Origin of the sequence: Kosakonia sp. H7A (genome assembly GCF_003028445.1) — a bacterium.
Classification (GTDB): Bacteria; Pseudomonadota; Gammaproteobacteria; order Enterobacterales; family Enterobacteriaceae; genus Kosakonia; species Kosakonia radicincitans.
This window is the reverse complement of the sequence record NZ_PYTZ01000004.1, coordinates 1-115343: the sequence shown is the minus strand read 5'-3', so window position 1 is coordinate 115343 and position 115343 is coordinate 1. Positions and strand designations below refer to the sequence as shown.

Here is a 115343-nt window from a genome sequence, read left to right as displayed (position 1 = left end):
GTACGTATTTTTAACGCCTGGCGACAGGCTCGCGCCATCATGCAGCGCTTTAAGCCGGATGTGGTGCTGGGGATGGGCGGTTATGTCTCTGGTCCTGGCGGGCTGGCTGCCTGGTCGCTCGGTATTCCGGTAGTGCTCCATGAGCAGAACGGGATTGCCGGGTTGACAAATAAATGGCTGGCGAAAATCGCCACCAAAGTGATGCAGGCGTTTCCCGGTGCGTTTCCAAAAGCGGAAGTCGTTGGAAACCCGGTGCGCATCGATGTGCTGGCACTGCCGCTACCGCAGGAGCGTTTACCTGGCCGTGAAGGGCCGGTTCGCGTGCTGGTCGTTGGCGGCTCGCAGGGTGCGCGCGTGCTGAACCAGACGATGCCGCAGGTCGCGGCGAAGCTGGGCAATGCTGTGACCATCTGGCATCAGAGCGGTAAAGGCGCGCAACAGGATGTTGAGCAAGCATATGCCGCCGCGGGCGAACCGCAGCATAAAGTGACGGAATTTATTGACGATATGGCGCAAGCCTACGCGTGGGCGGATGTGGTGGTGTGCCGTTCAGGCGCGCTGACGGTCAGCGAAATCGCAGCCGCAGGTTTACCGGCGCTGTTTGTACCTTTCCAGCACAAAGATCGTCAGCAGTACTGGAATGCATTACCGCTGGAAAAAGCGGGTGCTGCGAAGATCCTCGAACAGCCGCAGTTCACCGTTGATGCGGTAGCAGCGACGTTGGCGGGGTGGGATCGCGAAGCATTACTGGCGATGGCGGAACGCGCACGCGCGGCGGCCATCCCGGATGCCACCGAGCGCGTGGCGAATGAAGTCAGCCTGGCAGCTCAGGCGTAAATACTGGCGGCGCGTTGGCGTCGCGCAAATTTAAGTAGTCGATGGCGTTTAGAGAATGAATACACAAGAACTGGCGAAACTGCGTTCAATTGTGCCCGAGATGCGACGTGTCCGGCACATTCACTTTGTCGGCATTGGCGGTGCTGGCATGGGCGGTATTGCCGAAGTGCTGGCCAATGAAGGCTACCAGATTAGCGGTTCCGACCTGGCGCCAAACCCAGTGACGCAGCAGTTGGCGTCGCTCGGTGCCACTATTTATTTCCATCATCGCCCGGAAAATGTGAGCGATGCCAGTGTTGTTGTGGTCTCCAGCGCCATATCTGCCGATAACCCTGAAATTGTTGCGGCGCATGAAGCGCGTATTCCAGTTATCCGCCGTGCGGAGATGCTGGCTGAACTGATGCGTTTCCGTCATGGCATCGCGATTGCCGGTACTCATGGCAAAACTACCACGACTGCGATGGTGGCCAGTATTTACGCAGAAGCCGGGCTGGACCCGACTTTTGTTAACGGTGGGCTGGTGAAAGCCGCCGGGGTGCATGCGCGCCTGGGGCACAGCCGTTACCTGATTGCAGAAGCTGATGAGAGCGACGCCTCATTCCTGCATCTGCAACCGATGGTGGCCATTGTCACCAATATCGAAGCCGATCACATGGATACCTACCATGGCGACTTCGAGAATTTAAAAACGACGTTTATCAACTTCCTGCACAACCTGCCGTTCTACGGCCGTGCGGTAATGTGTGTGGACGATCCGGTTATCCGGGAATTGCTGCCGCGCGTGGGGCGTCAGACGACGACGTACGGATTTAGCGATGATGCTGATGTTCGTGTAGAAAATTATCGCCAGGTCGGGCCGCAGGGGCACTTCACTTTGGTGCGCCAGGATAAACCGGAACTGCGTGTCACGCTGAATGCGCCAGGCCGCCACAATGCGTTGAACGCGGCGGCGGCGGTAGCAGTAGCGACAGAAGAGGGGATCGAAGATGAAGCGATCCTTCGCGCGCTGGAAAGTTTCCAGGGCACCGGGCGCCGTTTTGATTTCCTTGGTGAATTCCCGCTGGAAGCGGTGAATGGCAAAAGCGGTACCGCCATGCTGGTGGATGACTATGGTCATCACCCGACAGAAGTGGATGCCACGATTAAAGCAGCACGTGCGGGCTGGCCGGATAAAAACCTGGTCATGCTGTTTCAGCCGCACCGTTTTACCCGTACTCGCGACTTGTACGACGATTTCGCCAATGTACTGACGCAGGTCGATTCTCTGCTGATGCTGGAGGTTTATCCGGCTGGCGAAGCAGCTATCCCGGGCGCTGACAGCCGTTCGCTGTGCCGTACTATTCGCGGACGCGGCAAAATTGATCCGATCCTCGTGTCCGATCCGGCACAGGTTGCGGCGATGCTGGCGCCGGTACTGACCGGTAATGACCTGATCCTGATTCAGGGAGCTGGGAATATCGGCAAGATTGCCCGCAGCCTGGCTGAGAGCAAACTGAAATCGCAGAGCACTGAGGAGGAGCGCCGTGGCTGAGAAAGTAGCGGTTCTGCTGGGCGGAACCTCCGCCGAGCGTGAAGTTTCGCTTAATTCCGGTGCAGCGGTGCTGGTGGGTTTGCGGGAAGGCGGAGTGGATGCGCACGGCGTGGATCCGCGTGATGTGGATGTCACCCGCCTGAAAGAGATGGGTTTTAGCAAAGCATTTATTGCTTTGCATGGTCGCGGCGGCGAAGACGGCACCTTGCAGGGGCTGCTTGAATTGATCGATATGCCTTATACCGGCAGCGGCGTTATGGCATCCGCGATCTCCATGGATAAACTGCGCAGCAAATTGTTGTGGCAGGGCGCCGGATTACCGGTTGCACCATGGGTCGCGCTCGAACGCAGTGAGTTTGAATCAGGCCTAAGTTTTGACGATATTCAACGCATTGATGAACTGGGGTTACCTGTTATTGTCAAGCCCAGTCGTGAAGGCTCCAGCGTTGGGATGTCGAAGGTAGAGAAAAGTGAAGATCTGCATGCGGCGTTAGCGCTTGCGTTTCAACATGATGATGAAGTTCTGATCGAAAAATGGCTAAGTGGCCCGGAATTTACCGTAGCGCTGCTTGGGAACGAAATTTTACCGTCTATACGTATCCAGCCAGCGGGAATCTTCTATGATTATGAGGCGAAGTATCTCTCTGATGAGACAAAATATTTCTGCCCTTCAGGTCTGGAAGTGGAGCGAGAGGCGGCATTACAGTCCCTGGTATTGAAAGCATGGCGTCTTTTAGGTTGCCGTGGCTGGGGACGAATTGATGCCATGCTGGATAGCGACGGTCAGTTTTATTTGTTGGAAGCGAATACATCGCCTGGGATGACGAGCCACAGCCTGGTGCCGATGGCTGCGCGCCAGGCGGGTTTGAGCTTCTCACAACTTGTTGTTCGCATTCTGGATCTGGCGGAGTGATATGTCACAGGCTGCGCTGAACACGCGAAACCGCGAAGCGGAGGCCGTAACTGCCTCCCGCCGCAACAATGGAACGCGTCTTGCAGGGATTTTGTTCCTGCTGGCGGTGCTGTGCACCGTGTTTGTTAGCGGCTGGGTGGTTTTGGGTTGGATGGATGATGCACAACGCTTGCCGTTGTCGAAGCTGGTGGTGACGGGCGATCGTCATTACACCCGTAATGATGATATTCGTCAGTCTATTTTGGCGCTGGGGGCACCCGGCACCTTTATGACCCAGGACGTCAATATTATTCAGAGTCAGATAGAGCGTCTGCCCTGGATAAAACAGGCAAGCGTCAGAAAGCAGTGGCCAGACGAATTGAAGATTCATCTGGTTGAATACGTGCCGATTGCGCGGTGGAATGATCAGCATATGGTCGATGCCGACGGTAATGCGTTCAGCGTGCCGTCCGAACGAACCAGTAAGCAGGTTTTGCCCATGTTGTATGGCCCTGAAGGCAGTGAAAGCGAAGTATTGCAAGGCTACCGCGATATGGGGCAATTGTTGGCGAAGGATAAATTCACGTTAAAAGAAGCGGCGATGACGGCGCGACGTTCATGGCAGGTCACGCTGACTAACGACATCAGGCTCAACCTGGGTCGTGGCGATACAATGAAACGCCTGGCGCGCTTCGTGGAACTCTACCCGGTTCTGCTGCAACAGGCGCAAACGGACGGTAAAACGATCAGTTACGTGGATTTACGCTATGACTCAGGCGCGGCTGTAGGCTGGAAAGCAGCCCCTGTTCAGGAACCGAATCAGCAGCAAAATCAGGCACAACAGAATCAGGCACAGGCAGAGCAACAATGATCAAGGCGACGGACAGAAAACTGGTGGTTGGACTGGAGATTGGCACCGCGAAGGTAGCCGCTTTAGTAGGGGAAGTTCTGCCCGACGGTATTGTGAATATCATTGGCGTGGGCAGTTGCCCGTCTCGTGGTATGGATAAAGGCGGAGTGAACGATCTGGAATCGGTAGTGAAATGCGTACAGCGCGCTATCGATCAGGCTGAATTGATGGCGGATTGCCAGATCTCTTCTGTCTACCTGGCACTTTCGGGGAAGCACATTAGCTGCCAGAACGAAATTGGGATGGTGCCGATTTCGGAAGAGGAAGTGACGCAGGAGGATGTGGAGAACGTTGTGCATACCGCCAAATCGGTGCGTGTACGCGATGAACACCGTGTTCTGCATGTGATTCCGCAGGAGTACGCAATTGACTACCAGGAAGGGATCAAAAACCCGGTTGGGTTGTCTGGTGTGCGTATGCAGGCAAAAGTACATTTGATTACTTGCCATAACGATATGGCAAAAAACATCGTTAAAGCCGTTGAACGATGTGGGTTAAAAGTTGACCAACTTATTTTCGCCGGACTGGCTTCCAGCTATTCGGTGTTGACGGAAGACGAACGAGAACTGGGCGTCTGCGTTGTTGACATCGGTGGTGGTACAATGGACATGGCGGTCTACACTGGCGGCGCGCTGCGCCACACCAAAGTGATCCCTTATGCAGGGAATGTGGTCACCAGCGATATTGCTTACGCTTTCGGTACGCCGCCCAGTGATGCAGAGGCGATCAAAGTTCGCCACGGTTGTGCGTTGGGATCGTTAGTCGGCAAAGATGAGAGCGTTGAAGTACCCAGCGTGGGCGGTCGTCCGCCGCGCAGTCTGCAGCGTCAGACGCTGGCAGACGTGATTGAGCCTCGCTATACCGAGTTGCTCAATCTGGTTAACGATGAGATTTTGCAGTTGCAGGAACAGCTTCGCCAGCAGGGTGTAAAGCATCACCTGGCGGCGGGGATTGTGTTGACCGGCGGCGCTGCGCAGATGGAAGGCCTGGCGGCCTGCGCGCAGCGCGTTTTCCATACGCAAGTGCGTATTGGTGCGCCGCTCAACATTACTGGCTTGACCGATTATGCCCAGGAGCCGTATTACTCAACGGCTGTAGGGTTGCTGCACTACGGAAAAGAGACGCATCTCAGTGGTGAAGCAGAAGTGGAAAAACGCGCGTCAGTAGGGTCATGGTTCAAACGAATCAACAGCTGGCTGCGAAAAGAGTTTTAATTTTTTTCAGAGAGCGCAGAAAATTAGCGGTCTCAGGCGACAGGCACAAAACGGAGAGAAATTATGTTTGAACCGATGGAATTAACCAACGACGCGGTGATTAAAGTCATCGGCGTCGGTGGCGGCGGTGGCAACGCCGTAGAGCATATGGTGCGCGAGCGCATTGAGGGTGTTGAATTCTTCGCCGTAAATACCGACGCGCAAGCGTTGCGTAAAACGGCGGTGGGGCAAACCATTCAGATTGGCGGTGGCATCACCAAAGGTCTGGGCGCTGGAGCAAACCCTGAAGTTGGTCGCAATGCGGCTGAAGAAGATCGTGAAGCCTTGCGCGCTGCGCTCGAAGGCGCTGACATGGTCTTTATCGCGGCAGGCATGGGTGGCGGTACCGGTACGGGTGCAGCTCCTGTCGTGGCCGAAGTCGCTAAAGATTTAGGTATCCTGACGGTTGCTGTGGTGACCAAGCCTTTCAATTTCGAAGGCAAGAAGCGCATGGCGTTTGCTGAGCAGGGTATCACTGAGCTGTCCAAACATGTGGACTCGCTGATTACTATCCCGAACGACAAGTTACTGAAAGTGCTTGGGCGTGGTATTTCTCTGCTCGATGCATTCGGTGCAGCGAACGATGTACTGAAAGGCGCTGTGCAGGGTATTGCTGAGCTGATTACTCGTCCGGGTCTGATGAACGTTGACTTCGCTGACGTGCGCACTGTAATGTCCGAAATGGGCTACGCGATGATGGGCTCCGGTGTGGCCAGCGGTGAAGATCGTGCGGAAGAAGCGGCAGAAATGGCGATTTCCAGCCCGCTGCTGGAAGATATTGATCTCTCTGGCGCTCGCGGTGTGCTGGTTAACATTACTGCTGGCTTCGACCTGCGTCTGGATGAGTTCGAAACGGTGGGTAACACTATCCGAGCTTTCGCATCTGATAACGCGACTGTGGTTATCGGTACGTCCCTTGATCCGGATATGAACGATGAGCTGCGTGTGACCGTCGTTGCGACAGGTATCGGCATGGACAAACGTCCGGAAATTACGCTGGTGACCAACAAGCAGGCACAGCAGCCAGTGATGGATCGCTATCAGCAGCACGGCATGCAACCGATGCAACAGGAGCAGAAACCGGCGAAAGTGGTTAACGACAATACGCCGCAAACCACTAAAGAACCTGATTATCTGGATATTCCGGCGTTCCTGCGTAAGCAAGCGGACTAAGAATTTACTGGAAGTTGGGCTTCTTCGCTCTTTGTGCTAAACTGCCCCACCGATTGTGTTATACACTTCGGATGGATTGGTAATAAGGCGAGATTATACGATGATCAAACAAAGGACTCTTAAACGTATCGTTCAGGCGACTGGCGTCGGTTTACATACCGGCAAGAAAGTCACACTGACGTTGCGCCCTGCGCCGGCAAATACCGGGGTCATCTATCGTCGCACTGACTTGAATCCACCGGTAGATTTTCCGGCTGATGCTAAATCTGTGCGTGATACTATGCTCTGTACTTGTCTGGTCAACGAGCATGACGTGCGGATTTCCACCGTTGAGCACTTAAATGCTGCTCTGGCGGGGCTGGGTATCGACAACATTATTGTTGAAGTCGATGCGCCGGAAATTCCCATTATGGATGGCAGTGCTGCACCTTTCGTTTATCTGCTGCTGGATGCAGGGATCGAAGAGCTTAACAGCGCCAAAAAATTCGTTCGTATCAAAGATACGGTGCGCGTTGAAGACGGTGATAAATGGGCTGAGTTCAAACCACACAACGGTTTCACGCTCGACTTTACCATCGATTTTAACCACCCTGCGATTGATGCAAGCACTCAACGCTATGCGATGAACTTCTCTGCCGACGCATTTATGCGCCAGATTAGTCGTGCGCGTACCTTCGGTTTCATGCGTGATATCGAATACCTCCAGTCTCGCGGACTCTGCCTGGGCGGTAGCTTCGATTGTGCCATCGTAGTTGACGATTATCGCGTACTGAACGAAGACGGACTGCGTTTCGAAGATGAATTTGTTCGCCATAAAATGCTGGATGCAATCGGCGACTTGTTCATGTGTGGTCACAATATCATTGGTGCGTTTACCGCATATAAATCCGGTCACGCATTAAATAACAAACTGTTGCAGGCTGTTCTGGCAAAACAGGAAGCCTGGGAATATGTGACCTTCGAAGACGACGCCGAATTGCCGCTGGCATTTAAAGCACCGTCAACGGTTCTGGCATAACGCCATAACCACAAAATCGACTGGTTAACCTGGCACTCTCTCCGGTCAGGGAAACCAGTCGATTTTTATTTCTTTTTTCCCACCAGGCCTTTCTCCCGCTTTGATGTAGAACTTTCTCTTTTTTCGCTTTGAGCGGTGTGTTTGCTGCTTTCCTGGTCAATTTCGCCCTTCTGAAGCCTGAATACTACTGCGGTGCTGGCGGCTTTAGTGGTAAGATTTGGGCGCAAAATGGCACCGACAGAAGCAAAATCGGACAAGCGTGATTTTTGGGTGGAGCAGGTGAACGGAATACTGACGTGCTGGCGACAATTTGGTAGACGCTACTTCTGGCCGCATCTCTTATTAGGGATGGTCGCGGCGAGTTTTGGCTTGCCTGCATTTGCCAGTAGCGCTGAGTCACATCAGCCTGCGCGTGAAACGACTCGCAATCACGATGGCGTCAATAGCGTCAATTTCACCAGTTTCTCCTTGCTGGAAGCGAAACGACGCCCGAACTTCACTGTCGATTACTGGCATCAACACGCCATTCGTACCGTGATTCGTCATCTTTCGTTCGCTATGGCGCCTCAGGCGCTACCTGTAGCAACGGAAGAGCCATCGCCCATTCAGGCGCATCATCTGGCATTGTTGGATTCGCTCAGCGCACTGCTGATGCTGGAAAGCAAGCCGCCGACGATTGTCCGCCTGGCTGTTTATATCCCTTCTATGCCGCAAGCCGCGTTTAGTGTGCCCGCCTGGGTGAGCCAGGTGCAGGGTATTCGCGCAGGCCCTCAACGCTTCAGCTAAAAAAAGAGCCTTTTATCCATTTTTTAGTTCCGCTGAGCGGAGCGTTTGAGATTTTTATTATGCTAATCAAATTATTAACGAAAGTATTCGGTAGCCGCAACGATCGTACATTGCGTCGCATGCGTAAAGTTGTCGCCCAGATCAATGCCATGGAACCGGCCATGGAGCAGCTCAGTGATGAAGAGCTGAAAGGTAAAACCGCGGAGTTTCGCGCCCGTCTGGAAAAAGGTGAGGCGGTAGATAATCTGCTGCCTGAAGCTTTTGCAGTGGTTCGCGAAGCGAGCAAGCGCGTGTTTGGCATGCGCCACTTTGACGTACAGTTGTTGGGCGGTATGGTACTGAACGATCGCTGCATCGCGGAGATGCGTACTGGTGAAGGTAAAACCCTGACTGCGACGCTGCCGGCTTACCTGAATGCCCTGAGCGGTAAAGGTGTTCACGTTGTGACGGTGAACGACTATCTGGCGCAGCGCGATGCCGAAAACAACCGTCCATTGTTTGAGTTCCTCGGCCTGACAGTCGGTATTAACCTGCCTGGTATGCCTGCTGTTGCCAAGCGTGAAGCTTACGCTGCCGATATTACCTACGGCACCAACAACGAATACGGCTTTGACTACCTGCGCGATAACATGGCGTTCAGCCCTGAAGAGCGCGTACAGCGTAAACTGCACTATGCGCTGGTGGATGAGGTTGACTCCATCCTCATCGATGAAGCGCGTACCCCGCTGATCATCTCTGGGCCTGCGGAAGACAGTTCTGAGCTCTACAAAAAAGTGAACAAAATCATTCCTTACCTGGTTCGCCAGGAGAAAGAGGATTCTGACACTTTCCAGGGCGAAGGCCACTTCTCGGTGGATGAGAAAGCGCGTCAGGTAACGTTGACCGAACGCGGCCTGGTGCTGATTGAAGAGCTGCTGGTAAAAGAAGGCATCATGGATGAGGGCGAGTCACTCTACTCCCCGGCCAATATTATGCTGATGCACCACGTCACCGCAGCGTTGCGTGCTCATGCACTGTTCACCCGCGATGTGGATTACATTGTTAAAGATGGCGAAGTGATCATCGTTGATGAACACACCGGTCGTACCATGCAGGGGCGTCGCTGGTCTGACGGTCTGCATCAGGCTGTTGAAGCCAAAGAAGGCGTGGAAATCCAGAATGAAAACCAGACGCTGGCTTCCATTACCTTCCAGAACTATTTCCGTTTGTATGAAAAACTGGCCGGTATGACCGGTACGGCAGATACCGAAGCATTTGAATTCAGCTCCATTTACAAACTGGATACGGTTGTTGTGCCGACAAACCGCCCAATGATCCGTAAAGATATGGCGGATCTGGTCTACATGACCGAAGCGGAAAAAATCCAGGCCATTATCGAAGATATTAAAGAGCGTACTGCCAAGGGGCAGCCGGTACTGGTGGGGACTATCTCCATTGAAAAATCAGAGGTTGTCTCTCAGGAACTGACCAAAGCAGGTATCAAGCACAACGTGCTGAACGCCAAATTCCACGCCAAAGAGGCGGATATCGTTGCTCAGGCGGGTTATCCTGGCACGGTAACCATTGCTACCAACATGGCGGGCCGTGGTACGGATATCATGCTGGGCGGTAGCTGGCAGGCAGAACTGGCTGAGATTGAAAATCCGACCGAAGAGCAAATCGCAAAAGTGAAAGCGGACTGGCAGGTACGCCATGATGCCGTACTGGCCTCAGGCGGCCTGCACATTATCGGTACTGAGCGTCACGAATCTCGTCGTATCGATAACCAGTTGCGTGGTCGTTCCGGTCGTCAGGGCGATGCCGGTTCTTCCCGTTTCTACCTCTCCATGGAAGATGCGCTGATGCGTATTTTCGCCTCCGATCGCGTTTCCGGCATGATGCGTAAGCTGGGAATGAAACCGGGCGAAGCGATTGAGCACCCGTGGGTTACGAAGGCGATTGCCAACGCGCAGCGCAAAGTGGAAAGCCGCAACTTCGATATTCGTAAGCAGCTGCTGGAATATGATGATGTTGCCAACGATCAGCGCCGTGCTATTTATACCCAGCGTAACGAACTGCTGGATGTGTCTGATGTGAGCGAAACCATCAACAGCATTCGCGAGGACGTTTTCAAGGCTACTATCGACGCGCATATTCCGCCGCAGTCTCTGGAAGAGATGTGGGACATCCCGGGTCTGCAGGAACGCCTGAAAAACGATTTCGATCTCGATCTGCCGATTGCGGAATGGCTGGATAAAGAGCCGGATCTGCATGAAGAGACGCTGCGCGAGCGCATCCTGCAGAACGCCATTGAAACTTACCAGCGCAAAGAAGACGTGGTAGGGGCGGAAATGATGCGTCACTTTGAAAAAGGCGTGATGTTGCAGACGCTGGATTCCCTGTGGAAAGAGCATCTGGCGGCCATGGATTACCTGCGCCAGGGTATCCATCTGCGTGGCTACGCGCAAAAAGATCCGAAGCAGGAGTACAAACGCGAATCCTTCGCCATGTTTGCAGCGATGCTGGAGTCGCTGAAATATGAAGTGATCAGCACGCTGAGCAAGGTGCAGGTACGTATGCCGGAAGAGGTGGAAGCGATGGAGCAGCAGCGTCGCCAGGAGGCTGAGCGTCTGGCGCAAATGCAACAGCTGAGCCATCAGGATGATGAATCCGCAGCGGCCGCAGAACTTGCTGCGCAGACGGGCGAGCGTAAAGTGGGTCGTAACGATCCATGCCCTTGCGGTTCGGGTAAAAAATACAAACAGTGCCACGGCCGTTTAGCATAACCTTTTGATAAAAATGTAAAAGGCGCAGATATCTGCGCCTTTTTTATGGAGCCTGCCTAATGAAAATACTCAACATCGCAGTTGGGATCATTCGCAACCCGCAAGGAGAAATCTTTATTACGCGCCGTGCTGCGGATGCACACATGGCGAATAAACTGGAGTTTCCGGGCGGTAAAATAGAAGAGGGCGAAACGCCGGAACAGGCGATGAGCCGTGAATTACAGGAAGAAGTCGGTATTACACCGCTGAGTGCAACACTCTTTGACAAGCTGGAGTATCAGTTTCCCGATCGCCATATCACGCTGTGGTTCTGGCTGGTTGAGAGCTGGGAAGGGGAGCCATGGGGGAAAGAGGGGCAGCCGGGAGAATGGATAGCACAACAGATGCTGAAAGCGGAAGATTTCCCGCCGGCCAATGAACCCATTATTACCCGGCTGGCGCAGCGTTAAGCGGTGCGCCAGCGGCAAAAACATTACTATTGCTCTTCGCTCCATTCATCGCTGTCTGACAGGTCGCCAGCGCTGGGAATGCGTTTTTCTTCCGCTGCCCATTCTCCCAGATCGATGAGCTGGCAGCGTTTGCAACAGAAGGGGCGAAACGGGCTGATTTCGCCCCAGACAACAGATTTCCCGCAGGTGGGGCAGTTAACAATGGTTGTTTCAGTCATATTGGCTCCTTAACAACAGGCCAGTTCAAAATCCAGCCGTTCCGGCACGATACCGTTTTCGCTGTCGAGGGGTAAAAAGCGGATAGCAAAACGGCTCTTATGCCCGGAAATTTGTGGGTACAGCCGGTCTCGCAGCGTCAGTTTCAGACGCAGTAAATCGGCATCCTCGGCATTATCCTGGTAGAAACCATTCAGGCTGGTCTGATGGCGGAACGGCGCGGCATTGCGGATCAGATCGAGGATCAATTTAAGCGTTGCTTTGAGCGGATCGAGGCTTTCCAGCCAGACCGCGACCTGCGCATCACGTTGCTCCTGCGGCAAATGCAGCCACATGTGCAGCGTGGGCAGATCAAAGCTGCAACACCCACCGGGGATACTCAGACGCTGGCGCACCAGCGCAATTAATCGGTCTTCACGTAAAAGCTGGCCAATGCGTGGCGCAGCCATCAGGATATTGCCGCTCTCTTTCAGTTGCTGGCGCAGGGATTCGATACGGTTGAGATCCACTCCCTCCACTTCGCTCCAGGCACGCAATTTTCGCTGCTGACGTTCCAGCTCTTTCAGTAATTCCGTACGCGTATCGCCGCGTTCGAACACATCCAGTAAATCACCAACGTTACGGAAAAAATGCAGCGCATCAGCATGGTCGCTCAGCGGTAAACGGACGATGAGTTGCTGAAGCAGAAATTCGACACGCAGCCAGGTGCGCATCTTCTCGTTAAGCGGGTGTTCAAAAAGGATGTGGGTGTGCATTACGGTTTTTCCTGTGATACGGCCTGCGAAGCATATTCCAGATACGCTGAGTGCAGGCGGGCAACATCCGATGCTATCGCACCTGGTGCGCCATTATTGTCAATAACATCATCAGCGACGGCAAGTCGCGCTTCGCGTGTGGCCTGAGCAGCAAGAATATGTTCTGCATGTTCGCGGCTAACACCATCACGCTGCGTGGTGCGTGCAATTTGAGTCTCAACCGGGACATCCACCACCAAAACCCGATCGGCTTTATGATATAGCTGGTTTTCCACCAGCAGGGGAACAACCCACAGTACATAAGGCGACGTTGCCTGCGCAATCTCACGCTGGGTCTGCTGATGAATTAACGGATGGAGCAGCCTATTGAGCCACTCTTTATCAGCCGGAGAAGCAAAAATACGTTCACGTAATGCCCGACGGTTTAGCGAGCCGTCGGAGAGGATCATTTCTGCCCCAAAACGTGCTGTAATAGCGCTTAATGCTTGCGAACCCGGTTCCACGACCTGACGCGCAATAATATCCGCATCGACAACGTTAACCCCAAGCTGTGCGAAAGCATCAGCTACAGTGCTTTTCCCACTGCCGATGCCGCCGGTTAACGCGACCGTATACCCCATAATACCTCATCCCAAAATGGGTCTGCCTGAAATCACAATCCACGTTCTTTTTCGCTCTATTCATGGCGCTTTTTTATCACATGCAAAAGGGAAGAAAAACGTAAAAGATTGAATATATTTCATAATATAATCAACGTGTTGTGAGTTAATCAAGCGACAATGAAATCGATTAACCTAAACTTGCCGATTCACCAGGTAAATTTATAGGATTGTAGCGTAAAAAAAGAGAAATTCGCAGTCTTGCACTGCCCTTATTAGCGCGTATGATAGCGTCACTGGAGTTGTGAGTTTGTATTTTCGCCATTAACCCCAGGAATCCGCACATGCGTATCGAAGAAGATCTGAAGTTAGGTTTCAAAGACGTTCTTATCCGCCCTAAACGTTCTACCCTTAAAAGCCGTTCCGATGTTGAGCTGGAGCGCGAGTTTACCTTCAAGCATTCAGGAATTAACTGGTCCGGCGTACCCATTATTGCCGCGAATATGGACACGGTTGGCACTTTTATGATGGCAAAAGCGCTGGCCTCATTCGACATTCTCACTGCCGTGCATAAACACTATTCCGTTGAAGACTGGAAAGGTTTCATTGAGCGCGAATCTGCGGATGTGTTGCGCCATGTAATGGTTTCTACTGGAACATCTGACGCCGATTTTGATAAAACAAAACAGATCCTTGCGCTGCATCCCGCGCTGAATTTTGTCTGCATTGATGTGGCGAATGGCTATTCCGAGCATTTTGTACAGTTTGTTGCGAAAGCGCGTGAAGCCTGGCCGAATAAAACCATTTGTGCCGGTAACGTTGTGACGGGTGAAATGTGTGAAGAGCTGATCCTCTCCGGCGCCGATATCGTTAAAGTGGGTATTGGACCGGGTTCTGTCTGTACCACGCGCGTGAAAACCGGCGTTGGCTATCCGCAGCTTTCTGCGGTTATCGAATGTGCTGATGCTGCGCATGGTCTGGGTGGCCAGATTGTCAGCGATGGCGGTTGCACCGTTCCGGGCGACGTAGCGAAAGCATTTGGCGGCGGCGCAGATTTCGTGATGCTGGGCGGTATGCTGGCAGGCCATGAAGAGAGCGGCGGCACCGTGGTTGAAGAGAACGGTGAAAAATTCATGCTGTTCTATGGTATGAGCTCTGAATCTGCAATGAATCGCCACGTTGGCGGCGTTGCCGGTTACCGTGCTGCAGAAGGTAAAACCGTCAAGCTGACTCTGCGTGGCCCGGTAGAAAATACTGCGCGCGACATTTTGGGCGGTCTGCGCTCGGCCTGCACCTACGTTGGCGCATCTCGTCTGAAAGAGCTGACCAAACGCACGACCTTCATTCGCGTTCAGGAACAGGAAAACCGCGTTTTCAACAGCTTGTGATCGCTAAACAGGCGCAGCGTTATGCCGCGCCTGTGCTCACCCTGCGCCGCTCATCGCATCCCCCAGATGGAAGATGGGCAGGTACATTGCCACAACCAGCACTCCGATAATCAATCCTGTTGCCACCAGCAACAACGGCTCAAGCACGGCTGCCAGACCATCCGCCTGACGCTGAGTTTGTTCGCTGTGATGCTGCGCCAGGTTGTACAGCATCGTATCCAGCGCGCCCGAAACCTCGCCCGTGCGAATCAACTGAATACAAAGTGTCGGGAATTCACCGCTTTCTTTCAGGGCGGCGGATATCGACATACCCTGAGTTATCTCCTGATGCGCACGTTGCAGGATATCGCGCCAGTAAGGGCAGGTAAGCGTCTCTTTGACACTTTCGAGGCCCTGCAAGAAGGCGATACCCGCACGCTGCGTCAGTGACAGGACGGTAAATATCTGGCTGAGCCGCTGCCCGCGTATCAATTGGCCCATCACCGGAGTGGCCAGCAGCAGCCGCTGTCGGTAACGAAGCCAACCGGGGTGATGACGTAGCGATCTCATGACGCCCAGTATCAACGCTATAAATACTATCAACGGCAGGGCGCAGCGTTGCATAACGTCAGCGGTGGCAATGACCCCCCGCGTGAGCGCCGGAAGCGGTGTGTTAAATGTCTGGTAGATGGCAGAGAACTCGGGTAATACCAGATATATCATTGCCAGCACCACTGCTGCCGTCAGGGAGAGGATGATCAGCGGATAGCGAAGCGCTTTTTTCACTTTCAACGCCAGCTCCCTTTGCGCTTGCTGCTGGCTGACGAGCTTGAAGCAGCACTCATCCAGTTTGCCGGTTAACTCGCCGGTGCGAATCATCGCCAGCCAGAGCGGAGGAAACACATCAGGCCACTGGCGTAGCGCAGCCGAAAATGTTTCTCCCTGCTCCAGCGTTTGGGCAAGCTGGCGCAACAGCGCCTGCCACTGTCTGGCGGGGTGTTGCTCCGCCAGCAGTTGTAACCCTTCCGGCAATGTCAGCCCGGCCTGCAGAAGAGTAGCAAGTTGCTGCAAAACAGAGCATCCATGCTCCGCTTGCCAGAGCGCGCGACGTACCGGACAGCGCTTCAACGTCAGCAGATGTATTTGTCGCTGATGCAACAGTAACACCACGCCGTCGCGATTTTCGTTCCAGTGCGTACCGCTTTGCAGGGCACCGCTGTCATCAAGACCGGACCACAGCCAAAGATGTTTACTCGCCATCTGGAAAACCCAGAATGCGTACCAGTTCGTCAAAGGTGGTCAACCCTTGTTCCACGGCCTGGCAGCCATGCTCAAATAGCGTGGTCATGCCACTCTGCCGCGCCAGTAGCCCAATCTCTTCCGCGCCCATATTGCCAGCGATGGCCTGACGTATTTCCGGTGTGATGGCGAGGACTTCAAACAGTGCCAGTCGTCCGTAAAAACCGTGATAACACTGTTCACAGCCTTCGGCCCGCCAGCGCGGTAACGGACGTGGCCACAACGTACCGGGAAGATGGATATTCTCCACGGCAAGTTTTCGACAGTGCGGGCAGAGTTTACGCACCAGGCGTTGCGCTACCACCAGCGACAGTGCTGAGGAGATCATCCAGCGGGCAACGCCCATTTGTTGAATGCGTACCAGCGTTTCGCTGGTGGAGTTGGTGTGCAGCGTCGACAGTACCAGATGCCCGGTCTGGGAGGCTTTTATCGCGATTTCGGCGGTTTCGCCATCGCGAATTTCGCCAATCATGATGATGTCCGGATCCTGGCGTAACAGGGCGCGCAATACGCTTTGAAAAGTCAGCCCGCTGCGCGGATTGATTTGTGTCTGCGTTAGCCCGGCGAGTGGGATCTCGACAGGATCTTCCACACTGGCAATGTTAACTTCCGGTTTATTTCGCGCCTGCAATGCGCTGTAAAGCGTGACGGTTTTACCGCTGCCTGTTGGGCCGGTAACCAGCAGCAACCCTTGCGGCTGCGCAAGGGCGGCGGCAAACAGCTCCCGTTGTTGAGAGGTCATTCCCAGCGCTTCCAGTTCCAGCGGTTGGTTGACCTGATGCAGCAGGCGCAGGACCACTTTCTCTCCGTGACGACAGGGCAGAGTGGCGATGCGAAATGAGATCGATTGACCACAAAGTTCCTGATTGAACTGACCATCTTGTGGTAAACGGTGCTCGGCGATGTCGAGATTACCGAGTACTTTTAGCCTTGCGGTCAATGTGCTGGCGAGCGTGCCAGGCAGAGGCGAAAGCGGATGCAATACGCCATCGACGCGCAGGCGAATGGCATAGTGCGTTTCACCAGGCTCAAAATGGATATCTGAAGCGCGTAGCATCAGCGCTTGTTGAAGCGTATGTTCCACGATCTCCATCGCGGCGGTACTGCTCTCTTCCTGTACCACCGGCACCACGGTTTGCGCTGTCATCTGTAAATGTTTATCCATTTGCTCTGGTGTCCAGCAGCGAATATCGACACGCTTCTGGGCGGCAAAAGTGAGTGATTCCATTAATTCGGTACTGGGTGTTTCAACCACCGCAATCGTTAAGAGATCGTTTTCGCTTTTGAGCACCACCGCATTATGGCGCTGGCATAGCGCAATGAGTTTATCGGGTTGCATTGCCGCTCCTTACTTGCCGGTCCGGAAAACATCTTCACAAGCCTGCTGGAGCGAGCTGTCTGCCTGAATGTTGCAACTGCGCGCCCAACCCTGCATTCCTTCAGCGTTGCTCCATTGCGGCGTCATCACCACGCTCAGCCCATTCAGGCTCTCTTGCCCGGTTAGCGAGACCACGCCTTTTGTTACGCTCATCGCCGAAACATAGCGGGTAGTGGTGGGGGCGGGTATGCCGTTGCTGCTGGCATCGCAGTTATCCACGCCGCCACGATCCAGCGCGCAAAGTTCAACGGCCGTACGGTACGGAATAAACGTTTGCAGCATGTCGGTTAGGGCGGCTTTGCGCAGGTAGTTTTGGTAGGCGGGAATGCCGATGGCGCTCAGGATCGCAATGATGCCAATCACCACCATCAGTTCGATTAAAGTAAATCCTTGTTGTCGTTTCATTAAACAGCTCCTTATGCAGAGCCGTTACTGTGTCAGCGGATGAATCGGTGGACGAGGGGCAAAAATGATTTTGGGATAATGGCTTCCGGCACTTTTATCGCTTTTGCAAAGTGTCGCATTTTTCGTGGAAGGGAGTTCGCAAAAACGGGCCAGTGGCCCGTTTCTTTGAAGCGTCGATTCAGCGAAAACGCATCGACAAATCGAGGGCGCGCACATGCTTGGTCAGTGCGCCAACGGAGATATAATCGACGCCGGTTTCGGCGAATTCACGCAGCGTTTCGTTCGTCACATTGCCGGAAACTTCCAGCCGCGCCTGGCCATTTGTGCGTTTAACCGCTTCGCGCATCTGGTCGGTTTCGAAGTTATCCAGCATGATGATGTCAGCGCCTGCTTTCAGCGCGTCGTCCAGTTCTTCCAGCGTTTCAACTTCCACTTCCACCGGAACATCCGGGTGCAGCCAGAACGCTTTTTCTACCGCCTGGCGAACGGAGCCAGCAGCGATGATATGGTTCTCTTTGATCAGAAAAGCATCAGAAAGGCCCAGGCGATGGTTGGCGCCGCCGCCGCACAGTACCGCATATTTCAGTGCGGTGCGCAGGCCCGGCAGCGTTTTACGCGTATCAAGAAGCTGGGTTTTGGTGCCGCTGAGCAAATCCACATAGCGCCGTACTTCGCTGGCTACGCCGGACAACGTTTGCACAAAGTTCAACGCCGTGCGCTCGCCGGTCAGCAGCACGCGGGAAGGGCCTTCCAGTTCAAACAGCGGTTGATTGGCGCGGATCGTGTCGCCATCTGCAACGTGCCAGGTCAGCGTCACGTCGTCGCCAGCCAACTGGATAAAAACCTCTTCAACCCAGCGTTTACCGCAAAATACGCCGTCTTCGCGGGTAATAACCACCGCATGAGAGCGGTTCTCTGGCGGTAATAATTGCGCGGTAATGTCGTTGTTAGCGTCAACTTCTCCGCCCAAATCTTCACGCAGCGCCTGGGCGACAGCGGCGGGGATATCCAGTTCGATGCGTTTTTGCAGCGCGTCACGTCGAAGATCGGGGTTATAGCGGCGAGGCGGCATGATAAACTCCAAAAAGGGTAACGAATCACAAAGTTAGGCGATGTCCTGTCCGGGAGACCATTACGGGGCACCGCCCGGACATGCTACTCTGAAGCGTGTTTTAGCACCATCCTCTTAAAGGAGTTCCTTATGCCGTTACGCAAGGGCTGGCTGGTAGAAGCGCGGCACGTGCCGTCTCCCCATTTTGATTGCCGCCCGGACGATGAGCAGCCTTCACTGCTGGTGGTACATAATATTAGCCTGCCGCCCGGCAAATTTGGCGGCCCGTGGATAGATGCGTTGTTCACCGGTACGCTCGATCCCGATGCCGATCCCTTTTTCGCCGAAATTGTTCATCTGCGTGTTTCCGCGCACTGCCTGATCCGCCGTGATGGCGAGGTTGTGCAATATGTGCCTTTCGATAAACGCGCCTGGCATGCAGGCGTATCCTCTTATCACGGCCGGGAACGCTGCAATGATTTCTCGATTGGGATTGAGCTTGAAGGCACCGATAATCTACCGTATACCGACGCGCAGTATCAGCAACTGGCGGCGGTGACGCGAACGCTCATTGAGCTTTATCCGTCGATTGCCAACAATATGACCGGCCACAGCGATATTGCGCCGCAACGGAAGACCGATCCCGGGCCGGCTTTCGACTGGGCCAGATTCCGTGCGCTGGTCGCCGGCTCGTCAGAAAAGGAGATGCCATGACGTTATTCACCATGCTGCTGGTGCTGGCAGCAGAACGGCTGTTTAAACTGGGAGAGCACTGGCAACTGGATCACCGGCTGGAAGTGCTGTTCCGGCGGGTTAAGCGTTACTCCATGTTCCGTACGCTGTTGATGACAGTGCTGGCGATGCTGGTGACTTTTCTGATCCTGCGCGCGTTGCAGGGGCTGTTTTTCAACGTACCGTTGCTGGTGGTCTGGATCCTGATTGGTGTGTTATGCATTGGTGCGGGTAAGGTGCGTCTGCATTACCACGCTTACCTGAAGGCGGCGGCACGTAATGACAGTCATGCCCATAACGCGATGGCGAATGAGTTAACGCTGATACACGGTGTACCGCCGGGATGCAGTGAGCGTGAGTTTTTACGCGAACTGCAAAACGCGCTGGTCTGGATCAACTTCCGCTTTTATCTGGCGCCGCTGTTCTGGTTTATTGTCGGCGCATACTGGGGGCCGGTGCTGCTGGCAGGTTATGCGTTCTTGCGTGCCTGGCAGTCGTGGCTGGCGCGTTACCAGACGCCTAACGAACGTCAGCAGTCAGGCATCGATGCCATTTTACATGTGCTGGACTGGGTGCCCGTCAGGCTGGCTGGCGTGGTGTACGCACTGGTTGGGCACGGCGAAAAGGCGCTGCCCGCCTGGTTTGCTTCTCTTGGCGACGGCCATACATCGCAATACCAGGTGCTGACGCGCCTCGCGCAGTTCTCACTGGCGCGCGAGCCGCATCTGGACAAAGTCGAAACGCCGAAAGCCGCAGTGTCGATGGCGAAGAAAACCTCGCTGGTGCTGGTCGTTGTGGTCGCGTTGTTGACGATTTACGGCACGCTGATCTGATAGCGTGCCGTGGCTTTACTGATTATCCGCAGCCGGGATGCCGAAATCAGGCATCCCGTTTTCTTGCCAGCGAATCGTTTTCAGATGGGTATGGCGATTGGGATCGTAGAGCGGGTCGCCCTCAATTTCGGTGTAGTTCCGTGCGTGATACACCAGCACATCTTCCCCTTCCGGCGTTTGCGTAAAGCTGTTGTGACCAGGGCCATACTGACGGTTTTCGTGGCTGGTTTTGAACACCGGCTGCGGTGATTTGTGCCAGTTCTCCGCGAGCTGCGGGTTAGCGGTAATATCAATCCACAGCAGCCCCATACAGTAGTTCTCATCGGTGGCGCTGGCCGAGTAACTGATAAATAGCTTGTCGTCGTGAAACAGGACGGCCGGGCCTTCATTCACCAGAAAACCCCGGCACTCCCAGTCGAATTCCGGCTTACTCAACATCACCGGTTCGCCTTTGAGCGTCCATGGATTTTCCATTTCCGCCAGATAGAGGTTGGAGTTTCCCGCGATGTGCGGCGCTTTTTGCGCCCACAGATACCAGCGTTTGCCCTGGTGGACAAAGGTTGTGGCGTCGAGGGCGAAAGTATCAAACGGGGTTTTCACCTGGCCTTTCTCCAGCCATTTTCCGCTGAGCGGATCGGCATCTGCGCACTCCAGCACAAACATGCGATGCTGGAACATATTCAACTCATCCAGCGCTTTCGTCCAGGTTGCGGCAAAATAGAGATACCATTTACCGTCAATATGATGCAGTTCCGGCGCCCAGATTAGCTCGCTCATCGGTCCGCTTTGCGGCTTGCGCCACACGACCACGCCTTCGGCATGACGCAACCCCTCCAGCGTGGCAGCGCGCCGGATCTCCAGCCGGTCATACTCCGGCACGGAGGCGACAAAATAGTAGACATTCTCATGGTGCAGAATAAAGGGATCCGCGCGTTGTTCGATAAACGGATTCGGCCACTCTTTCATTATGCGTTCCTTACGTTGTCGCCTGCCGGTACGTGCTGACGATCGGTCAACGCATGGTAGTTGATGCGACGTTTTTCCAGATCTGCCTGGATCTGTTTCATCAATTCACGGTCGACTTTCAGCAAGCGAACCACGCCTGCGGTGATCAGGTAACCGACGCCCGGGATCACGGTAAACAGCAGCATGATGCCGTTGATGGCACTGGCGCTCTGCTGTTTGGCTCCGGCGTCGTAACCGTACCAGGAGAGCAGGAAACCGACCATCGCGCCGGCGATCGCCAGCCCGACTTTCAGGAAAAACAGGTTGCCGGAAAAGCTGATGCCAGTAATGCGTTTACCGGTTTTCCACTCGCCATAATCGTCGACGTCCGCCATCAGCGACCAGTGTAGTGGGGAAGGGATCTGATGCAGGATATTGAGCAGGAAGTAGAGCGCCACAATCAGCGTAGTGGCATGAGGATCAAAGAAGTAGAAGCCGCAGGAGAAGAACGCCAGCACGATATTGGTCCAGAAGAAGACTTTCAGCTTGCACCAGCGATCGGTGAGTACCTTCGCCATCATGCTGCCGAGCATCATGCCCACGACGCCGAGGCTGATAAACAGCGTGGCGAAGTGGGTACTTTCCCCCATAACCCAGGTCACGTAATACATGGTAGCCGCCATGCGGATAAAGCCAGGGCAGACGTTACACAGCGTCAGCAGCAGAATGCGCACCCACTGGTCGTTTTTCCACACATCTTTTAAATCATTTTTCAGATCGTCATTGGTCGGTATCGCCGGGCGAATACGTTCGCGCACGGTAGCGAAGCAGAACAAAAACATGCACATACCGATAAATGCCAGCACTGCCATCGCCATCTGGTAGCCTTTAGCTTTATCCGCGCCGCCAAACCATTCCGCCATCGGCAGCAGCGTTAACGACAGAAGCAGCGTGGCAATGCCGACCATCACAAAGCGGTACGACTGGCAGGCAACGCGCTCTTTCGGATCATTGGTAATAACGCCGCCCAGCGAGCAGTAGGGGATATTAATGGCAGTGTAGGTGAGCGACAGCAGGAAGTAGGTGACGAAGGCATAAATAACTTTGCTGCTGTAGGCCCAGTCCGGCGTGGTAAACATCAATACGCTGAATACAGCATAGGGAACCGCAATCCACAGTAACCACGGGCGGAAGCGTCCGTATTTACTTTGCGTACGGTCAGCGATTGCGCCCATCAGCGGGTCGGTAACCGCATCAATCACACGAATCGACAGCAGCAATACGCCGACCAGCGCCGGAGCGAGGCCGAAGATATCCGTATAGAAATAGTTAACAAACAGCATGATTGCGCCAAAGATGATGTTACATCCGGCGTCTCCCATGCCATAGCCGATCTTTTCTTTAACAGACAGCCTGTTGTTGTCCATTGCCGCTTCTCCCATTGATATATGGTATGAATTATTTGCCTGCAAATTTTCGTTTGCGTAGCAGAATCAGCGCGGGGAGATGGACAAAATAGCTATGTAAAAGAAAGTGTGAGGGAGGTAACGTTGCGGTAACCCCCTCTCCCGCGTGGGGAAAGGGGGCAAGACAGGAATTAACTGACTTTTACGGTTTTTGCACTTTTCTGTTTGAACAGATAGCCGACACCCAGCACGGCAATCCATACCGGGATCAGATAGACCGAAATCCCCATGCCTGGCGTCATCAGCATGATCACCAGCACAGCGGCCATAAACAGCAGGCAGATCCAGTTGCCCAGCGGGTAGAACAGCGCCGGGAAGCGTGGTGTTACGCCCTGCAACTGTTTCGCGCGACGGAAACGCATATGTGCCAGGCTGATCATCGCCCAGTTGATCACCAGCGCGGAAACCACCAGCGCCATCAGCAGACCGAACGCTGATTCCGGTGCGAAGTAGTTGATCAGCACGCACAGCGCGGTGAAGAGTGCGGAAGTCAGGATGGTGTTCACCGGTACGCCGCGTTTATCCACTTTTTGCAGCATTTTCGGCGCGTTACCCTGCTTCGCCAGGCCAAACAGCATACGGCTGTTGCAGTAGACGCAGCTGTTATAAACAGAGAGGGCAGCCGTCAGTACTACAATGTTCAGCGCGTTGGCGACGAAAGTGTCACCGAGTTCGTGGAAAATCAGCACAAACGGGCTGGTATCTGCCGTTACGCGGGTCCACGGCATCAGCGAGAGCAGCACCGCCAGTGAGCCAACATAGAAAATCAGGATACGGTAGATAACCTGGTTGGTCGCTTTTGGAATGCTCTGTTCCGGGTTATCGGCTTCTGCGGCGGTGATCCCCACCAGCTCAAGACCGCCAAACGAGAACATAATGATCGCCATCATCATCACCAGCCCACCGATACCGTGCGGCAGGAAGCCACCCTGTTCCCACAGGTTACGTACGGTCGCCTGCGGGCCAGCGCTACCGCTGAACAGCAACCAGCCGCCGAAGATGATCATGGCGACAACCGCGAACACCTTAATAATGGCAAACCAGAACTCCATCTCACCAAACACTTTCACGTTGGTCAGGTTGATGGCGTTAATGATGACAAAGAAGGCTGCAGCAGAGACCCAGGTCGGGATTTCTGGCCACCAGAACTGAATATACTTCCCGACCGCAGTCAGTTCCGCCATCGCCACCAGCACATACAGTACCCAGTAGTTCCAGCCAGACGCAAAACCGGCAAAGCCACCCCAATATTTGTAAGCAAAGTGGCTAAATGAACCGGCTACCGGCTCTTCCACGACCATTTCGCCTAACTGACGCATGATCAGAAAGGCGATAAAACCTGCAATGGCGTAGCCCAGAATAATACCGGGGCCGGCGGATTGAATGACTGATGCGCTGCCCAGAAAAAGGCCAGTCCCAATAGCGCCACCCAGCGCAATAAGCTGAATATGGCGGTTCTTAAGGCCGCGCTTTAGCTGATCGCCGTGCTGTTGACCTTCCATCATGAAACCTCGTGTGTGGTTATTATGTTTACGCTGTCGTTTGCGTGTAAGAAATAAATTCCATTTTTTGTATTTTATTATTTACGAATTGATGGCGTGATTTTTCGCCTGTCTCTTTCGTAGTGCCAAGAATAGTGGTAAGTGCGCGTGAATGCATCTGCTTTATGAAGCCGCTATGACGACTGATGAAAAAGAAACCGTTTGTCAGTACTCCAACGACTCCCTTCTCGAGCATCTATTTTGGTTTTATGCAAATTAATCGCATAAAAAATCAAAAATAAATCAACTGAATCGGTTCATATGCCTTAACTGTCGTTTCAGGAAAGTTAAAACTGCCTCTTTCGTGGTAAATGGGACATTTGTGCAAGGTTACATCTTTGAAACGTCATTTCTGTATGATTGTTAAAATGTGCGTGGTTTCCTGATTTCAATCAAAACCTGTATGGACAGAAGGTGAATACTTTGTTACTTTAGCGTCAAGAACGTGAAATTGGTAAGACCAATTTACTCCGGCGAATGGCAGAGACAGGGAACCATGGCCTACAGCAAAATCCGCCAACCAAAACTCTCCGATGTGATTGAGCAGCAACTGGAGTTTTTGATTCTCGAAGGGACCTTACGTCCCGGTGAAAAACTTCCTCCAGAACGCGAACTGGCGAAACAGTTCGATGTTTCTCGTCCTTCACTGCGCGAGGCCATTCAGCGCCTCGAAGCGAAAGGTCTGCTCCTTCGTCGCCAGGGTGGCGGGACTTTTGTCCAGAGCAGTCTGTGGCAGAGCTTCAGCGATCCGCTGGTAGAGCTGCTCAACGATCATCCCGAATCCCAGTTTGACCTGCTTGAAACCCGCCATGCATTAGAAGGCATCGCGGCTTATTACGCAGCGCTGCGCAGCACAGATGAAGATAAAGCGCGTATCAGCGAGCTGCACCAGGCGATTGAACTGGCTCAGCAGTCCGGGGATTTGGACGCGGAGTCCAGTGCTGTCGTGCAGTATCAAATTGCCGTAACCGAAGCGGCACACAATGTCGTGCTGCTTCATTTGCTACGCTGCATGGAGCCCATGTTGGCGCAAAACGTCCGACAGAACTTCGAATTGCTGTACGCCCGCCGGGAGATGCTCCCGCTGGTCAGCAACCATCGCTCAAGTATTTTCGCGGCGATCATGGCCGGAAAGCCGGAAGAGGCGCGTGAAGCGTCACACCGTCACCTGGCGTTTATCGAAGAGATTTTGCTGGACAGAAGCCGTGAGCAGAGCCGTCGTGAACGCTCGCTGCGTCGGCTAGAGCAGAGAAAGAATTAAGATTTTCTGGCGCAATTTGTGCCGGAAGAGTTGTAACACCAGCGCCAAACTTTAGAGCGCGGCAACTAAACGCAGAACCTGTCTTATTGCGTCTTTCCCGAAGGGTGCAATGGGACAGGTTCCAGACAATCAACGTATTAGATAGATAAGGAATACCCCCCATGTCAGAACGTTTCCAAAATGACGTGGATCCGATCGAAACTCGCGACTGGCAACAGGCGATCGAATCGGTCATCCGTGAAGAAGGTGTTGAGCGTGCTCAGTATCTGATTGACCAGCTCCTTTCTGAAGCCCGCAAAGGCGGTGTGAAAGTGGCAGCTGGCACAGGGGCGAGCAACTATGTAAACACTATTGCCGTTGAAGATGAGCCGGAATATCCTGGCAATCTGGAACTGGAACGCCGTATTCGTTCAGCTATCCGCTGGAACGCAATCATGACGGTTCTGCGCGCCTCTAAAAAAGACCTTGAGCTGGGCGGCCACATGGCTTCCTTCCAGTCTTCTGCGACCGTATACGAAGTTTGCTTCAACCACTTCTTCCGCGCCCGTAACGAGAAAGATGGCGGTGATCTGGTCTACTTCCAGGGTCATATTTCTCCGGGTATCTACGCGCGTGCGTTCGTCGAAGGTCGTCTGACTGAAGAGCAGATGAACAACTTCCGTCAGGAAGTTCACGGCAAAGGCCTGTCATCTTATCCGCACCCGAAACTGATGCCGGAATTCTGGCAGTTCCCGACCGTATCCATGGGTCTGGGTCCGATTGGTGCGATCTACCAGGCGAAGTTCCTGAAATATCTGGAACACCGCGGCCTGAAAGATACCTCTGAACAAACCGTTTACGCTTTCCTCGGCGATGGCGAGATGGATGAGCCGGAATCCAAAGGTGCGATCACTATCGCTACCCGTGAAAAACTGGACAACCTGTGCTTCATCATCAACTGTAACCTGCAACGTCTGGATGGCCCGGTAACCGGTAACGGTAAAATCATCAACGAACTGGAAGGCATCTTCGCAGGCGCTGGCTGGAACGTGATCAAGGTGATGTGGGGTTCCCGTTGGGACGAGCTGCTGCGTAAAGATACCAGCGGTAAACTGATCCAACTGATGAACGAAACCGTTGACGGTGACTATCAAACCTTCAAATCCAAAGACGGCGCCTACGTTCGTGAGCACTTCTTCGGTAAATACCCGGAAACCGCAGCGCTGGTTGCAGACTGGACTGATGAGCAGATCTGGGCGCTGAACCGTGGCGGTCACGATCCGAAGAAAATCTACGCTGCACTGAAAAAAGCGCAGGAAACCAAAGGCAAAGCGACTGTTATCCTGGCCCATACCATTAAAGGTTACGGCATGGGTGATACCGCTGAAGGCAAAAACATTGCCCACCAGGTTAAGAAAATGAACATGGACGGCGTGCGTTATATCCGCGACCGTTTCAATGTTCCGGTAACCGATGAGCAGGTTGAAAACCTCTCTTACCTGACCTTCCCGGAAGGCTCTGAAGAGTACAAGTACCTGCACGAACGTCGCCAGGCGCTGAAAGGCTACCTGCCGTCTCGTCAGCCGAACTTCACCGAGAAGCTGGAACTGCCTGCGCTGTCTGATTTCTCCCAGCTGCTGGAAGAGCAGAACAAAGAGATCTCCACCACTATCGCTTTCGTTCGTGCCCTGAACGTGATGCTGAAGAACAAATCGATCAAAGATCGCCTGGTTCCGATCATCGCCGACGAAGCGCGTACTTTCGGTATGGAAGGTCTGTTCCGTCAGATTGGTATTTACAGCCCGAACGGCCAGCAGTACACCCCGCAGGACCGTGAGCAGGTTGCTTACTACAAAGAAGACGAAAAAGGTCAGATCCTGCAGGAAGGTATCAACGAACTGGGTGCCGGTGCATCCTGGCTGGCGGCTGCGACCTCTTACAGCACCAACAACCTGCCGATGATCCCGTTCTACATCTATTACTCCATGTTCGGGTTCCAGCGTATCGGTGACCTGTGCTGGCAGGCTGGCGACCAGCAGGCTCGCGGCTTCCTGGTCGGGGGTACTTCCGGTCGTACCACGCTGAACGGCGAAGGTCTGCAACACGAAGATGGTCACAGCCACATTCAGTCGCTGACTATCCCGAACTGTATCTCTTACGATCCGGCTTACGCGTACGAAGTTGCTGTCATCATGCATGACGGTCTGGAGCGTATGTACGGTGAGAAACAAGAAAACGTTTACTACTACATCACCACGCTGAACGAAAACTACCACATGCCGGCCATGCCGGAAGGTGCCGAGGAAGGTATCCGTAAAGGTATCTACAAACTCGAAACCGTTGCAGGTAGCAAAGGTAAAGTTCAGCTGCTGGGCTCCGGTTCTATCCTGCGTCACGTGCGTGAAGCCGCGCAGATCCTGGCGAACGATTACGGCGTGGGCTCTGACGTGTACAGCGTCACCTCCTTCACTGAACTGGCGCGTGATGGCCAGGATTGTGAGCGCTGGAACATGCTGCACCCGCTGGAGACTCCGCGCGTTCCGTACATCGCTCAGGTGATGAATGACGCTCCGGCAGTGGCATCTACTGACTATATGAAACTGTTCGCTGAGCAGGTTCGTACTTACGTACCGGCGGATGATTACCGTGTACTGGGTACTGATGGCTTCGGTCGTTCCGACAGCCGTGAAAACCTGCGTCACCACTTCGAAGTTGATGCTTCTTACGTGGTGGTTGCTGCACTGGGCGAACTGGCTAAACGTGGCGAAATCGACAAGAAAGTGGTGGCGGAAGCAATCACCAAATTCAACATCGATGCAGAAAAAGTTAACCCGCGTCTGGCGTAAGAGGTAAAGAGATAATGGCTATCGAAATCAATGTACCGGACATCGGGGCTGATGAAGTTGAAATCACCGAGATCCTGGTCAAAGTGGGCGACAAAGTTGAAGCTGAACAGTCGCTGATCACCGTAGAAGGCGATAAAGCCTCTATGGAAGTCCCGTCTCCGCAGGCTGGCATCGTTAAAGAGATCAAAGTCTCTGTCGGCGATAAAACCGAGACCGGCAAACTGATCATGATTTTCGATTCCGCCGATGGTGCAGCAGCCGCTGCACCTGCTAAGGCAGAAGAGAAGAAAGAAGCAGCGCCAGCTGCGGCACCGGCCGCTGCGGCTGCCAAAGAAGTTAACGTACCGGATATCGGCGGCGACGAAGTTGAAGTCACCGAGATCCTGGTCAAAGTGGGCGACACCGTTGCGGCTGAACAGTCGCTGATCACCGTAGAAGGCGACAAAGCCTCTATGGAAGTTCCGGCGCCGTTCGCGGGTACGGTTAAAGAGATCAAAATCAACACTGGCGACAAAGTCTCCACCGGTTCCTTGATCATGATCTTCGAAGTTGCAGGCGCTGCACCAGCAGCGGCTCCGGCACAGGCGGCAGCTCCGGCTGCGGCAAGCGCGCCGGCAGCAGCGGCTTCTGGCCCGAAAGAAGTTAACGTACCGGATATCGGCGGTGACGAAGTTGAAGTGACCGAAGTGCTGGTAAAAGTGGGCGATAAAGTCTCCGCTGAACAGTCACTGATCACCGTTGAAGGCGACAAAGCCTCTATGGAAGTTCCGGCACCGTTCGCCGGTACCGTGAAAGAGCTGAAAGTGAACGTGGGCGATAAAGTCTCCACCGGCTCTCTGATCATGGTGTTTGAAGTGGAAGGCGCGGCGCCTGCCGCCGCTCCGGCTGCTGCATCGGCCGCTCCGGCTCCTGCTGCTCAGACGGCAAAACCGGCTGCTGCACCGGCTCCGGCGAAAGCTGAAGGTAAATCCGACTTTGCTGAAAACGACGCTTACGTCCATGCGACGCCGCTGATCCGCCGCCTGGCGCGCGAATTTGGCGTTAACCTGGCGAAAGTGAAAGGCACCGGTCGTAAAGGTCGTATCCTGCGCGAAGACGTTCAGGCTTACGTGAAAGATGCGATCAAACGCGCTGAATCCGCGCCTGCCGCTGGCGCAACCGGTGGTTCTCTGCCGGGTCTGCTGCCGTGGCCGAAAGTGGACTTCAGCAAGTTTGGTGAAATCGAAGAAGTGGAACTGGGCCGTATCCAGAAAATCTCTGGTGCTAACCTGAGCCGTAACTGGGTAATGATTCCGCACGTTACGCACTTCGATAAAACCGATATCACCGATCTGGAAGCGTTCCGTAAACAGCAAAACGCCGAAGCTGAGAAGCGCAAACTGGACGTGAAATTCACCCCGGTTGTCTTCATTATGAAAGCCGTTGCTGCGGCGCTTGAGCAAATGCCGCGCTTCAACAGCTCTCTGTCTGAAGATGGTCAGAAGCTGACGCTGAAAAAATACATCAACATCGGTGTTGCGGTGGATACGCCGAATGGTCTGGTTGTTCCGGTCTTCAAAGACGTGAACAAGAAGAGCATTACTGAGCTGTCTCGCGAACTGACTGTCATCTCCAAAAAAGCGCGTGATGGCAAGCTGACCGCTGGCGAAATGCAGGGCGGTTGCTTCACTATCTCCAGCATCGGCGGCCTGGGCACCACCCACTTCGCACCGATTGTGAACGCGCCGGAAGTGGCTATCCTGGGCGTCTCCAAATCTGCAATGGAGCCGGTCTGGAACGGTAAAGAGTTCGTGCCGCGCCTGATGATGCCGATTTCGCTCTCCTTCGACCACCGTGTGATTGACGGTGCTGATGGTGCGCGCTTTATCACCATCATCAACAATATGCTGTCGGACATTCGCCGTCTGGTGATGTAATCGAGAAAGCCGGCCTGACGGCCGGCTTTTTTCTGATAATCTCATTGGGCTTTTGGGGTTATCAGGGGCAAAGGACAAATCGTTTGCCGTTTGTTGTTTCAAAATTGTTAACATTTTTGTAAACTGCGGGCGGATAGAACGTCCCGGTGGATGAAGGGCGACACGAAGTACCCCTGACCGCCGGAAATCAATAAGAGGTCATGATGAGTACTGAAATCAAAACTCAGGTCGTGGTACTTGGGGCAGGCCCGGCAGGTTACTCTGCTGCCTTCCGTTGCGCTGATTTAGGTCTGGAAACCGTCATCGTTGAACGTTACAGCACCCTCGGCGGTGTTTGTCTGAACGTAGGTTGTATCCCTTCTAAGGCGCTGCTGCACGTAGCAAAAGTTATCGAAGAAGCCAAAGCGCTGGCTGAACACGGTATCGTCTTCGGCGAGCCGAAAACCGATATCGACAAAATCCGTACCTGGAAAGAGAAAGTGATCACCCAACTGACCGGTGGTCTGTCGGGTATGGCGAAAGGCCGTAAAGTGAAAGTGGTCACCGGTCTGGGTAAATTCACCGGGGCGAACACCCTGGAAGTTGAAGGCGAAAACGGCAAAACCGTGATCAACTTCGACAACGCTATCATCGCGGCGGGTTCCCGTCCGATTCAGTTGCCGTTCATTCCGCACGAAGATCCGCGCGTATGGGATTCCACCGATGCGCTGGAGCTGAAATCCGTACCGAAACGTATGCTGGTTATGGGCGGCGGTATCATCGGTCTGGAAATGGGTACCGTGTACCATGCGCTGGGTTCAGAGATCGATGTGGTTGAAATGTTCGACCAGGTTATCCCGGCGGCAGACAAAGATATCGTTAAAGTCTTCACCAAACGCGTCAGCAAGAAATTCAACCTGATGCTGGAAACCAAAGTAACTGCCGTTGAAGCAAAAGAAGACGGCATCTACGTTTCCATGGAAGGCAAAAAAGCCCCTGCTGAAGCGCAGCGTTATGACGCCGTGCTGGTGGCTATCGGTCGTGTACCGAACGGTAAAAACCTCGATGCCGGCAAAGCAGGCGTTGAAGTGGACGAACGTGGCTTCATCCGCGTAGACAAACAGCTGCGCACCAACGTGCCGCACATCTTTGCTATCGGCGATATCGTCGGTCAGCCGATGCTGGCGCACAAAGGCGTACATGAAGGTCACGTGGCCGCTGAAGTTATCGCCGGTAAGAAACACTACTTCGATCCGAAAGTTATCCCGTCTATCGCTTACACCGAGCCAGAAGTTGCATGGGTTGGTCTGACTGAGAAAGAAGCGAAAGAGAAAGGCATCAGCTACGAAACCGCCACCTTCCCGTGGGCTGCTTCTGGCCGTGCTATCGCTTCCGACTGCGCTGACGGTATGACCAAACTGATTTTCGACAAAGAGACTCACCGCGTTATCGGTGGCGCGATTGTCGGCACTAACGGCGGCGAGCTGCTGGGTGAAATCGGTCTGGCGATCGAAATGGGTTGCGACGCGGAAGATATCGCGCTGACCATTCACGCGCACCCGACGCTGCATGAATCTGTTGGCCTGGCCGCAGAAGTGTTCGAAGGTAGCATCACCGACCTGCCGAACCCGAAAGCGAAAAAGAAATAAGTTTTCGCTGACAATAAACGCCTCTTCGGAGGCGTTTTTTTTGCGCCAATTTTACCAGGTAACAGCGTTTTTCTCTGCCAGAGGTATAAATATTACGCAGATTTTGCCGATAGTAACGCTAACGGCCATTCCCGGCGAGATAAGGAGCTTCATCGTCATGATCACCGGACTTAATCTGTCATCGCTCTCATCAGCAATGAGAGTGGCGTCAACTTCCCTGGCGAGCACCACGGTTCGCACAACTACGCGCGCTGCCACGCCTGTCGAAGCACCCTCGTCGACAAAAGTAATGTTTGGCAGCCAGACGTCTGATATTGCAGCGGTTTACAGCCTGTCGCCGAAAAAAATCAGCGCGACTTCCCCCCAGGATGCCATGATGAAGGGGTTATTGCAGGCCGCCGTTGGTAGTAACTCATTGTCCCCTTTAGGCAGCATTGGCAGCACGCTGCTGAGCAATCTGAAAGAGAGTCGTACCGACGTCACCCACGCCGTTACCAGCGCCACGGCTGGGGCGGCGGGCCAGCAATCTGCGGTTTCGCTGGATATTGTGACGCAATCGGGTTCCACCTTGCACCTCAACATGACGCAGAAAGAGGATGGCGTGGTGGTGGAGTTAAAAACCGATGGCGAAGCGCTGAATGATGATGAAGCTGCGGCCGTTGCGAACCTGGGCGCATCGCTTGAGAAAGCGTTAAGCGGACTGGGGCAAAATCCGCCGAAAATCGATATTTCCGGGCTAACTAATTTTGACAGCAGCGTGCTGAAATCCGTGGATTTAAAAACGGATATTCGCGCTGATGATGCTTCGGTACAGTCGCTGAATTTCCATGCCAGCACCACCGAACGCTATGTTGCTTATCAGGACAAGGATTTCTCGCTGAAAGTGAGCAGCGACTTGTCGAATCCAGCGTTGGCTGGCGACTACGCTCAGCAGCAGGCCACGTTAAGCGCCTACGATACTAAGTTTGACAAGGCTCGCTCGACCGGGCACGGCGATCGCGATCAGATGGAGGCGTTGAAGTCGGTATTCCGCGCGTTAAATACCACCGCCAGCGCACAGCGTACTGCGATTACGGTTGGTGCGGATATTCGTGTTGATAACAGTGGCCGGTCGCAACTGAGCGGGCTGAACGATTTCTCGCTGTCGCTGACGCAGACTGAGAAATCGATCAACCCGGCACGCGATGATGAGAAAGATCGTTTCTCTTATCAGGCCTCCCAGTCGACGACAGAAAACGTGCTCAGTGACGGTTCAAAAAGCGTCAAACAGACCTCGCGCAGCCACATTAGTGCGGCCTGGCATGAAGCGCTCGATCCCTCGATTCCGCTGGCGCTGAATAAGATGAAGTCGTCGCAGAACTACACCTACCATCTGCTGGAAAATGATGAAGAGAGTACAACCACGCTGAATTACAACAGCCGTGGGATGCTGGCGTCTGTCGGTCACAACGAACAAGTGAACAACCGTGAAACGGTGAAAAAATATGTGCGCGGCGAGCTGGTGGATCAAACGGTCACGCCGGTGCAGTACGCGCGCAGTAACGTGCTTTCGCTGCTGAAGTCTGCGTAACCCCGTCATCACAAAACGGCTCTGCGGAGCCGTTTTTTATGGTTTTTAGCGTCGATTCTGTTTCGTTAAAACCGTCTGTAGCCTGCATTATTCCGCCCTTAACGATTCAGCAAGTATTTAATGTTGCTTTTTTGTAAACAGATTAACACCCCCTGAAAATCCTGCTATGCTGCCCGACGCGGTTCGCGGATTTACCCTACAAACTGCTGTCTCACAGGAGCGTGAAGAGAAACGCCTGCCGCATTATGACAATGAGAGCGAGGAGAACCGTCGTGCTAGAAGAATACCGTAAGCACGTAGCTGAACGTGCCGCTGAGGGGATTGCGCCAAAACCATTAGATGCAACCCAGATGGCAGGCCTTGTCGAGCTGCTGAAAAGCCCGCCTGCTGGCGAAGAAGAATTCCTGATTGATCTGCTGACCAACCGTGTCCCGCCGGGCGTTGATGAAGCCGCCTATGTCAAAGCGGGTTTCCTTGCCGCTGTCGCCAAAGGCGAAGCCACCTCTCCGCTGGTTACCCCTGAAAAAGCCATCGAACTGCTGGGTACCATGCAGGGCGGTTACAACATCCATCCACTGATTGATGCGCTGGATAACGACAAACTGGCGCCGATTGCTGCCAAAGCGCTGTCCCATACGCTGCTGATGTTCGATAACTTCTACGATGTGGAAGAGAAAGCCAAAGCGGGCAACGCATATGCGAAGCAGGTGATGCAATCCTGGGCCGATGCCGAGTGGTTCCTGAGCCGTCCGGCGCTGGCGGAAAAAATTACCGTTACCGTCTTCAAAGTGACGGGCGAAACCAACACCGACGATCTCTCTCCGGCACCGGATGCCTGGTCGCGTCCGGATATCCCGCTGCACGCGCTGGCGATGCTGAAAAACGCCCGCGAAGGCATTGAACCGGATCAACCGGGTGCCGTTGGCCCGATCAAACAGATCGAAGCCCTGCAACAGAAAGGTTTCCCGCTGGCGTACGTTGGCGACGTTGTGGGGACCGGTTCTTCACGTAAATCCGCCACCAACTCCGTGCTGTGGTTTATGGGCGACGACATTCCTCATGTGCCAAACAAACGCGGCGGTGGCCTGGTGCTGGGCGGCAAAATCGCGCCCATCTTCTTTAACACCATGGAAGATGCCGGTGCGCTGCCGATCGAAGTGGATGTCAGCAACCTGAACATGGGCGACGTGATTGACGTTTACCCGTTCAAAGGCGAAGTGCGCAACCACGAAACCGGCGAGCTTCTGGCCAGCTTCGAACTGAAAACTGATGTGCTGATCGACGAAGTGCGCGCCGGTGGCCGTATTCCGCTGATTATCGGCCGCGGCCTGACCACGAAAGCGCGTGAAGCGCTGGGTCTGCCGCACAGCGATGTATTCCGTCAGGCAAAAGATGTGGCAGAAAGTAACCGTGGTTACTCGCTGGCGCAGAAAATGGTGGGTCGCGCATGCGGCGTTGCGGGTGTCCGTCCGGGTGCCTATTGCGAACCGAAAATGACCTCTGTCGGCTCTCAGGACACCACCGGTCCGATGACCCGTGACGAACTGAAAGACCTGGCGTGCCTGGGCTTCTCTTCCGATCTGGTGATGCAGTCCTTCTGCCATACTGCTGCTTATCCGAAGCCGGTTGACGTCACCACGCACCATACGCTGCCGGACTTCATTATGAACCGTGGCGGTGTTTCCCTGCGTCCGGGCGATGGCGTCATCCACTCCTGGCTGAACCGCATGCTGCTGCCGGATACGGTCGGTACCGGCGGTGACTCCCACACCCGTTTCCCGATCGGCATCTCTTTCCCGGCAGGTTCCGGCCTGGTGGCGTTTGCCGCCGCGACCGGCGTCATGCCGCTGGATATGCCGGAATCAGTGTTGGTGCGCTTTAAAGGCAAAATGCAGCCGGGCATCACGCTGCGTGACCTCGTGCATGCTATCCCACTGTATGCCATCAAACAGGGTCTGCTGACCGTTGAGAAGAAAGGCAAGAAAAACATCTTCTCCGGCCGCATTCTGGAAATCGAAGGTCTGCCGGATCTGAAAGTTGAGCAGGCGTTTGAGCTTACTGATGCTTCCGCTGAACGTTCTGCTGCAGGTTGTACCATCAAGCTGAACAAAGAGCCGATCATCGAGTACCTGAACTCCAACATCGTGCTGCTGAAATGGATGATTGCAGAAGGCTACGGCGACCGTCGTACGCTGGAGCGTCGTGTCCAGGGCATGGAAAAATGGCTGGCGGAACCTGAGCTGCTGGAAGCCGATGCTGACGCAGAATATGCGGCGGTGATCGACATCGATCTGGCAGAAATCAAAGAGCCGATCCTTTGTGCGCCGAACGATCCGGATGATGCGCGTCTGCTGTCTGATGTTCAGGGGGCGCAGATCGATGAAGTGTTCATCGGTTCGTGCATGACCAACATCGGTCACTTCCGCGCTGCCGGTAAGCTGCTGGATGCGCACAAAGGCCAGCTGCCGACCCGCCTGTGGGTGGCGCCGCCAACCCGTATGGACGCTGCGCAACTGACGGAAGAGGGCTACTACAGCGTGTTTGGTAAGAGCGGCGCGCGTATCGAGATCCCGGGCTGTTCCCTGTGCATGGGTAACCAGGCGCGTGTGGCCGATGGCGCAACGGTGGTTTCGACCTCGACGCGTAACTTCCCGAACCGTTTAGGTACTGGTGCAAACGTCTACCTGGCCTCTGCAGAACTGGCAGCGGTTGCAGCGCTGATCGGTAAACTGCCGACGCCGGAAGAGTACCAGACCTATATTGCTCAGGTTGATAAGACGGCGGTGGATACCTACCGTTATCTGAACTTCGACCAGCTTAATCAGTACACCGAAAAAGCTGACGGCGTGATTTTCCAGACCGCCGTCTGACTGACAAGCCACCCTTCGGGGTGGTTTTTTTTTCCTGCCTCACTGCGCAAATAAGTTTTGTTTAAGCGCAGCAAATGCTTCTCAAACCCTGCTACTTCCATAAAAAACAGGCTGCTTACGTGCCGCATTTAGCGGGCGCGGTAGGCGATGTTTGCCCGGCTCAAACCGCTTGATCATCGGGTGTCGATAGCCGGCGGGTGATTTCTGCGCAGGCAGAAGGATATTTTGCAACGCTTCCGGTCGCTGCGCTGTTTTTCTTGTATTGTGCTGCGATAATTACTGCATAGGCGGTTATCAGGCCTGCAAGAGGAAGCAACTATGGATTATGAATTTCTGCGCGATGTCACCGGAACCGTTAAGGTGCGCATGTCGATGGGGCATGAAGCAGTCGGGCACTGGTTCAATGAAGAAGTGAAAGAGAACCTGGCCCTGCTGGACGAAGTTGAGCAGGCGGCAAAAACGGTGAAAGGCAGCGAGCGATCCTGGCAGCGCGCCGGGCATGAATATACGCTGTGGCTGGATGGCGAGGAAGTGATGGTTCGTGCCAATCAACTGGAGTTTTCCGGCGATGAGATAGAAGAGGGAATGAGCTACTACGATGAAGAGAGCCTCTCGCTGTGCGGCGTGGAAGACTTTTTGCAGGTGGTAGCTGCCTACCGTCAGTTTCTGAAACAACGCTAACCGGGAGCCTCCTTGCTCCCCTGGCGCGTTACACGGCCGGGATATTTCGGCCGTAGTAGATCTCGCGCATCTCTTTCCACAGCGCTTCGGTGATCTCTTTGCGCTCTTCGGGCGTCAGATCTTCCGGCCTGGTATGGAACATGTAGTGCTTCAGGTCGAACTCCTTCAGCAACATTTTGGTATGGAAGATGTTTTCCTGATAAACGTTAACGTCCACCATGTCATACAGCGATTTCATGTCATCAGACATAAAGTTCTGAATCGAATTAATCTCGTGATCGATAAAGTGCTTCATGCCGTTTACGTCACGCGTGAAGCCGCGAACGCGATAATCGACGGTGACAATATCGGACTCAAGCTGGTGGATCAGGTAATTCAGCGCTTTCAGCGGTGAAATCACGCCGCAGGTGGACACTTCGATGTCGGCGCGGAACGTACACAAACCGCCTTCCGGGTGGCTTTCCGGGTAGGTATGCACGCAGATGTGGCTCTTATCCAGATGCGCCACCACCGCTTCCGGCAGCGGACCGGGGTGCTCTGTTTTGTCGATCAAGTGAGGATCGACCGGTTCTTCGCTCACCAGAATGGTGACGCTTGCGCCCTGCGGTTCGTAATCCTGACGCGCAATATTCAGGATATTGGCACCGATGATGTTACAGGTTTCCGTCAGGATCTCGGTCAAACGGTTGGCGTTATAGAGTTCATCAATGTAGGCAATATAGCCGTCACGCTCTTCTGCGGTTTTGGCATAGCAGATGTCGTAGATACAAAAACTCAGGCTTTTGGTCAGGTTGTTAAAGCCATGTAGTTTAAGCTTTTTCAATTTTTATCACCCCCTTAGAGTCACTGTGCAGACAACGCGTCTTGCAGATATTGTGGCAGAGCGAATGCTGCGGTATGAATCGCCGGATTGTAGTAACGGCAGGTGAGTGCGGCATTGTGGAAACGGGCAGCGATGATCTCGGTCGAAAGATGGCGCAACACCTCGTTATCCGTGGCCCAGGCGAAGGTCATAATACCGCCGTAATAGGTCGGTACTGCGGCCTGGTAGAAGCTGACGTCGCTAAAATAGTGGCTCAGTTTACGATGACTGCCGACGGCTTCATCCTGTTGCAGGAAGCTGACGCCGTTTTGCGCGACAAAGATCCCGCCAGCATTCAGGCAGCGTTTGCAGCCTTCGTAGAACGCTGAAGTGAACAGGCTCTCGCCGGGACCAATAGGATCGGTACAGTCGGAAATGATCACGTCGAACGTCTTGTCGGTCTGATTAACAAAGTTAACGCCGTCATCGATCACCAGCTGGAACCGCGGATCGTCGTACGCGCCTGCGTTGTGCTTCGGCAGGTACTGGCGACAGAAAGAGACGACGCCCGCGTCGATTTCTACCATGGTAATGGTTTCGATGTTTTTGTGGCGGGTTACTTCACGCAGCATTGCGCCGTCGCCGCCGCCGATGATCAGCACATGTTTCGCGTGGCCGTGCGCCAGCAGCGGAACATGGGTCATCATTTCGTGGTAGATAAATTCGTCGCGTTCGGTGGTTTGTACCACGCCATCCAGCGCCATTACGCGGCCAAAGGCGGCGTTCTCGAAAATGATCAGATCCTGGTGATCGGTCTTTTCGTGATAAAGCACCTTATCCACGGCAAAGTACTGACCAAAATGGTCATGCAGCGTCTCTTGCCACATCGTGTTGTCGGCCATTGGTTGCTCCTTTGTTAACGCCCGCGAAACGGGCGCAACATAATAGCTAACTCTGCCCGTGGTTGCACGGTCAGAGTTTAACCATGGCGACAGCTTACTTCACGTAGGCGAGCAGGCTTAAGGAGTCGCGGGCCAGCGCTTTGCATTTTTTGGCGGTGGGAATGCTAATGCCACTCAAATCGCGGTAGCTATCTTCGCCAAGCGACTTCATGTCCCATGCATCATAGTTGCTGAGATCCCACTGGTTTTGCTGGGCGAAAAATACCAGCGCACGGCGGATCTGCCCGTTGGGTAAATTGTTATAACCGCAGTCATTTTTCAGAAAGACAAATACCGCCGTGAGATCGGCCATATCTTCGGCTTCGGATTCGCTTAGCGCATAACTGTTCACGGAGACAGCCAGCAGGCTGCCAAGGAGTACTGTTCTGAAAAACGTCTTCATTATTTCTACCACGGCGTAACGGAATTTAAACGTTAGCACAGTCCGCATAAGGCGACGATATTTATTATTTACCTCTTTTCTTGACCTTCCGGCAGGGGAAAGGTTTAAGCTCAAAATATCGTCTGCAACAGATAAGGAAATGCCATGCAACGTCGAGATTTTTTGAAATATTCCGCCACGCTGGGCGTGCTAAGCGCGCTACCGCTGTGGAGCCGCTCGCTGTTTGCCGCCGAACGCCCGGCGCTGCCCATTCCCCCGCTGCTCAGTGCCGATGCGCAAGGCTGTATCGCGCTGACGGTGCAATCAGGAGAAACGCTGTTTGGCGCGAACAAAGCCACCACCTGGGGGTATAACGGCGCACTGTTAGGACCCGCGTTGCAACTGCGTCAGGGAAAGCAGGTGACGATTGATATTCGTAACACTCTGGCGGAAGAGACGACCGTCCACTGGCACGGGGTGGAAGTGTCTGGCGACGTTGACGGCGGGCCGCAGGGTGTCATCAAAGCTGGCGGTCGCCGTTCTGTTACCTTTACACCCACGCAGCAGGCCGCGACCTGCTGGTTCCATCCGCATCAGCATGGCAAAACCGGCCGTCAGGTTGCGATGGGACTGGCGGGGTTGGTGCTGATAGAAGATGACGCTATTCGCCAGTTGCGGCTGCCGACACAGTGGGGCATTGATGATGTGCCGGTCATCGTGCAGGACAAAAGGTTTACCGCGCAGGGGCAGATCGATTATCAGCTGGATGTGATGAGCGCTGCGGTCGGTTGGTTCGGCGATACGCTGCTGACCAATGGCGCTATCAACCCGCAACATGCCGCTCCGCGCGGCTGGCTGCGTCTGCGCTTGCTGAATGGGTGTAATGCACGCTCGCTGAACTTCTCAACCAGCGATAAGCGCCCGTTGTATGTGGTGGCGAGCGATGGCGGTTTATTAAGTGAACCGGTGAAAGTGAGCGAACTGCCGATGTTGATGGGCGAGCGTTTTGAAGTGCTGGTGGATACGCGCGATGGTAAACCCTTTGATATCGTGACGCTGCCTGTGCAACAGATAGGGATGACGGTCGCACCTTTCGATAAACCGCAGCCGGTATTACATATTCAACCGCTACAGATCGCCGCTTCTGGTACGTTGCCGGATTCGCTGGCCTCAGTGCCGGGTTTACCAGTGCTGACAGGCTTAACGCAGCGGACGTTGCAGTTATCGATGGATCCGATGCTCGACATGATGGGCATGCAGGCGTTGCAGAAGAAGTATGGCGATGGCGCGATGGCCGGGATGATGATGGGGAACGGGCAGATGGGACATGGTCAGATGATGAATATGGATCACGGCAAGATGATGAATATGGACCATGGGCAGATGAATCATGGCGCGCAGGGGGTTGATTTCCACAATGGCAACCGCATCAACGGTAAAGCTTTCGATATGAACACGCCCGCTTTCGCGGCAAAAAAAGGGGAGTATGAACGCTGGGTGATTTCCGGCGAGGGCGACATGATGTTGCATCCTTTTCATATTCACGGCACTCAGTTCCGTATTTTATCGGAGAACGGCAAGCCACCGGCCGCACATCGTGCAGGCTGGAAAGACACGGTTAATGTCTATGGCGCGCGCAGTGAAGTGTTAGTCCGTTTTCAGCATGATGCGCCGAAAGAGCACGCTTATATGGCGCACTGCCATCTGCTGGAGCATGAAGATACCGGCATGATGTTAGGGTTTACGGTGTAAAAAACGCATAACGTTAAAAGCCCGGAAGCGTGAGGCTTACCGGGCTTTTATTATCAGCATGCCGGATGCGTAATCTCATCCGGCATTTTTATTTACTTTGCGTCATCCGGCAGCGCATAGGCCACGATATAGTCGCCCATCTTCGTGCCGAACGAGCCATGACCGCCTGCGGAAATGACAACATACTGTTTGCCATTCACTTCATAGGTCATCGGTGTTGCCTGGCCACCTGCCGGTAACCGACCTTGCCACAGTTTCTCACCGTTGCTCATATTGTATGCGCGCAGGTAGTTATCTGCAGTTGCGGCGATAAACAGCACGTTACCGGCAGTGGAGATCGGGCCGCCCAGCATCGGCATACCCATATTGAACGGTACAGGAACCGGCATCGGGAACGGCATGCTGTCCTGCGGCGTACCAATACGTTTTTTCCATACCACCTGGTTGGTTTTCAGATCCAGTGCGGAAATGTAGCCCCACGCCGGTTGTTTACACGGCAGGCCAAACGGTGACAGGAACGGGTTCAGCGTCACGCCAAACGGCACACCATACTGCGGCTGAATACCTGATTCTGTACCGGTACCTTTTGCATCTTTCGGCGGTTCCATCGGGTTACCAGGACCGCGCGGGATCAGCTTCGACACAAACGGCAGCGCCATCGGGTTAGCAATGGCTACCTGACGATCGGGATCGACAGAGATGCCGCCCCATTCGAACATACCCAGGTTACCCGGGAAGACCAGCGTGCCCTGCTCAGACGGCGGAGTGAAGATGCCTTCATAGCGTAGTTTCTGGAACATCACGCGGCACACCAGTTGGTCGAACATGGTGGCGCCCCACATGTCCGCGCCGCTCAGGTTTTGCTTCGGACGGAAACTCAGGTCAGAGAAAGGCTGGGTTTTGCTGACGTAATCACCTTTCGCTGCGCCTTGCGGTACCGGTTTTTCCGGCGCCGGAACAACCAACTTGCCGTTGGTACGATCCAGCACGAAGATGTTACCGGTTTTCGCCGGCGCGTAGATGACCGGAACGTTTTTGCCGTTAACGGTAATATCTGCCAGCGTTGGCTGCGACGGCATATCCATATCCCACAGATCGTGGTGAACCGTCTGGTAGCTCCACACCAGTTTCCCGGTGGTGGCATTCAGTGCCACGATTGAACTGGCATAGCGTTCCTGCTCCGGCGTGCGATTACCGCCCCAGATATCTGGCGTGGTAACGCCCATTGGCAGATAGACTAAATCCAGTTTCGCGTCATAGGCCGCAGGTGCCCAGGAGTTCGGCGAGTTAAAGGTGAAGGTATGTTCGTCCGACGGAATCGCGTTCGGATCTTTCGCACCCGGATCGAAGGCCCACAGCAGTTTGCCGGTGTTGACATCGAAACCACGGATAACGCCGGAGGTTTCACGGGTAGAGAAGTTATCAGTCACCGAACCGGCAATCACGATGGTTTTATCCGTGATGATCGGCGGCGAAGTCGGCTCATACAGGCCAGGCGTGGTGTCCGGCATGTTGGTTTGCAGATTCAGGATACCTTTGTTGGCAAAGGTTTCACACGGCTTACCGTTGTCAGCGTTGATGGCAAACAGACGGCCATCGTTCACCGGCAGGATAATACGGCGTGGACAATCGGCAACCACGTCCGGGCTGGCATTGTCGGCGCGCGCTTCATGGTAAGAAACGCCGCGGCATGTGACATGCTGGAATGATTGATTGGCATTCAGTTGCGGATCGAAATGCCACTTCTCTTTACCGGTTGCGGCATCAACGGCAAACAGACGCTGGTGCGCAGTACACAGATACAGCGTGTCGCCGACTTTAATTGGCGTCACTTCATTGGTCAGTTCGCCCGGATCGGTCGGCAGCTTCAGATCGCCAGTGCGGAACACCCAGGCTTCCTTCAGGTTCTTCACGTTGTCGGCGTTGATCTGCTTCAGCGGCGAGTAACGTTGGCCTTCCTGGTTGCGGCCATAGGCCGGCCAGTCGCCATCCGCTACCTGCGAAATAGGTGCGGCTGGCGTTGAATCAGCACTCAGGGTGCCATTTACTTCTTGCGGATCGTTAAAGCCCGCCCAGGTGAGGATCCCGCCGCTAATCAGCAGGGCAACTACCAGCGCTGCGACGGCCCCGCCGGATGGTATAACCAGTCGCCGCCAGACGAAGGGGAGAATCAGCCAGATGCCAAAGAAGACGAGGATATCGCTTCGCGGCGTCAGCGCCCAGAAATCGAAACCGACTTCCCACACGCCCCAGATCATGGTAGCAAGCAGCAGTGCGGCATACAGCCACAGCGCAGCGCGCTTCCCTTTCCACAATAGCCAGGTGACACCCAGCATCACCAGACCGGCGATCGGGTAGTACCAGGAGCCACCAATGGCGACAAGCCAGGCTCCACCGATTAACAGATACAGCCCGCAAAGCGCTGCAAACAGCGTTGTCAGCGTAATCAGGAGCCGTGGCTGTTGAGTTTTTGTTTCCGCCATAAAAGACACTCATCTAAGTTGTTAATTTTTTGATAGCAATTAATTATAGTCATTAACAAATGTGACCGTCATCACAAAATGAGCTTTCTTGTTCGATAGCCAATGGAAATCAATTTGCTGGTATACTTTGCGTCTTAATTCTCAATTCTTCGGGAAATCTCCTGAACTTGAGTAATTTACTCTTTAAATCAAATGGTTAGTAAAATGAAACACACTGTGGAAGTGATGATCCCGGAAGCGGAGATCAAAGCGCGTATCGCTGAACTGGGCCGTCAAATCACTGAGCGTTACAAAGACAGCGGCAGCGAAATGGTGCTGGTGGGCCTGCTGCGCGGATCATTTATGTTCATGGCGGATTTATGCCGTGAAGTGCAGGTTTCTCACGAAGTCGATTTTATGACCGCCTCCAGCTATGGCAGCGGTATGTCCACCACGCGTGACGTGAAAATCCTGAAAGATCTTGATGAAGATATTCGCGGCAAAGATGTGTTGATCGTCGAAGATATTATTGATTCCGGCAACACACTGTCGAAAGTGCGTGAAATTCTTAGCCTGCGCGAACCGAAATCGCTGGCGATCTGTACGCTGCTGGATAAACCTTCCCGCCGCGAAGTGGATGTGCCGGTGGAGTTTGTCGGCTTTGCTATTCCTGACGAGTTTGTGGTGGGCTACGGGATTGACTACGCTCAGCGCTACCGTCATCTGCCGTATGTCGGCAAAGTGGTTCTGCTGGACGAATAAAAAAATCGGGGCCGCTGGCCCCGAGTGATTATTTGTGGTTGTTGTGCTTCTTACTGAGGTTGGAGACACCCTGGCGATAACGCTGCTCCAGCGATTCGCGGTTGGTAGCGCTCACTTCCAGATTGCGCAGCAGACCGTCGTGAATGCCGTAGGCCCAGCCGTGAATCGTCACTTTTTGGCCGCGTTTCCAGGCGGATCGCATGATTGTTGAATGGCCCAGGTTGTAAACCTGTTCCATGACGTTCAACTCGCACAGGGTATCGAAGCGGCGCTCTGCCGGTATCTCGCCGAGCAGCGAGCTATGTTTAAACCAGATATCGCGGATGTGCAGCAGCCAGTTGTCGATAAGCCCAAGTTCAGGATTTTCAACCGCCGCCTGCACGCCGCCGCAGCCGTAGTGACCGCAGATGATGATGTGTTCGACTTCCAGCACATCCACCGCGTACTGCACAACGGAGAGGCAGTTCAGATCGGTATGAATCACCAGATTGGCGACATTACGGTGAACAAACAGCTCGCCGGGTTCGAGGCCGGTAAGGCGCTCGGCCGGTACGCGGGAATCGGAGCATCCAATCCAGAGGAAACGCGGTTTTTGTGCTTGTGCCAGCGTGGCAAAAAAACCGGGATCTTCTTCCACCAGCATTTTTGACCATAGTGCGTTATTGCTGATGAGTGTATCTATGTCCTTCATGGAAGTGGATGACCTGTAACGGTAAGTGCGTTGCGCTAATATAGGTGAACTCTTCCTCTTTTAAAACTACACATCGAGTGTAAAAAAGGTAAGCGATATTTCATGACCATTGCACTGGAGCTTGAGCAGCTTAAAAAAACCTATCCGGGCGGCGTCCAGGCGCTGCGCGGTATTGACCTGAAAGTAGAAGCCGGTGATTTCTACGCGCTCCTTGGACCGAATGGCGCAGGGAAATCCACCACTATCGGCATCATCAGTTCGCTGGTCAATAAAACGTCCGGGCGCGTCAGCGTCTTTGGCTATGACCTGGAAAAAGATGTGGTCAACGCCAAACGCCAGCTGGGGCTGGTCCCGCAGGAGTTTAACTTTAACCCGTTTGAAACCGTCCAGCAGATCGTAGTGAACCAGGCGGGCTACTACGGTGTGGATCGCAAAGAAGCGCTGGTGCGCAGCGAAAAATACCTGAACCAGCTCGATCTGTGGGAAAAACGCAACGAACGCGCGCGGATGCTCTCCGGCGGTATGAAGCGTCGCCTGATGATCGCCCGTGCGCTGATGCATGAACCGAAACTGCTGATCCTCGATGAACCGACCGCAGGCGTGGATATTGAACTGCGTCGTTCCATGTGGGGCTTCCTGAAAGATCTGAACGATAAAGGCACCACCATTATCCTCACCACTCACTATCTGGAAGAGGCGGAGATGCTGTGCCGCAATATCGGCATCATTCAGCGCGGCGATTTGATCGAAAACACCTCGATGAAAGCGCTGCTTTCCAAACTGAAATCGGAAACTTTTATTCTCGATTTGGCGCCGAAATGCCCGCTGCCGAAGCTGGAGGGGTATCAGTACCGGCTGGTAGACACCTCCACGCTGGAAGTTGAAGTCCTGCGCGAGCAGGGGGTGAACAGCGTCTTCAGCCAGCTCAGCGCGCAGGGTGTACAGGTGTTGAGTATGCGTAACAAAGCCAACCGTCTCGAAGAGCTGTTTGTCACGCTGGTTCATGACAGAAAAGGAGAAAGCGCATGATGCAGCTCTATTGGGTGGCGCTGAAGAGTATCTGGTACAAAGAGATCCAGCGTTTCATGCGGATTTGGGTGCAAACGCTGGTGCCGCCAGTGATCACCATGACGCTCTACTTTATTATTTTCGGTAATTTGATCGGTTCGCGGATTGGTGAAATGCACGGTTTCACCTACATGCAGTTTATCGTGCCGGGGCTGATCATGATGGCAGTGATCACCAACGCTTACGCCAACGTCGCATCGTCATTCTTCAGCGCTAAGTTTCAGCGCAATATTGAAGAGCTGCTGGTCGCGCCGGTTCCGACGCATGTGATTATTGCTGGCTATGTTGGCGGCGGCGTGGCGCGCGGGCTGTGCGTCGGTATTCTGGTTACTGCCGTTTCGCTGTTTTTCGTGCCGTTTCAGGTGCATTCATGGTTGTTTGTCGGTTTAACGCTGCTGCTGACCGCCGTGCTGTTTTCGCTGGCTGGTTTGCTGAATGCGGTGTTTGCCAAAACCTTTGACGATATCAGCCTGATCCCGACCTTTGTGCTGACGCCGTTGACCTATCTGGGCGGGGTATTTTACTCCCTGACGCTGCTGCCGCCGTTCTGGCAGGCGCTGTCGCACCTGAACCCGATAGTCTATATGATCAGCGGCTTCCGTTTTGGTTTCCTCGGCATCACCGACGTTCCGCTGTTCACCACTGTTGCCGTGCTGGTGGTGTTTATCATCGCTTTCTATTTGGTTTGCTGGTACTTGATCAATCGCGGCCGCGGGCTGCGTAGTTAATCTCTTCGGGCTGGCTCTCCCGCACATGAGAGCCAGCTTATCTGAACGGGCTATTTTTTGTACTTACTCCGGCCTTTGAATATGTGCAGTTTTGTTACACTAATGACAGTCTCTCAACCCGGTTCGTCTCATGTCGCGTTTGATTACCCTTCTGCTGCTACTGGTTACCTGTAGCGCTTCTGCCAGCATTGTCAGTGAACAGCGCATTCCTGCGCGCTATATGCAAACTACCGAAGATGCCGATATCTGGGCGCAGGTCGGCGACAGAGTGGTGACGGTCGGCAATATTCGCGCCGGGCAAATTCTGGCGGTGGTACCGGGCGCAGAGGATTATTATGCGTTTCGCTTCGGCTTTGGCAGCGGTTTTATCGATAAAGGCCACCTGAGTGCGGTGGAAGGCAAGCAGCGGATTGAGGACAGCCTTGGCGATCTGAATAAGCCGCTGAGTAACCAGAATCTGGTGACGTGGCAGGATACGCCGCTGTATACGGCGCCGGATAACCGCAGCGAACAGTTTGGTACGCTGGCGGAGAACCTGCGTTATCCCATTATCGATAAGCTGAAAGACCGCCTGAACCAGACCTGGTTCCAGATCCGCATCGGCAACCGGCTGGCCTGGGTAAGCAGCCTGGATGCGCAGGAAGACAGCGGTATTCCGGTGCTGACTTACCACCATATTCTGCGCGACGAGGAAAATACCCGTTTCCGTCATACCTCCACCACCACGTCGGTGCGCGCTTTTACTAACCAGATGACCTGGCTACGCGATCAGGGATATACCACGCTGTCGATGTATCAACTGGAAGGCTATGTGCGTAACCGCATGAATCTGCCCGCACGTTCAGTGGTGATCACCTTTGATGATGGCTTGAAATCGGTCAACCGTTACGCGTACCCGATCCTGCGCGAATATGGTTTTAAAGCGACGGCGTTTATTATCTCCTCGCGCATTAAATTGAAGCCGCAGAAATGGGATCCGAAGTCGTTACAGTTTATGAGCGTGTCGGAACTGAACAGCATGCGCGACGTGTTTGACGTGCAGTCGCATACGCACTTCCTGCACCGTGTCGATGACGCCATGCACCCGATATTGCTCAGCCGCAGCTACCACAACATCCTGTTTGATTTTAAACGCTCCCGCCGGGCGCTGGCACAGTTCAACCCGCACGTGCTCTATCTTTCATACCCGTTTGGCGGTTATAACGACACGGCGATAAAAGCGGCCAATGACGCCGGTTTTCATATGGCGGTCACGACCGTACGCGGGAAAGTGAAGCCGGGTGATAATCCGTTCTTGCTGAAGCGTTTGTACGTGCTAAGAACGGATTCGCTGGAAACGATGGCGCGGCTGATCAGTAACCAGCCGCAGGGGTAGGGGAATCAGGCAACCTGAACCGGCACGGCTTTCGCGGTGCGTTTCATTTCGTTGTCGCCGTCAAAATAGGCCACTTTCGGCTGCCAGCTACGGGCAACCTCATCCGGTACGGTAACGTAGCTGGCGATAATCAGGATATCGCCCACGTCTGCGCAGTGCGCCGCTGCGCCGTTAACCGAAATAATTCTGGAACCGCGTTCCCCCGCAATCGCGTAGGTTGAGAAGCGTTTGCCGTTGGTCACGTTATAGATATCGATGGCTTCATATTCGAGAATACCAGCCGCCTCAAGGAAATCCTGGTCAATCGCGCAGGAACCTTCATAGTGCAGGTCGGCCTGTGTCACTTTGACGCGGTGGAGCTTGCCTTGCAGCATTGTGCGAATCATGAGTTAAACCTTCATTACGGATAAGTCAGCTAAAAATGAGGGGCGGCATCCTGCATTTCCCCGCATGCTCATTTCACTCCCGCAGACCGTGAAAAGTCTTAACGGGAGTGGAGTCCTGGCGAAATTTTTACCCTGCCTGGCGGGCAAGTTCAACCACTTTATTGTCGATAAGGCGCGCCTGTCCGAGCCAGGCCGCCATTAAAATCACCGCGCGCTGGCTTTTGCTCGAGAGCGCCTCCAGCGTGTCGGCATCGCGGATCTGAATATCGTCAGCGCGCAGACCAGCATCGTTGATTTCCTGGGCTGCAATGGCGATCAGCTCTTCTTCGTCGCTCGCGCCTGCCTGCAATTTTTCTGCAGTGGCATTCATCACTTTGCTCAACGCCGGGGCGATTTTACGCTCGTCAGCGGTGAGGTAACCGTTGCGTGAACTCAGTGCCAGACCATCTTTCGCGCGTACCGTCGGCACGCCGACGATCTCGATGTCATAGCCCATATCAGCAACCATTTTGCGGATCAACTGCAACTGCTGATAATCCTTCTCGCCGAAGCAGGCGATATCCGGCTGTACCAGATTAAACAACTTGCTGACGATGGTGGAAACGCCGCGGAAATGCCCCGGACGGCTGGCGCCCTCCAGCATGGTGGAGAGGCCCGGAACGTCAACATAGGTTTGACCGTCGGTGCCCTGCGGATAGATATCGGCAGGCGCAGGCGCGAAAACAAAATCCACCTTGCGCTTGTTCAGCTTCTCGCAATCATCCTGCAAAGTACGCGGGTAGCGCGCCAGGTCGTCCGGACGGTCGAATTGCATCGGGTTAACAAAAATGCTCACCACTACCGCGTCGGCGCGGGCTTTCGCTTCATCGACCAGCTTCATATGGCCATCGTGCAGGTTACCCATGGTCGGGACCAGCGCAATGCGTTTCCCTTCCTGATGCAGTCGGCGAATATGCTGACGCAGCAGCGGGAGGGTTTCAATAATCAACACAACAGGACTCCTTAATGGAAACTGTGTTCTTCGCCCGGATAGACGCCGGACTCGACTTCGGCAACATACTGCCTGACCGCTGCGCGCATGTCGCCTGCTTCATTGAGGAAATTTTTAGCAAATTTAGGAATATGGCCGCCAGTGATGCCAAACGCGTCATGCATAACCAGAATCTGGCCGTCGGTAACATTGCCTGCGCCAATTCCGATCACCGGGATGGTTAATGCGGCGGTAATACGCTGCGCCAGTTCCAACGGCACGCACTCCAGCACCAGCAGTTGCGATCCGGCGGCTTCCAGTGCCAGCGCATCGTCAAGCAGCCCCTGAGCCGCGTCGCCGCGCCCCTGAACTTTGTAACCGCCGAAAATATTGACTGATTGCGGTGTCAGGCCGAGATGACCGCACACTGGCACCGCGCGTTCGGTGAGCATTTTTACCGTCGGCGCCAGCCAGCGGCCACCTTCGATTTTCACCATATTGGCGCCCGCGCGCATCACGATGGCGGAATTCTCAAAGGCCTGTTCCGGTGTGGCATACGCCATAAACGGCAGATCGGCGAGCAGCAGGCATGATGGAGCACCGCGGCGCACCGCTTGTGTGTGATAAGCGATATCTGCCACGGTGACGGGCAGGGTGGAATCATGACCTTGTACCGTCATCCCTAACGAGTCGCCAACCAGCATCACGTTAATCCCTTCTTCGGCAAACAGTTTGGCGAAGCTGTAGTCGTAAGCGGTGATTGTCGCGAAGCGTTTCTTATCCTGTTTACACTTATGCAGCCAGGAGATGGTGGTAGGTTTCATAGTGTTTCCTGATAGTTCAAAGCGTGTTCTGGCGCATTCTATCAGTAACATTCAGGCGGGCAATGATTTTAGGCCGTCGCAAAGAGGCGGCAGAGGGAATTACCAGGCGTCGGGTTTTGGCGCGTTGAGCTGTTCCAGCGTGGCGCGCAGCGAAGCGCCATCCGGGAAGTGCAGATCGGGGGCGATTTCAAACAGCGGCCACAGCATAAAACCACGGTTTTTCATATCGTAATGCGGAACCGTCAGGCGTTGCGTATTCAGCGTTAAGGAACCGAACAGCATGATATCGAGATCGAGTGTGCGTGGCCCCCAGCGCTCCGCTTTACGTACGCGGCCCTGCTGTAACTCAATCCGTTGGGTGTGATCGAGCAGCGCTTCAGGCGCAAGCGTTGTTTCCAGCGCCACGGCAGCGTTGAGATAATCCGGCTGATCCGGCGGCCCGAGCGGGGGAGTGCGATAGAGCGAAGAGACCGCCACAATGCGGCTTTGTGGGATTTCGCCGAGGGCGGCGATCGCCGCGTTGACCTGATCAAGCGGCGATGCGAGATTGCTGCCCAGCGCGATGTAAGCGAGAGTCACGCACTGCCCTCACGGCGCGGCGTACGTTTGCGCGGGCGGCGATGACGGCGGCGTTCGGCTGGCTCTTCGCCTAAATCATCCAGCATATCTTTTTGTGTGGGCGGCGCAGAAACCTGGAATTCACCCCACCATTTCGCCAGACGTTGCAGCTCGCCGTTGTTTTCCGCTTCGGCGCGCAGCACCAGCAGATCGTAAGCGGCGCGGAATTTCGGATGCTCCATCAGCTTCCAGGCGCGTTTACCCTGGCGGCGGGACATCCGCAGCTGTAGCTGCCAGATATCACGGATAAGCGTCGTAATGCGTTTTGGAATGGCCAGCGAACGACAGGCTTCATCCAGCACGTCATTCATCGCCAGCGCGAACGCATCGTAATAGGCAAGACCGCCTTCCTGCGCAATGCGCTGGGCATCCTCCAGCAGTGGATACCAGAACATAGCGGCAAACAGGAACGCCGGGTTGACGCGCATATCATTGTGGATACGGTTGTCGGTATTCTTCAGCACCTGCTCAATAATGCGCTCCATCGGGCTGTCACCTTTTTCGGTGAAGTAGCGGGTGATGGTCGGGAACAGGGGCTGGAACAGGCCATATTCGCGCAGCAAGCGGCAGGTGTCGTAACCATAGCCAGCCTGCAGCAGCTTGAGGGATTCCTCAAACAGACGCGCGGGCGGAACGTCGTTAATTAATGTGGCCAGACGCGGGATAGGCTCGGCTGTCTCTTCACTGATGCGCATCCCCAGCTTGGCGGCGAAGCGCACCGCGCGCAGCATGCGCACCGGATCTTCACGGTAGCGGGTTTCCGGGTTGCCAATCAGGCGAATCACGCCCTCTTCCAGATCGCGCATGCCCCCGACGTAATCACGCACGGTAAAATCGGCAACGCTGTAATAAAGGCTATTGATGGTGAAGTCGCGACGCTGGGCATCTTCTTCGATAGAACCGAAGATATTGTCACGCAGCAGCATGCCGTTCTGGCCGCGCTGGGAAATAGAACGATCGGTTTGCTGTTCGTCGTGGTGGCCGCGGAAGGTGGCAACTTCAATAATTTCCGGGCCGAACATGACATGTGCGAGGCGGAAACGGCGGCCGACCAGCCGGCAGTTGCGGAACAGTTTGCGTACCTGATCCGGCGTGGCGCTGGTGGTGACGTCAAAATCTTTTGGTTTTTTGCCCAGCAATAAGTCGCGCACGCCGCCGCCTACCAGGTAAGCGTCGTAGCCCGCTTTATTCAGACGATAGAGCACCTTGAGCGCATTTTCACTGATATCTTTGCGGGAAATAGCGTGCTGCTCACGCGGAATAACCGTCATCTGCGGTTGAGCCAACGCCTCGACGGCGATGCTCTCTTCGCGGCTTAGCACCTTGCGGCAAAAATTAGCGACTCGGGTAAAAATAGTACACCTCGGTAGTGTCAAACGTCAGGACAAAAAAATAGCGGCTAATCATAGCTCAGCGCGACGCATTTGAGAATGATGTATTCACATCTGCCCCTCAGACACGCGGGAAAGTGACCAATTTTCGACCGCCTGGTTCAGCAACACTTCGATGCTGAGATCCTGCCACTCATTTGTTACATCCTGGTTCAGAAATTGTAAAGCCCTGATTATTATGGGGCGGGGATCGCCGCCAGGCAAGGCAGGAGCATGGTTTTGCTTGGAGAGCTTATTCCCTTGCTCGTTAAGTGCCAGAGGTAGATGAATATACCCAGGCACAGGCCAGCCAAGCTGCTGATAGAGCGAGATTTGCCGCACTGTCGGTTCAATCAGATCCGCGCCGCGAACGATCTCCGTCACGCCCTGAAAATGATCGTCGACCACGACGGCCAGGTTATAAGCGAATAACCCATCACGACGATGAATAATGAAATCTTCCCGCGCCAGTTTTTCATCGGCCACAATACGGCCGCGTAGCCGATCGTCAAAATACAGCACCGGCTGATGTTGCAACAGACGTAGCGCGGCATTTTTCGGGCCGTTGTGTCGGGTGCGGCAATAGCCATCGTAGATGCCGCCGATACTCTGGATACGCGCGCGGGTGCAGGTACAGAAGTAACTTAAACCGTCACGTTGCAAAGTAGCGAGTACTTCACGGTAGGCATCATGTCGTTGCGATTGCCACAGCACTTCACCGTCCCAGTGCAGACCGTAGTGTTCCAGCTGACGCAAAATCGTCGCTGCTGCGCCGGGAACCTCACGAGGGGGATCAATATCTTCGATACGGACGAGCCAGTCGCCCTGATTGGCGCGGGCCTGCAGGTAGCTGCCAAGCGCAGCAATCAATGAGCCAAAGTGCAGTTCACCGGAAGGAGATGGCGCAAAGCGCCCAATATAGTGAGATTCAGGCATATCGACAGGCAAAGAAATATAGGGCGGGAATCACTCCCGCCGTATAAGGCGCACCACGCCTAAGTGATGCGTCATCAGTGATAACGGGGGATTAACCCGCCATCTGTTTTTCGCGGATTTCCGCCAGCGTTTTACAGTCGATGCACAGATCGGCGGTTGGACGCGCTTCCAGACGACGGATACCAATTTCCACGCCGCAGGATTCACAGAAGCCGAAATCTTCGTCTTCTACTTTTTTCAACGTCTTCTCGATCTTTTTAATCAGCTTGCGCTCGCGATCGCGGTTACGCAGTTCGAGGCTGAACTCTTCTTCCTGGGCGGCACGGTCAACCGGATCCGGGAAGTTAGCAGCTTCGTCCTGCATATGCGTAACGGTGCGATCGACTTCATCCCTGAGTTGATTACGCCATGCTTCAAGAATTCGCTTGAAGTGCGCCAGCTGGGCTTCGTTCATATACTCTTCGCCCGGTTTCTCTTGATACGGCTCCACCCCAGCGATGGCGAGAATACTCAGGGACGATGTTTTACGGTTTTGCCCTTCTTGCATGTTGCTTCTCCTTAACACGCACTATCGATCCCCGTGTGGGGGAAAAATCAGGCCGCTATAAATAACAGATGCTTTTACAGATGGCAAATATCTAAACGTAACACTTGACAACGCTGTGAGGAAAAGCGTATTTGCGCACGCGAACAAATCACTGACCTGTCAACTGCTTGCCCTTTATACCGTAAAAGGTAGCGGCAACCTAAGAGTGATATTATCGGCAGAAAGTTCCGCTTTATAAGCGATTACTTCTACCCCCTGACGTTGTGCGTCACTCAATAATCGTGCGTATTCCTCGTCAATATGGCGTGCAGGAGAAAAATATTCAACGGCAGAGTGCAGGACGGCAAACAGAATTACCGCGCGATCGCCGCTGGCCGCGACGCCCATTAACTCCCGCAGATGCTTTTGTCCTCGCAAGGTGACGGCATCCGGAAAGTAGCCTGACTGCTGCTCGGCGAGCGTGACCGATTTCACTTCAATATAGCAGTTGCGACGATCCTCTGCCTGTAACAGAAAGTCAATTCTGCTACGCTCCGCACCATATTTTACTTCGCTTTTCAGCGAGCTATATCCCGTCAGTTCCGGCAGGCGATCGGCGAGAATGGCTTCTTTTGTTAATGCATTGGCCTGTTGAGTGTTGACGCAAATAAATGCGCCCTGCTGGGTTTGAGTTAATTCCCAGGTGTGTGCATATTTGCGCTTCAGATTTGTCGAAGTGGAATACCACACCGTATCGCCTGGCGTCGCGCAACCTGTCATCGCTCCGGTATTAGGACAGTGCAATGTCAGGGTTTCTCCTTCCGGGGTAATCACATCCGCCAGGAAACGTTTATAGCGCTGGATCAGCGTGGCGGATTTAAGCGGCGGAATAAATTCCATAGGAAATCCTTATTATTCTGTTTTAAGCGTCCAGCGGTTCAGCGGCGTGTAACGCGTGCGTCCCTGGATAAACTGCGATTCATACAGGGCAAATTCGTTGACCGGGAAAGACCAACGAAACCCCGGCGGCGGGATCGTCACTGCGCGGTTGGCGTCACGCAGCAGCGTAATATGCGGATGAAACGGTTGGGGGCTTTGATAACACCCGCTGCGCGAAGCCTGCGCGCGCAGCATATCGGCCAGTTGCAGCAACCCGCGCGGCGGCTGGCGCGAACCGAGCCAAATCACTCTGGATCGCAACCACTGGCCAGCGTCATCCAGATGAAGCGTAAAACCCGGCTGGCGAATGCGCCCGGCCAGCCCTTCCAGCGCACGCTGCTTTTCCGCACTGATCTCGCCGAGGAATGCCAGCGTCAGATGCAGGTTTGCTGCTGCCACCGGGCGTCCGGCTTCGGGAGGAAAGTGCTGCGCGCGCCAGTGAATGACCTGCGTCTGGATGTCGGCAGGCAATTCGAGGGCGAAAAACAGCCTTTTTGATTCGGGCATGGCGTGTTCTCGGTAATGAATTATGGCGATGGTATACTAGCTGGCCTTCTTATGTGAATCCTCTGGAGCTTTTGTGTCCTCACTGCCGGTTGCTGCTGTTCTGCCCGATATCCTTGCTGCGTTACGTTCCTCTTCTCAGGTGTTGTTGAGCGCGCCGACCGGTGCCGGCAAATCCACCTGGCTGCCGTTACAACTGCTGCAACAGGGTGAGATCAACGGGCGGATTTTGCTGCTGGAGCCGCGTCGCCTGGCGGCGCGCAATGTGGCGCAGCGTCTGGCGGAACTGCTGAATGAGAAACCTGGCGAGACCGTGGGTTACCGCATGCGTGCAGAGACCTGCGTAGGGCCGAACACGCGCCTCGAAGTGGTCACTGAAGGAATTTTAACGCGCCTCATCCAGCAGGATCCGGAGCTGAACGGCATTGGGCTGGTGATCCTCGATGAATTCCATGAACGTAGCTTGCAGGCGGATCTGGCGCTGGCGCTGCTGCTGGATCTCCAGCAGGGGCTGCGCGACGATCTTAAATTGTTGGTGATGTCCGCTACGCTGGATAACGAACGTCTGCAAACCCTTTTGCCGCAGGCTCCTGCCATTGTTTCTGCCGGGCGGGCATACCCGGTCGAGCAACGTTATCAGGCGCTGGCAGCGCATCAGCGCTTTGATGAAGCCGTGGCGCAGGTCGTTAGCGGATTACTGCGCGAGGAACGTGGTTCCTTATTACTGTTTTTACCAGGCGTGGGTGAGATCCAGCGCGTGCAGGAGCAACTGGCCGCCCGCGTCGGCAGCGATGTGCTGCTTTGCCCTCTCTATGGCGCATTGCCGCTCAGCGAGCAACGCAAGGCGATTTTGCCTGCGCCCGCTGGGCAGCGCAAAGTGGTGCTCGCCACCAATATTGCCGAAACCAGTCTGACCATCGAAGGTATTCGCCTGGTGGTGGATAGCGCGCAGGAGCGCGTGGCGCGTTTTGATCCCCGCAGCGGTTTAACCCGGCTGATGACACAGCGCATCAGCGTGGCGTCGATGACGCAGCGTGCCGGTCGCGCCGGGCGTCTGGAAGCGGGGATTTGCGTACATTTATTAAGTAAAGAGCAGGCTGAACGTGCAGCGGCGCAAAGTAGCCCGGAAATTCTGCACAGCGATTTATCCGGTCTGTTGATGGAATTATTACTCTGGGGATGCCAGGATCCTGCGCAACTTTGCTGGCTGGATCTGCCTCCGGCGACTAATCTGGCGGCGGCGCGCACGCTGCTTACGCAACTGCGGGCGCTGGAAGAGGGTCGTTTAACAGCGTTTGGTCAGCGGATGACCGCGCTGGGTAATGATCCGCGTCTGGCCGCAATGCTGGCGGCGGCTGAAGGGGATGACGAGATCGCGACGGCGGCGACGCTGGCCGCCATCCTTGAAGAACCACCTCGTGGTGGAAACAGTGATTTAAACGCGGCCTTTTCACGCACGCAGCCAAACTGGCAGCAGCGTGCGCGCCAGCTTGCTCGTAGGCTAAAAAGCAGCGGGGGAGAAGTGGATATCAGCGCGGTGGCGCCGTTGCTTGCCGGTGCGTTTGCCGATCGTATTGCGCGCAGGCGCGGGCAGGAAGGGCGTTATCAACTGGCGAACGGTATGGGGGCGACGCTGGATGCCGACGATGCGCTAAATCGCCATGAGTGGCTGCTTGCGCCGTTGTTATTGCAGGGAAGCCAGTCACCGGATGCGCGTATTTTACTGGCGTTGCCGCTCGATATTGAGGCGCTGATCACCCGCTGCCCACAACTGTTGCAGCAATCGGATACCGTCGAATGGGACGAGGCGCAAGGCACATTAAAAGCCTTTCGCCGTAGCCGGATCGGCCAGTTAACGGTGAAAGTGCAGCCGCTGGCTAAACCCTCAGAAGAGGAGCTGCATCAGGCGATGCTTAACGGCATCCGCGATAAAGGCTTGCAAGTTTTGAACTGGACACCGGAGGCTGTGCAGTACCGTTTACGTTTACACTGCGCGGCGAAATGGCTGCCAGAAGAGGGCTGGCCCGCCGTGGATGAGGCCTCTTTACTGGAGAATCTGGAGCAATGGTTATTGCCACAAATGGGCGGTATCCGATCGCTGCGCGATTTAAAAGCGCTGGATGTTACGCAGGCATTACAAAACACCCTGCCGTGGTCATTACGTCAACGGCTGGATAGTGAACTGCCGGGGCATTACACTGTGCCGACGGGAAGCCGGATTGCCATCCGTTATCATGAAGATAACCCACCGGCGCTGGCGGTTCGCATGCAGGAGATGTTTGGTGAAGCGGCCACGCCGACGATTGCTCAAGGGCGCGTCGCGCTGGTGCTGGAGCTGCTTTCCCCGGCGCAGCGGCCGCTGCAAATTACGCGGGATTTAAGCGCATTCTGGAACGGCGCTTATCGTGAAGTGCAAAAAGAGATGAAAGGGCGCTATCCGAAACATGTCTGGCCGGACGATCCGGCGAATACCGCGCCGACCCGGCGTACGAAGAAGTATTCGTAAACCCGGCTGAGCAGCGCGGTGCGCTAAAAATTGAGAGATTTCTTCTTCTGCCCGTTGGCAAAAGAACTGAGAATCAGGCCCTTGCGCCTGAATGTTGCGGAGAGTAAAGCATGGCGGGGAATGACCGCGAGCCAATTGGACGTAAGGGGAAACCTGTGCGTCCGGTGAAAGAAAAAATCAGTCGTCGCCGACTCCGGGAAGAGGAGTACGACGATTACGACGATGATGATGAGGATGAAGAACCGATGCCGAAAAAAGGTAAAGGCGGGAAGCCACGCGGCAAACGCGGTTGGTTCTGGCTGCTATTGAAAATTTTCATCGTTTTAGCCGTGCTGTGCGCCATTTATGGCGTTTATCTGGATCAAAAAATCCGCGCCCGTATCGATGGCAAAGTCTGGCAGTTGCCGGCTGCGGTTTATGGCCGCATGGTCAACCTTGAGCCGGATATGGCGATCAGCAAAAACGAAATGGTAAAACTGCTGGAAGCCACGCAGTACCGCCAGGTGACGAAGATGACGCGTCCCGGCGAGTTTACCGTGCAGGCGAAAAGCATTGAGATGATCCGCCGCCCGTTTGATTTCCCGGACAGCAAAGAGGGGCAGGTGCGAGCGCGTCTGACTTTTGATGGCGATCGTCTGGAAACCATTGAGAACATGGACAGCAATCGCCAGTTCGGTTTCTTCCGTCTCGATCCGCGTCTCATCACTATGCTCTCTTCGCCGAACGGCGAGCAGCGTCTGTTCGTGCCGCGTAACGGTTTCCCGGATCTGCTGGTTGATACGCTGCTGGCAACCGAAGACCGTCATTTCTATGAACATGACGGTATCAGCTTCTACTCCATTGGCCGTGCGGTGCTGGCAAACCTGACCGCCGGACGCACGGTACAAGGGGCAAGTACGCTGACGCAGCAACTGGTGAAGAACCTGTTCCTGAGCAGCGAACGGTCGTACTGGCGTAAAGCCAACGAAGCCTATATGGCGCTGATTATGGATGCCCGTTACAGCAAGGATCGTATTCTTGAACTGTATATGAACGAGGTTTACCTCGGTCAGAGCGGCGACAACGAGATCCGCGGTTTCCCGCTGGCGAGCCTCTACTATTTTGGCCGTCCGGTGGAGGAGCTGAGCCTCGATCAGCAGGCGTTGCTGGTGGGAATGGTGAAAGGGGCGTCGGTTTATAACCCGTGGCGCAACCCGAAACTGGCACTGGAGCGCCGTAACCTGGTGTTGCGTCTGTTGCAACAGCAAAACGTCATCGATCAGGAACTGTATGACATGCTGAGCGCTCGTCCGCTGGGCGTACAGCCGCGGGGAGGGGTGATTTCACCGCAGCCGGCGTTTATGCAGATGGTGCGTCAGGAGTTGCAGGCGAAACTCGGCGATAAAGTGAAAGATCTCTCCGGCGTGAAGATTTTCACGACCTTTGATTCTGTCGCGCAGGACGCGGCAGAAAAAGCTGCCGTGGAAGGTATTCCGGCGCTGATCAAGCAGCGCAAACTGAGCGATCTTGAAACGGCGATGGTGGTAGTAGACCGCTATACCGGCGAGGTTCGGGCCATGGTTGGCGGCGCGACGCCGCAGTTCGCGGGCTATAACCGCGCCATGCAAGCGCGCCGTTCCATTGGTTCGCTGGCGAAACCGGCGACCTATCTGACGGCGCTGAGCCAGCCAAATGTGTATCGCCTCAATACCTGGATTGCCGATGCGCCGATCTCTTTGCGGTTGTCGAACGGCCAGGTCTGGGCACCACAGAACGATGATCGCCGTTTCAGTGGTCAGGTTATGCTGGTGGATGCGCTGACACGTTCAATGAACGTGCCGACGGTTAATCTCGGGATGGCGGTTGGTCTGCCAGCGGTAACGGATACCTGGCTGAAACTGGGCGCGCCAAAAGATCAGCTCACCGGCATGCCGTCAATGCTGCTCGGTGCGCTGAACCTGACGCCGATTGAAGTGGCGCAGGCGTTCCAGACTATCGCCAGCGGCGGTAACCGCGCGCAGCTTTCCGCACTGCGTTCAGTGATTGCTGAAGACGGTACGGTGCTGTATCAGAGCTTCCCGCAGGCCGAACGTGCGGTGCCGGCGCAGGCGGCGTACATGACGCTGTGGACCATGCAACAGGTGGTTCAGCGCGGTACGGGCCGTCAGTTGGGCGCGAAATATCCGGGTCTGCATCTGGCCGGGAAAACCGGTACTACTAACAATAACGTCGATACCTGGTTTGCCGGTATCGACGGGCGTGAAGTGACCATCACCTGGGTGGGGCGCGATAATAACCAGCCGACGAAGCTGTATGGTGCAAGCGGCGCGATGGCGATTTATCAGCGTTATCTGGAAAACCAGTCGCCGATCCCGCTGGATCTGACGCCGCCGGAAGACATCACCACAATGGGCGTCGACGACATGGGCAACTTTGTCTGCGGCGGTGGCGGTTCGCGTTCACTGCCGGTCTGGACAACCAGCCCGGAAACGCTGTGCCAGCAGAATCAGGTGCAGCCGCAAACCGGCAACCCGTTTGATCAGTCAACGCAGCCGCAGCAGCAGCCGCAACAACAGCAACCCCAGCAACAGCCACAGCAAGAGCAGAAAAGCGATGGCGTCGCAGGTTGGATCAAAGAGATGTTTGGCAGTAATTAACCCTGAAAACCCCGGTCGCAAAGCCGGGGTTTTTTCTTTTTTTCGCTATCGCAAACATTCAGATAACGACCTCTTAAACACCTTTTAACCCCACGTTTTTTATCTGGTTATTTCTTAATCCCTCAGGCGCTCTCGCGCGGCTTACTTCTTGCTATGCGTACAACGCTTCGCATATTATGCTGCGGTCATAATAATAATTATCGTTTACGTTATCGTTCACTCATTGATTCAGAGATAAACCAATGGCGCGTCCAAAAACTGCTCAGCCAGTCAACACTACGCTGCGTAAAATCGCAGTTGTAGTAGCCACAGCGGTTAGCGGCATGTCTGTTTATGCACAGGCTGCAACAACCCAGAATGAAGAAACCATCACCGTAACCACAGCGCCAGTTGCGCAAGAAAACGCGTGGGGTCCGGCGGCTACCATCGCGGCGAAACATACCGCCACAGCAACCAAAACGGATATGCCGCTGGAGAAAACCCCCCAGTCTATTTCCGTGGTGACCAGCGAAGAGATCGCGCTGCATCAGCCGAAATCCGTAAAAGAAGCCCTCAGCTATACACCGGGCGTTGCGGTGGGGACGCGTGGTGCATCCAACACCTACGACTACCTGATTATTCGTGGTTTCGCCGCGGATGGTCAGAGCCAGAACAACTACCTCGACGGTCTGAAGATGCAGGGCAACTTCTACAATGACGCGGTAATTGATCCTTACATGATTGAGCGCGCCGAAATCCTGCGCGGCCCAACCTCGGTGCTCTACGGAAAAAGCAGCCCCGGCGGCCTGTTGAATATGGTCAGCAAGCGCCCAACCACCACGCCACTGTATGAAATACAGTTCAAGGCAGGCACAGACAACCTGTTCCAGACCGGGTTTGATTTCAGCGATGCGCTGGATGATGACGGCGTATTCTCTTATCGCTTAACCGGTCTTGCGCGTTCGGCGAATGCACAGCAGGAAGACAAAAAAGAGCAGCGCTACACCGTTGCGCCATCCTTTACCTGGCGCCCGGATGACAAAACGAATTTCACGTTCCTCTCTTACTTCCAGAACGAGCCGGAAACCGGCTATTACGGCTGGTTGCCGAAAGAGGGAACGGTTCAACCGCTGCCGAATGGTTCGCGTCTGCCGACTGACTTCAACGAAGGCGCGAAGAACAACACCTATTCCCGTAACCAGAAAATGGTGGGTTATAGCTTCGAACATGCATTCGATGACACCTTCACCGTGCGCCAGAACATGCGTTACGCCGAGAACAAAACGTCGCAAAACAGCGTTTACGGTTATGGAATGTGTTCTGATCCGCTCTATTCAAGCGCTCCGGCGAGCAGCCCATGTGCAGGCATTGCGCAATCTGAGTGGGGCCATTACCTGACGCGTCAGTATGTGATCGATCACGAGAAGTTGCAGAACTTCTCCGTCGATACGCAACTGCAAAGCAAATTTACTACCGGTTCAGTGGATCACATTCTGCTGACCGGCGTCGATTACATGCGTATGCGTAACGACATTAATTCATGGTTTGGCTATGCAGGCTCTGTCGCTCCGTCTGATATCTACGATCTTGATCGCGGTGATTTCGATTTCGGTGCTCGCCCGACGCCTTCTGGCGCTTACCAGATCCTGAACCGCCAGCAACAAACGGGCCTTTACGCACAGGATCAGGCGCAGTGGGATAAGGTGCTGGTTACGCTGGGCGGCCGTTATGACTGGGCTAAACAGAGCGCATTCAACCGCACCACTAATATCACTGCGGAACGTGACGACAAGCAGTTTACCTGGCGTGGCGGTGTTAACTACCTGTTCGACAATGGCGTAACGCCGTACTTTAGCTATAGCGAGTCATTTGAACCGGCATCGACCACCGGGGCGAGCGGCGCGATTTTCGCACCGTCCAAAGGCAAGCAGTACGAAGCAGGCGTGAAATACAGCCCGAAAGATCGTCCGATTGTCATGACCGGTGCCGTCTATCAGCTCACCAAGAGCAACAACCTGATGGCCGATCCAAACGGTTCTTTCTGGTCTGTTGAAGGCGGTGAAATTCGCGCGCGTGGCGTGGAAATCGAAGCCAAAGCGGCGCTGTCAGCGAATATCAACGTGGTGAGTTCGTATACCTATACCCAGGCTGAATACACCACTGATACCAACTACAAAGGCAACACTCCGGCGCAAGTGCCTAAACATATGGCGTCACTGTGGGGCGACTACACCTTCTACGACGGAGCTTTGTCTGGTCTGACATTAGGAACCGGCGCACGTCTCACCGGTTCAAGCTATGGCGATCCGGCGAACTCCTTTAAGGTGGGTAGCTACACGGTTGTTGATGCGCTGGTGCGTTACGATCTGGCGCGTGTTGGCCTGGCGGGTTCCAACGTCGCGCTTCACGTAAATAACCTGCTCGATCGTGAATACGTTGCCAGTTGCTTCAACACGTACGGCTGCTTCTGGGGCGCAGAACGTCAGGTGGTGGCGACCGCAACCTTCCGCTTCTAATCTCTCTTCGGGCACGGTTCGCCGCGCCCTTTTATAAGATGGCAATCATGCAGGAAAACAGAGCGCTTCCCGATACAACCTTTCAACTGACCGATGTTACTTTTAGCGTGCCGGGACGTACGCTGCTGCAGCCTCTCTCCCTGACATTCCCGGTGGGGAAAGTCACTGGCCTGATTGGCCATAATGGCTCGGGCAAATCCACATTGCTGAAAATGCTCGGCCGTCATCAGCCGCCTTCTGCGGGCGATATTCTGCTCGACGGGCAGCCGCTGGAGAGCTGGAACAGCAAGGCGTTTGCCCGCAAAGTGGCTTATCTGCCGCAGCAGTTGCCGCAGGCGGAAGGGATGACGGTGCGTGAGCTGGTGGCGATTGGCCGCTACCCGTGGCACGGTGCGCTGGGGCGTTTTGGCGTGGCCGACAGAGAAAAAGTGGAAGAAGCGATAGCGCTGGTCGGGCTAAAGCCGCTGGCGCACCGGCTGGTGGATAGTCTCTCCGGCGGCGAGCGTCAGCGGGCGTGGATTGCGATGCTTGTGGCGCAGGACAGCCGCTGCCTGTTGCTGGATGAACCGACCTCGGCGCTGGATATCGCGCATCAGGTTGATGTGCTGGCGCTGGTGCATCGCTTAAGCCAGCAACGCGGGCTGACGGTGATTGCCGTGCTGCACGATATCAATATGGCGGCGCGTTATTGCGACTATCTGGTGGCGCTGCGCGGCGGTGAAATGATCGCCGAAGGCACACCGGACACGCTGATGCGTGCTGATACGCTTGAACATATTTACGGTATCCCGATGGGGATCCTGCCGCATCCGGCGGGTGCGGCGCCGGTGAGTTTTGTCTACTGATGGCCGATCTACACTCGATTAGCCGTCGTCGCTTACTGACGGCGATGGCGCTTTCTCCGCTGCTGTGGCATCTACGCAGCGCTCGCGCGGCAACCGTTGATCCGTACCGTATTGTGGCGCTGGAATGGCTGCCTGTGGAACTGCTGTTGGCGCTGGGCATTACGCCGTATGGCGTTGCCGATGTACATAATTACAACATCTGGGTTAACGAACCGTCGCTGCCCGCTTCGGTAATTGACGTTGGTTTGCGTACCGTACCGAACCTCGAATTACTCACGCAGATGAAACCCTCGCTGCTGGTCTGGTCGGCGGGTTACGGCCCGGATGAGGCCAAACTGGCGAAGATCGCACCGGGGCGCGGTTTTACTTTCAGCGACGGTAAACAACCGCTGGCGCTGGCCCGACGTTCGCTGAACGAAATGGCGCAAATGCTGAATCGGGAAGCCGCAGCCAAAAAACATCTCGATCAGTTTGATGCGTTAATTGATGGGACAAAACCGCATTTCGCCCGGCGCGGCGATCGTCCGTTATTGATGATTACCCTGCTCGATCCGCGCCATGTGCTGGTGTTTGCCGAGAACTGCCTGTTCCAGGCGGTGCTCGATCAACTGGGTGTGCGCAATGCCTGGCAGGGGGAAACCACCTTCTGGGGCAGCGTGACGGTCGGTATCGACAGGCTGGCAGCGTACAAAGATGTGGATGTGCTCTGTTTCGATCACGGTAATGAGCAGGATATGCGCAAGCTGATGGCGACGCCGCTGTGGCAGGCGATGCCGTTTGTCCGGTCTGGCCGATTCCAGCGCGTTCCGGCAGTCTGGTTCTATGGCGCGACACTGTCGGCGATGCACTTCACCCGCGTGCTGGATAACGCGCTGGGAGGCCGGACATGAGTCAGAGTATTGCACGTTTCCCTGCCTTCTTGCTGGCGTTGCTGTTTGTCGCCGCCGCCTGGCTGACCTGGAGCAACTTAAACGTTGCACTGCCGTGCGTGCAGTGGGGGCAGGCGTTTCGTGCGCCGGATATGAATCTGATCGATCAGATGCTGTTCCATTACAGCCTGTTGCCGCGTCTGGCCGTCTCGCTGCTGGTAGGCGCGGGGCTTGGGCTGGTTGGCGTGTTGTTCCAGCAGGTATTGCGTAACCCGCTGGCCGAACCGACCACGCTGGGCGTGGCGACCGGCGCGCAGTTGGGCATCACGATTACCACGCTGTGGACAATTCCAGGCGTGCTGGCCTCGCAGTTTGCGGCGTTGATCGGCGCAGGCGCCGTTGGCGCGCTGGTATTTGGTGTGGCGTGGGGAAAACGGTTGTCGCCGGTGACGCTGATCCTCGCCGGTCTGGTGGTCAGCCTCTATTGCGGCGCGATCAACCAGTTGCTGGTGCTGTTTCACCACGATCAATTGCAAAGCATGTTTTTGTGGAGCACCGGAACGCTGACGCAAACCGACTGGAGCGTGGTGCAACGTTTGTGGCCGCAGCTAGCTGGCTGCGCCGTGCTGACGTTGCTGTTGCTGCGCCCGCTCACGCTGATGGGGCTGGATGATGGCGTTGCGCGCAATCTGGGGCTTGCACTGTCGATGGCGCGCCTGGCCGCGCTGACGCTGGCGATTGTCCTGAGTGCGTTGCTGGTGAATGCGGTGGGGATCATCGGATTTATCGGCCTGTTCGCGCCGCTACTGGCAAAAATGCTTGGCGCACGTCGTCTGCTGGCGCGTCTGCTGTTAGCGCCGCTGATTGGCGCGCTGATCCTCTGGCTCTCCGACCAGATCATCTGGTGGTTGACGCGGGTGTGGATGGAAGTCTCCACCGGTTCGATCACCGCGCTGATTGGCGCTCCGTTGCTGCTGTGGCTGTTGCCGCGTCTGCGGAGTATGAATACCCCCGCCATGGATGCCGGGGACAATGTCGCGGCTGAACGTCAGCAGGTGCCGTGGTTTGTGCTGGGCGGGCTGGTAGTGCTGTTGCTGGCGATGTGGGCCGCGCTGGCTTTTGGCCGCGATGCGCAGGGCTGGCACTGGGCCAGCGGCACGCTGTTGCAGGAGTTGCTGCCGTGGCGCTGGCCGCGCATTGTTGCCGCGCTGACCGCCGGGGTGATGCTGGCTGTCGCGGGTTGCATCATTCAACGTCTGACCGGTAACCCGATGGCCAGCCCGGAAGTGCTGGGGATCAGCTCTGGCGCCGCCTTTGGCGTGGTACTGATGTTGTTCTTCGTGCCCGGCAACGCGTTTGGCTGGCTGATGCCCGCCGGGAGCCTTGGCGCGGCGCTGACGCTGCTGATCATTATGATCGCTGCCGGGCGCGGCGGATTCTCGCCGCACCGCATGCTGCTGGCGGGGATGGCGCTCAGTACCGCCTTCACTATGTTGCTGATGATGCTGCAGGCCAGCGGGGATCCGCGTATGGCGGCGATCCTGACGTGGATTTCCGGCAGTACGTATAACGCCTCGGGCGAGCTGGTGCTACGTAGTGGCGTGATGATGGTGATCCTGCTGGCATTGACACCGTTTTGCCGTCGCTGGCTGATGATTTTACCGCTCGGCGGCGATACGGCGCGTGCGGTTGGCCTGGCGCTGACATCTTCACGCATCGTGCTGTTGCTGCTGGCTGCAGCATTGACGGCTACCGCGACGATGACCATCGGCCCGTTGAGCTTTGTGGGGCTGATGGCACCGCATATTGCGCGGATGATGGGGTTCCGTCGTACGATGCCGCATATTGTTATTTCGGCGCTGGTCGGGGGAATATTGCTGGTGTTTGCTGACTGGTGCGGGCGGATGCTGATGTTTCCGTTCCAGATCCCGGCGGGATTGCTGTCGACGTTTATCGGCGCGCCGTACTTTATCTATTTGCTGAGAAAGCAGAGCCGCTAATTTTTTCCCTCTCCCCACCGGGGAGAGGGCTGTGCCTTATCCGGCAAAAAACATTACAGCTTCGCGAAAACGCGACGTGCGGCATCGATAGTGTTATCGATATCCTCTTCACTATGTGCCACGGACATAAAGCCCGCCTCAAACGCTGACGGCGCAAGATAAACGCCTTCTTCCAGCATCAGATGGAAGAAACGCTTAAAGCGTTCAACGTCGCACTTCACCACATCCTGATAGCAGGTCACGGCTGGCGCATCGGTAAAGAACAGGCCGAACATACCACCTACGTGGTTGACGACCAGCGGAATGCCTGCCTGCTGCGCTGCTTCCAGCAGACCGTCGGCCAGCTGCGTGGTCAGCTCGGTTAGCGTGGAGTGAACGCCCGGCTGCGCCACTTCAGTCAGGCAGGCATAGCCCGCAGCCATCGCAATCGGGTTGCCAGAGAGTGTGCCAGCCTGATAGACCGGGCCGGTCGGCGCCAGTACGTCCATCACCTCACGGCGCCCGCCAAACGCGCCTACCGGCATGCCGCCGCCGATAATTTTGCCCAGACAGGTCAGATCCGGCTCGACGCCGTAATAAGCCTGCGCGCCTGCCAGCGCAACGCGGAAGCCGGTCATCACTTCGTCAATGATCAACAGCGCGCCGAATTCGTCACACAGCGCGCGCAGGCCCGGCAGGAATTCCGGCTGCGGCGGTACGCAGTTCATGTTGCCGGCAACCGGTTCAACGATGATACAGGCGATATCCTGCGGATACTGTTCGAAGGCCGCGCGAACGGAATCGAGATCGTTATAGGTGCAGGTCAGCGTGTGTTTGGCGAAATCAGCCGGAACGCCCGGTGAGTTCGGTTGGCCTAAGGTCAACGCGCCGGAACCAGCTTTCACCAGCAGGCAGTCGGCGTGGCCGTGGTAGCAACCTTCGAATTTGATGATTTTGTCGCGGCCGGTAAAGCCGCGCGCCAGGCGGATGGCGCTCATGGTGGCTTCCGTACCGGAGTTCACCATGCGTACCATATCCATGGTGGGTACCAGTTCGGTCACCAGCGCGGCCATTTTGACTTCCATCTCCGTTGGTGCACCAAAGCTCAGCCCGCGGCTGGCCGCCTCAATAACGGCGTTGCGAATGGCCGGGTGGTTGTGCCCCAGCACCATAGGCCCCCAGGAACCGACGTAATCGATATAGGCTTTACCATCGGCGTCATACAAATAAGCACCGTCAGCACGCTCGATAAACAGCGGCGTACCACCGACGCCGGTAAAGGCGCGTACCGGTGAATTGACACCGCCGGGGATCAGTTCGCGCGCTGCGTTATAGAGTTCTTCAGACTTACTCATCTTTCATTCCTGGTTCGTGGAAAATTCAATGCCGGTCATTCTATGTGATTACACGAATGTTATGAAAGTTTTGCCCTGGTGAAACGACATATTTTGCAGGACATTCCCCCGCGACGCGGCGGCAGTCGCTGGTTACAATACCTCTTTTGTATGACCTATAGAAAATAAGATGCAAGCAGAGACTCCCTCATTCGAACAACAACAGGTTGAGCAACGCCGCCGACGGAATATCGTGCGTCAGATGCTGCAACGCGATAAAACGCCGCTGGCAATTTTAGTGGTGGCTGCAATAGCCGGTGCGCTGACGGGTTTGGTTGGCGTGGCGTTTGAGAAAGCGGTCAACGCGGTGTTGAACGCGCGTATCGGCGCACTGGGACAGGTGGCGAACAGCGCGCTGGTCTGGCCGCTGGCGTTTATCGGTTCGGCGTGTCTGGCGATGATTGGCTACTGGCTGGTGCGGCGCTTTGCGCCAGAGGCGGGCGGTTCCGGTATCCCTGAAATTGAAGGCGCACTGGAAGAACTCCGCCCGGTGCGCTGGTGGCGCGTACTGCCGGTGAAATTCATCGGCGGCATGGGAACGCTAGGGGCGGGTATGGTGCTGGGGCGTGAAGGGCCGACGGTGCAGATCGGCGGCAATATCGGGCGAATGGTGGGCGATCTGTTTCGCCTGCGCAGCAGTGAAGCCCGCCATACGCTGCTGGCGACCGGTGCAGCCGCCGGGCTTTCAGCGGCATTTAACGCGCCGCTGGCGGGGATCCTGTTCATCATTGAAGAGATGCGCTCACAGTTTCACTACAACCTGATCTCAATTAAAGCGGTGTTTACCGGCGTGATTATGTCGAGCATTGTGTTCCGGTTGTTTAACGGCGAGGCGGCGGTGATCGATGTCGGCAAACTCAGCAATGCGCCAGTGAACACGCTGTGGCTCTATCTGCTGCTGGGAATGGTGTTTGGTTGTATCGGCCCACTGTTTAATGCGTTAGTGCTGAATACACAGGATCTGTTTCAGCGACTTCACGGCGGGCACACCGGGAAGTGGGTGCTGATTGGCGGCATCGTTGGCGGCGCATGCGGCGTTTTAGGACTGGTTGCGCCAGCGCTCTCCGGCGGCGGTTTTGCTCTCATCCCGATAGCGACGGCGGGCAATTATACCGTGGGCATGCTGTTGTTCATTTTCCTTGCCCGCGTTGTTACCACCTTGCTCTGTTTTAGTTCCGGTGCGCCGGGCGGAATTTTTGCGCCGATGCTGGCGCTGGGTACAGTCCTGGGGATGGCGTTCGGCAGCGCGAGCGCCATTATCTTCCCGCATTATCAGTTAGATGCCGGGACGTTTGCCATTGCCGGAATGGGGGCGTTGCTGGCGGCGTCGTTACGCGCGCCGTTGACCGGGATCGTGCTGGTTCTGGAAATGACAGACAATTATCAGCTTATATTGCCAATGATCATTACCTGCCTTGGTGCGACACTGTTAGCGCAGTTTCTTGGCGGTAAACCGCTCTATTCCGCTATTCTGGCACGTACGCTTGCCAGGCAATCTGCCAGCGAGGATCGTCATATGGAGCGGGAGAATACTTGAACGATTTAGTTGCATACTGGATAATAGCCGAAAAGATCGGGTTAATATTTGCCCAGATCGCAGTATCAATTGGGAGCAAGACATGAGTGATGACGTAGCGCTGCCGCTGGAGTTTACCGACGCAGCAGCCAACAAAGTAAAGAACCTGATTGCGGACGAAGATAACCCGAATCTGAAGCTGCGTGTCTACATCACCGGTGGTGGTTGCAGCGGCTTCCAGTACGGTTTTACCTTTGACGATCAAATCAACGATGGTGATATGACCATTGAGAAACAGGGCGTTGGCCTGGTGGTTGATCCGATGAGCCTGCAATATCTGGTAGGCGGCTCGGTAGATTATACCGAAGGCCTGGAAGGTTCCCGCTTCGTGGTAACTAACCCGAATGCGACCAGCACCTGCGGCTGTGGTTCCTCTTTCAGCATCTGAGAACCGTTTGCTGCCTGTAAAAAAGCCGCGTTTATCGACGCGGCTTTTTTGTTTTCACCGATTCTGATGTGCTTATCGTTGGCTATGAGCATTAGTATAATGTCGCATCATGCTAATTAATGTCATGGATATAAACTGTTTTTATTTTTGCTATGGAAATATAAAAATTAATTTTAACGATATAATTTTCTTAATTTCAAAGTGGCAGTGATTATTTCAGCGACAACTTTTTGGGAAGTGTTAGTATCTGCTTTTGTTATCCACAGGAAAATCCGCGATAGTAACATTTAACCAGGAAGGAACTTTAGTGAGGCATGGATGCATAATTGTCTTCAAAATATTAATATAGCGCTGCTAAATAAATTCAACATACTAAACAAACTGCTGATAGAATGCGTACCTGACAATAAGAATATTGACATTACGTTTAGCGTATTTAAGCATTACGATGCGCTTTTGCAAATCACCAGCGCGCAGCCTGTTGATCTCATTATTCTCGACCTCAGTACATGGTTTACAATCATCAGCAATACAAGTCAGAGTTTACGGCAAACAACAGACGATGCGCTTGCCTCTGGCTGCAAGGTCCTGTTGATTCTGCTGGAAGCCGATGCGCATATCATTGACCAACTGGTAAAGATGAATGTTGATGCAATTATTAGCATGAGCGATAGTTCGGCTGAACTAAAACGGGCAATTGAGCACATATTAAATCCGGAAATACAGCAGAAATATATTTCAGCGTATATTACGCAGCAATTGTATAGCGGTAAATATGAGAGGTTGTCAAAGAAAGAGTGGGAAGTGATAAAAATGTTCTCTGAGGGATACAGCCTACTTGAGATTGCCGAAAAGCGTTGTCGGGCGATAAGTACTGTTGCTACCCAAAAAATGAATGCAATGAAAAAACTGAATTTGCGTAATAATGGCGAGCTAATTAAATATTTTTATATTCACAGCCTGCTTTGAAATACAGGCCGATCATCAACAGCAGAACAATCTGCACCTGAGGCGCTAATCCGGGTTGCCGATTAGCGCCCGGAATCATCCAGTGCAAAGGTCGGTAACTTCAGATGCCAGCGAATTGCTGCCAGGCGAATAACCAGCGTCACCACCATGCCCAGCATACTGGCGGTTTCCAGCGGCACAGCAAAGAAGTAAAACGCTGTGGCGTGAACAATCCCCCCGGCGATACAGGCCGTCGCGTAAATTTCGGTGCGCAGGATCATCGGCACTTCGCGCGCCAGTACATCGCGAATGATCCCGCCGCCGACGCCGGTCAATACGCCCATACAGATAGCGATAAGCGGCCCGGTTTCGGCGATAAACGCTTTGTTGACGCCGATACCGACAAAAACCGCTAATCCCACCGCATCCAGTACCGGCAGGATCCATTTGGGCAAACGCCGGGGCTGACGTACCAGCACAATCGTCAGCATGCAGGTCACCATGGCGACGACGAGATCGGTTGGATCTTTCACCCAGAATACTGGCCCGTGCGCCAATGCCATATCGCGGATGGTCCCGCCGCCGACGGCTGTCACGACGCCAAGTACCAGCACGCCGAAAGGGTCCATACGCAATTTCCCGGCCAGCAAAACGCCCGAGATCGCAAATACGGCGGTGCCAATAATATCCAGCCAGTAAACCAGCATGGTTGATTCCCCAGTTATTTCACCTGCGCAAGGGCAGTACAGAGTTGTTGAGCGGCGAGGATAATACGCGGGCTTGCCCGTTCAAACCAGTCACCGTGCAGAGAAATAATCGGTACATTCAGCTGTTTTTGCCAGAACTGTTCAATTTTGGGGATTTCGTCCGCTTCTCCTGCCACAACAATCGCCTGCGGCTGCCGCGCAAGCACCTGTTCACGGCTTACCTGCGGCCACGGCACGCGGCTGGCGGCGAAAATATTTTCCCCGCCGCAAAGCTCCAGAACCTCGTTCTGAATTGACCCTTTTCCACTGGTAAACAGCGGTTGCGCGCCAAATTGCAGAAAGACCCGTTTTTTGGGCTGGCTGGCATAGCGGGATTTTAGCGTCTGGTATTCGGCAAGCAGATGTTGAGCCGCTTGTTCTGCCTGTTGCGGTCTTGGGCTGTAGGGAGCCAGTTTAAACAGCGTATCTGCCACCTGCTCAATGGTAATGCTATCCACCCACATTACGGTGATACCGAACTGTTTTAGCTGGTTGACCTGACGCTCCGTATTGCCGCCGCGCCATGCCAGTACCAAATCGGGCTTTAGTGCGACAATGCGTTCGAGGTTGATGCCTTGCCAACTGGCAACCTGCTCAATTTTTGCCGCTGCGGGCGGGTAATCAGAATAGCTGCTGACGGCAACGGGAGTGATGCCTGCGGCAAATGCCAGTTCTGTATTGGCCGGGGAGAGGGAGATGACGCGCGGCGCGGCGAACAACCACGCCGGCATCAGAACAAGCAGGGTGGCAAGCACCCTGAAAAAATGATTAACCACGAGCCAGTTTCTGCACCAGAGTTTCAACCATCAGGCTGGACTGATTCGCCGCCACGGCCAGGAACTCATCAAAGCTGAGGTGGGACTGCTGATCGGCAACGTCTGAGATGGCGCGAACAACAACAAACGGAATGCCATAGTTGTGGCAAACGTGAGCAATGGCGGTGGCTTCCATTTCTACGGCAATCGCCTGCGGGAAGTTGTGACGGATTTTCGCCAGGCCAACAGAGCCATTAATAAAGGCATCGCCGCTGACAATCAGCCCGCGCACAGCATGCAGATCCAGTTCATTAATGCAGGCTTCTGCCGCCGCAATCAGTTTGCCATCGGCTTTAAACCCGGCCGGGCAGCCAGGAAGCTGGCCATACTCATAACCGAATGCGGTGACATCGGCATCGTGATAACGCGCTTCGTCAGACACCACGATATCGCCCACTTTCAGCGTCGGTGCAAGGCCACCAGCGGAACCGGTATTGATAATCACGTCCGGCTGGCAACGCTCCAGCAGCAGGGTCGCGCCCATCGCCGCGGCAACTTTACCAATGCCTGATTTCAGCAGCGCGACGTCTGTACCATTCAGCGTACCGGTGTAGATTTCGCTGCCGCCAACGTTGAGCGTTTGACGGTTTTCGATTTTGTCACGCAGCAGCGTAACTTCTTCTTCCATTGCACCAATAATGCCAATTTTCATGGAGATACTCGCTAATGTGATAGGACAGAATTACGTTTCCAGGGCATAGTCTATCATGGCATACAGGATTGTAATGATATCCCGTGACGCTTCGCACAGGAGAGGAAATGGCAGAGATCGATTTTCGCAACAAGATAAACTGGCGCCGCCGCTATCGTTCGCCGCAGGGCGTGAAAACCGAACGTGAAATTCTGCGTATTTTTGAAAGCGATCGCGGGCGGATCATCAACTCTCCCGCTATCCGGCGTTTGCAGCAAAAAACTCAGGTTTTCCCGCTGGAGCGAAATGCGGCGGTTCGTACGCGGTTGACGCACTCGCTGGAAGTACAGCAAGTGGGGCGCTATATCGCCAAAGAGATCCTCAGCCGTTTGAAAGAGCAGCGCCTGCTGGAAACTTATGGCCTGGATGAACTGACCGGGCCCTTCGAGAGCATCGTCGAAATGGCCTGTCTGATGCACGATATCGGCAACCCGCCATTCGGTCATTTTGGCGAAGCGGCCATTAATGACTGGTTCCGCCAGCGTTTATCACCGGATGACGCTGTCGGACAGCCATCATCTGACGATCGCTGCGAAGTGGTGGTATTGCGTCTGCGCGAAGGGGAGGATGAACTTAACGCGCTGCGCTGCAAGGTTCGTCACGATTTAAGCCATTTTGAAGGTAATGCGCAGGGTATTCGTCTGGTGCATACATTAATGCGCATGAATCTGACCTGGGCACAGGTTGGCTGTATTTTAAAATATACCCGTCCGGCGTGGTGGGTTGGAGAACCGCCGGCTTCGCACAGCTATTTAATGAAAAAACCGGGTTATTATTTTTCCGAGGAAGCGTATGTTGCGCGCTTACGTAAAGAATTAGATCTCGATATTTACAGCCGCTTCCCTTTGACGTGGATAATGGAGGCTGCCGACGATATCTCTTATTGTGTCGCCGATCTGGAAGATGCCGTTGAGAAACGTATTTTCACTGCCGAGCAACTTTATCAGCATCTTTATGATGCCTGGGGCGAGCATGAAAAAGGATCGCTGTTTGCTCAGGTTGTCGAAAATGCGTGGGACAAATCCCGTGTTAATTCTATGAGCCGCAGCGCAGAAGATCAGTTCTTCATGTATTTGCGTGTGAACACGCTGAATAAACTGGTGCCCTACGCCGCACAACGATTTATTGATAATCTGCCGCAGATTTTCAGCGGAGAATTCAACCATGCTTTGCTGGAAGATGATAGCGACTTCAGCCAGCTACTTGAATTATATAAAAATGTCGCCATTAAACAGGTGTTCAGCCACCCGGACGTCGAGCAACTGGAATTACAGGGTTATCGCGTGATTAGCGGGCTGCTGGAAATTTACCGCCCGTTGTTGCAATTATCACTGGCGGATTTTACCGAGCTGGTGGAAAAAGAACGTTTGCGTCGTTTCCCGATTGAATCGCGCCTGTTTCATAAACTTTCGACGCGCCACCGGCTCGCGTATGTCGAGGCGGTCAGCAAATTATCGCCCGATGCTTTGGCGTATCCGGTGCTGGAGTATTATCACCGTTGTCGATTAATCCAGGACTATATTAGCGGTATGACAGATCTATATTCATGGGATGAATATAGACGGATGATGGCCGTGGAATAACGTGTTTGAATTGTAAAGACAGCCAATAAATTTTTACTTTTTCCAGACACTTGATTCCTGAACTTCAGGCTATAAATCGACTCTGAGTGACACATACACAGCAGTTTGCGTTAATCGGTAATGAGATTGAGAGACATGAAAAAAACCACGTTAGCAATGAGTGCATTGGCTCTGAGTTTAAGTTTAGCGCTGTCCCCTCTGTCGGCTATGGCAGCGGAAACAGCATCTTCAGCGACCACATCGCAGCAAATGCCAAGCCTCGCGCCGATGCTGGAAAAAGTTATGCCATCGGTCGTGAGTATCAATGTTGAAGGCAGCACCACGGTAAACACACCGCGTATGCCGCGCAACTTCCAGCAGTTCTTCGGTGATAATTCACCGTTCTGCCAGGATGGATCACCGTTCCAGGGCTCGCCGTTCTGCCAGGGCGGCGGCCAGGATGGTCAGGGCGGCGCCGATAGCCAGCAGCAGAAATTTATGGCGTTGGGTTCCGGAGTGATTATTGACGCAGCGAAAGGCTATGTCGTTACTAACAACCACGTCGTGGATAACGCGAATACTATCAAGGTACAACTGAGCGATGGGCGCAAATTTGACGCCAAAGTCGTGGGTAAAGATCCGCGTTCTGATATCGCGCTGATTCAAATCCAGGATCCGAAAAACCTGACGGCGATTAAGATTGCCGACTCTGATGCGTTGCGCGTGGGCGATTACACCGTGGCGATTGGTAACCCGTTCGGTCTGGGCGAAACCGTGACCTCCGGGATTGTTTCCGCGCTGGGCCGTAGCGGTCTGAATGCGGAGAACTATGAAAACTTTATCCAGACCGATGCAGCGATCAACCGCGGGAACTCCGGCGGCGCGCTGGTGAACCTGAACGGTGAGCTGATTGGTATCAACACCGCGATCCTTGCGCCGGACGGCGGCAACATCGGTATCGGCTTCGCCATCCCAAGTAATATGGTGAAAAACCTTACCGGGCAGATGGTTCAGTACGGTCAGGTTCGCCGTGGAGAACTGGGTATTATGGGCACCGAGCTGAACTCTGAGCTGGCAAAAGCGATGAAAGTCGATGCGCAGCGCGGGGCGTTTGTTAGCCAGGTGATGCCGAATTCTGCCGCCGCGAAAGCGGGTGTGAAAGCGGGCGACGTGATTACTTCGCTTAATGGTAAGCCTATCAGCAGCTTTGCCGCACTGCGTGCTGAAGTGGGTTCAATGCCGATTGGCAGCAAAGTTGAACTGGGCATGTTGCGTGACGGCAAACCGGTGAACATTACGCTGGAACTGCAGCAGAGCAGCCAGAACCAGGTTGATTCCAGCACTATTTTCAGCGGAATTGATGGCGCGGAAATGAGCAATAAAGGCAAAGATGGCGGCGTGGTGGTGAATTCGGTGAAAGCCAACTCCCAGGCGGCGCAGATTGGCCTGAAAAAAGGTGATGTCATTGTTGGCGCGAACCAACAGCCGGTGAAAAATATCGCCGAGTTGCGCAAAATTCTCGACAGCAAACCTTCCGTACTGGCGTTGAACATTCAGCGTGGTGATACTTCCATCTACCTGTTGATGCAGTAATCTGCCAGACCCTCTTCCTCCATGTCGGGGAAGAGGGCTCTCCTCCCGTTTTGTGAAGCCTTCCACAACTCCATACTTCCGAATGTTGCTTTGTGCATTTGCACAGTGATTGCCAGGACTTTCTCCCATATGCTTGGGCTCTGCACAGGGGAGGGTTACATGGCTGGCTGGCATCTTGATACTAAAATGGCACAGGATATCGTGGCGCGGACGATGCGCATCATCGATACGAACATTAACGTCATGGATGCACGCGGTCGCATCATCGGTAGTGGCGATCGTGAACGAATTGGTGAATTGCACGAAGGCGCGCTATTGGTTCTCTCCCAGGGGCGTGTTGTCGATATTGATGACGCGGTTGCCCGCCATCTGCATGGCGTACGCCAGGGCATCAACTTGCCGCTGCGCCTTGAAGGGGAAATTGTTGGCGTTATCGGTCTGACCGGCGAACCGGAAACGTTACGTAAATATGGCGAACTGGTCTGTATGACTGCCGAAATGATGCTGGAACAGTCTCGTCTGATGCATCTGCTGGCGCAGGATAGCCGCCTGCGTGAAGAATTGGTGATGAATCTGATCCAGGCTGAAGAGCACACTCCGGCGTTAACTGAGTGGGCGCAGCGCCTCGGCATAGATTTAAATCAGCCGCGTGTCGTTGCGGTGGTGGAAGTGGACAGCGGCCAGTTGGGTGTGGATAGCGCAATGGCTGAGCTACAACAGCTACAAAATGCGCTGACGACACCGGAACGCAACAACCTGATTGCGATTGTCTCACTGACTGAAATGGTGGTGCTGAAACCGGCGCTCAATCAGTTTGGTCGCTGGGATGCGGAAGATCACCGCAAACGTGTAGAACAATTGATTACCCGTATGAAAGAGAATGGCCAGCTGCGCTTTCGTGTCGCGCTGGGCAACTATTTTACCGGGCCGGGCAGCATTGCCCGATCGTATCGTACGGCGCGTACCACCATGATGGTGGGTAAACAGCGTATGCCGGAAAACCGCAGTTACTTTTACCAGGATTTAATGCTGCCGGTGCTGCTCGACAGTTTGCGTGGCGGCTGGCAGGCCAATGAACTGGCGCGTCCATTGTCTCGTTTAAAAGCGATGGACAACAATGGGCTACTGCGCCGTACGCTGGCGGCCTGGTTTCGTCATAACGTGCAACCGCTGGCAACATCGAAGGCGCTTTTTATTCACCGAAACACGCTGGAATATCGTCTGAATCGTATCTCTGAACTGACGGGGCTGGATTTAGGCAATTTCGATGACAGGTTGCTGCTGTACGTGGCGCTGCAACTGGATGAACAACACTGATATTTTGCCGGGAGAGGGAAGACCCCACCCGGCAAAATGGACTTATTTATTGCGGGTCAGTTTCTCAAGATCGGATTCGATTTCATTAATCTTATTGGTCACTACGCTTTCAAGATGGCGTAGATCGTCAAGGATCTTACGTTTCAGATCGACTTCAGTGCGATCGCGCTGGCAGATTTGATCCAGTTCATCAATCACATAACGCAGGTTAGGACTGATCTCCTGCACCTCTTTATAGCCTTGTCCTACACCGTCGGCGACGACTGTTTTACGCTGGCGGGGGTATTTGAATTTGACGCTCTTGGCAAAAAACTCGCCTTTGTCCTTATGAAAATAGATTTTCAGAATATCGTTGTTCGCTTCCTGGCGGAGGCTATAGCGATCGATTTCATCAGGATTGGTGATGCCTAAACTTTTCAGATTATCGTACATAGCGGTACCCTTAAGCTCAACATAACCTATGAATAATTAACGAAAAAATCTATTTTTGCCACATGAAAATGCAAAAAAGGCGGGATATATCACCCTCTCCCAAACAGGGAGAGGGAAAGACTTAGTCGATGGTGCGCAGCAGTTCGTTAATACCTACTTTGCCACGGGTTTTGGCATCAACTTTCTTCACGATTACAGCGCAGTACAGGCTGTATTTGCCATCTTTAGATGGCAGATTGCCGGAAACAACCACGGAGCCAGCCGGCACACGGCCGTAATGCACTTCGCCAGTTTCACGATCGTAAATTCGCGTGCTCTGGCCGATATAAACGCCCATCGAGATAACCGAACCTTCTTCAACAATAACGCCTTCCACTACTTCTGAACGCGCACCGATAAAGCAGTTATCTTCAATGATAGTCGGGTTTGCCTGTAATGGCTCCAGAACACCGCCAATACCGACGCCGCCGGAGAGGTGAACATTCTTACCAATCTGCGCACAGGAACCTACGGTCGCCCAGGTATCCACCATCGTACCTTCATCAACATATGCGCCGATGTTCACATAAGACGGCATCAGCACAGTATTGCGGGCAATAAATGCGCCCTGACGAACCGCTGCTGGCGGAACCACGCGGAAGCCTTCTTTCTGAAAGCGCGCCTGGTCATAGTCGGCAAATTTCATCGGTACTTTATCGAAGTAGCGGCTTTCCGCACCGTCGATAACCTGGTTATCGTTAATGCGGAAAGAGAGCAGAACGGCCTTTTTCAGCCATTGATGAGTGACCCACTGGCCTTCGATTTTTTCTGCGACACGCAGTGCGCCGGAATCGAGCAGGGCAATAACCTGATTTACCGCTTCGCGAGTTACGGTATCCACATTTGCCGGGGTGATCTCTGCGCGACGCTCGAAAGCCGCTTCAATAACGTTCTGTAACTGCTGCATTGTTTACTCTTTCCATCAGTGTAAAAAATCAATCACCCTTTATCGTTTGGATTGAGGGCCTCTGTCAACCGTTGTTGTACCTCCTTTTGCAGCGCATTATTAAGGCCACGCCGGTCGGCAGTTGCGATTATGAATAAATCTTCTACTCGCTCACCAATGGTTGTAATTCGGGCGCCATGCAGCGAAATTCCCAGATCCGCGAACACCTGACCGACCCGCGCCAGCAAGCCTGGCTGATCGAGAGCAATCAATTCCAGGAATGATTTTCTGTCGGTGTGTGTCGGCAGGAAATTCACCTCAGTATCCACCGTAAAGTGGCGTAATTTAGCCGGCTGGCGACGCGGTTGCGGCGGCTGCCAGCTGTGCTGGGTAATCGCCTGTTCCAGGCCAAAGCAGATAGCATCGTGACGATCGGCGGAGAGCGGGCTGCCGTCCGGTTCCAGCACGATGAAGGTATCCATCGCCATGCCGTCGCGCGTGGTAAAGATTTGCGCGTCATGGACGCTGAGGTTACGTCTGTCGAGTTCGGCGCAGACGGCGGCAAACAGGTACGGCCGATCCGGGCTCCAGATAAAGATCTCGGTACCGCCGCGCGTTGCCTGCGGGCTCAGCAGGATCATCGGTTTGCTCAGATCGTGCTGCAATAAGTGTCGCGCATGCCAGGCAAGCTGATTTGGGCTGTGGCGAACAAAATAGTTGGCGCGGCAGCGCGCCCAGATCTGATGCAGTTGCTCTTCATCAATATTGTCCATCCGCAGTAGCGCCAGCGCTTGCAACTGATGGTGGCGCACACGTTCGCGCATATCTGGTGTGTTTTGCATGCCGCGGCGCAGCTGTTTTTCGGTTGCGAAATAGAGTTCGCGCAACAGGCTCTGTTTCCAGCTATTCCACAGGGTTTCATTGGTGGCGCAAATGTCCGCGACGGTCAGGCAGACGAGGAAGCGCAGACGGTTCTCCGTTTGTACCTCTTCGGCGAACTGTTTGATCACTTCCGGATCCTGAATATCGCGGCGCTGGGCGGTGACTGACATCAGCAAGTGATGACGTACCAGCCAGGCAACGAGCTGGGTTTCCCGCGAGTTCAGCCCATGTAATTCCGCAAATTTCAATACATCCTGCGCGCCGAGCACCGAGTGATCGCCGCCGCGACCTTTGGCGATATCATGGAACAATGCTGCAATCAGTATCAACTCCGGGTGCGTCAGGCGCGGCCACAGCTCCACGCACAATGGGTGCTTATTGCGCGTCTCTTCTTTGCCGAAGCTCTCCAGCTTCAGCAGCACGCGGATGGTGTGTTCGTCCACGGTATAGGCGTGGAACAGGTCAAACTGCATCTGACCAACAATGTGCGACCACTGCGGCATATAAGCCCACAGTACGCTGTGGCGATGCATCGGCAGTAGCCCGCGGCTGACCGCGCCGGGGTGGCGAAGCATGCTGAGGAAAATTGAGCGCGCTTCCGGGATATAGCACAGCGGCTGCGTCAGATGGCGACGCGCGTGACGCAGATGGCGCAGGGTGGTGGAGTAAATCCCGGTGATCGTGCTGTTACGCACCATGATATAAAACATGCGCAAAATCGCCTGCGGCTCGCGAATGAAGAGCGTCTCATCGCGCAGGTCGATCAGCGTACCGCGTAACTGGAACTCATCATCAATCGCGCGCGGCCTTTCATCGTCAGTCAGCGCCAGAATAGCTTCGTCAAAGAGTTGCAGCAGCATCTGATTCAGTTCGCTGACGCGGCGCGTGACGCGGAAGAAATCTTTCATCATATGTTCAACCGGCTGATTGCCTTCGCCTACGTAATTCAGACGTTGGGCAACGCTGAGCTGCCGATCAAAAAGTAGGCGGTTGTCGTAGCGATTTAGCTCCAGATGTAGCGCAAAGCGGATCCGCCACAGCAGGTGCAAACACTCATTCAGCTCATTGCGTTCGGCTTCGGTCAAAAAGCCGAAACCGACCATTTCGTCCAGCGATGTTGCGCCAAAATGACGGCGAGCGACCCACTGCAATGTATGGATGTCGCGCAGCCCTCCGGGGCTACTTTTTATATCCGGTTCAAGGTTATAGCTGGTGCCATGATAGCGCTGGTGGCGCTCATTTTGCTCCACCACTTTGGCCGGGAAGAAGGTTTCGGAAGGCCAGAAGTCATCGCTAAAGATGTGTTTTTGCAATTCCAGAAACAGCGCGACATCGCCAATCAATAGCCGCGATTCAATCAGGTTCGTGGCGACCGTGAGATCCGATAGCCCCTCCTGCAAACACTCATTCAGAGTGCGTACGCTGTGGCCGACTTCCAGTTTCACATCCCACAGCAGCGTCAGTAGCTCGCCGATTTTCTGGGCCTGCTCATCGGGAAGTTTGTTACGGCTGAGAATCAACAGATCGATATCCGATAAGGGGTGCAGTTCACCCCGACCGTAACCGCCTACCGCAACCAGCGCGATATCGCCGACTTCACCGAAGCCGTACCCCAGCCATAAGCGCTGCAAAAGCTGATCGATAAATTCGGTGCGGGCTTCAATCAGTTGTTCCGCGGAAATGCCTGCGTCGAAAACGTGCCCCAACCACTGCTGAAAGGCGTCAATGTGCGCTTTAATGTTGGCGCACTGCAATTCGTCCTGAGACCAGGCACCAGGATACGCCGGCTGGCCGGGAAGGGTGGGTTGTACTGTACTGACAAACTGTTCGGAAGAGAGATTACTCATTATCGCCACCCATTCGGCATGCGGGGTTATGTAGAGACAAATTAAAAGAGATGGTAAGAAATGAAAAGTCGTTTATATCTATGACGCTGGCGCAAAAAGGGCAAAAAAAAACGGCCCGCAGAGCGGACCGTTGAGGTAGCTGAAGCGCACCGACTCAGGCGGCGGTCAGCACTGCGTCGATGGTGTCATCTTTACGCAGCGTCAGGATCTCGCAGCCGGTTTCGGTCACCACAATGGTATGTTCATATTGCGCCGACAGGCTGCGGTCTTTGGTTTTTACCGTCCAGCCATCTTTCATGGTGCGAATACGATAATCACCAGCGTTGACCATCGGTTCGATCGTGAAAGTCATACCGGCCTGCAACACAACGCCGCCGTCGTCTGCATCATAGTGCAGAACCTGCGGCTCTTCGTGGAAGCCACGGCCAATACCGTGACCACAATATTCACGCACCACGGAAAAGCCCTGCGCTTCAACGTATTTTTGGATCGCAGCGCCCAGCGTGCGCAGGCGGATACCCGGTTTCACCATGCGCAGCGCCAGGTAAAGGCTCTCTTGAGTGACGTGGCACAGGCGCTCGCCCAGGATGGTCGGTTTGCCGACAATAAACATTTTGGACGTGTCGCCGTGGTATTCGTCTTTGATGACGGTCACGTCGATATTGACGATATCGCCATCTTTCAGGTGTTTTTCGTCATCCGGAATGCCGTGGCAAACCACTTCATTAATAGAAATGCACACGGATTTCGGGAAGCCGTGATAACCGAGGCAGGCAGAGATTGCATGCTGCTCGTTAACGATGTAGTCGTTGCAGATGCGATCCAGTTCGCCGGTGGTGACGCCCGGTTTGATGTGCGGTGCGATCATTTCGAGCACTTCGGCGGCGAGACGGCCGGCGACGCGCATTTTTTCGATTTCTTCAGGAGTTTTAATAGAGATAGCCATGGAATGGGTCCGTCAGCGTCGAATTTTTCGACTATACCAGGTTAGTGCTGTCAATGGTAACAGTCAGGCGAGGCTTGTGCCAAATTGAGAATCAGTAACCGCACTCTGCGTCAACAACTATTGGTTTCCTGCGGCATTTTGTGGTATAAAGCGCGCCGGACTCCGTTCCTGTTTTGGGACGTGAGCCACAAATCTCACTTTGTGTAATAACACACACGTATCGGCACATATTCCGGGGTGCCCTTCGGGGTCGGTAATATGGGATACGTGGAGGCATAACCCCAACTTTTATATAGAGGTTTTAATCATGGCAACTGTTTCCATGCGCGACATGCTCAAGGCTGGTGTTCACTTTGGTCACCAGACCCGTTACTGGAACCCGAAAATGAAGCCGTTCATCTTCGGTGCTCGTAACAAAGTTCACATCATCAACCTTGAGAAAACTGTACCGATGTTCAACGAAGCTCTGGATGAGCTGAAAAAAATTGCTGCCCGTAAAGGCAAAATTTTGTTCGTTGGTACTAAACGCGCTGCAAGCGAAGCGGTGAAAGAATCTGCTCTGAACTGCGACCAGTTCTTCGTGAACCATCGCTGGCTGGGCGGTATGCTGACTAACTGGAAAACCGTTCGTCAGTCCATCAAACGTCTGAAAGACCTGGAAACTCAGTCTCAGGACGGTACCTTCGACAAGCTGACCAAGAAAGAAGCGCTGATGCGCACTCGTGAGCTGGACAAGCTGGAAAACAGCCTGGGCGGTATCAAAGACATGGGCGGTCTGCCGGACGCTCTGTTCGTTATCGACGCCGACCACGAGCACATCGCAATCAAAGAAGCAAACAACCTGGGTATTCCGGTATTTGCTATCGTTGATACCAACTCCGATCCGGACGGCGTTGACTTCGTTATCCCGGGTAACGACGACGCAATCCGTGCTGTTAGCCTGTACCTGAATGCCGTTGCTGCTACCGTTCGTGAAGGCCGTTCTTCGGATCTGGCTACTCAGGCGGAAGAAAGCTTCGTAGAAGCTGAATAATAAGGCACGCTCTCTGAGCCCCTTATTGAGCAGGTAGTACCGAGTTTGGTTAGGGGGCCTGTTTATGGCCCCCTTTTTCACTTTTAAGCCTGTTTGGTTCCTGTAACCGTGCAGGTCATATCTCTCCCGAGGATTAAAGAATGGCTGAAATTACCGCATCCCTGGTAAAAGAGCTGCGTGAACGTACTGGCGCAGGCATGATGGATTGCAAAAAAGCGCTGACTGAAGCGAACGGCGACATCGAGCTGGCGATCGAGAACATGCGTAAATCTGGTGCGATCAAAGCTGCCAAAAAAGCAGGCAACGTTGCTGCTGACGGCGTGATCATCACTAAAATCGATGGCACCTACGGCATCATTCTGGAAGTTAACTGCCAGACTGACTTCGTTGCTAAAGATGGCGGTTTCCAGGCATTTGCGAACAAAGTTCTGGACGCAGCTGTTGCTGGCAAAATCACTGACGTTGAAGTTCTGAAAGCACAGTTCGAAGAAGAGCGTGTAGCGCTGGTTGCTAAAATCGGTGAGAACATCAACATCCGTCGCGTATCTTCTCTGGAAGGTGATGTTCTGGGCTCTTACCAGCACGGCGCACGTATCGGTGTTCTGGTTGCGGCTAAAAATGCTGACGAAGAGCTGGTTAAACAGCTGGCTATGCACATCGCTGCAAGCAAGCCGGAATTCGTTAAGCCGGAAGACGTGTCCGCTGAAGTGGTAGAAAAAGAGTACCAGGTTCAGCTGGATATCGCCATGCAGTCTGGCAAGCCGAAAGAAATAGCAGAGAAAATGGTTGAAGGCCGCATGAAGAAATTCACCGGCGAAGTTTCTCTGACCGGCCAGCCTTTCGTTATGGAACCGAGCAAAACCGTTGGTCAGCTGCTGAAAGAGCACAACGCTGACGTGACTGGCTTCATTCGCTTCGAAGTGGGTGAAGGCATCGAGAAAGTTGAGACTGACTTCGCAGCAGAAGTTGCTGCCATGTCCAAGCAGTCTTAATCATTAAAAGGAGCCGCCTGAGGGCGGCTTCTTTTTATGCCCTTCATCTGAAAATCAGCCAGCACACTAGTGTTTGCGCTGGCAGGCGACGTATCATACGCCAGTATTAAACCCGTCCAATTGTTGACAGTCTCAGGAAAGAAACATGGCTACCAATGCAAAACCCGTCTACAAACGCATTCTGCTTAAGCTTAGCGGCGAAGCGCTCCAGGGATCAGAAGGCTTCGGTATCGACGCAAGTATTCTCGACCGTATGGCGCAGGAAATTAAAGAGCTGGTTGAACTGGGTGTTCAGGTTGGCGTAGTGATTGGCGGTGGTAACCTGTTCCGTGGGGCAGGTCTGGCGAAAGCGGGGATGAACCGTGTTGTGGGCGACCACATGGGTATGCTGGCGACGGTTATGAACGGCCTGGCAATGCGTGATGCGTTGCATCGTGCCTATGTGAACGCGCGTTTGATGTCTGCTTTTCCGCTGAATGGCGTCTGTGATAATTACAGTTGGGCAGAAGCGATCAGCCTGCTGCGTAATAATCGCGTTGTGATTTTTAGTGCAGGTACGGGTAACCCGTTCTTTACCACCGATTCTGCCGCGTGTCTGCGCGGCATCGAAATCGAAGCTGATGTGGTATTGAAAGCGACGAAAGTTGACGGTGTATTCACTGCCGATCCGGTACAGGATCCGACCGCCACCCTGTGTGAGCAACTGACCTATACCGAAGTGCTGGACAAAGAACTGAAAGTGATGGATCTGGCAGCCTTTACGCTGGCTCGCGACCACAAATTGCCGATTCGCGTATTTAACATGAACAAACCTGGCGCGCTGCGTCGCGTTGTCATGGGCGAAAAAGAAGGCACATTGATTACGGAATAATTCCCGTAAGCAATAAATAAAGGTAAGATTCCGCTTTAATTTATTAAGCAGTCCTTTCTGGCATCTTCGCGGTGCCATTAATTGAACAGGCTATACTTAGCACACCCGCCGTATGGCCTGTCTGCGACAAGATTTCAAGGATCCGTAACGTGATTAGTGATATCAGAAAAGATGCTGAAGTACGCATGGAAAAATGCGTTGAAGCGTTCAAAACCCAAATCAGCAAAGTGCGCACTGGCCGCGCTTCCCCGAGCCTGCTGGATGGCATCGTTGTGGAATATTACGGTACGCCGACTCCGCTGCGTCAGCTGGCCAGCGTGACGGTAGAAGACTCCCGTACTCTGAAAATCAACGTGTTCGATCGTTCTATGAGCCCTGCTGTTGAGAAAGCGATTCTGACCTCTGACCTGGGCCTGAATCCAAGCTCTGCGGGTAGCGATATCCGCGTTCCGCTGCCGGCGCTGACGGAAGAACGTCGTAAAGATCTGATTAAAGTCGTGCGCGGCGAAGCTGAACAGGCGCGTGTTGCGGTACGTAACGTCCGCCGTGACGCGAACGATAAAGTAAAAGCGCTGCTGAAAGATAAAGAAATCAGTGAAGATGACGATCGTCGTTCACAAGAAGACGTGCAGAAGCTGACCGACGCCGCGATTAAAAAAGTGGAAGCGGCGCTGGCGGACAAAGAAGCAGAACTGATGCAGTTCTGATTCGAAAAAACCGACTAAAACGCCGTACAGAGAGCCATTCCGGTGGCTTTGCTGGCGGCGTTTTGCTTTTTATCCTCGCAACATTGTGAGCGTTTAATGAAGCATTTAACCCTTCTGGGCTCAACGGGTTCTATTGGTTGCAGCACGCTTGATGTGGTTCGCCATAACCCTGAACGCTTTTCCGTTACTGCGCTTGTCGCGGGTAAGAACGTTGCCCGTATGATTGAGCAGTGTCTCGAATTCTCTCCTCGTTTCGCCGTAATGGATGACGCGCACAGCGCACAGCAAGTGAAACTGGCGCTGCGTGAGCATGGCTGCCGTACGGAAGTCCTCAGTGGCCAACAAGCCGCTTGCGAAATGGCCGCGCTAAATGGCGTCGATCAGGTGATGGCAGCGATTGTCGGTGCCGCCGGACTGGTGCCTACACTGGCTGCCATTCGCGCCGGTAAAACCGTTTTGCTTGCTAATAAAGAGGCGCTGGTAACCTGCGGGCGTCTGTTTATGGAGGCGGTGAAAGAGAGCGGCGCGCGGCTTTTGCCGGTTGATAGCGAGCATAACGCGATTTTTCAGAGTTTACCGGAAACAATTCAGCAGAACCTGGGGTACGCTGATCTTGAGCTGAATGGGGTTTCCTCTATTCTGCTTACCGGGTCTGGTGGCCCGTTCCGGGAGACGCCGCTGTCTGATTTGGCAGCAATGACGCCGGATCAGGCATGTCGTCATCCGAACTGGTCAATGGGACGTAAAATCTCCGTTGATTCCGCCACCATGATGAATAAAGGTCTGGAATACATTGAAGCACGCTGGTTGTTTAATGCCTCTGCCCGCCAGATGGAAGTGCTGATTCACCCGCAATCGGTGATCCACTCTATGGTTCGCTATCAGGATGGCAGTGTTTTGGCGCAGTTGGGTGAGCCGGATATGCGTACACCCATTGCACATACGATGGCGTGGCCTGAGCGCGTGCCGTCTGGCGTCAATGCCCTCGATTTTTGCAAACTGAGTTCATTAAGTTTCGCAGAGCCTGATTTCGCTCGCTATCCTTGTCTGAAGCTGGCTATTGATGCCTCCGATGAAGGGCAGGCAGCGACAACGGCGCTGAACGCAGCAAACGAGGTGACTGTCTCGGCATTCCTGGCATCTGCAATCCGTTTCACAGATATCGCAGCCCTTAATCTGTCTGTGCTTGAGCAGATGGATTTGCGAGAGCCGCAGAGTATTGATGATGTACTTGCTGTCGATGCGCAAGCTCGTGAGGCTGCGCAAAAACAAGTGATGCGTCTCGCAAGCTAGTGATATTACAGTCATGAGCAACGGTGCTATTTGTTAGCGTTAGGCTTCGGTGATATAGTCTGCGCCACAAAATTGCCAGTTTGTGATATGGCGGATTGTGTAAGCCGTGGTTTACGCGGCTTTTTTGCGTAAGGGCTTTGTATTCCTGAGTACCGCTAAATCCTTTTCAGGGACTAAAACGCGTTATGTTGTCAGTTAACCAACCGATAAGCGAAAATTTGCCAACACATGGCTGCCGCCATGTTGCGATAATCATGGATGGCAATGGTCGCTGGGCAAAAAGACAGGGGAAACTCCGCGCCTTTGGTCACAGAGCTGGAGCAAAGTCTGTTCGCCGCGCGGTCTCATTTGCCGCCAACAATGGTATCGATGCACTGACGCTTTATGCTTTTAGTAGTGAAAACTGGAATCGCCCGGCGCAGGAAGTTAGCGCGCTGATGGAGCTGTTTGTGTGGGCGCTGGATAGCGAAGTAAAAAGCCTGCACCGCCACAATGTGCGCTTGCGCATCATTGGTGATACCAGTCGTTTTAATATGCGTTTGCAGGAGCGTATCCGCAAAGCAGAAGCGTTGACCGCCCAGAATACCGGGCTGACGCTGAATATCGCAGCGAACTATGGTGGTCGCTGGGATATCGTTCAGGGAGTCCGGCAATTAGCCGTGCAAGTGCAGGAAGGGCTGTTACGCCCGGATCAAATTGATGAAGGAACGCTTAATAAGCAAGTCTGCATGCATGAGCTGGCTCCCGTTGATTTAGTGATTAGGACTGGTGGAGAACATCGCATAAGTAACTTTTTACTTTGGCAAATTGCCTATGCCGAACTTTACTTTACTGATGTTCTTTGGCCCGATTTTGATGAACAAGACTTTGAAGGTGCGCTGCATGCCTTTGCCAATCGAGAGCGTCGTTTCGGCGGCACCGAGCCTGGTGGCGAAAACGCCTGATGGGGGTAGCTTTTGCTGAAGTATCGCCTGATTTCTGCTTTTGTATTAATTCCCATAGTTATCGCAGCCCTTTTTTGGTTGCCGCTGGTGGGTTTTGCGATCGTTACGCTCGCTGTTTGTATGCTTGCTGCGTGGGAGTGGGGGCAACTAAGCGGTTTTTCGTCCCGTTCTCAGCGGGTTTGGCTGGCGGTATTGTGCGGGCTGCTGTTGGCGCTCATGTTGCTGCTGTTGCCGCAATATCACAATAATATCCATCAACCGCTGGTGGAACTCTCGCTTTGGGCCTCGCTGGCCTGGTGGGTGGGCGCGCTGTTGTTGGTATTGAGTTACCCGGCGTCTGCCGCGTTGTGGCGCAACTCCAGAGTTTTGCGTCTTGTGTTTGGCATATTAACGATTGTGCCTTTTTTTTGGGGCATGCTGGCACTGCGCGCCTGGCACTACAACGATAACCACTATGATGGCGCGCTGTGGTTACTGTATGTCATGATCCTCGTCTGGGGAGCTGATTCCGGCGCATACATGTTTGGTAAATTATTCGGCAAACATAAGCTGGCACCAAAAGTCTCTCCGGGAAAAACCTGGCAAGGTTTTCTCGGCGGCCTGCTGACTGCCGGGGTGATCTCCTGGGGTTACGGCGCTTGGGCGAATCTCGAGATAACACCATCTACTTTGCTGATTTGCTCTGTGGTGGCTGCACTGGCCTCCGTGCTGGGCGATTTAACCGAAAGTATGTTCAAGCGTGAAGCCGGTATTAAAGATAGTGGTCATCTTATTCCGGGTCATGGCGGTATACTGGATCGCATTGACAGCCTGACAGCGGCAGTACCCGTATTTGCCTGCCTGTTATTGCTGGTTTTCAGGACGATTTGACGGAAGGTTTTATGCTGAGCATTCTCTGGAATCTGGCGGCGTTCATAGTTGCGCTGGGTGTGTTGATCACCGTGCATGAATTTGGCCATTTCTGGGTTGCTCGTCGCTGTGGCGTACGGGTAGAGCGGTTTTCCATCGGCTTTGGCAAAGCGCTCTGTCGTCGTACAGACAAGCACGGGACCGAATTTGTGATTGCCCTGATTCCACTGGGTGGTTACGTCAAAATGCTGGATGAGCGCGTTGAACCGGTTGCTCCGGAAATGCGCCATTACGCCTTCAACAATAAAACGGTTGGCCAGCGCGCTGCCGTTATTGCCGCAGGTCCAATCGCTAATTTTATCTTTGCCATCTTCGCCTACTGGCTGGTGTTTATCATCGGTGTCCCCGGTGTTCGCCCGGTTGTTGGTGAAATAACACCCAACTCCATTGCCGCAAACGCGCAAATTGCACCCGGAATGGAACTTAAATCGATTGATGGCATCGAAACGCCTGATTGGGATGCTGTGCGCTTACAGTTGGTGTCAAAAATCGGCGATAGCCAGATGACGGTCAGCGTAGCGCCGTTCGGTAGCAACAATCGTCAGGAAAAGGTCGTGGATTTACGTCACTGGGCTTTTCAACCTGATAAAGACGATCCGGTAGCAGCGCTGGGTATTCGACCACGTGCTGCGCAGCTTGAGCCTATCCTCGCGGAGGTGCAGGTGGGGTCAGCGGCCAGTAAAGCAGGTTTGCAAGCTGGCGACAGGATCGTTAAAGTCGATGGTCAGCAGTTAACTCAGTGGATGACGTTCGTTACTCTGGTGCGGGATAATCCGGGAACGCCGTTAGCGTTGGAAGTAGAAAGACAGGGGGCTCCCTTGTCTTTAACACTGATACCGGATACAAAACCCGGTAGCAAAGCAGAGGGTTTCGCGGGCGTTGTGCCTAAAGTTATTCCGCTGCCAGATGAATATAAGACAGTACGCCAGTACGGGCCATTTAGCGCTATTGTTGAAGCCACAGATAAAACGTGGCAATTGATGAAGCTGACGGTCAGTATGTTGGGGAAATTGATCACCGGTGATGTAAAACTGAACAACCTCAGTGGGCCAATCTCAATTGCTCAGGGGGCTGGGATGTCAGCGGAGTTCGGGTTGATTTACTACCTGATGTTCCTCGCATTGATAAGCGTGAACTTAGGCATTATTAACCTGTTCCCATTACCCGTCCTTGATGGTGGGCATCTGCTGTTTTTGGCGATTGAGAAGCTGAAGGGCGGACCGGTATCCGAGCGAGTTCAAGACTTTAGTTATCGCATTGGCTCTATTTTGCTGGTGCTGTTAATGGGGCTTGCACTTTTCAATGATTTCTCTCGGTTGTAAGAGAGTTTGTTAGGAAGAACGCATAATAACGATGGCGATGAAAAAGTTGCTCATAGCGTCGCTGCTGTTTAGCAGCGCCACCGTATACGGTGCTGAAGGGTTCGTAGTGAAAGACATTCATTTCGAAGGCCTACAGCGTGTCGCCGTTGGTGCGGCCCTCCTCAGTATGCCAGTACGCCCTGGCGATACGGTGAATGATGAAGATATCAGTAACACCATTCGCGCGTTGTTTGCCACCGGCAACTTCGAGGATGTTCGCGTCCTGCGTGATGGTGATACCTTACTTGTCCAGGTGAAAGAACGCCCGACAATCGCCAGCATTACTTTCTCCGGTAACAAGTCGGTGAAAGATGACATGCTGAAACAGAACCTCGAAGCTTCTGGCGTGCGTGTGGGTGAATCACTGGACCGCACAACTCTGTCCGATATCGAAAAGGGGCTGGAAGATTTCTACTACAGCGTAGGTAAATACAGCGCCAGCGTTAAAGCTGTCGTGACCCCGCTGCCGCGCAACCGCGTTGACCTGAAACTGGTATTCCAGGAAGGCGTTTCCGCGCAAATCCAACAGATTAATATCGTCGGTAACCACGCATTTACCACCGAACAACTCATCTCCAGCTTCCAGCTGCGCGATGAAGTGCCATGGTGGAACGTGATTGGCGATCGCAAATACCAGAAACAGAAACTGGCTGGCGATCTGGAAAGTTTGCGCAGCTACTATCTGGATCGTGGTTATGCCCGCTTTAACATTGATTCGACTCAGGTTAGCCTGACGCCGGATAAAAAAGGCATCTACATTACCATCAACGTGACCGAGGGCGAGCAGTACAAGCTCTCCAGCGTGCAGGTGAGCGGTAACCTTGCTGGTCACTCCGCAGAGATAGAAAGCCTGACGAAGATCGAGCCGGGCGAGCTGTATAACGGCACCAAAGTAACCAAAATGGAAGATGATATTAAAAAGCTTCTTGGTCGCTATGGTTACGCTTATCCGCGCGTTCAGTCTCAACCTGAAATCAACGATACAGACAAAACCGTTAAGCTGCATATCAATGTGGATGCTGGCAACCGTTTTTATGTTCGCAAGATCCGCTTTGAAGGCAATGACACCTCAAAAGATGCCGTTCTGCGTCGCGAAATGCGCCAGATGGAAGGGGCGTGGTTGGGCAGCGATTTGGTCGATCAGGGTAAAGAGCGTCTGAACCGTCTGGGCTATTTCGAGACGGTAGATACCGAAACGCAGCGTGTTCCGGGAAGCCCGGATCAAGTTGATGTCGTCTATAAAGTGAAAGAGCGTAATACCGGTAGCTTCAACTTCGGTGTTGGCTATGGTACTGAGAGCGGCGTCAGCTTCCAGGTCGGCGTACAGCAGGATAACTGGTTAGGCACCGGCTACTCTGTGGGTATCAGTGGGACCAAAAACGACTACCAGACCTACTCTGAATTCTCCGTTACCAACCCGTACTTCACGGTTGACGGCGTTAGCCTCGGTGGTCGTATCTTCTATAACGACTTTAAAGCTGACGATGCAGACCTTTCTTCTTATACCAACAAGAGCTACGGTCTGGATGGTACCCTTGGGTTCCCGATCAACGAGTACAACACCTTGCGTGCGGGCTTAGGTTACGTTCATAACAGCCTGTCGAAAATGGAACCTCAGGTGGCGATGTGGCGTTATCTGGATTCCGTAGGTCAGAATGCCAGCACCACGAGTGATAACAACGGTTACTCGGCGGACGATTTCACCTTCAACTATGGTTGGACGTATAACAACCTCGACCGTGGGTACTTCCCGACGAAGGGCTCGCGCGTAAACCTGAACGGTAAAGTTACGGTTCCTGGCTCCGATAACGAGTTCTACAAAGTGACGGTGGATACCGCCTCCTATTTCCCGATTGACGCCGATCACAAATGGGTGATTCTGGGTCGTACTCGTTGGGGCTATGGTGACGGTTTAGGTGGCAAAGAGATGCCATTCTATGAGAACTTCTACGCCGGTGGTTCCAGCACTGTTCGTGGCTTCCAGTCCAACAACATCGGTCCGAAAGCCGTTTATTACGGCGGCAGTGGGTTGGATAACTGTAATACAACGACTTCGAAATACTGTAAGTCTGATGATGCAGTAGGTGGTAATGCCATGGGCGTGGCCAGCGTTGAGTTCATCACGCCGACGCCGTTTATCAGCGACAAATATGCTAACTCTGTACGTACCTCATTCTTCTGGGATGCTGGTAGCGTATGGGATACAAATTGGCAAAATACAGCAGAAATGAAAGCGCTGGGTATTCCGGATTATAGCGATCCGAGTAATATCCGCATGTCTGCTGGTATCGCATTACAATGGATGTCCCCATTGGGGCCGTTGGTATTCTCCTACGCCCAGCCGTTTAAAAAGTACGATGGAGACAAAGCGGAACAGTTCCAGTTTAACATTGGTAAAACCTGGTAATTCCGCACAGCAACGGAATGCATTCGCAGTGTAGTGATGGCTGAGGCTTTCAACCGGAAGCCCGGCCACGCAAAGAGCTGTACCTCCGGGTACAAACGGGATGGTAAGGAGTAAATTGTGAAAAAGTTGTTATTAGCGGCAGGTTTCGGTTTAGCAATGGCAGCGTCAGCGCAAGCCGCTGACAAGATTGCAATTGTTGATATGGGTAGCCTGTTGCAACAGGTTGCGCAGAGTTCCGGCGTTTCTCAGACGATGAAAAACGAATTCGGTGGTCGCGCAAGCGAACTGCAGAGCATGGAATCCGACCTGCAAGCCAAAGCTCAGCGTCTGCAACGTGATGGCTCTACCATGAAGGCGAGCGATCGCAGCAAGCTGGAAAAAGACATCGCGTCAGGTCGTCAGGCATTTGCTCAGAAAGCACAGGCTTTCGAGCAGGATCAAGCTCGTCGTTCTAACGAAGAACGTGGCAAGCTGGTGACTCGCATTCAGACTGCAGTGAAAAAAGTCGCTGCCGATCAGGGTGTTGATCTGGTTATTCCTTCCAACGCCGTTATTTACAACAGCAACGATGTAAAAGACATCACTGCTGATGTACTGAAACAGGTTAAATAAGTAATGCCTTCAATTCGACTGGCTGATTTAGCTCAGCAGTTGGATGCAGAATTACACGGTGATGGCGATATCGTCATCACCGGCGTTGCGTCCATGCAATCTGCCGAAGCAGGTCATATCACTTTCATGGTCAACCCCAAGTACCGTAAACACCTGACCGGATGTCAGGCGTCTGCTGTCGTTATGACGCAAGACGATCTTCCTTTTGCCAAAAGCGCAGCGCTGGTCGTAAAAAATCCGTACCTGACCTACGCGCGTATGGCCCAAATTCTTGATACCACGCCGCAGCCGGCGAGCAGCATCGCGCCTGGCGCGGTGATTGACGCAACGGCCACTCTGGGTAGCAATGTAGCAATCGGCGCAAATGCGGTGATCGAATCCGGCGTTGTCCTGGGCGATAACGTTATTATCGGCGCGGGTTGCTTTGTTGGGAAAAAGACGAAAATTGGTGCGGGTTCGCGTTTGTGGGCAAATGTGACCGTTTACCACGAGATTGAGATCGGTGAAAATTGCCTGGTGCAATCAGGAACGGTGATCGGTTCTGATGGTTTCGGTTACGCCAACGATCGTGGAAATTGGGTTAAAATCCCGCAGCTTGGCCGCGTTATCATTGGCAACAATGTTGAGATTGGCGCCTGTACTACAATCGATCGCGGCGCGCTTGACGATACCCGCATTGGCAACGGCGTAATCATTGATAACCAGTGCCAGATTGCACATAACGTTGTGATTGGCGACAATACGGCGGTTGCCGGTGGCGTAATCATGGCGGGCAGCCTGAAAATTGGCCGCTATTGCATGATCGGCGGCGCCAGCGTAATCAATGGGCATATGGAAATTTGCGACAAGGTTACCGTAACGGGGATGGGGATGGTCATGCGTCCTATCACTGAGCCAGGAGTCTACTCCTCAGGTATCCCACTACAGCCAAATAAAGTGTGGCGAAAAACCGCAGCCCTGGTGATGAATATTGATGATATGAGCAAGCGCCTGAAAGCCGTCGAGCGCAAGGTTAATCAACAAGACGAATAATTCACCTGCATAACGCTTGTACACAGAAGCCTCCCGGCATCAGAGAAGCGACAAAACGCTTCTGCGACGAGAAGCCTAAAGTGTGTATACTTCCCGGCCTGTTGGCTTTCTGATGATTGCCGCGGGCCGTGTTATTATTGCCTTTTAGTATATTTAGACAGGAAGAGTATTTTGACTACTGACACTCATACTCTGCACATTGAAGAGATTCTGGAACTTCTGCCGCACCGTTACCCGTTCTTACTGGTAGACCGTGTGCTGGATTTTGAAGAAGGTCGTTTTCTGCGCGCAGTAAAAAATGTTTCGGTAAACGAGCCGTTTTTCCAGGGGCATTTCCCTGGCAAACCGATTTTCCCGGGCGTGCTGATTCTGGAAGCAATGGCGCAGGCTACCGGTATTCTGGCGTTTAAAAGCGTTGGTAAACTGGAACCGGGTGAGCTGTACTACTTCGCCGGTATCGACGAAGCGCGCTTTAAGCGTCCCGTTGTGCCTGGCGATCAGATGATCATGGAAGTCACTTTCGAGAAAACCCGTCGCGGCCTGACCCGCTTTAAAGGTGTTGCGCTGGTAGACGGTAAAGTTGTTTGTGAAGCTACTATGATGTGTGCACGTAGCCGGGAGGCCTGATACGTGATTGATAAAACCGCCTTTATTCATCCAACTGCTATTGTTGAAGACGGTGCCGTTATTGGTGCTAACGCTCACATTGGCCCGTTTTGTATTGTTGGCCCTCACGTTGAAATTGGTGAGGGTACGGTTCTGAAATCTCACGTTGTGGTTAATGGTCATACGACGATTGGCCGCGACAATGAGATCTATCAGTTCGCATCCATCGGCGAGGTTAACCAGGATCTGAAATATGCTGGCGAGCCGACTCGCGTGGAAATTGGCGATCGCAACCGCATCCGCGAAAGCGTCACCATCCACCGTGGCACAGTACAGGGCGGAGGGTTGACGAAGGTGGGCAGCGATAACCTGCTGATGATCAATGCGCATATTGCGCATGACTGTACCGTTGGCGATCGCTGCATTCTCGCAAATAACGCAACGTTGGCGGGGCACGTCTCCGTCGACGACTTTGCTATCATCGGCGGCATGACCGCAGTGCATCAGTTCTGCATTATCGGCGCGCACGTGATGGTTGGCGGCTGCTCCGGCGTGGCGCAGGATGTCCCGCCTTACGTGATTGCTCAGGGCAACCATGCCACACCGTTTGGTGTGAACATTGAAGGCCTGAAACGTCGCGGTTTCAGCAGAGAAGCGTTAGTGGCTATCCGCAATGCGTACAAACTGCTGTACCGCAGCGGTAAAACGCTGGAAGAGGCGAAACCGGAGATTGCCGAGCTTGCGGCGAAGCATCCGGAAGTTGATGCGTTTATGCAGTTCTTCGAACGCTCAACGCGCGGCCTGATTCGGTAATGATCGACAATCGTCCTCTTACGATAGCCCTCGTCGCCGGAGAAACCTCCGGCGATATTCTTGGTGCCGGTCTTATCCGCGTGCTGAGATCGCGTGTCCCCAATGCCCGCTTTGTCGGTGTTGCGGGGCCGCGTATGCAGGCTGAAGGGTGTGAAGCCTGGTATGAGATGGAAGAGCTTGCGGTGATGGGTATCGTTGAGGTACTTGGCCGTCTGCGCCGCCTGTTGCAGATCCGCGCTGATTTGACCCGTCGCTTTAGCGAGCTGCAACCGGATGTCTTTGTCGGTATCGATGCGCCGGATTTCAACATTACCCTCGAAGGCAATCTGAAAAAGCAGGGTATCAAAACCATCCATTATGTCAGTCCGTCCGTCTGGGCGTGGCGACAAAAACGCGTTTTCAAAATTGGCAGAGCCACCGACCTGGTGCTCGCATTTCTGCCTTTCGAAAAAGTGTTTTATGACAAATTTAACGTGCCGTGCCGTTTTATTGGCCATACCATGGCCGATGCGATGCCGCTGGATCCGGATAAAAGCGCAGCGCGCGATCATCTGGGGATTGCCCATGATGTGCACTGTCTGGCGTTACTGCCTGGCAGTCGTGGCGCTGAGGTGGAAATGCTGAGCGCCGATTTCCTGCGTACCGCGCAGTTGCTGCGTGAACGCTACCCCGATCTTGAAGTGGTGGTACCGCTGGTCAACGCCAAACGGCGCGAACAGTTTGAGCGGATTAAGACGGAAGTCGCTCCCGATCTGCCAGTGCATATGCTGGATGGTATGGCGCGCGAGGCAATGATCGCCGCCGATGCGACCTTGCTGGCTTCCGGCACCGCCGCGCTGGAGTGCATGCTGGCGAAATGCCCGATGGTCGTGGGTTATCGCATGAAGCCATTCACATTCTGGCTGGCCAGGCGGCTGGTGAAAACGCCTTATGTTTCGCTGCCAAACCTGCTGGCCGGACGTGAACTGGTGAAAGAGTTGCTACAGGATGAGTGCCAGCCGCAGGCGCTGGCCGAAGCACTGGCGCCGCTGCTGGCTAATGGTAAAACCAGCCACGAAATGCATGACATTTTCCGCGAACTACACCAGCAGATTCGCTGTAATGCCGATGAGCAGGCGGCTGACGCAGTACTGGAGTTAGCACAATGATGGAGTTTATTTATCCGCACGCGCATTTGGTTGCCGGTGTGGATGAGGTTGGGCGCGGGCCTTTAGTGGGTGCGGTCGTGACGGCGGCGGTGATCCTCGATCCGAAGCGTCCAATCATTGGCCTGAATGATTCGAAAAAACTCTCTGAAAAACGCCGTCTGGCGTTGAGTGAAGAGATCAAAGAGAAAGCGCTGTCCTGGAGTCTGGGGCGCGCCGAACCGCACGAAATTGACGAACTGAATATTCTGCATGCCACTATGCTGGCGATGCAGCGCGCAATTGCCGGGCTCTCTATCGTCCCGGAATTTGTACTGATTGACGGCAACCGCTGCCCTGCCTTGCCAATGCCTTCGCTGGCAGTCGTGAAAGGCGATAGCCGGGTGGCGGAAATCAGTGCGGCATCGATTATCGCAAAAGTCACGCGAGATGCCGAAATGGCTGAGCTTGATCTTCTTTTTCCGCAATATGGTTTTGCGCAACATAAAGGCTACCCAACGGCTTTCCATCTGGCGAAGCTGGCGGAACATGGCGCAACTGCGCATCACCGGCGCAGCTTTGCGCCGGTTAAACGTGCGCTGGACCTTGTGTCCTGACTCTTGTGAACGTGAAATAACCAGGCTGGGATCTGAAAATGGCTGAACCACGTTTCGTACACCTGCGGGTGCATAGCGACTACTCCATGATTGACGGGCTGGCGAAAACCGGGCCGCTGGTGAAAAAGGCTGCCGCGCTCGGCATGCCCGCGCTGGCGATCACCGATTTTACGAACCTCTGTGGTCTGGTGAAGTTCTACGGAACGGCGCACGGAGCCGGGATGAAACCGATCGTCGGCGCCGATCTGCACGTACAGAGCGATCTGTTAGGCGATGAACTGACACAGCTCACCGTCCTGGCGGCCAACAATACCGGTTACCAGAATCTGACATTGCTGATTTCGCGAGCCTACCAGCGTGGCTATGGCGCACTGGGGCCGTGGATCGATCGCGACTGGTTGCAGGAGCTCGGCGAAGGGTTGATCCTGCTCTCCGGCGCGCGCATGGGCGACGTGGGTAAAAGTCTGTTGCGTGGCAACAGCGTGCTGGTTGAACAGTGTCTCGATTTCTACAAAGAGCATTTTCCCGATCGCTACTACCTTGAGTTGATCCGCACGGGGCGTGCTGATGAAGAGCCCTACCTGCACGCAGCCGTACAACTGGCGGAAGAGCACGGTTTGCCGGTCGTGGCGACCAACGATGTGCGCTTTATTGATGCAGGCGACTTCGACGCGCATGAGATCCGTGTCGCCATCCACGACGGTTTCACTCTGGACGATCCCAAACGTCCGCGCAACTACTCCGCGCAGCAATATATGCGCAGCGAAGAGGAGATGTGCGAACTCTTCTCCGATATCCCGGAAGCGCTGGAAAATACCGTCGAAATCGCCAAACGCTGTAATGTGACCGTACGGCTTGGTGAATACTTCCTGCCGCAGTTCCCGACCGGTGATATGACCACTGAAGACTTCCTCGTGGAGAAATCGAAAGTGGGTCTCGAAGAACGCCTTGCGTTCCTCTTCCCGGATGAGCAGGTTCGTGCAGAGAAGCGTCCGCCGTACGACGAGCGTCTTGATATCGAATTGCAAGTTATCAACCAGATGGGTTTCCCCGGTTACTTTCTGATCGTGATGGAATTTATCCAGTGGTCAAAAGATAACGGCGTGCCGGTAGGGCCGGGGCGTGGTTCGGGCGCTGGATCGCTGGTGGCTTATGCGCTGAAAATTACGGACCTTGATCCGCTGGAATTTGACCTGCTGTTCGAACGTTTCCTTAACCCGGAACGTGTATCGATGCCCGACTTCGACGTTGACTTCTGTATGGAGAAGCGCGACCAGGTGATCGAGCACGTGGCGGACATGTACGGGCGCGATGCGGTATCGCAGATCATCACCTTCGGAACCATGGCGGCGAAAGCGGTTATCCGCGATGTGGGTCGCGTACTGGGTCACCCGTACGGCTTTGTGGACCGCATCTCTAAACTGGTGCCGCCGGATCCGGGCATGACGCTGGCGAAAGCGTTCGAAGCCGAGCCGCAACTACCGGAAATCTACGAAGCAGACGAAGAAGTTAAAGCGCTAATCGACATGGCGCGCAAGCTGGAAGGTGTGACGCGAAACGCGGGTAAACACGCTGGCGGCGTGGTCATCGCACCCACCAAAATTACCGATTTTGCCCCGCTGTACTGTGATGAAGCCGGTCAGCACCCGGTCACTCAGTTTGATAAAAACGATGTTGAATATGCCGGGCTGGTGAAGTTTGACTTCCTGGGTTTGCGCACGCTGACCATCATCAACTGGGCGCTGGAGATGATCAACGCCCGGCGCGAGAAGAACGGCGAGCCGCCGCTCGATATCGCCGCTATTCCGCTGGATGACAAGAAAAGTTTCGACATGCTGCAACGCTCGGAGACCACTGCGGTGTTCCAGCTTGAATCCCGCGGCATGAAAGATTTGATTAAGCGCCTGCAACCCGACTGCTTCGAAGATATGATCGCGCTGGTGGCCCTGTTCCGTCCGGGGCCGTTGCAGTCAGGCATGGTAGATAACTTCATCGACCGTAAACACGGGCGCGAAGAGATCTCCTATCCCGATGTGCAGTGGCAGCATGAAAGCCTGAAACCGGTACTGGAGCCGACTTACGGCATTATCCTCTACCAGGAACAGGTGATGCAGATTGCCCAGGTGCTTTCGGGTTATACCCTTGGCGGCGCGGACATGCTGCGCCGTGCGATGGGTAAGAAAAAGCCGGAAGAGATGGCCAAGCAGCGCGGAACCTTCGAAGAGGGCGCGAAGAAAAATGGCATCGACGGCGAACTGGCGATGAAAATCTTTGACCTGGTAGAAAAATTCGCCGGGTACGGATTTAACAAATCGCACTCTGCCGCCTATGCTTTGGTCTCATACCAGACGCTGTGGTTGAAAGCGCACTATCCGGCCGAGTTTATGGCGGCGGTGATGACTGCCGATATGGACAACACCGAAAAAGTCGTTGGTCTGGTGGATGAGTGCTGGCGCATGGGGCTGAAAATCCTGCCGCCGGATATTAACTCCGGGTTGTACCATTTCCACGTCAACGATGACGGTGAAATTGTTTACGGTATCGGGGCGATTAAAGGCGTCGGTGAAGGTCCGATTGAGGCGATCATCGAAGCGCGTAATAACGGCGGTTACTTCCGCGAACTGTTTGATCTGTGCGCGCGCACCGACATTAAAAAGCTTAATCGCCGGGTGCTGGAAAAACTGATTATGTCCGGGGCGTTTGACCGCCTTGGGCCGCATCGAGCAGCGCTGATGAACTCGCTGGGCGATGCGCTTAAAGCCGCCGATCAGCATTCGAAAGCCGAGGCGATTGGCCAGGCCGATATGTTTGGCGTGCTGGCCGAAGAGCCAGAGCAGATAGAACAATCTTACGCCAGTTGCCAGCCGTGGCCGGAACAGGTGGTGCTGGAAGGTGAGCGTGAAACGTTAGGTCTCTACCTTACGGGTCACCCGATTAACCAATATTTGAAAGAAATTGAGCGCTATGTCGGAGGCTATCGGCTGAAAGACATGCATCCGACCGAACGTGGGAAGGTCACCACGGCGGCGGGGCTCGTCATTGCTGCGCGGGTTATGGTCACCAAGCGCGGCAATCGTATCGGCATCTGTACGTTAGATGACCGTTCCGGGCGTCTGGAAGTGATGTTATTCACTGATGCCCTGGATAAATACCAGCAACTGCTGGAAAAAGACCGCATACTTATTGTCAGCGGACAGGTCAGCTTTGATGACTTTAGCGGGGGACTTAAAATGACCGCCCGTGAAGTTATGGACATTGACGAAGCCCGGGAAAAATACGCCCGTGGGCTTGCTATCTCGCTGACGGACAGGCAAATTGATGACCAGCTTTTAAACCGACTCCGTCAGTCTCTGGAACCCCACCGTTCGGGAACCATTCCAGTACATCTCTACTATCAGAGGGCGGATGCGCGTGCGCGGTTACGTTTCGGCGCAACGTGGCGCGTCTCTCCGAGCGATCGTTTACTCAACGATCTGCGTGGCCTCATAGGTTCGGAGCAGGTGGAACTGGAGTTTGACTAATACAGGAATACTATGAGTCTGAATTTCCTTGATTTCGAACAGCCGATTGCTGAGCTGGAAGCGAAAATCGATTCTCTGACTGCCGTTGGCCGTCAGGATGAAAAACTGGATATAAATATCGACGAAGAAGTGCATCGTCTGCGCGAAAAAAGCGTAGAGTTGACGCGCAAAATTTTCGCCGATCTTGGTGCATGGCAGGTTGCCCAACTGGCGCGCCATCCACTGCGTCCTTACACCCTGGATTATGTCCGCCTGGCGTTCGATGAATTCGACGAACTGGCTGGCGATCGCGCTTATGCCGACGATAAAGCCATTGTTGGCGGTATCGCGCGTCTCGACGGTCGCCCGGTAATGATCATCGGCCACCAGAAAGGCCGCGAAACCAAAGAGAAAATCCGCCGTAACTTTGGTATGCCGGCACCGGAAGGTTATCGCAAAGCACTGCGCCTGATGGAAATGGCAGAACGTTTTAACATGCCGATTATCACCTTTATCGACACCCCTGGCGCTTACCCTGGCGTGGGTGCCGAAGAGCGTGGTCAGTCGGAAGCGATCGCCCGTAACCTGCGTGAAATGTCCCGCCTGAGCGTACCGGTGATCTGCACCGTGATCGGCGAAGGCGGCTCCGGCGGTGCGCTGGCGATTGGCGTGGGCGATAAAGTGAATATGCTGCAATACAGCACCTATTCTGTTATCTCGCCGGAAGGTTGTGCTTCTATTCTGTGGAAAAGCGCCGACAAAGCGCCGCTGGCCGCAGAAGCGATGGGCATCATCGCGCCGCGTCTGAAAGAACTGAAACTGATCGACTCGATCGTTCCGGAACCGCTGGGCGGCGCGCATCGCAACCCGGAAGCGATGGCCGCTTCGCTGAAAGCGCAACTGCTGGCCGATCTCGCCGATCTGGATGTGCTGAGCAAAGACGATCTGCGTAACCGCCGTTACCAGCGTCTGATGAGCTACGGCTACGCCTGAGTTTCATTGCATTGATGAAAAGCCGCACCTCTGTGCGGCTTTTTTTATACCTGCGGTTTACCTCAACTATGCTTAGCTAAGGTTTTTAACGGAGGTAGCTGTGAATATTATTGCCATCATGGGACCCCATGGCGTTTTCTACAAAGATGAGCCAATCAAGGAGCTGGAACAGGCGCTACAGGCGCAAGGGTTTCATATTATCTGGCCCAGAAACAGCACCGACTTACTGAAATTTATCGAGCATAACCCGCGTATTTGCGGCGTGATCTTTGACTGGGATGAGTACTCCCTCGATCTGTGCAGCGAGATTAATCAGCTAAATGAATATCTTCCGCTGTATGCGTTTATTAATACCCACTCCACCATGGATGTCAGCGCGCAGGATATGCGTATGGCGCTGTGGTTTTTCGAATACGCCCTGAGCGTGGCGGACGAGATTGCCTCGCGGATTGTCCAGTACACCAAAGAGTATCTGGAAAACATCACGCCGCCGTTTACCCGGGCGCTGTTCACCTATGTAAAAGAGGGAAAATACACCTTCTGCACGCCCGGGCATATGGCAGGGACGGCGTACCAGAAAAGCCCGGTAGGCTGCTTGTTTTATGATTTCTTCGGCGGCAATACGCTCAAAGCGGATGTTTCGATCTCTGTGACTGAGCTGGGATCGCTGCTGGATCATACCGGTCCGCATCTGGAGGCTGAAGAGTATATCGCCCGTACGTTTGGTGCCGAGCAGAGCTATATGGTGACCAACGGCACATCGACCTCCAACAAAATTGTCGGTATGTATGCCGCGCCAGCGGGCAGTACCCTGTTGATTGACCGTAACTGTCATAAATCGCTGGCGCATCTGTTGATGATGAGCGATGTCACGCCGCTGTGGCTGAAGCCGGGACGCAACGCACTGGGTATCCTGGGTGGCATACCGCGCCGCGAGTTTACCCATGCCAGCATCGAACAAAAAGTTGCAACCACGGCGGGGGCGCACTGGCCGGTACACGCGGTGATTACTAACTCCACGTATGATGGCCTGCTGTACAACACCGACTGGATTAAAAAAACGCTGGATGTACCCTCGATCCATTTCGATTCCGCCTGGGTGCCGTACACCAATTTTCACCCTATTTATGCCGGAAAAAGCGGCATGAGCGGCGAGCGGGTGCCGGGAAAAGTCTTCTTTGAAACGCAGTCGACGCACAAAATGTTGGCGGCATTCTCGCAGGCATCGTTGATTCATATTAAAGGTGAATATGATGAGGACACGTTTAACGAAGCCTTTATGATGCACACCACCACATCGCCGAGCTATCCGCTGGTGGCATCGATCGAAACGGCCGCAGCGATGCTGCGCGGAAACCCTGGTAAGCGCTTAATTAACCGCTCGGTTGAACGGGCGCTGCATTTTCGCAAAGAGGTGCAACGGCTGAAGGATGAAGCCGACGGCTGGTTCTTTGATATCTGGCAACCGGAAGAGATTGATGAAGCTGACTGCTGGCCGGTCGCACCGGGTGAAGCATGGCATGGTTTTCGCGATGCGGATGCCGACCATATGTTTCTCGACCCGGTCAAAGTGACCATCCTGACGCCCGGTATGGACGAGCAAGGGAACATGAGCGAGGAAGGGATCCCGGCGGCGCTTGTAGCGAAGTTCCTCGATGAACGTGGCGTGGTGGTGGAAAAAACCGGGCCGTATAACCTGCTGTTTCTGTTCAGTATCGGCATCGATAAAACCCGGGCAATGGGGTTGTTGCGTGGGCTGATGGAGTTCAAGCGTGCCTACGATCTTAATCTGCGGGTGAAGAACATGTTGCCGGATCTCTATGCTGAAGATCCTGATTTCTATCGCAATATGCGGATTCAGGATCTGGCGCAGGGGATCCATAAGCTTATTCGCCAGCATGATCTACCGCGTTTGATGTTGCAGGCTTTCGATGTGCTGCCGGATATGAAGTTGACGCCGCATCAGGCATGGCAGCGGCAGATCCAGGGCGAGGTGGAAACGGTAGAACTGGAAAAACTGATCGGACGGATCTCGGCCAATATGATCCTGCCTTATCCGCCTGGCGTACCGCTGGTGATGCCGGGTGAAATGATCACTGACGCCAGCCGCCCGGTGCTTGATTTCCTGCTGATGCTATGTGCGATTGGCCGCCACTATCCGGGCTTTGAAACCGATATTCACGGCGCAAAACGAAATGAGGAGGGCACTTACCGGGTACGAGTCCTAAAAGCCCGCTAATCTATTGCGGGCTGAAGTGGGCGGGGGTAACGTTCAGGCATTGAGAAAAGGAGAAACTATGCTGGGTTTAAAACAGGTACATCACATTGCGATCATCGCCACGGATTATGCTGCAAGCAAAGCGTTCTACTGCAATATCCTTGGTTTTACGCTACAAAGTGAAGTTTATCGCGAGGCGCGCGATTCGTGGAAAGGCGATCTGGCGCTGAACGGGCAGTATGTGATTGAGCTGTTCTCCTTTCCGTTTCCGCCTGCGCGTCCCAGCCGCCCGGAAGCGTGCGGCCTGCGCCATCTGGCGTTCAGCGTTGATGATATCGACCAGGCGGTGGCGCATCTGGAATCGCACGGCGTGAAGTGTGAAGCGATACGTGTTGATCCCTGCACCGATAAACGTTTCACCTTCTTTAACGATCCCGATGGCCTGCCGCTGGAGCTTTACCAGCAGTAATACTTGCCACACAACGCGATGCCCGGTAACGTGCCGGGCATCGCTTCCGTTTTGAAAACCACTATGACCACGCCACTTTTCGCGCCATTACCCACTGCATCACTCCAGTTTCTGGTAGCCTTCAGCGGCGGGCTGGATTCAACCGTGCTATTGCACCAAATGATGCTCTGGCGCGAGCAACAGCCCGATATCCGGTTACGGGCAATTCATATCCATCATGGGCTTAGTCCGTATGCGAATGCGTGGGTTGAGCATTGCCAGTCGCTTTGCGAACTCTGGCAGATCCCGCTAACGGTGCAATACGTGACGCTGGTCGATAATGGCGAGGGCATTGAAGCGCAGGCGCGGAAAGCGCGCTATCGGGCATTTCGTCAGGCGTTGAAGCCAGGCGAAGTGCTGCTTACCGCGCAGCATCTGGATGATCAGTGCGAAACCGTACTGCTGGCGCTTAAGCGCGGCAGTGGGCCAGCGGGGCTTGCCGCGATGCCGCAAAGTTTGCCCTTTGCCGGAACGCAGCTTATCCGTCCGCTGCTCAACTTTTCACGTGACACCCTGCATCAATGGGCGCAACTGCATGATTTGCGCTGGATTGAGGATGAAAGTAACGCTGATGTCCGTTTTGACCGCAACTTTTTGCGCCAGCAGGTGCTGCCGCTACTGACGGCGCGCTGGCCGCATTTCGCCGATGCCGTTGCGCGTAGCGCTGAGCTTTGTGGAGAGCAAGAGCAACTGCTGGATGAGCTACTGGCTGACGAACTGGCGGCGGCGACCACGGAGGAAGGGGCCCTGAACATTGCGGCTTTGCAGGTGCTGAGCGAAGTTCGCCGCAACGCCCTGTTACGCCGCTGGCTGGCGCAGCAGGGGGCGGCGATGCCGTCCCGCGCAATGCTTAACCGTTTGTGGTTTGAAGTGGCGCAGGCGCGTGACGATGCGGAGCCTTGCCTGCGGCTGGGTGAGTATGAAGTGCGTCGTTTTCAGGGCAATCTCTACTGGATTAAAACGCAGCCCAGCCAGCGTAATACGCAACTGAACTGGGCAATGCCTTTTGCGCCGCTGTTATTACCGGCCGGGATGGGGGAACTGTCGCTGATCGCTGGAGGGGAATTGCGGGCGCCAACTGCGGAAGAGAGGGTTTCTGTGCGTTTCCATGCATCCGGTTTGTTACATATCGCCGGCCGTCATGGCGGGCGTAAACTGAAAAAAATCTGGCAGGAGTTCGGCGTGGCTCCCTGGCGGCGCGACACCACGCCGCTGCTGTTTTATGGCGAAACGTTAATCGCAGCGGCGGGCGTGTTTGCTACGCAACAAGGGCTTAAAACGGCCGGACAGGAAGGCGTTAAGCTGGTGTGGAAAAAGTAGAGGGCAGCCTGCGCTGCCCGTTGAATGTCAGGACTCGCTCACCACAACGGTGCCGATTTCAGGATGGCTGAAGCTGGCAATTTTATCGAGACGCACTTCGCGTGAGACGCCTGCGACATCCACTACCAGATACTCCACATTTTTACGTGAGACTAAATCGTTGGCTTTGGCGCTGAGCACCTCGCCGTCTTTCAATTCCAGCGCCAATAAAAGATGATGCTGGCAGGCGAGTTCAAGATTGTCATAGTCATCACAGTTGATGGGTTGATAGGCATCATTCATTGACATAATCGCTCACCAGTAAGTTCGCGGCTGCATATGCCGCCTTTTCCCTGACCGACTCTGAAAGGGTGTCATCCGACGCCATTTCATTCAGCACTTTCAACACGCACCCCAGCGCATCCGGGATATACCCCAAATCTCCGCTGGCGATTTCCGCATACCGTTTGCGTACTAACTCACAATAATTGTTCACATCTCCTCCTGTCAGCTACCTGACTTTACTGTGAGATAACACTAAGCCTACGAAGATTAATACTGTTTAGCAAGGCGACTATAACATAGCTTATCCGCCATTATCAGCGTGATGGCGAATGATGCGCACAAGAGATAACAGCGCTTTGCCCCTGAATTAGCTACAATAGCGGCCATTTTATGCAGGAGTGGTGTTATGGCCTTAAAAGCGACTATTTATAAAGCGACGGTGAATGTTGCCGATCTGGATCGTAATCAGTTTTTAGATGCGACGCTGACGCTGGCCCGCCATCCTTCCGAAACCCAGGAGCGCATGATGTTGCGCCTGCTGGCGTGGATCAAATATGCCGATGAGCGGCTGCAATTCACCCGCGGCCTGAGCGCTGAAGATGAGCCGGAAGCCTGGCTGCGTAATGATTATCTGGGAATTGATTTGTGGATCGAGCTGGGGCTGCCGGACGAAAAACGGTTGAAGAAAGCCTGCACACAGGCGAAAGACGTGGCGTTATTTGCCTATAATTCCCGGGCGGCGCAGATCTGGTGGCAGCAAAATCAAAGCCGTTGCGCGAGCTTCGGCAACTTAAGCATCTGGTACCTGGATGATGAGCAGCTGGCGGCGCTCAGCGCGTTTGCCAACGATCGCACCATGACGCTACAGGCTACCTTGCAGGATGGCGCCATCTGGCTTTCTGATGATACGCAGAATCGGGAAATCCACCTTGAAGCCTGGCAGCAGCCATGATTACGATCTCCCGCACTGTCTCCATTGCTGAGGATGAGCTGGAGATCACCGCTGTGCGGGCGCAGGGAGCGGGCGGCCAAAATGTGAATAAAAGTTCGACCGCTATCCACCTGCGTTTTGATATTCGGGCGTCAAGCCTGCCTGAGTATTATAAGGCGCGTTTACTGGAGGCTTCGCACCATCTGATCAGTAGCGATGGCAGGGTTGTGATAAAAGCGCAGGAATATCGCAGCCAGGAGATGAATCGCGAAGCGGCGATCGCGCGCCTGGTGGCATTGATCAAAGAATTGACCGCAGTGCAAAAGAGCCGTCGGGCAACGCGCCCGACCCGCGCATCGAAAGAGCGCCGGTTAACGGGCAAGGCGCAAAAGTCGTCGGTAAAAGCGCTGCGTGGGAAAGTCCGTCGACATGATGGCTGACGGGCAACAACAGACTTGTGCATAAGGAATCGAGTGTGAAAAAAGCGATTTTATCTCTGCTGGCCGGGGGGGCGCTGTTTGCCCTTTTCGGCTGTAACAATCGGGGTGACACCGAAATGGTGCAGCCGACGCAAGTTGAAGAGCTGAAACCGATGCAGCAGAGCTGGCGCGGCGTTTTACCCTGTGCCGATTGCGAAGGTATCGAAACGTCGCTGTTTCTGGAAAAGGATGGCAGTTGGGTGATGAACCAGCGCTACCAGGGCGGAAAAGGCCCGTCGGTATTTGCCTCTTATGGTAACTGGGCGCGCACGGCCGATAAACTGATCCTTACCGATACTCAGGGTGAAAAAACCTGGTTCCGTGCGAAAGGCGATGCGCTGGAGATGATGGATCGGGAAGGCAATCCGATTCATTCGCAACTGAACTACACGCTGCAACCGGTGAAAGCGTCGCTTCCGGCAACGCCGATGGCGATGCGCGGTATGTACCGATATATGGCTGATGCGGCAGTATTTACGGACTGTGCAACCGGGAAACAGGTCGCAGTGGCAAGTAATGCTCAGCTTGAGCGCGATTATGCAGCTGCGCGCGGTACTGAAAGCAAACCGATTCTGCTGGTGGTGGAAGGGCATTTTGCCTTTGAACCGAACCCGGATACCGGCGCGCCACAGAAAGTGCTGGTCATTAATAAGAAAGGGCAGTTTAGCGCCAATAAAGACTGTGATGATTAAGCCTCTGACACCATAAAAAAAGCCCCGCGAGCGGGGCTTTTTGTCGGCTTAGCCTTTAATAGCTTTCACCAGATAATCAAGGATGTCGCCGGTTTTGATGAGCTGCTTCTCGCCGTTGCGACGATATTTGTATTCAATATCGTCGTTGTCGAGGTTGCGATCGCCGATCACCACTGTGTGCGGGATACCGATCAGTTCCATATCAGCAAACATCACGCCCGGACGCTCTTTACGGTCATCCATCAGCACTTCAATGCCCTGCGCGCGCAGTTCGGCGTAGAGTTTTTCCGCCAGTTCCTGCACACGGTAGGATTTGTGCATGTTCATCGGCAGCAGCGCAACCTGGAACGGTGCGATAGCGTCCGGCCAGATGATCCCGCGCTCGTCGTTGTTCTGCTCGATCGCCGCAGCCACCACGCGCGTTACACCGATACCGTAGCAGCCCATGGTCAGAATCTGGTTGCGGCCATCTTCACCCTGTACCGCCGCGTTCAGCGCCTGGGAGTACTTGGTGCCGAGCTGGAAAATATGACCCACTTCGATACCGCGTTTAATCAGCAGCGTACCTTTACCGTCCGGGCTTGGATCGCCAGCGACAACGTTACGGATATCCGCCACTTCCGGCGTCACGACATCGCGATCCCAGTTGATGCCGAAGTAGTGTTTACCGTCGATGTTCGCGCCCGCAGAGAAGTCGCTCATCGCGGCAACGGTACGGTCGATCACCACAGGAACTGGCATATTAACCGGGCCAAGGGAGCCAGGACCGGCATTGACCACGGCGCGAATTTCCGCTTCGGTGGCGAAAGTTAACGGTGCAGCAACCTGCGGCAGTTTTTCCGCTTTCACTTCGTTCAGCTCGTGATCGCCGCGAACCAGCAGCGCGACCAGCGGGTAGCTGCTGCCTTCAACGGCTTTCACCAGCAGCGTTTTTACCGTTTTCTCAATCGGCAGGTTGAACTGTTCAACCAGCTCGGCGATGGTTTTCGCGTTTGGCGTATCAACCAGCGTCATTTCCTGCGTGGCGGCGCCGCGCGGTTCTTTTGGCGCCAGCGCTTCAGCAAACTCGATGTTGGCGGCGAAATCGGAGGAGTCAGAGAAGATCACATCATCTTCACCGCTCTGCGCCAGCACCTGGAATTCATGGGATGCGCTACCGCCGATCGAGCCGGTATCGGCCTGTACAGCACGGAAATCCAGCCCCATACGGCTGAAGATTTTGCTGTAGGCGGCATACATTGCGTCATAGGTTTCCTGCAAGGATTCCTGAGAGGTATGGAAAGAGTAGGCATCTTTCATCAGGAATTCGCGGGAACGCATAACGCCAAAGCGTGGGCGCACTTCATCGCGGAACTTAGTCTGGATCTGGAAGAAGTTCAGCGGCAGCTGTTTGTAGGAGTTCAGCTCGTTACGGATCAGATCGGTAATGACTTCTTCGTGAGTCGGGCCGAGGACGAACGGGCGATCGCCGCGATCAACAAAACGCAGCAGTTCCGGGCCATACTGCTCCCAGCGGCCGCTTTCCTGCCACAGATCGGCTGGCTGTACCACTGGCATGGACACCTCAATCGCACCGGCGTTATTCATCTCTTCACGCACGATGTTTTCGACTTTTTTCAGGACGCGCAGACCGGTCGGCAGCCAGGTGTATAACCCGGAGGCCAGTTTGCGGATCATCCCGGCGCGCAGCATCAGCTGGTGGCTGATGACTTCGGCGTCGGCAGGCGTCTCCTTAAGAGTGGAGAGCAAGTATTGGCTAGTACGCATGTTGTTACGGTTCCATTTGGACAATCGGAACAGGCCCGAAATCAGGCCTGACACAAAAAAAGTGGTTTAGTTTATCAGCCTGGCAGAGATGCCAAAAGAGAGGGGAATAAAATTAGCGCGCTTCCAGCGCAAAGACTTCAAATCCCGCCGCCGTTACGCGCCAGCGCACATTAAAATCCAGCAGCCAGACGGCGTAAGTCTTCCCTTGTTCTTCCTCTTTTCGGTAGGCCGGACGCGGATCCTGCGCCAGCACTTCCAGCAAAAAGGCTTTAAAGTGGGGATAACGCTTTTCCAGCCCGCTAAGTTGCAACTCCACGTCGGATGTGAAGCTCACCGGGATATCGCCAACCGGCGCCTGCTGCGCGTAGCTGGCCTGCGCATCGGGTACGGCTTCGGCAAAAGGCAGATAAGGTTTGATATCCACAACCGGCGTGCCATCGACCAGATCCAGGCTACCGAGCTGTAAAATCACCTGATCTTTATGGCAGCGGATCCCTTTTAATTCGACCAGTGACATACCGATCGGATTGGGGCGAAACGTTGATCGTGTGGCGAACACGCCCATTCTTGCATTACCCCCGAGCCGCGGCGGGCGCACGGTCGGACGCCATCCGCCTTCCATCGTTTGATGAAAAACGAAAAGCACCCACAAATGGCTGAACTCTTCGAGGCCGCGCACTGCATCGGGTTGATTATACGGAGGAAGCAAGTGAAGTTCGCCGCCGCCATGCTTCACCAGACCCGGCTGGCGCGGTACGGCAAACTTCTCTTTATACGGTGAACGGATAACACCTATTTGCCCGAAAGCAAAGGTACTCATTTTGCCGAAACGTCGAGTGCGGAACCCACACAGATGGCCTGGCGATAGCAGCCAGGAGTACCGCTGGTTACTTCGCAGCTATGCAACAGAACGGCATTGGCCCTGGCTTTTTTCGAGGCATTAATCTGCATGCGTTTGCGTGCGGTCGGGATGTTCGGCGGGGAGTCCTGGTTGCTTGCCTGACAGGATTCGCCGGTGACTTCACCCAGATCGCGGAACGGTTTACCCACTAAATCTTGTGCATCAGTGATGATGCGCACCGGGGCAGGGCGTGTCACTTTCGGTTTTACCGGCTCTGATTTTGGCGTCACTGCGCTACTTTGTACCGGTTCGACAGGGGATCTGCTTAGCAAGGAGCAGCCGCTCAACATGAGTGCTAATAAACAGATCGGTAAAGCACGCATAATCTTTCCTCAAAGTGATTTTCTTAACGCCGCTTATTGAATCAGGGACGTGTACAAATGACAAGGCGGGCTTTCGCCCGCCTTGAATGATATTACAGACAGAGGAGATTACCAGCCTTTCACCGCGCCGCCATTGAAGACTTTGTTCGCCGCTTCGTTCACTTCATCTGACTGGTAAGCCTGAACGAATTTTTTCACGTTTTCCGCGTCTTTGTTATCTTCACGGGCAACGATCAGGTTCACGTACGGGGAGTCTTTATCTTCAACGAAGATGCCGTCTTTTGCCGGAGTCAGGCCGATCTGGCTGGCATAAGTGGTGTTGATCACCGCCAGTGCAATCTGCGCGTCATCCAGAGAGCGCGGCAGCTGCGGTGCTTCCAGCTCAACAATCTTCAGGTTTTTCGGGTTTTCGGTGATATCCAGTACGGTCGGCATCAAGCCCACACCATCTTTCAGTTTGATCAAACCCTGTTTCTGCAACAGCAGCAGGGAACGACCGAGGTTAGTCGGATCGTTTGGTACGGCGACCTGAGAACCATCCTGCAATTCAGACAGTGATTTGATTTTTTTGGAGTAGCCTGCAATTGGATAAACAAAAGTGTTGCCGACCGGAACCAGTTTGAAACCGCGATCTTTAATCTGCTGATCGAGGTACGGTTTGTGCTGGAAGGCGTTAGCATCGATATCGCCTTTGCTCAGCGCTTCGTTTGGCAGCACGTAGTCGTTAAAAGTCACCAGCTCAACGTCGAGGCCATATTTCTCTTTCGCAACTTTCTGTGCGACTTCGGCAACCTGCTGTTCAGCACCAACAATCACACCGACTTTAATGTGATTCGGATCCTTTTCATCCTGGCCGCATCCGACCAGCGCCAGAGAACCAAGCAGAGCACCTACGGCTGCAAAGGTCTTGAATTTAAAAGCCATGTTATTTCCCTTCTCTCAGAGTCGTTATGTTGTGTAACGTTATTTGTGCGTCACAGCCCGGACGATACGATCGCCCGCGAACTGAATTAAGTAAACCAGAACCACCAGTAATATCAGTACGGTATTCATCACTAATGGGTTATAGGTCACATAGCCGTACTGGATCCCCAGTTGTCCCAGACCACCTGCACCGACGGCACCGCCCATTGCGGAATAACCCACGAGGGTAATCAGCGTAATGGTCGCAGCATTAATGAGGCCCGGCAGCGCTTCCGGCAACAGCACTTTGCGGATGATCTGCATTGGCGTTGCACCCATCGCACGGGAAGCTTCAATCAAACCTGCTGGCAGCTCCAACAGGGTGTTTTCCACCATACGGGCGATAAACGGCGCGGCGCCAACCGTCAGCGGTACAATGACGGCGTACAGACCAATTGAGGTGCCGACAATCACGCGCGTAAAAGGAATCATCCAGACCAACAAAATAATGAACGGAATGGAGCGGAAAATGTTGACCAGCGCAGAGATCACCCGATACAGACCCGGATTCTGCATGATCTGACCCGGACGCGTGACATACAACAGCACGCCAAACGGCAGACCCACGACAAACCCCAGCAGACCGGAGGCAAAGGTCATAAACAGTGTTTCCCAGATGCTGCGGGCAAAGAGCCACATCATTGCCTCAGACATAACCGAGTACCTCTATTTTTACATGGTGTTCCTGCAACCAGGCGATGGCTGCCTGGGTATCTTGCTGAGTGCCGTGCATTTCCGTCAGCATAATGCCGAACTTCACGCCGCCCGCGTAATCCATCTGCGCGCTAATAATGTTGTTGTTCACGTTGAAACGACGCGCGGTTTCAGACAACAGCGGCGCATCCACCGACTGACCAGTAAACTCCATACGCAGCATCGGTACGCTGTCAGCCTGCGGTTCCGGCTGCAAGCGTTGTGCATAATCTTCCGGAATATCGAGATGCAGCGTGGACTGAATAAACTGCTGTGCCAGCGGCGTTTTCGGATGGGAGAAGACTTCACTCACCGTATCTTGCTCAATCAGTTCACCGTTGCTGATAACGGCCACGCAGTCGCAAATGCGCTTAACTACATCCATTTCGTGGGTGATCAGCAGAATGGTCAGACCGAGGCGACGGTTGATGTCTTTCAGCAATTCAAGAATGGAGCGTGTTGTTGCCGGATCGAGCGCGCTGGTGGCTTCGTCACATAGCAGTACTTTCGGATTGCTGGCCAACGCACGGGCGATTGCCACGCGCTGTTTTTGCCCCCCGGAGAGGTTGGCCGGATAACTGTCATGTTTATCGCCAAGACCGACCAGATCAAGCAGCTCTTTTACCCGGCGATTGATCTCGTCACGCGGGGTATTATCCAGCTCCAGCGGTAATGCGACATTACCGAAAACGGTACGCGATGCCAGCAGATTAAAGTGCTGGAAGATCATGCCAATTTGGCGGCGAGCTTTAGTTAATTCCACTTCAGAGAGTTTAGTCAGTTCCTGGCCATCGACCAGCACACTGCCTTGCGTCGGACGCTCAAGCAGGTTAACGCAGCGGATAAGCGTACTTTTCCCCGCACCTGATGCGCCAATAACGCCATAAATTTGACCAGCGGGAACATGCAGGCTGACGTTGTTCAGCGCCTGTATATTACGGTTCCCCTGCTGGAACACTTTGGTGATATTCGAAAGTTTAATCATTAGATTATTTTTATCGTATAAGAGTTAGCCGTGGCATTTTGTTCTGCCGGTTACGGGCGTACCCGTAAACAGAGCGGATGGTAAGGCATCCAGACGTCTAAATCAATGTCGCTTGCAATGATGAGCACTTTCCTGCGTTGCGAAACATGAGATACTAAGCTTCTATGCCTTTTTCAGGAGTAAACCCGTGGCAAAGTCAGTACCCGCTATTTTCCTCGATCGTGATGGCACGATTAATGTTGATCATGGCTACGTGCATGAGATCGATAACTTCGAATTTATTGATGGCGTTATTGACGCCATGCGCGAACTTAAAGAGATGGGCTACGCGCTGGTTCTGGTAACGAACCAGTCTGGTATTGCTCGCGGTAAATTTACCGAAGCGCAGTTTGAAACGCTGACCGAGTGGATGGACTGGTCGCTGGCCGATCGCGGTGTGGATCTGGACGGTATCTATTATTGTCCACATCACCCGCAGGGAACCGTTGAAGAGTTTCGTCAGGTGTGCGATTGCCGTAAGCCGCATCCGGGGATGTTGATCTCTGCCCGCGATTTCCTGCACATCGATATGGCTGCTTCTTATATGGTAGGCGATAAAATAGAAGATATGCAGGCGGCGGATGCTGCACAAGTGGGGACGAAAGTCTTAGTGCGCACGGGAAAACCGGTCACCCCGGAAGCGGAAAAAAGCGCTGACTGGGTGATTAATAGCCTTGCGGAGCTGCCTTTAGCTATCAAAAAGCACCAAAAATAACCGTTATGACGAAAAGATGAGCGGTTGAAATAAAAATGCATTTTTCCGCTTGTCATTCCTCTCCGGCTCCCTATAATGCGCCTCCATCGACACGGCGCCAGCGAGGAACATCACGCAGCGACGTTAAGTCGGAAGAGAAAAAATCCCGAAAATCGGGGTTGACTCTGAAAGAGGAAAGCGTAATATACGCCACCTCGCGACAGTGAGCTGAAAGCCGCGTCGCAACTGCTCTTTAACAATTTATCAGACAATCTGTGTGGGCACTCAGGTGACTGGATTCTTGATGTCTTCGGACAAAAAATGAATACCAAGTCTCACGGGTGAACACGTAATTCATTACGAAGTTTAATT

At 54.1% G+C, this 115343-nt stretch carries 101 protein-coding genes (1 of these 101 running past the window's edge); 61 read left to right on the top strand and 40 right to left on the bottom strand.

What is annotated here, in order from left to right:
- The 10 genes from murG to mutT form a co-directional block, all read left to right on the top strand.
- Positions 1-837, top strand: partial view of an undecaprenyldiphospho-muramoylpentapeptide beta-N-acetylglucosaminyltransferase gene (murG, locus tag CWM66_RS15650; protein WP_071920212.1) — the 3' portion only. Its footprint begins 231 nt before the window's first position; 837 of the gene's 1068 nt are visible here — the last part of the coding sequence; its start codon lies off the left edge, out of view; it ends in the stop codon at positions 835-837.
- Positions 838-892: 55 nt separating this feature from the next.
- A complete protein-coding gene (murC, locus tag CWM66_RS15645; RefSeq protein ID WP_007373149.1) occupies positions 893-2368 on the top strand; it encodes a UDP-N-acetylmuramate--L-alanine ligase in 1476 nt (491 codons plus the stop codon).
- The gene (locus tag CWM66_RS15640) at positions 2361-3281 is read left to right on the top strand and encodes a D-alanine--D-alanine ligase (protein WP_035886528.1); all 921 of its coding nucleotides are present in this window, start codon (positions 2361-2363) and stop codon (positions 3279-3281) included. The genes murC and CWM66_RS15640 overlap by 8 nt, the downstream gene beginning before the upstream one ends.
- 1 nt (position 3282) lies before the next feature.
- Positions 3283-4131, top strand: a complete 849-nt coding sequence (gene ftsQ / locus CWM66_RS15635) for a cell division protein FtsQ (RefSeq protein WP_107146874.1) — start codon at positions 3283-3285, stop codon at positions 4129-4131.
- On the top strand, positions 4128-5384 hold the full coding sequence (ftsA, locus tag CWM66_RS15630) for a cell division protein FtsA (RefSeq protein ID WP_007373152.1): 1257 nt from the start codon (positions 4128-4130) through the stop codon (positions 5382-5384). The genes ftsQ and ftsA overlap by 4 nt, the downstream gene beginning before the upstream one ends.
- Before the next feature lie 63 nt (positions 5385-5447).
- On the top strand, positions 5448-6596 hold the full coding sequence (gene ftsZ, locus CWM66_RS15625) for a cell division protein FtsZ (RefSeq protein ID WP_007373153.1): 1149 nt from the start codon (positions 5448-5450) through the stop codon (positions 6594-6596).
- Positions 6597-6696: 100 nt separating this feature from the next.
- Entirely contained in the window at positions 6697-7614 is a 918-nt protein-coding gene (lpxC, locus tag CWM66_RS15620; RefSeq protein WP_007373154.1) for a UDP-3-O-acyl-N-acetylglucosamine deacetylase, read from the top strand.
- A gap of 279 nt (positions 7615-7893) precedes the next feature.
- A complete protein-coding gene (gene secM, locus CWM66_RS15615; RefSeq protein WP_199200049.1) occupies positions 7894-8400 on the top strand; it encodes a secA translation cis-regulator SecM in 507 nt (168 codons plus the stop codon).
- A 59-nt stretch (positions 8401-8459) separates the two neighbouring features.
- Entirely contained in the window at positions 8460-11165 is a 2706-nt protein-coding gene (gene secA, locus CWM66_RS15610; RefSeq protein WP_007373157.1) for a preprotein translocase subunit SecA, read from the top strand.
- Between the two features lie 59 nt (positions 11166-11224).
- Positions 11225-11614 carry an 8-oxo-dGTP diphosphatase MutT gene (mutT, locus tag CWM66_RS15605; RefSeq protein ID WP_007373158.1) on the top strand — a complete coding sequence of 130 codons (390 nt, stop codon included), beginning with the start codon at positions 11225-11227 and terminating at the stop codon, positions 11612-11614.
- Between the two features lie 26 nt (positions 11615-11640).
- On the opposite strand, the gene yacG is transcribed toward mutT, so the two are convergent.
- The 3 genes from yacG to coaE are packed head-to-tail and all read right to left on the bottom strand — an operon-like array spanning position 11641 to position 13205.
- Positions 11641-11832, bottom strand: a complete 192-nt coding sequence (gene yacG, locus CWM66_RS15600) for a DNA gyrase inhibitor YacG (protein WP_007373159.1) — start codon at positions 11830-11832, stop codon at positions 11641-11643.
- Between the two features lie 9 nt (positions 11833-11841).
- Positions 11842-12585: a cell division protein ZapD gene (gene zapD / locus CWM66_RS15595; RefSeq protein WP_007373160.1), complete on the bottom strand. Its 744-nt coding sequence runs from the start codon at positions 12583-12585 to the stop codon at positions 11842-11844.
- Positions 12585-13205, bottom strand: a complete 621-nt coding sequence (coaE, locus tag CWM66_RS15590) for a dephospho-CoA kinase (RefSeq protein ID WP_071920213.1) — start codon at positions 13203-13205, stop codon at positions 12585-12587. The genes zapD and coaE overlap by 1 nt, the downstream gene beginning before the upstream one ends.
- 323 nt (positions 13206-13528) lie before the next feature.
- Between coaE and CWM66_RS15585 the strand changes: the two genes are divergently transcribed.
- The gene (locus CWM66_RS15585) at positions 13529-14572 is read left to right on the top strand and encodes a GMP reductase (RefSeq protein WP_007373162.1); all 1044 of its coding nucleotides are present in this window, start codon (positions 13529-13531) and stop codon (positions 14570-14572) included.
- A gap of 36 nt (positions 14573-14608) precedes the next feature.
- Here CWM66_RS15585 and hofC read toward each other — a convergent pair whose 3' ends face one another.
- The 4 genes from hofC to nadC all read right to left on the bottom strand — a co-directional run bounded on the left by hofC (position 14609) and on the right by nadC (position 18705).
- Complete coding sequence (gene hofC, locus CWM66_RS15580; RefSeq protein WP_107146872.1) at positions 14609-15811, bottom strand: protein transport protein HofC; 1203 nt, start codon at positions 15809-15811, stop codon at positions 14609-14611.
- Complete coding sequence (gspE, locus tag CWM66_RS15575) at positions 15801-17189, bottom strand: type II secretion system protein GspE (protein WP_007373164.1); 1389 nt, start codon at positions 17187-17189, stop codon at positions 15801-15803. The genes hofC and gspE overlap by 11 nt, the downstream gene beginning before the upstream one ends.
- A 9-nt stretch (positions 17190-17198) precedes the next feature.
- Positions 17199-17633, bottom strand: a complete 435-nt coding sequence (gene ppdD / locus CWM66_RS15570) for a prepilin peptidase-dependent pilin (RefSeq protein WP_007373165.1) — start codon at positions 17631-17633, stop codon at positions 17199-17201.
- A gap of 178 nt (positions 17634-17811) precedes the next feature.
- Entirely contained in the window at positions 17812-18705 is an 894-nt protein-coding gene (gene nadC / locus CWM66_RS15565) for a carboxylating nicotinate-nucleotide diphosphorylase (RefSeq protein WP_071921823.1), read from the bottom strand.
- 129 nt (positions 18706-18834) lie between these two features.
- Between nadC and ampD the strand changes: the two genes are divergently transcribed.
- Together ampD and ampE are read left to right on the top strand one after the other, a co-directional pair.
- A complete protein-coding gene (gene ampD, locus CWM66_RS15560; RefSeq protein WP_007373168.1) occupies positions 18835-19398 on the top strand; it encodes a 1,6-anhydro-N-acetylmuramyl-L-alanine amidase AmpD in 564 nt (187 codons plus the stop codon).
- Positions 19395-20249 (top strand): beta-lactamase regulator AmpE, encoded by an 855-nt coding sequence (gene ampE, locus CWM66_RS15555; RefSeq protein ID WP_007373169.1) that lies wholly within the window; start codon positions 19395-19397, stop codon positions 20247-20249. The genes ampD and ampE overlap by 4 nt, the downstream gene beginning before the upstream one ends.
- Positions 20250-20264: 15 nt before the next feature.
- On the opposite strand, the gene CWM66_RS15550 is transcribed toward ampE, so the two are convergent.
- The 3 genes from CWM66_RS15550 to aroP form a co-directional block, all read right to left on the bottom strand.
- A complete protein-coding gene (locus tag CWM66_RS15550; RefSeq protein WP_090398222.1) occupies positions 20265-21215 on the bottom strand; it encodes a family 43 glycosylhydrolase in 951 nt (316 codons plus the stop codon).
- On the bottom strand, positions 21215-22621 hold the full coding sequence (locus CWM66_RS15545; RefSeq protein ID WP_035886522.1) for a glycoside-pentoside-hexuronide (GPH):cation symporter: 1407 nt from the start codon (positions 22619-22621) through the stop codon (positions 21215-21217). Before CWM66_RS15545 ends, CWM66_RS15550 begins: the two co-directional genes overlap by 1 nt.
- A 170-nt stretch (positions 22622-22791) precedes the next feature.
- The gene (gene aroP / locus CWM66_RS15540) at positions 22792-24165 is read right to left on the bottom strand and encodes an aromatic amino acid transporter AroP (protein WP_090398224.1); all 1374 of its coding nucleotides are present in this window, start codon (positions 24163-24165) and stop codon (positions 22792-22794) included.
- 532 nt (positions 24166-24697) lie between these two features.
- Here aroP and pdhR point away from each other — a divergent pair.
- From pdhR to yacL, 7 genes are all read left to right on the top strand, one after another.
- A complete protein-coding gene (pdhR, locus tag CWM66_RS15530) occupies positions 24698-25462 on the top strand; it encodes a pyruvate dehydrogenase complex transcriptional repressor PdhR (RefSeq protein ID WP_007373174.1) in 765 nt (254 codons plus the stop codon).
- 161 nt (positions 25463-25623) lie between these two features.
- Positions 25624-28287 (top strand): pyruvate dehydrogenase (acetyl-transferring), homodimeric type, encoded by a 2664-nt coding sequence (aceE, locus tag CWM66_RS15525; protein WP_007373175.1) that lies wholly within the window; start codon positions 25624-25626, stop codon positions 28285-28287.
- Positions 28288-28301: 14 nt separating this feature from the next.
- Positions 28302-30203 carry a pyruvate dehydrogenase complex dihydrolipoyllysine-residue acetyltransferase gene (gene aceF, locus CWM66_RS15520; protein ID WP_007373176.1) on the top strand — a complete coding sequence of 634 codons (1902 nt, stop codon included), beginning with the start codon at positions 28302-28304 and terminating at the stop codon, positions 30201-30203.
- A 203-nt stretch (positions 30204-30406) separates the two neighbouring features.
- Positions 30407-31831: a dihydrolipoyl dehydrogenase gene (gene lpdA / locus CWM66_RS15515; protein WP_007373177.1), complete on the top strand. Its 1425-nt coding sequence runs from the start codon at positions 30407-30409 to the stop codon at positions 31829-31831.
- Positions 31832-32027: 196 nt separating this feature from the next.
- On the top strand, positions 32028-33401 hold the full coding sequence (locus tag CWM66_RS15505) for a hypothetical protein (protein WP_233218398.1): 1374 nt from the start codon (positions 32028-32030) through the stop codon (positions 33399-33401).
- Between the two features lie 272 nt (positions 33402-33673).
- Positions 33674-36271 carry a bifunctional aconitate hydratase 2/2-methylisocitrate dehydratase gene (acnB, locus tag CWM66_RS15495; protein WP_090398231.1) on the top strand — a complete coding sequence of 866 codons (2598 nt, stop codon included), beginning with the start codon at positions 33674-33676 and terminating at the stop codon, positions 36269-36271.
- Positions 36272-36589: 318 nt separating this feature from the next.
- Positions 36590-36952 (top strand): protein YacL, encoded by a 363-nt coding sequence (yacL, locus tag CWM66_RS15490; protein ID WP_043954975.1) that lies wholly within the window; start codon positions 36590-36592, stop codon positions 36950-36952.
- 28 nt (positions 36953-36980) lie between these two features.
- Here the strand turns inward: yacL and speD are convergent, their stop codons facing one another.
- From speD to CWM66_RS15475, 3 genes are all read right to left on the bottom strand, one after another.
- Positions 36981-37775, bottom strand: a complete 795-nt coding sequence (gene speD / locus CWM66_RS15485; protein WP_007373183.1) for an adenosylmethionine decarboxylase — start codon at positions 37773-37775, stop codon at positions 36981-36983.
- Positions 37776-37795: 20 nt separating this feature from the next.
- Positions 37796-38656, bottom strand: coding sequence for a polyamine aminopropyltransferase (speE, locus tag CWM66_RS15480; RefSeq protein ID WP_072440151.1), 861 nt, complete (start codon positions 38654-38656; stop codon positions 37796-37798).
- Between the two features lie 94 nt (positions 38657-38750).
- A complete protein-coding gene (locus CWM66_RS15475; RefSeq protein WP_107146869.1) occupies positions 38751-39098 on the bottom strand; it encodes a YacC family pilotin-like protein in 348 nt (115 codons plus the stop codon).
- Positions 39099-39242: 144 nt separating this feature from the next.
- Between CWM66_RS15475 and cueO the strand changes: the two genes are divergently transcribed.
- Positions 39243-40829, top strand: coding sequence for a multicopper oxidase CueO (cueO, locus tag CWM66_RS15470; protein WP_090398233.1), 1587 nt, complete (start codon positions 39243-39245; stop codon positions 40827-40829).
- A gap of 92 nt (positions 40830-40921) precedes the next feature.
- Here the strand turns inward: cueO and CWM66_RS15465 are convergent, their stop codons facing one another.
- A complete protein-coding gene (locus CWM66_RS15465) occupies positions 40922-43312 on the bottom strand; it encodes a glucose/quinate/shikimate family membrane-bound PQQ-dependent dehydrogenase (RefSeq protein ID WP_071920220.1) in 2391 nt (796 codons plus the stop codon).
- A 204-nt stretch (positions 43313-43516) separates the two neighbouring features.
- Between CWM66_RS15465 and hpt the strand changes: the two genes are divergently transcribed.
- A complete protein-coding gene (hpt, locus tag CWM66_RS15460; protein WP_051643997.1) occupies positions 43517-44053 on the top strand; it encodes a hypoxanthine phosphoribosyltransferase in 537 nt (178 codons plus the stop codon).
- Between the two features lie 28 nt (positions 44054-44081).
- Here hpt and can read toward each other — a convergent pair whose 3' ends face one another.
- The gene (gene can, locus CWM66_RS15455) at positions 44082-44744 is read right to left on the bottom strand and encodes a carbonate dehydratase (protein WP_007373189.1); all 663 of its coding nucleotides are present in this window, start codon (positions 44742-44744) and stop codon (positions 44082-44084) included.
- A gap of 102 nt (positions 44745-44846) precedes the next feature.
- On the opposite strand from can, the gene CWM66_RS15450 reads away from it, so the two are divergent.
- The 3 genes from CWM66_RS15450 (at position 44847) to CWM66_RS15440 (ending at position 47915) form a co-directional block, all read left to right on the top strand.
- Positions 44847-45773 carry an ABC transporter ATP-binding protein gene (locus tag CWM66_RS15450; protein WP_007373190.1) on the top strand — a complete coding sequence of 309 codons (927 nt, stop codon included), beginning with the start codon at positions 44847-44849 and terminating at the stop codon, positions 45771-45773.
- Positions 45770-46540: an ABC transporter permease gene (locus tag CWM66_RS15445; RefSeq protein WP_007373191.1), complete on the top strand. Its 771-nt coding sequence runs from the start codon at positions 45770-45772 to the stop codon at positions 46538-46540. The genes CWM66_RS15450 and CWM66_RS15445 overlap by 4 nt, the downstream gene beginning before the upstream one ends.
- A gap of 130 nt (positions 46541-46670) precedes the next feature.
- The gene (locus CWM66_RS15440) at positions 46671-47915 is read left to right on the top strand and encodes a polysaccharide deacetylase family protein (RefSeq protein WP_071920221.1); all 1245 of its coding nucleotides are present in this window, start codon (positions 46671-46673) and stop codon (positions 47913-47915) included.
- A 5-nt stretch (positions 47916-47920) separates the two neighbouring features.
- On the opposite strand, the gene panD is transcribed toward CWM66_RS15440, so the two are convergent.
- From panD to thpR, 9 genes are all read right to left on the bottom strand, one after another.
- Positions 47921-48301, bottom strand: coding sequence for an aspartate 1-decarboxylase (gene panD / locus CWM66_RS15435; protein ID WP_020456583.1), 381 nt, complete (start codon positions 48299-48301; stop codon positions 47921-47923).
- A 127-nt stretch (positions 48302-48428) separates the two neighbouring features.
- Positions 48429-49292 carry a pantoate--beta-alanine ligase gene (panC, locus tag CWM66_RS15430; RefSeq protein WP_035886509.1) on the bottom strand — a complete coding sequence of 288 codons (864 nt, stop codon included), beginning with the start codon at positions 49290-49292 and terminating at the stop codon, positions 48429-48431.
- An 11-nt stretch (positions 49293-49303) separates the two neighbouring features.
- Entirely contained in the window at positions 49304-50095 is a 792-nt protein-coding gene (panB, locus tag CWM66_RS15425; protein WP_107146868.1) for a 3-methyl-2-oxobutanoate hydroxymethyltransferase, read from the bottom strand.
- Positions 50096-50194: 99 nt separating this feature from the next.
- The gene (folK, locus tag CWM66_RS15420; RefSeq protein ID WP_007373196.1) at positions 50195-50674 is read right to left on the bottom strand and encodes a 2-amino-4-hydroxy-6-hydroxymethyldihydropteridine diphosphokinase; all 480 of its coding nucleotides are present in this window, start codon (positions 50672-50674) and stop codon (positions 50195-50197) included.
- On the bottom strand, positions 50671-52068 hold the full coding sequence (pcnB, locus tag CWM66_RS15415; protein ID WP_204368018.1) for a polynucleotide adenylyltransferase PcnB: 1398 nt from the start codon (positions 52066-52068) through the stop codon (positions 50671-50673). Before pcnB ends, folK begins: the two co-directional genes overlap by 4 nt.
- An 84-nt stretch (positions 52069-52152) precedes the next feature.
- The gene (gene gluQRS, locus CWM66_RS15410; RefSeq protein ID WP_107146867.1) at positions 52153-53019 is read right to left on the bottom strand and encodes a tRNA glutamyl-Q(34) synthetase GluQRS; all 867 of its coding nucleotides are present in this window, start codon (positions 53017-53019) and stop codon (positions 52153-52155) included.
- Between the two features lie 91 nt (positions 53020-53110).
- Positions 53111-53566 carry an RNA polymerase-binding protein DksA gene (gene dksA, locus CWM66_RS15405; RefSeq protein WP_007373199.1) on the bottom strand — a complete coding sequence of 152 codons (456 nt, stop codon included), beginning with the start codon at positions 53564-53566 and terminating at the stop codon, positions 53111-53113.
- A 174-nt stretch (positions 53567-53740) separates the two neighbouring features.
- A complete protein-coding gene (sfsA, locus tag CWM66_RS15400) occupies positions 53741-54445 on the bottom strand; it encodes a DNA/RNA nuclease SfsA (protein ID WP_107146866.1) in 705 nt (234 codons plus the stop codon).
- Positions 54446-54457: 12 nt separating this feature from the next.
- Positions 54458-54991: an RNA 2',3'-cyclic phosphodiesterase gene (gene thpR / locus CWM66_RS15395; protein WP_090398239.1), complete on the bottom strand. Its 534-nt coding sequence runs from the start codon at positions 54989-54991 to the stop codon at positions 54458-54460.
- Positions 54992-55064: 73 nt separating this feature from the next.
- On the opposite strand from thpR, the gene hrpB reads away from it, so the two are divergent.
- The 6 genes from hrpB (at position 55065) to fhuB (ending at position 66339) form a co-directional block, all read left to right on the top strand.
- Positions 55065-57494, top strand: coding sequence for an ATP-dependent helicase HrpB (gene hrpB, locus CWM66_RS15390; protein WP_107146865.1), 2430 nt, complete (start codon positions 55065-55067; stop codon positions 57492-57494).
- A gap of 110 nt (positions 57495-57604) precedes the next feature.
- Positions 57605-60130: a bifunctional glycosyl transferase/transpeptidase gene (mrcB, locus tag CWM66_RS15385; RefSeq protein ID WP_107146864.1), complete on the top strand. Its 2526-nt coding sequence runs from the start codon at positions 57605-57607 to the stop codon at positions 60128-60130.
- Between the two features lie 242 nt (positions 60131-60372).
- The gene (gene fhuA / locus CWM66_RS15380; RefSeq protein WP_107146863.1) at positions 60373-62625 is read left to right on the top strand and encodes a ferrichrome porin FhuA; all 2253 of its coding nucleotides are present in this window, start codon (positions 60373-60375) and stop codon (positions 62623-62625) included.
- Between the two features lie 47 nt (positions 62626-62672).
- A complete protein-coding gene (fhuC, locus tag CWM66_RS15375) occupies positions 62673-63470 on the top strand; it encodes a Fe3+-hydroxamate ABC transporter ATP-binding protein FhuC (RefSeq protein ID WP_107146862.1) in 798 nt (265 codons plus the stop codon).
- Entirely contained in the window at positions 63470-64360 is an 891-nt protein-coding gene (gene fhuD, locus CWM66_RS15370; RefSeq protein WP_107146861.1) for a Fe(3+)-hydroxamate ABC transporter substrate-binding protein FhuD, read from the top strand. Before fhuC ends, fhuD begins: the two co-directional genes overlap by 1 nt.
- Positions 64357-66339, top strand: coding sequence for a Fe(3+)-hydroxamate ABC transporter permease FhuB (gene fhuB / locus CWM66_RS15365; protein ID WP_107146860.1), 1983 nt, complete (start codon positions 64357-64359; stop codon positions 66337-66339). The genes fhuD and fhuB overlap by 4 nt, the downstream gene beginning before the upstream one ends.
- A gap of 53 nt (positions 66340-66392) precedes the next feature.
- On the opposite strand, the gene hemL is transcribed toward fhuB, so the two are convergent.
- Positions 66393-67673 (bottom strand): glutamate-1-semialdehyde 2,1-aminomutase, encoded by a 1281-nt coding sequence (gene hemL / locus CWM66_RS15360; RefSeq protein WP_007373208.1) that lies wholly within the window; start codon positions 67671-67673, stop codon positions 66393-66395.
- A gap of 169 nt (positions 67674-67842) precedes the next feature.
- On the opposite strand from hemL, the gene clcA reads away from it, so the two are divergent.
- The 3 genes from clcA to CWM66_RS15345 all read left to right on the top strand — a co-directional run bounded on the left by clcA (position 67843) and on the right by CWM66_RS15345 (position 70645).
- Positions 67843-69249: a H(+)/Cl(-) exchange transporter ClcA gene (gene clcA / locus CWM66_RS15355; protein ID WP_107146859.1), complete on the top strand. Its 1407-nt coding sequence runs from the start codon at positions 67843-67845 to the stop codon at positions 69247-69249.
- An 82-nt stretch (positions 69250-69331) separates the two neighbouring features.
- The gene (gene erpA, locus CWM66_RS15350; protein WP_007373210.1) at positions 69332-69676 is read left to right on the top strand and encodes an iron-sulfur cluster insertion protein ErpA; all 345 of its coding nucleotides are present in this window, start codon (positions 69332-69334) and stop codon (positions 69674-69676) included.
- Positions 69677-69994: 318 nt separating this feature from the next.
- Positions 69995-70645, top strand: a complete 651-nt coding sequence (locus CWM66_RS15345; RefSeq protein ID WP_107146858.1) for a response regulator transcription factor — start codon at positions 69995-69997, stop codon at positions 70643-70645.
- A gap of 62 nt (positions 70646-70707) precedes the next feature.
- Here CWM66_RS15345 and CWM66_RS15340 read toward each other — a convergent pair whose 3' ends face one another.
- From CWM66_RS15340 to mtnN, 3 genes are read right to left on the bottom strand one after another with little or no spacing between them, the layout of a single operon-like run.
- Entirely contained in the window at positions 70708-71331 is a 624-nt protein-coding gene (locus tag CWM66_RS15340; RefSeq protein ID WP_007373212.1) for a TRIC cation channel family protein, read from the bottom strand.
- A gap of 14 nt (positions 71332-71345) precedes the next feature.
- The gene (btuF, locus tag CWM66_RS15335; RefSeq protein ID WP_035886490.1) at positions 71346-72146 is read right to left on the bottom strand and encodes a vitamin B12 ABC transporter substrate-binding protein BtuF; all 801 of its coding nucleotides are present in this window, start codon (positions 72144-72146) and stop codon (positions 71346-71348) included.
- On the bottom strand, positions 72139-72837 hold the full coding sequence (gene mtnN / locus CWM66_RS15330; protein WP_107146857.1) for a 5'-methylthioadenosine/S-adenosylhomocysteine nucleosidase: 699 nt from the start codon (positions 72835-72837) through the stop codon (positions 72139-72141). The genes btuF and mtnN overlap by 8 nt, the downstream gene beginning before the upstream one ends.
- Positions 72838-72944: 107 nt before the next feature.
- Here mtnN and dgt point away from each other — a divergent pair, with 107 nt between their 5' ends.
- From dgt to cdaR, 3 genes are all read left to right on the top strand, one after another.
- Complete coding sequence (gene dgt, locus CWM66_RS15325; protein ID WP_007373216.1) at positions 72945-74459, top strand: dGTPase; 1515 nt, start codon at positions 72945-72947, stop codon at positions 74457-74459.
- A 135-nt stretch (positions 74460-74594) separates the two neighbouring features.
- Complete coding sequence (gene degP / locus CWM66_RS15315) at positions 74595-76031, top strand: serine endoprotease DegP (RefSeq protein WP_035886488.1); 1437 nt, start codon at positions 74595-74597, stop codon at positions 76029-76031.
- Between the two features lie 159 nt (positions 76032-76190).
- Positions 76191-77348, top strand: coding sequence for a DNA-binding transcriptional regulator CdaR (gene cdaR / locus CWM66_RS15310; protein ID WP_007373218.1), 1158 nt, complete (start codon positions 76191-76193; stop codon positions 77346-77348).
- A gap of 42 nt (positions 77349-77390) precedes the next feature.
- Here cdaR and CWM66_RS15305 read toward each other — a convergent pair whose 3' ends face one another.
- The 4 genes from CWM66_RS15305 to map form a co-directional block, all read right to left on the bottom strand.
- Positions 77391-77780 carry a DUF3461 family protein gene (locus tag CWM66_RS15305; protein ID WP_007373219.1) on the bottom strand — a complete coding sequence of 130 codons (390 nt, stop codon included), beginning with the start codon at positions 77778-77780 and terminating at the stop codon, positions 77391-77393.
- Between the two features lie 121 nt (positions 77781-77901).
- Complete coding sequence (gene dapD / locus CWM66_RS15300; RefSeq protein ID WP_007373220.1) at positions 77902-78726, bottom strand: 2,3,4,5-tetrahydropyridine-2,6-dicarboxylate N-succinyltransferase; 825 nt, start codon at positions 78724-78726, stop codon at positions 77902-77904.
- 32 nt (positions 78727-78758) lie between these two features.
- Complete coding sequence (glnD, locus tag CWM66_RS15295) at positions 78759-81434, bottom strand: bifunctional uridylyltransferase/uridylyl-removing protein GlnD (RefSeq protein WP_071920231.1); 2676 nt, start codon at positions 81432-81434, stop codon at positions 78759-78761.
- Positions 81435-81588: 154 nt separating this feature from the next.
- Positions 81589-82380, bottom strand: a complete 792-nt coding sequence (gene map / locus CWM66_RS15290; protein WP_007373222.1) for a type I methionyl aminopeptidase — start codon at positions 82378-82380, stop codon at positions 81589-81591.
- A gap of 307 nt (positions 82381-82687) precedes the next feature.
- Between map and rpsB the strand changes: the two genes are divergently transcribed.
- The 20 genes from rpsB to tilS all read left to right on the top strand — a co-directional run bounded on the left by rpsB (position 82688) and on the right by tilS (position 106240).
- Entirely contained in the window at positions 82688-83413 is a 726-nt protein-coding gene (gene rpsB, locus CWM66_RS15285) for a 30S ribosomal protein S2 (protein WP_007373223.1), read from the top strand.
- Positions 83414-83553: 140 nt separating this feature from the next.
- Positions 83554-84405: a translation elongation factor Ts gene (gene tsf, locus CWM66_RS15280; protein ID WP_007373224.1), complete on the top strand. Its 852-nt coding sequence runs from the start codon at positions 83554-83556 to the stop codon at positions 84403-84405.
- A 145-nt stretch (positions 84406-84550) separates the two neighbouring features.
- Positions 84551-85276: a UMP kinase gene (pyrH, locus tag CWM66_RS15275; protein ID WP_007373225.1), complete on the top strand. Its 726-nt coding sequence runs from the start codon at positions 84551-84553 to the stop codon at positions 85274-85276.
- 149 nt (positions 85277-85425) lie between these two features.
- Positions 85426-85983, top strand: a complete 558-nt coding sequence (frr, locus tag CWM66_RS15270) for a ribosome recycling factor (RefSeq protein ID WP_007373226.1) — start codon at positions 85426-85428, stop codon at positions 85981-85983.
- A 96-nt stretch (positions 85984-86079) separates the two neighbouring features.
- The gene (ispC, locus tag CWM66_RS15265; protein ID WP_007373227.1) at positions 86080-87276 is read left to right on the top strand and encodes a 1-deoxy-D-xylulose-5-phosphate reductoisomerase; all 1197 of its coding nucleotides are present in this window, start codon (positions 86080-86082) and stop codon (positions 87274-87276) included.
- A 185-nt stretch (positions 87277-87461) separates the two neighbouring features.
- The gene (ispU, locus tag CWM66_RS15260; protein ID WP_035886484.1) at positions 87462-88220 is read left to right on the top strand and encodes a (2E,6E)-farnesyl-diphosphate-specific ditrans,polycis-undecaprenyl-diphosphate synthase; all 759 of its coding nucleotides are present in this window, start codon (positions 87462-87464) and stop codon (positions 88218-88220) included.
- A 12-nt stretch (positions 88221-88232) separates the two neighbouring features.
- A complete protein-coding gene (gene cdsA, locus CWM66_RS15255) occupies positions 88233-89090 on the top strand; it encodes a phosphatidate cytidylyltransferase (RefSeq protein ID WP_007373229.1) in 858 nt (285 codons plus the stop codon).
- A gap of 11 nt (positions 89091-89101) precedes the next feature.
- Complete coding sequence (gene rseP, locus CWM66_RS15250; protein ID WP_007373230.1) at positions 89102-90451, top strand: sigma E protease regulator RseP; 1350 nt, start codon at positions 89102-89104, stop codon at positions 90449-90451.
- 31 nt (positions 90452-90482) lie between these two features.
- Entirely contained in the window at positions 90483-92897 is a 2415-nt protein-coding gene (gene bamA / locus CWM66_RS15245; protein ID WP_007373231.1) for an outer membrane protein assembly factor BamA, read from the top strand.
- A 117-nt stretch (positions 92898-93014) separates the two neighbouring features.
- Positions 93015-93509 (top strand): molecular chaperone Skp, encoded by a 495-nt coding sequence (skp, locus tag CWM66_RS15240; RefSeq protein WP_007373232.1) that lies wholly within the window; start codon positions 93015-93017, stop codon positions 93507-93509.
- A 3-nt stretch (positions 93510-93512) separates the two neighbouring features.
- On the top strand, positions 93513-94541 hold the full coding sequence (gene lpxD, locus CWM66_RS15235; RefSeq protein ID WP_107146856.1) for a UDP-3-O-(3-hydroxymyristoyl)glucosamine N-acyltransferase: 1029 nt from the start codon (positions 93513-93515) through the stop codon (positions 94539-94541).
- A 171-nt stretch (positions 94542-94712) separates the two neighbouring features.
- Positions 94713-95168: a 3-hydroxyacyl-ACP dehydratase FabZ gene (fabZ, locus tag CWM66_RS15230; RefSeq protein WP_007373234.1), complete on the top strand. Its 456-nt coding sequence runs from the start codon at positions 94713-94715 to the stop codon at positions 95166-95168.
- 3 nt (positions 95169-95171) lie between these two features.
- On the top strand, positions 95172-95960 hold the full coding sequence (lpxA, locus tag CWM66_RS15225; protein WP_007373235.1) for an acyl-ACP--UDP-N-acetylglucosamine O-acyltransferase: 789 nt from the start codon (positions 95172-95174) through the stop codon (positions 95958-95960).
- Complete coding sequence (lpxB, locus tag CWM66_RS15220) at positions 95960-97108, top strand: lipid-A-disaccharide synthase (RefSeq protein ID WP_107146855.1); 1149 nt, start codon at positions 95960-95962, stop codon at positions 97106-97108. The genes lpxA and lpxB overlap by 1 nt, the downstream gene beginning before the upstream one ends.
- Positions 97105-97701: a ribonuclease HII gene (gene rnhB, locus CWM66_RS15215; RefSeq protein ID WP_035886480.1), complete on the top strand. Its 597-nt coding sequence runs from the start codon at positions 97105-97107 to the stop codon at positions 97699-97701. The genes lpxB and rnhB overlap by 4 nt, the downstream gene beginning before the upstream one ends.
- A gap of 38 nt (positions 97702-97739) precedes the next feature.
- Positions 97740-101222 (top strand): DNA polymerase III subunit alpha, encoded by a 3483-nt coding sequence (dnaE, locus tag CWM66_RS15210; RefSeq protein ID WP_035886479.1) that lies wholly within the window; start codon positions 97740-97742, stop codon positions 101220-101222.
- A 12-nt stretch (positions 101223-101234) separates the two neighbouring features.
- On the top strand, positions 101235-102194 hold the full coding sequence (gene accA, locus CWM66_RS15205; protein ID WP_007373239.1) for an acetyl-CoA carboxylase carboxyl transferase subunit alpha: 960 nt from the start codon (positions 101235-101237) through the stop codon (positions 102192-102194).
- A 100-nt stretch (positions 102195-102294) separates the two neighbouring features.
- Positions 102295-104433, top strand: coding sequence for a lysine decarboxylase LdcC (locus tag CWM66_RS15200; RefSeq protein ID WP_071920234.1), 2139 nt, complete (start codon positions 102295-102297; stop codon positions 104431-104433).
- Positions 104434-104491: 58 nt separating this feature from the next.
- On the top strand, positions 104492-104881 hold the full coding sequence (locus CWM66_RS15195; RefSeq protein ID WP_107146854.1) for a VOC family protein: 390 nt from the start codon (positions 104492-104494) through the stop codon (positions 104879-104881).
- Positions 104882-104944: 63 nt separating this feature from the next.
- On the top strand, positions 104945-106240 hold the full coding sequence (tilS, locus tag CWM66_RS15190; RefSeq protein ID WP_090398269.1) for a tRNA lysidine(34) synthetase TilS: 1296 nt from the start codon (positions 104945-104947) through the stop codon (positions 106238-106240).
- 27 nt (positions 106241-106267) lie between these two features.
- Here tilS and rof read toward each other — a convergent pair whose 3' ends face one another.
- Both rof and CWM66_RS15180 read right to left on the bottom strand, forming a co-directional pair.
- Positions 106268-106528 carry a Rho-binding antiterminator gene (rof, locus tag CWM66_RS15185; RefSeq protein ID WP_007373243.1) on the bottom strand — a complete coding sequence of 87 codons (261 nt, stop codon included), beginning with the start codon at positions 106526-106528 and terminating at the stop codon, positions 106268-106270.
- Entirely contained in the window at positions 106515-106715 is a 201-nt protein-coding gene (locus CWM66_RS15180) for a YaeP family protein (protein ID WP_007373244.1), read from the bottom strand. The genes rof and CWM66_RS15180 overlap by 14 nt, the downstream gene beginning before the upstream one ends.
- A gap of 195 nt (positions 106716-106910) precedes the next feature.
- On the opposite strand from CWM66_RS15180, the gene CWM66_RS15175 reads away from it, so the two are divergent.
- The 3 genes from CWM66_RS15175 to nlpE are packed head-to-tail and all read left to right on the top strand — an operon-like array spanning position 106911 to position 108606.
- On the top strand, positions 106911-107456 hold the full coding sequence (locus CWM66_RS15175) for a YaeQ family protein (protein WP_007373245.1): 546 nt from the start codon (positions 106911-106913) through the stop codon (positions 107454-107456).
- Positions 107453-107875: an alternative ribosome rescue aminoacyl-tRNA hydrolase ArfB gene (gene arfB, locus CWM66_RS15170; RefSeq protein ID WP_079516930.1), complete on the top strand. Its 423-nt coding sequence runs from the start codon at positions 107453-107455 to the stop codon at positions 107873-107875. The genes CWM66_RS15175 and arfB overlap by 4 nt, the downstream gene beginning before the upstream one ends.
- Before the next feature lie 35 nt (positions 107876-107910).
- Positions 107911-108606 carry an envelope stress response activation lipoprotein NlpE gene (gene nlpE / locus CWM66_RS15165; protein WP_007373247.1) on the top strand — a complete coding sequence of 232 codons (696 nt, stop codon included), beginning with the start codon at positions 107911-107913 and terminating at the stop codon, positions 108604-108606.
- Positions 108607-108654: 48 nt separating this feature from the next.
- Here the strand turns inward: nlpE and proS are convergent, their stop codons facing one another.
- From proS to metN, 6 genes are all read right to left on the bottom strand, one after another.
- Complete coding sequence (gene proS, locus CWM66_RS15160) at positions 108655-110373, bottom strand: proline--tRNA ligase (RefSeq protein WP_107146853.1); 1719 nt, start codon at positions 110371-110373, stop codon at positions 108655-108657.
- Positions 110374-110485: 112 nt separating this feature from the next.
- Complete coding sequence (gene tsaA, locus CWM66_RS15155; RefSeq protein WP_107146852.1) at positions 110486-111193, bottom strand: tRNA (N6-threonylcarbamoyladenosine(37)-N6)-methyltransferase TrmO; 708 nt, start codon at positions 111191-111193, stop codon at positions 110486-110488.
- Positions 111190-111597, bottom strand: a complete 408-nt coding sequence (rcsF, locus tag CWM66_RS15150) for an Rcs stress response system protein RcsF (protein WP_035886474.1) — start codon at positions 111595-111597, stop codon at positions 111190-111192. The genes tsaA and rcsF overlap by 4 nt, the downstream gene beginning before the upstream one ends.
- 108 nt (positions 111598-111705) lie before the next feature.
- The gene (metQ, locus tag CWM66_RS15145; protein WP_007373252.1) at positions 111706-112521 is read right to left on the bottom strand and encodes a methionine ABC transporter substrate-binding lipoprotein MetQ; all 816 of its coding nucleotides are present in this window, start codon (positions 112519-112521) and stop codon (positions 111706-111708) included.
- Positions 112522-112560: 39 nt separating this feature from the next.
- Positions 112561-113214, bottom strand: a complete 654-nt coding sequence (locus CWM66_RS15140) for a methionine ABC transporter permease MetI (protein ID WP_007373253.1) — start codon at positions 113212-113214, stop codon at positions 112561-112563.
- Entirely contained in the window at positions 113207-114238 is a 1032-nt protein-coding gene (gene metN, locus CWM66_RS15135) for a methionine ABC transporter ATP-binding protein MetN (protein ID WP_007373254.1), read from the bottom strand. Before metN ends, CWM66_RS15140 begins: the two co-directional genes overlap by 8 nt.
- A 187-nt stretch (positions 114239-114425) precedes the next feature.
- On the opposite strand from metN, the gene gmhB reads away from it, so the two are divergent.
- A complete protein-coding gene (gene gmhB / locus CWM66_RS15130; protein WP_007373255.1) occupies positions 114426-114992 on the top strand; it encodes a D-glycero-beta-D-manno-heptose 1,7-bisphosphate 7-phosphatase in 567 nt (188 codons plus the stop codon).
- Positions 114993-115343: the final 351 nt, after the last annotated feature.

What these genes read in the sequence shown, in the direction of transcription:
- tilS (WP_090398269.1), top strand. Translation starts at nt 104,945, where the DNA reads ATGACCACGCCACTTTTCGCGCCATTACCCACTGCATCACTCCAGTTT.
- rseP (WP_007373230.1), top strand. Translation starts at nt 89,102, where the DNA reads ATGCTGAGCATTCTCTGGAATCTGGCGGCGTTCATAGTTGCGCTGGGT.
- CWM66_RS15195 (WP_107146854.1), top strand. Translation starts at nt 104,492, where the DNA reads ATGCTGGGTTTAAAACAGGTACATCACATTGCGATCATCGCCACGGAT.
- hpt (WP_051643997.1), top strand. Translation starts at nt 43,517, where the DNA reads ATGAAACACACTGTGGAAGTGATGATCCCGGAAGCGGAGATCAAAGCG.
- lpxB (WP_107146855.1), top strand. Translation starts at nt 95,960, where the DNA reads ATGATCGACAATCGTCCTCTTACGATAGCCCTCGTCGCCGGAGAAACC.
- erpA (WP_007373210.1), top strand. Translation starts at nt 69,332, where the DNA reads ATGAGTGATGACGTAGCGCTGCCGCTGGAGTTTACCGACGCAGCAGCC.
- aceE (WP_007373175.1), top strand. Translation starts at nt 25,624, where the DNA reads ATGTCAGAACGTTTCCAAAATGACGTGGATCCGATCGAAACTCGCGAC.
- aroP (WP_090398224.1), bottom strand. Translation starts at nt 24,165, where the DNA reads ATGATGGAAGGTCAACAGCACGGCGATCAGCTAAAGCGCGGCCTTAAG.
- CWM66_RS15440 (WP_071920221.1), top strand. Translation starts at nt 46,671, where the DNA reads ATGTCGCGTTTGATTACCCTTCTGCTGCTACTGGTTACCTGTAGCGCT.
- ispC (WP_007373227.1), top strand. Translation starts at nt 86,080, where the DNA reads ATGAAGCATTTAACCCTTCTGGGCTCAACGGGTTCTATTGGTTGCAGC.
- mutT (WP_007373158.1), top strand. Translation starts at nt 11,225, where the DNA reads ATGAAAATACTCAACATCGCAGTTGGGATCATTCGCAACCCGCAAGGA.
- mtnN (WP_107146857.1), bottom strand. Translation starts at nt 72,837, where the DNA reads ATGAAAATTGGCATTATTGGTGCAATGGAAGAAGAAGTTACGCTGCTG.
- arfB (WP_079516930.1), top strand. Translation starts at nt 107,453, where the DNA reads ATGATTACGATCTCCCGCACTGTCTCCATTGCTGAGGATGAGCTGGAG.
- nadC (WP_071921823.1), bottom strand. Translation starts at nt 18,705, where the DNA reads ATGCCGCCTCGCCGCTATAACCCCGATCTTCGACGTGACGCGCTGCAA.
- dapD (WP_007373220.1), bottom strand. Translation starts at nt 78,726, where the DNA reads ATGCAGCAGTTACAGAACGTTATTGAAGCGGCTTTCGAGCGTCGCGCA.
- fhuD (WP_107146861.1), top strand. Translation starts at nt 63,470, where the DNA reads ATGGCCGATCTACACTCGATTAGCCGTCGTCGCTTACTGACGGCGATG.
- gspE (WP_007373164.1), bottom strand. Translation starts at nt 17,189, where the DNA reads ATGCAACCCGATAAACTCATTGCGCTATGCCAGCGCCATAATGCGGTG.
- speE (WP_072440151.1), bottom strand. Translation starts at nt 38,656, where the DNA reads ATGGCCGACAACACGATGTGGCAAGAGACGCTGCATGACCATTTTGGT.
- cdaR (WP_007373218.1), top strand. Translation starts at nt 76,191, where the DNA reads ATGGCTGGCTGGCATCTTGATACTAAAATGGCACAGGATATCGTGGCG.
- murC (WP_007373149.1), top strand. Translation starts at nt 893, where the DNA reads ATGAATACACAAGAACTGGCGAAACTGCGTTCAATTGTGCCCGAGATG.
- CWM66_RS15445 (WP_007373191.1), top strand. Translation starts at nt 45,770, where the DNA reads ATGATGCAGCTCTATTGGGTGGCGCTGAAGAGTATCTGGTACAAAGAG.
- ispU (WP_035886484.1), top strand. Translation starts at nt 87,462, where the DNA reads ATGTTGTCAGTTAACCAACCGATAAGCGAAAATTTGCCAACACATGGC.
- mrcB (WP_107146864.1), top strand. Translation starts at nt 57,605, where the DNA reads ATGGCGGGGAATGACCGCGAGCCAATTGGACGTAAGGGGAAACCTGTG.
- aceF (WP_007373176.1), top strand. Translation starts at nt 28,302, where the DNA reads ATGGCTATCGAAATCAATGTACCGGACATCGGGGCTGATGAAGTTGAA.
- bamA (WP_007373231.1), top strand. Translation starts at nt 90,483, where the DNA reads ATGGCGATGAAAAAGTTGCTCATAGCGTCGCTGCTGTTTAGCAGCGCC.
- map (WP_007373222.1), bottom strand. Translation starts at nt 82,380, where the DNA reads ATGGCTATCTCTATTAAAACTCCTGAAGAAATCGAAAAAATGCGCGTC.
- rcsF (WP_035886474.1), bottom strand. Translation starts at nt 111,597, where the DNA reads ATGCGTGCTTTACCGATCTGTTTATTAGCACTCATGTTGAGCGGCTGC.
- hemL (WP_007373208.1), bottom strand. Translation starts at nt 67,673, where the DNA reads ATGAGTAAGTCTGAAGAACTCTATAACGCAGCGCGCGAACTGATCCCC.
- thpR (WP_090398239.1), bottom strand. Translation starts at nt 54,991, where the DNA reads ATGCCCGAATCAAAAAGGCTGTTTTTCGCCCTCGAATTGCCTGCCGAC.
- coaE (WP_071920213.1), bottom strand. Translation starts at nt 13,205, where the DNA reads ATGGGGTATACGGTCGCGTTAACCGGCGGCATCGGCAGTGGGAAAAGC.
- pyrH (WP_007373225.1), top strand. Translation starts at nt 84,551, where the DNA reads ATGGCTACCAATGCAAAACCCGTCTACAAACGCATTCTGCTTAAGCTT.
- rnhB (WP_035886480.1), top strand. Translation starts at nt 97,105, where the DNA reads ATGATGGAGTTTATTTATCCGCACGCGCATTTGGTTGCCGGTGTGGAT.
- CWM66_RS15345 (WP_107146858.1), top strand. Translation starts at nt 69,995, where the DNA reads ATGCATAATTGTCTTCAAAATATTAATATAGCGCTGCTAAATAAATTC.
- fhuB (WP_107146860.1), top strand. Translation starts at nt 64,357, where the DNA reads ATGAGTCAGAGTATTGCACGTTTCCCTGCCTTCTTGCTGGCGTTGCTG.
- lpdA (WP_007373177.1), top strand. Translation starts at nt 30,407, where the DNA reads ATGAGTACTGAAATCAAAACTCAGGTCGTGGTACTTGGGGCAGGCCCG.
- zapD (WP_007373160.1), bottom strand. Translation starts at nt 12,585, where the DNA reads ATGCACACCCACATCCTTTTTGAACACCCGCTTAACGAGAAGATGCGC.
- metQ (WP_007373252.1), bottom strand. Translation starts at nt 112,521, where the DNA reads ATGGCTTTTAAATTCAAGACCTTTGCAGCCGTAGGTGCTCTGCTTGGT.
- proS (WP_107146853.1), bottom strand. Translation starts at nt 110,373, where the DNA reads ATGCGTACTAGCCAATACTTGCTCTCCACTCTTAAGGAGACGCCTGCC.
- gluQRS (WP_107146867.1), bottom strand. Translation starts at nt 53,019, where the DNA reads ATGCCTGAATCTCACTATATTGGGCGCTTTGCGCCATCTCCTTCCGGT.
- CWM66_RS15505 (WP_233218398.1), top strand. Translation starts at nt 32,028, where the DNA reads ATGAGAGTGGCGTCAACTTCCCTGGCGAGCACCACGGTTCGCACAACT.
- ppdD (WP_007373165.1), bottom strand. Translation starts at nt 17,633, where the DNA reads ATGAAACGACAACAAGGATTTACTTTAATCGAACTGATGGTGGTGATT.
- lpxC (WP_007373154.1), top strand. Translation starts at nt 6,697, where the DNA reads ATGATCAAACAAAGGACTCTTAAACGTATCGTTCAGGCGACTGGCGTC.
- yacG (WP_007373159.1), bottom strand. Translation starts at nt 11,832, where the DNA reads ATGACTGAAACAACCATTGTTAACTGCCCCACCTGCGGGAAATCTGTT.
- fhuA (WP_107146863.1), top strand. Translation starts at nt 60,373, where the DNA reads ATGGCGCGTCCAAAAACTGCTCAGCCAGTCAACACTACGCTGCGTAAA.
- tsaA (WP_107146852.1), bottom strand. Translation starts at nt 111,193, where the DNA reads ATGAGTACCTTTGCTTTCGGGCAAATAGGTGTTATCCGTTCACCGTAT.
- metN (WP_007373254.1), bottom strand. Translation starts at nt 114,238, where the DNA reads ATGATTAAACTTTCGAATATCACCAAAGTGTTCCAGCAGGGGAACCGT.
- dnaE (WP_035886479.1), top strand. Translation starts at nt 97,740, where the DNA reads ATGGCTGAACCACGTTTCGTACACCTGCGGGTGCATAGCGACTACTCC.
- glnD (WP_071920231.1), bottom strand. Translation starts at nt 81,434, where the DNA reads ATGAGTAATCTCTCTTCCGAACAGTTTGTCAGTACAGTACAACCCACC.
- CWM66_RS15585 (WP_007373162.1), top strand. Translation starts at nt 13,529, where the DNA reads ATGCGTATCGAAGAAGATCTGAAGTTAGGTTTCAAAGACGTTCTTATC.
- ampE (WP_007373169.1), top strand. Translation starts at nt 19,395, where the DNA reads ATGACGTTATTCACCATGCTGCTGGTGCTGGCAGCAGAACGGCTGTTT.
- sfsA (WP_107146866.1), bottom strand. Translation starts at nt 54,445, where the DNA reads ATGGAATTTATTCCGCCGCTTAAATCCGCCACGCTGATCCAGCGCTAT.
- CWM66_RS15545 (WP_035886522.1), bottom strand. Translation starts at nt 22,621, where the DNA reads ATGGACAACAACAGGCTGTCTGTTAAAGAAAAGATCGGCTATGGCATG.
- can (WP_007373189.1), bottom strand. Translation starts at nt 44,744, where the DNA reads ATGAAGGACATAGATACACTCATCAGCAATAACGCACTATGGTCAAAA.
- yacL (WP_043954975.1), top strand. Translation starts at nt 36,590, where the DNA reads ATGGATTATGAATTTCTGCGCGATGTCACCGGAACCGTTAAGGTGCGC.
- fhuC (WP_107146862.1), top strand. Translation starts at nt 62,673, where the DNA reads ATGCAGGAAAACAGAGCGCTTCCCGATACAACCTTTCAACTGACCGAT.
- rpsB (WP_007373223.1), top strand. Translation starts at nt 82,688, where the DNA reads ATGGCAACTGTTTCCATGCGCGACATGCTCAAGGCTGGTGTTCACTTT.
- lpxD (WP_107146856.1), top strand. Translation starts at nt 93,513, where the DNA reads ATGCCTTCAATTCGACTGGCTGATTTAGCTCAGCAGTTGGATGCAGAA.
- panB (WP_107146868.1), bottom strand. Translation starts at nt 50,095, where the DNA reads ATGAAACCTACCACCATCTCCTGGCTGCATAAGTGTAAACAGGATAAG.
- tsf (WP_007373224.1), top strand. Translation starts at nt 83,554, where the DNA reads ATGGCTGAAATTACCGCATCCCTGGTAAAAGAGCTGCGTGAACGTACT.
- secA (WP_007373157.1), top strand. Translation starts at nt 8,460, where the DNA reads ATGCTAATCAAATTATTAACGAAAGTATTCGGTAGCCGCAACGATCGT.
- CWM66_RS15340 (WP_007373212.1), bottom strand. Translation starts at nt 71,331, where the DNA reads ATGCTGGTTTACTGGCTGGATATTATTGGCACCGCCGTATTTGCGATC.
- CWM66_RS15550 (WP_090398222.1), bottom strand. Translation starts at nt 21,215, where the DNA reads ATGAAAGAGTGGCCGAATCCGTTTATCGAACAACGCGCGGATCCCTTT.
- CWM66_RS15465 (WP_071920220.1), bottom strand. Translation starts at nt 43,312, where the DNA reads ATGGCGGAAACAAAAACTCAACAGCCACGGCTCCTGATTACGCTGACA.
- clcA (WP_107146859.1), top strand. Translation starts at nt 67,843, where the DNA reads ATGCAAGCAGAGACTCCCTCATTCGAACAACAACAGGTTGAGCAACGC.
- CWM66_RS15450 (WP_007373190.1), top strand. Translation starts at nt 44,847, where the DNA reads ATGACCATTGCACTGGAGCTTGAGCAGCTTAAAAAAACCTATCCGGGC.
- CWM66_RS15475 (WP_107146869.1), bottom strand. Translation starts at nt 39,098, where the DNA reads ATGAAGACGTTTTTCAGAACAGTACTCCTTGGCAGCCTGCTGGCTGTC.
- CWM66_RS15305 (WP_007373219.1), bottom strand. Translation starts at nt 77,780, where the DNA reads ATGTACGATAATCTGAAAAGTTTAGGCATCACCAATCCTGATGAAATC.
- accA (WP_007373239.1), top strand. Translation starts at nt 101,235, where the DNA reads ATGAGTCTGAATTTCCTTGATTTCGAACAGCCGATTGCTGAGCTGGAA.
- degP (WP_035886488.1), top strand. Translation starts at nt 74,595, where the DNA reads ATGAAAAAAACCACGTTAGCAATGAGTGCATTGGCTCTGAGTTTAAGT.
- CWM66_RS15140 (WP_007373253.1), bottom strand. Translation starts at nt 113,214, where the DNA reads ATGTCTGAGGCAATGATGTGGCTCTTTGCCCGCAGCATCTGGGAAACA.
- ftsA (WP_007373152.1), top strand. Translation starts at nt 4,128, where the DNA reads ATGATCAAGGCGACGGACAGAAAACTGGTGGTTGGACTGGAGATTGGC.
- CWM66_RS15175 (WP_007373245.1), top strand. Translation starts at nt 106,911, where the DNA reads ATGGCCTTAAAAGCGACTATTTATAAAGCGACGGTGAATGTTGCCGAT.
- dgt (WP_007373216.1), top strand. Translation starts at nt 72,945, where the DNA reads ATGGCAGAGATCGATTTTCGCAACAAGATAAACTGGCGCCGCCGCTAT.
- hofC (WP_107146872.1), bottom strand. Translation starts at nt 15,811, where the DNA reads ATGGCGAGTAAACATCTTTGGCTGTGGTCCGGTCTTGATGACAGCGGT.
- ampD (WP_007373168.1), top strand. Translation starts at nt 18,835, where the DNA reads ATGCCGTTACGCAAGGGCTGGCTGGTAGAAGCGCGGCACGTGCCGTCT.
- rof (WP_007373243.1), bottom strand. Translation starts at nt 106,528, where the DNA reads ATGTCAATGAATGATGCCTATCAACCCATCAACTGTGATGACTATGAC.
- ftsZ (WP_007373153.1), top strand. Translation starts at nt 5,448, where the DNA reads ATGTTTGAACCGATGGAATTAACCAACGACGCGGTGATTAAAGTCATC.
- pdhR (WP_007373174.1), top strand. Translation starts at nt 24,698, where the DNA reads ATGGCCTACAGCAAAATCCGCCAACCAAAACTCTCCGATGTGATTGAG.
- panD (WP_020456583.1), bottom strand. Translation starts at nt 48,301, where the DNA reads ATGATTCGCACAATGCTGCAAGGCAAGCTCCACCGCGTCAAAGTGACA.
- dksA (WP_007373199.1), bottom strand. Translation starts at nt 53,566, where the DNA reads ATGCAAGAAGGGCAAAACCGTAAAACATCGTCCCTGAGTATTCTCGCC.
- cueO (WP_090398233.1), top strand. Translation starts at nt 39,243, where the DNA reads ATGCAACGTCGAGATTTTTTGAAATATTCCGCCACGCTGGGCGTGCTA.
- ftsQ (WP_107146874.1), top strand. Translation starts at nt 3,283, where the DNA reads ATGTCACAGGCTGCGCTGAACACGCGAAACCGCGAAGCGGAGGCCGTA.